This window comes from Flavilitoribacter nigricans DSM 23189 = NBRC 102662 (assembly GCF_002646595.1).
Lineage (GTDB): Bacteria > Bacteroidota > Bacteroidia > Chitinophagales > Saprospiraceae > Flavilitoribacter > Flavilitoribacter nigricans.
Genome location: NZ_PDUD01000039.1, coordinates 1 through 115,343, shown reverse-complemented (window position 1 = coordinate 115,343; position 115,343 = coordinate 1). Strand labels below are relative to the sequence as shown.

At 50.3% G+C, this 115,343-nt stretch carries 108 protein-coding genes (1 of these 108 running past the window's edge); 91 read left to right on the top strand and 17 right to left on the bottom strand.

Going from position 1 to position 115,343, the window contains the following annotated elements:
• The 3 genes from CRP01_RS31820 to CRP01_RS31810 all read left to right on the top strand — a co-directional run.
• Positions 1-398, top strand: partial view of a hypothetical protein gene (locus CRP01_RS31820; RefSeq protein WP_143473617.1) — the 3' portion only. 271 nt of this gene lie to the left of the window's left edge; only the last 398 of its 669 coding nucleotides appear in the window; the start codon falls outside the window, past its left edge; it ends in the stop codon at positions 396-398.
• Between the two features lie 147 nt (positions 399-545).
• On the top strand, positions 546-1,310 hold the full coding sequence (locus CRP01_RS31815) for a hypothetical protein (RefSeq protein ID WP_099154113.1): 765 nt from the start codon (positions 546-548) through the stop codon (positions 1,308-1,310).
• Between the two features lie 355 nt (positions 1,311-1,665).
• Entirely contained in the window at positions 1,666-2,460 is a 795-nt protein-coding gene (locus CRP01_RS31810; RefSeq protein ID WP_099154112.1) for a hypothetical protein, read from the top strand.
• A gap of 68 nt (positions 2,461-2,528) precedes the next feature.
• Here CRP01_RS31810 and CRP01_RS31805 read toward each other — a convergent pair whose 3' ends face one another.
• From CRP01_RS31805 to CRP01_RS31785, 5 genes are all read right to left on the bottom strand, one after another.
• Positions 2,529-4,007 carry a T9SS type A sorting domain-containing protein gene (locus tag CRP01_RS31805; protein WP_099154111.1) on the bottom strand — a complete coding sequence of 493 codons (1,479 nt, stop codon included), beginning with the start codon at positions 4,005-4,007 and terminating at the stop codon, positions 2,529-2,531.
• 45 nt (positions 4,008-4,052) lie between these two features.
• Positions 4,053-5,771, bottom strand: a complete 1,719-nt coding sequence (locus CRP01_RS31800) for a tail fiber domain-containing protein (protein WP_099154110.1) — start codon at positions 5,769-5,771, stop codon at positions 4,053-4,055.
• A complete protein-coding gene (locus tag CRP01_RS31795) occupies positions 5,768-8,542 on the bottom strand; it encodes a tail fiber domain-containing protein (protein WP_099154109.1) in 2,775 nt (924 codons plus the stop codon). The genes CRP01_RS31800 and CRP01_RS31795 overlap by 4 nt, the downstream gene beginning before the upstream one ends.
• Positions 8,539-9,828 carry a tail fiber domain-containing protein gene (locus tag CRP01_RS31790; RefSeq protein ID WP_099154108.1) on the bottom strand — a complete coding sequence of 430 codons (1,290 nt, stop codon included), beginning with the start codon at positions 9,826-9,828 and terminating at the stop codon, positions 8,539-8,541. The genes CRP01_RS31795 and CRP01_RS31790 overlap by 4 nt, the downstream gene beginning before the upstream one ends.
• Positions 9,829-10,019: 191 nt before the next feature.
• The gene (locus CRP01_RS31785) at positions 10,020-13,937 is read right to left on the bottom strand and encodes an ATP-binding protein (RefSeq protein WP_099154107.1); all 3,918 of its coding nucleotides are present in this window, start codon (positions 13,935-13,937) and stop codon (positions 10,020-10,022) included.
• Positions 13,938-14,111: 174 nt separating this feature from the next.
• On the opposite strand from CRP01_RS31785, the gene CRP01_RS31780 reads away from it, so the two are divergent.
• The 30 genes from CRP01_RS31780 to CRP01_RS31635 all read left to right on the top strand — a co-directional run bounded on the left by CRP01_RS31780 (position 14,112) and on the right by CRP01_RS31635 (position 41,167).
• Positions 14,112-14,705, top strand: coding sequence for a histidine phosphatase family protein (locus CRP01_RS31780; RefSeq protein ID WP_099154106.1), 594 nt, complete (start codon positions 14,112-14,114; stop codon positions 14,703-14,705).
• 141 nt (positions 14,706-14,846) lie between these two features.
• Positions 14,847-15,389, top strand: a complete 543-nt coding sequence (locus CRP01_RS31775; protein WP_143473616.1) for a hypothetical protein — start codon at positions 14,847-14,849, stop codon at positions 15,387-15,389.
• 111 nt (positions 15,390-15,500) lie between these two features.
• Entirely contained in the window at positions 15,501-15,980 is a 480-nt protein-coding gene (locus CRP01_RS31770) for a hypothetical protein (protein ID WP_143473615.1), read from the top strand.
• 131 nt (positions 15,981-16,111) lie between these two features.
• Positions 16,112-17,146, top strand: coding sequence for a hypothetical protein (locus CRP01_RS31765; protein ID WP_099154103.1), 1,035 nt, complete (start codon positions 16,112-16,114; stop codon positions 17,144-17,146).
• Positions 17,147-17,269: 123 nt separating this feature from the next.
• On the top strand, positions 17,270-18,367 hold the full coding sequence (locus tag CRP01_RS31760) for an FG-GAP repeat domain-containing protein (RefSeq protein WP_222845859.1): 1,098 nt from the start codon (positions 17,270-17,272) through the stop codon (positions 18,365-18,367).
• 156 nt (positions 18,368-18,523) lie between these two features.
• A complete protein-coding gene (locus tag CRP01_RS31755) occupies positions 18,524-18,934 on the top strand; it encodes an SRPBCC family protein (RefSeq protein WP_099154102.1) in 411 nt (136 codons plus the stop codon).
• Between the two features lie 15 nt (positions 18,935-18,949).
• A complete protein-coding gene (locus CRP01_RS31750) occupies positions 18,950-19,378 on the top strand; it encodes a YdeI/OmpD-associated family protein (protein WP_099154101.1) in 429 nt (142 codons plus the stop codon).
• Between the two features lie 108 nt (positions 19,379-19,486).
• Positions 19,487-19,999, top strand: coding sequence for a hypothetical protein (locus CRP01_RS31745; protein WP_143473614.1), 513 nt, complete (start codon positions 19,487-19,489; stop codon positions 19,997-19,999).
• Positions 20,000-20,104: 105 nt separating this feature from the next.
• Positions 20,105-20,539 (top strand): rRNA adenine methyltransferase, encoded by a 435-nt coding sequence (locus CRP01_RS31740; protein ID WP_099154099.1) that lies wholly within the window; start codon positions 20,105-20,107, stop codon positions 20,537-20,539.
• A 214-nt stretch (positions 20,540-20,753) separates the two neighbouring features.
• The gene (locus CRP01_RS31735; RefSeq protein ID WP_099154098.1) at positions 20,754-21,488 is read left to right on the top strand and encodes a nucleotidyltransferase domain-containing protein; all 735 of its coding nucleotides are present in this window, start codon (positions 20,754-20,756) and stop codon (positions 21,486-21,488) included.
• A gap of 77 nt (positions 21,489-21,565) precedes the next feature.
• Positions 21,566-22,534: a zinc-binding alcohol dehydrogenase family protein gene (locus CRP01_RS31730; protein WP_099154097.1), complete on the top strand. Its 969-nt coding sequence runs from the start codon at positions 21,566-21,568 to the stop codon at positions 22,532-22,534.
• Between the two features lie 75 nt (positions 22,535-22,609).
• Entirely contained in the window at positions 22,610-23,530 is a 921-nt protein-coding gene (locus CRP01_RS31725; protein WP_099154096.1) for a phosphotransferase enzyme family protein, read from the top strand.
• 92 nt (positions 23,531-23,622) lie between these two features.
• Positions 23,623-24,078, top strand: coding sequence for a GNAT family N-acetyltransferase (locus CRP01_RS31720; protein ID WP_099154095.1), 456 nt, complete (start codon positions 23,623-23,625; stop codon positions 24,076-24,078).
• A 98-nt stretch (positions 24,079-24,176) separates the two neighbouring features.
• Positions 24,177-25,214, top strand: coding sequence for a serine hydrolase domain-containing protein (locus tag CRP01_RS31715; protein WP_099154094.1), 1,038 nt, complete (start codon positions 24,177-24,179; stop codon positions 25,212-25,214).
• Between the two features lie 146 nt (positions 25,215-25,360).
• A complete protein-coding gene (locus CRP01_RS31710; protein ID WP_099154093.1) occupies positions 25,361-26,779 on the top strand; it encodes a clostripain-related cysteine peptidase in 1,419 nt (472 codons plus the stop codon).
• Between the two features lie 75 nt (positions 26,780-26,854).
• On the top strand, positions 26,855-27,352 hold the full coding sequence (locus CRP01_RS31705; protein WP_099154092.1) for a hypothetical protein: 498 nt from the start codon (positions 26,855-26,857) through the stop codon (positions 27,350-27,352).
• A gap of 52 nt (positions 27,353-27,404) precedes the next feature.
• Positions 27,405-27,908: a hypothetical protein gene (locus CRP01_RS31700; protein WP_143473613.1), complete on the top strand. Its 504-nt coding sequence runs from the start codon at positions 27,405-27,407 to the stop codon at positions 27,906-27,908.
• A 229-nt stretch (positions 27,909-28,137) separates the two neighbouring features.
• Positions 28,138-29,058, top strand: a complete 921-nt coding sequence (locus CRP01_RS31695; protein ID WP_099154090.1) for an NAD(P)-dependent alcohol dehydrogenase — start codon at positions 28,138-28,140, stop codon at positions 29,056-29,058.
• A gap of 403 nt (positions 29,059-29,461) precedes the next feature.
• The gene (locus tag CRP01_RS31690) at positions 29,462-30,025 is read left to right on the top strand and encodes a hypothetical protein (RefSeq protein WP_099154089.1); all 564 of its coding nucleotides are present in this window, start codon (positions 29,462-29,464) and stop codon (positions 30,023-30,025) included.
• Between the two features lie 155 nt (positions 30,026-30,180).
• The gene (locus CRP01_RS31685; protein ID WP_099154088.1) at positions 30,181-30,555 is read left to right on the top strand and encodes a hypothetical protein; all 375 of its coding nucleotides are present in this window, start codon (positions 30,181-30,183) and stop codon (positions 30,553-30,555) included.
• 241 nt (positions 30,556-30,796) lie between these two features.
• Complete coding sequence (locus CRP01_RS31680) at positions 30,797-32,329, top strand: amidohydrolase family protein (protein WP_099154087.1); 1,533 nt, start codon at positions 30,797-30,799, stop codon at positions 32,327-32,329.
• 409 nt (positions 32,330-32,738) lie between these two features.
• Positions 32,739-33,854 (top strand): TlpA disulfide reductase family protein, encoded by a 1,116-nt coding sequence (locus CRP01_RS31675; RefSeq protein ID WP_099154086.1) that lies wholly within the window; start codon positions 32,739-32,741, stop codon positions 33,852-33,854.
• 90 nt (positions 33,855-33,944) lie between these two features.
• Positions 33,945-34,373 (top strand): DUF1801 domain-containing protein, encoded by a 429-nt coding sequence (locus tag CRP01_RS31670; RefSeq protein WP_099154085.1) that lies wholly within the window; start codon positions 33,945-33,947, stop codon positions 34,371-34,373.
• Between the two features lie 207 nt (positions 34,374-34,580).
• Entirely contained in the window at positions 34,581-35,162 is a 582-nt protein-coding gene (locus tag CRP01_RS31665) for a YdeI/OmpD-associated family protein (protein ID WP_099154084.1), read from the top strand.
• A 183-nt stretch (positions 35,163-35,345) separates the two neighbouring features.
• Entirely contained in the window at positions 35,346-36,881 is a 1,536-nt protein-coding gene (locus CRP01_RS31660) for a flavin-containing monooxygenase (RefSeq protein ID WP_099154083.1), read from the top strand.
• 102 nt (positions 36,882-36,983) lie between these two features.
• Positions 36,984-37,319 carry a cyclic-phosphate processing receiver domain-containing protein gene (locus CRP01_RS31655; RefSeq protein ID WP_099154137.1) on the top strand — a complete coding sequence of 112 codons (336 nt, stop codon included), beginning with the start codon at positions 36,984-36,986 and terminating at the stop codon, positions 37,317-37,319.
• Between the two features lie 133 nt (positions 37,320-37,452).
• Entirely contained in the window at positions 37,453-38,124 is a 672-nt protein-coding gene (locus tag CRP01_RS31650; protein ID WP_170110619.1) for a DUF3667 domain-containing protein, read from the top strand.
• Positions 38,125-38,260: 136 nt separating this feature from the next.
• A complete protein-coding gene (locus tag CRP01_RS31645; protein WP_099154081.1) occupies positions 38,261-38,626 on the top strand; it encodes a DUF2200 domain-containing protein in 366 nt (121 codons plus the stop codon).
• A gap of 135 nt (positions 38,627-38,761) precedes the next feature.
• A complete protein-coding gene (locus tag CRP01_RS31640; protein ID WP_099154080.1) occupies positions 38,762-39,649 on the top strand; it encodes a hypothetical protein in 888 nt (295 codons plus the stop codon).
• Between the two features lie 243 nt (positions 39,650-39,892).
• Positions 39,893-41,167: a serine hydrolase domain-containing protein gene (locus tag CRP01_RS31635; RefSeq protein WP_099154079.1), complete on the top strand. Its 1,275-nt coding sequence runs from the start codon at positions 39,893-39,895 to the stop codon at positions 41,165-41,167.
• A gap of 298 nt (positions 41,168-41,465) precedes the next feature.
• Here the strand turns inward: CRP01_RS31635 and CRP01_RS31630 are convergent, their stop codons facing one another.
• The gene (locus CRP01_RS31630) at positions 41,466-41,918 is read right to left on the bottom strand and encodes an Lrp/AsnC family transcriptional regulator (protein ID WP_099154078.1); all 453 of its coding nucleotides are present in this window, start codon (positions 41,916-41,918) and stop codon (positions 41,466-41,468) included.
• A gap of 165 nt (positions 41,919-42,083) precedes the next feature.
• On the opposite strand from CRP01_RS31630, the gene CRP01_RS31625 reads away from it, so the two are divergent.
• From CRP01_RS31625 to CRP01_RS31565, 12 genes are all read left to right on the top strand, one after another.
• The gene (locus tag CRP01_RS31625) at positions 42,084-43,235 is read left to right on the top strand and encodes a histidine decarboxylase (protein WP_222845857.1); all 1,152 of its coding nucleotides are present in this window, start codon (positions 42,084-42,086) and stop codon (positions 43,233-43,235) included.
• Between the two features lie 51 nt (positions 43,236-43,286).
• A complete protein-coding gene (locus tag CRP01_RS31620) occupies positions 43,287-44,918 on the top strand; it encodes a hypothetical protein (RefSeq protein ID WP_099154076.1) in 1,632 nt (543 codons plus the stop codon).
• A 255-nt stretch (positions 44,919-45,173) separates the two neighbouring features.
• Positions 45,174-45,725, top strand: coding sequence for a dihydrofolate reductase family protein (locus CRP01_RS31615; protein ID WP_099154075.1), 552 nt, complete (start codon positions 45,174-45,176; stop codon positions 45,723-45,725).
• 192 nt (positions 45,726-45,917) lie between these two features.
• The gene (locus CRP01_RS31610) at positions 45,918-46,136 is read left to right on the top strand and encodes a hypothetical protein (RefSeq protein ID WP_099154074.1); all 219 of its coding nucleotides are present in this window, start codon (positions 45,918-45,920) and stop codon (positions 46,134-46,136) included.
• 124 nt (positions 46,137-46,260) lie between these two features.
• Positions 46,261-46,827: a hypothetical protein gene (locus tag CRP01_RS31605; protein WP_099154073.1), complete on the top strand. Its 567-nt coding sequence runs from the start codon at positions 46,261-46,263 to the stop codon at positions 46,825-46,827.
• Positions 46,805-47,863: an alpha/beta fold hydrolase gene (locus CRP01_RS31600; protein ID WP_099154072.1), complete on the top strand. Its 1,059-nt coding sequence runs from the start codon at positions 46,805-46,807 to the stop codon at positions 47,861-47,863. Before CRP01_RS31605 ends, CRP01_RS31600 begins: the two co-directional genes overlap by 23 nt.
• A 206-nt stretch (positions 47,864-48,069) precedes the next feature.
• Entirely contained in the window at positions 48,070-50,193 is a 2,124-nt protein-coding gene (locus CRP01_RS31590; RefSeq protein WP_099154070.1) for a PQQ-dependent dehydrogenase, methanol/ethanol family, read from the top strand.
• A gap of 509 nt (positions 50,194-50,702) precedes the next feature.
• Positions 50,703-51,257, top strand: coding sequence for a hypothetical protein (locus CRP01_RS31585; protein WP_099154069.1), 555 nt, complete (start codon positions 50,703-50,705; stop codon positions 51,255-51,257).
• Positions 51,258-51,311: 54 nt separating this feature from the next.
• Positions 51,312-52,694: an amidohydrolase family protein gene (locus CRP01_RS31580; RefSeq protein WP_099154068.1), complete on the top strand. Its 1,383-nt coding sequence runs from the start codon at positions 51,312-51,314 to the stop codon at positions 52,692-52,694.
• 12 nt (positions 52,695-52,706) lie between these two features.
• Positions 52,707-53,252, top strand: coding sequence for an alpha/beta hydrolase (locus CRP01_RS31575; RefSeq protein ID WP_099154067.1), 546 nt, complete (start codon positions 52,707-52,709; stop codon positions 53,250-53,252).
• Positions 53,253-53,254: 2 nt separating this feature from the next.
• A complete protein-coding gene (locus CRP01_RS31570) occupies positions 53,255-53,650 on the top strand; it encodes a hypothetical protein (protein WP_099154066.1) in 396 nt (131 codons plus the stop codon).
• Between the two features lie 65 nt (positions 53,651-53,715).
• On the top strand, positions 53,716-54,624 hold the full coding sequence (locus CRP01_RS31565) for an ADP-ribosylglycohydrolase family protein (protein ID WP_099154065.1): 909 nt from the start codon (positions 53,716-53,718) through the stop codon (positions 54,622-54,624).
• 129 nt (positions 54,625-54,753) lie between these two features.
• On the opposite strand, the gene CRP01_RS31560 is transcribed toward CRP01_RS31565, so the two are convergent.
• Both CRP01_RS31560 and CRP01_RS31555 read right to left on the bottom strand, forming a co-directional pair.
• A complete protein-coding gene (locus tag CRP01_RS31560) occupies positions 54,754-56,157 on the bottom strand; it encodes a SusD/RagB family nutrient-binding outer membrane lipoprotein (protein WP_099154064.1) in 1,404 nt (467 codons plus the stop codon).
• 157 nt (positions 56,158-56,314) lie between these two features.
• A complete protein-coding gene (locus tag CRP01_RS31555; RefSeq protein WP_099154063.1) occupies positions 56,315-59,527 on the bottom strand; it encodes a SusC/RagA family TonB-linked outer membrane protein in 3,213 nt (1,070 codons plus the stop codon).
• 1,016 nt (positions 59,528-60,543) lie between these two features.
• On the opposite strand from CRP01_RS31555, the gene CRP01_RS31550 reads away from it, so the two are divergent.
• The 5 genes from CRP01_RS31550 to CRP01_RS31530 all read left to right on the top strand — a co-directional run bounded on the left by CRP01_RS31550 (position 60,544) and on the right by CRP01_RS31530 (position 66,447).
• A complete protein-coding gene (locus tag CRP01_RS31550) occupies positions 60,544-60,801 on the top strand; it encodes a DUF202 domain-containing protein (protein WP_222845856.1) in 258 nt (85 codons plus the stop codon).
• Positions 60,802-60,878: 77 nt separating this feature from the next.
• The gene (locus CRP01_RS31545; protein WP_143473611.1) at positions 60,879-61,679 is read left to right on the top strand and encodes a hypothetical protein; all 801 of its coding nucleotides are present in this window, start codon (positions 60,879-60,881) and stop codon (positions 61,677-61,679) included.
• Positions 61,680-62,032: 353 nt separating this feature from the next.
• Positions 62,033-63,442, top strand: a complete 1,410-nt coding sequence (locus CRP01_RS31540; protein WP_143473610.1) for a hypothetical protein — start codon at positions 62,033-62,035, stop codon at positions 63,440-63,442.
• A gap of 254 nt (positions 63,443-63,696) precedes the next feature.
• Positions 63,697-64,656 (top strand): hypothetical protein, encoded by a 960-nt coding sequence (locus tag CRP01_RS31535; protein ID WP_099154059.1) that lies wholly within the window; start codon positions 63,697-63,699, stop codon positions 64,654-64,656.
• Positions 64,657-64,797: 141 nt separating this feature from the next.
• On the top strand, positions 64,798-66,447 hold the full coding sequence (locus CRP01_RS31530; protein WP_099154058.1) for a hypothetical protein: 1,650 nt from the start codon (positions 64,798-64,800) through the stop codon (positions 66,445-66,447).
• A 149-nt stretch (positions 66,448-66,596) separates the two neighbouring features.
• On the opposite strand, the gene CRP01_RS31525 is transcribed toward CRP01_RS31530, so the two are convergent.
• Positions 66,597-67,577 (bottom strand): GlxA family transcriptional regulator, encoded by a 981-nt coding sequence (locus CRP01_RS31525; protein ID WP_099154057.1) that lies wholly within the window; start codon positions 67,575-67,577, stop codon positions 66,597-66,599.
• Positions 67,578-67,767: 190 nt separating this feature from the next.
• Between CRP01_RS31525 and CRP01_RS31520 the strand changes: the two genes are divergently transcribed.
• A complete protein-coding gene (locus tag CRP01_RS31520) occupies positions 67,768-68,235 on the top strand; it encodes an SRPBCC family protein (protein ID WP_099154056.1) in 468 nt (155 codons plus the stop codon).
• A 16-nt stretch (positions 68,236-68,251) separates the two neighbouring features.
• Positions 68,252-68,860, top strand: a complete 609-nt coding sequence (locus CRP01_RS31515; protein WP_222845855.1) for an SRPBCC family protein — start codon at positions 68,252-68,254, stop codon at positions 68,858-68,860.
• Between the two features lie 26 nt (positions 68,861-68,886).
• Here CRP01_RS31515 and CRP01_RS31510 read toward each other — a convergent pair whose 3' ends face one another.
• A complete protein-coding gene (locus tag CRP01_RS31510; RefSeq protein WP_099154055.1) occupies positions 68,887-69,435 on the bottom strand; it encodes a GrpB family protein in 549 nt (182 codons plus the stop codon).
• A 155-nt stretch (positions 69,436-69,590) separates the two neighbouring features.
• Between CRP01_RS31510 and CRP01_RS31505 the strand changes: the two genes are divergently transcribed.
• Positions 69,591-70,181 carry a nucleotidyltransferase domain-containing protein gene (locus tag CRP01_RS31505; protein WP_099154054.1) on the top strand — a complete coding sequence of 197 codons (591 nt, stop codon included), beginning with the start codon at positions 69,591-69,593 and terminating at the stop codon, positions 70,179-70,181.
• Positions 70,182-70,452: 271 nt separating this feature from the next.
• On the opposite strand, the gene CRP01_RS42530 is transcribed toward CRP01_RS31505, so the two are convergent.
• Positions 70,453-70,608, bottom strand: a complete 156-nt coding sequence (locus tag CRP01_RS42530) for a hypothetical protein (RefSeq protein WP_170110618.1) — start codon at positions 70,606-70,608, stop codon at positions 70,453-70,455.
• A 290-nt stretch (positions 70,609-70,898) separates the two neighbouring features.
• On the opposite strand from CRP01_RS42530, the gene CRP01_RS31500 reads away from it, so the two are divergent.
• The 13 genes from CRP01_RS31500 to CRP01_RS31440 all read left to right on the top strand — a co-directional run bounded on the left by CRP01_RS31500 (position 70,899) and on the right by CRP01_RS31440 (position 82,523).
• Complete coding sequence (locus CRP01_RS31500) at positions 70,899-71,243, top strand: YrdB family protein (protein ID WP_222845854.1); 345 nt, start codon at positions 70,899-70,901, stop codon at positions 71,241-71,243.
• Positions 71,244-71,321: 78 nt separating this feature from the next.
• Positions 71,322-72,485 carry a hypothetical protein gene (locus tag CRP01_RS31495; RefSeq protein WP_099154052.1) on the top strand — a complete coding sequence of 388 codons (1,164 nt, stop codon included), beginning with the start codon at positions 71,322-71,324 and terminating at the stop codon, positions 72,483-72,485.
• A 53-nt stretch (positions 72,486-72,538) separates the two neighbouring features.
• Complete coding sequence (locus tag CRP01_RS31490) at positions 72,539-73,012, top strand: hypothetical protein (RefSeq protein ID WP_099154051.1); 474 nt, start codon at positions 72,539-72,541, stop codon at positions 73,010-73,012.
• Positions 73,013-73,095: 83 nt separating this feature from the next.
• Positions 73,096-73,896, top strand: coding sequence for a hypothetical protein (locus tag CRP01_RS31485; protein WP_099154050.1), 801 nt, complete (start codon positions 73,096-73,098; stop codon positions 73,894-73,896).
• Positions 73,897-73,937: 41 nt separating this feature from the next.
• Complete coding sequence (locus CRP01_RS31480) at positions 73,938-74,792, top strand: hypothetical protein (RefSeq protein WP_099154049.1); 855 nt, start codon at positions 73,938-73,940, stop codon at positions 74,790-74,792.
• Positions 74,793-75,296: 504 nt separating this feature from the next.
• Complete coding sequence (locus CRP01_RS31475) at positions 75,297-76,088, top strand: helix-turn-helix domain-containing protein (protein ID WP_222845853.1); 792 nt, start codon at positions 75,297-75,299, stop codon at positions 76,086-76,088.
• Positions 76,089-76,188: 100 nt separating this feature from the next.
• Entirely contained in the window at positions 76,189-76,539 is a 351-nt protein-coding gene (locus CRP01_RS31470) for a dimethylsulfonioproprionate lyase family protein (protein WP_099154047.1), read from the top strand.
• Positions 76,540-76,666: 127 nt separating this feature from the next.
• Positions 76,667-77,170 carry a hypothetical protein gene (locus CRP01_RS31465; RefSeq protein WP_099154046.1) on the top strand — a complete coding sequence of 168 codons (504 nt, stop codon included), beginning with the start codon at positions 76,667-76,669 and terminating at the stop codon, positions 77,168-77,170.
• Between the two features lie 16 nt (positions 77,171-77,186).
• Complete coding sequence (locus CRP01_RS31460; protein WP_099154045.1) at positions 77,187-77,687, top strand: helix-hairpin-helix domain-containing protein; 501 nt, start codon at positions 77,187-77,189, stop codon at positions 77,685-77,687.
• A gap of 81 nt (positions 77,688-77,768) precedes the next feature.
• Entirely contained in the window at positions 77,769-78,755 is a 987-nt protein-coding gene (locus CRP01_RS31455) for a phosphotransferase enzyme family protein (RefSeq protein WP_099154044.1), read from the top strand.
• Between the two features lie 99 nt (positions 78,756-78,854).
• On the top strand, positions 78,855-79,217 hold the full coding sequence (locus CRP01_RS31450) for a glyoxalase superfamily protein (protein WP_099154043.1): 363 nt from the start codon (positions 78,855-78,857) through the stop codon (positions 79,215-79,217).
• Positions 79,218-79,303: 86 nt separating this feature from the next.
• Entirely contained in the window at positions 79,304-79,993 is a 690-nt protein-coding gene (locus tag CRP01_RS31445; protein WP_222845852.1) for an NAD(P)H-binding protein, read from the top strand.
• A 1,039-nt stretch (positions 79,994-81,032) separates the two neighbouring features.
• A complete protein-coding gene (locus tag CRP01_RS31440; protein ID WP_099154041.1) occupies positions 81,033-82,523 on the top strand; it encodes a pyridoxal phosphate-dependent decarboxylase family protein in 1,491 nt (496 codons plus the stop codon).
• A 15-nt stretch (positions 82,524-82,538) separates the two neighbouring features.
• Here the strand turns inward: CRP01_RS31440 and CRP01_RS31435 are convergent, their stop codons facing one another.
• Genes CRP01_RS31435 through CRP01_RS31425 form a run of 3 tightly spaced genes read right to left on the bottom strand, consistent with a single transcriptional unit; the run spans position 82,539 to position 85,092 of the window.
• Positions 82,539-83,780, bottom strand: a complete 1,242-nt coding sequence (locus CRP01_RS31435; RefSeq protein WP_099154040.1) for an MFS transporter — start codon at positions 83,778-83,780, stop codon at positions 82,539-82,541.
• Entirely contained in the window at positions 83,781-84,413 is a 633-nt protein-coding gene (locus CRP01_RS31430; protein ID WP_099154039.1) for a class I SAM-dependent methyltransferase, read from the bottom strand.
• Between the two features lie 31 nt (positions 84,414-84,444).
• On the bottom strand, positions 84,445-85,092 hold the full coding sequence (locus tag CRP01_RS31425; protein ID WP_099154038.1) for an ArsR/SmtB family transcription factor: 648 nt from the start codon (positions 85,090-85,092) through the stop codon (positions 84,445-84,447).
• A 306-nt stretch (positions 85,093-85,398) separates the two neighbouring features.
• On the opposite strand from CRP01_RS31425, the gene CRP01_RS31420 reads away from it, so the two are divergent.
• Positions 85,399-88,059, top strand: a complete 2,661-nt coding sequence (locus CRP01_RS31420; protein ID WP_099154037.1) for a DUF7133 domain-containing protein — start codon at positions 85,399-85,401, stop codon at positions 88,057-88,059.
• A 593-nt stretch (positions 88,060-88,652) separates the two neighbouring features.
• On the opposite strand, the gene CRP01_RS31415 is transcribed toward CRP01_RS31420, so the two are convergent.
• Positions 88,653-89,606, bottom strand: a complete 954-nt coding sequence (locus tag CRP01_RS31415) for a glycoside hydrolase family 43 protein (protein ID WP_099154135.1) — start codon at positions 89,604-89,606, stop codon at positions 88,653-88,655.
• A 492-nt stretch (positions 89,607-90,098) separates the two neighbouring features.
• Between CRP01_RS31415 and CRP01_RS31410 the strand changes: the two genes are divergently transcribed.
• The 3 genes from CRP01_RS31410 to CRP01_RS31400 are packed head-to-tail and all read left to right on the top strand — an operon-like array spanning position 90,099 to position 93,596.
• Complete coding sequence (locus tag CRP01_RS31410; RefSeq protein ID WP_222845851.1) at positions 90,099-91,424, top strand: aspartate aminotransferase family protein; 1,326 nt, start codon at positions 90,099-90,101, stop codon at positions 91,422-91,424.
• Complete coding sequence (locus CRP01_RS31405) at positions 91,424-92,482, top strand: GNAT family N-acetyltransferase (RefSeq protein WP_099154036.1); 1,059 nt, start codon at positions 91,424-91,426, stop codon at positions 92,480-92,482. Before CRP01_RS31410 ends, CRP01_RS31405 begins: the two co-directional genes overlap by 1 nt.
• 31 nt (positions 92,483-92,513) lie before the next feature.
• On the top strand, positions 92,514-93,596 hold the full coding sequence (locus CRP01_RS31400; protein ID WP_099154035.1) for a serine hydrolase domain-containing protein: 1,083 nt from the start codon (positions 92,514-92,516) through the stop codon (positions 93,594-93,596).
• 37 nt (positions 93,597-93,633) lie between these two features.
• On the opposite strand, the gene CRP01_RS42015 is transcribed toward CRP01_RS31400, so the two are convergent.
• Positions 93,634-93,825: a hypothetical protein gene (locus CRP01_RS42015; protein ID WP_143473608.1), complete on the bottom strand. Its 192-nt coding sequence runs from the start codon at positions 93,823-93,825 to the stop codon at positions 93,634-93,636.
• A gap of 243 nt (positions 93,826-94,068) precedes the next feature.
• On the opposite strand from CRP01_RS42015, the gene CRP01_RS31395 reads away from it, so the two are divergent.
• The 12 genes from CRP01_RS31395 to CRP01_RS31340 all read left to right on the top strand — a co-directional run bounded on the left by CRP01_RS31395 (position 94,069) and on the right by CRP01_RS31340 (position 104,400).
• Positions 94,069-94,449: a hypothetical protein gene (locus CRP01_RS31395; protein ID WP_099154034.1), complete on the top strand. Its 381-nt coding sequence runs from the start codon at positions 94,069-94,071 to the stop codon at positions 94,447-94,449.
• A gap of 285 nt (positions 94,450-94,734) precedes the next feature.
• Positions 94,735-95,349 (top strand): TIR domain-containing protein, encoded by a 615-nt coding sequence (locus CRP01_RS31390; protein ID WP_099154033.1) that lies wholly within the window; start codon positions 94,735-94,737, stop codon positions 95,347-95,349.
• A 28-nt stretch (positions 95,350-95,377) separates the two neighbouring features.
• On the top strand, positions 95,378-95,839 hold the full coding sequence (locus CRP01_RS31385; protein ID WP_099154032.1) for a VOC family protein: 462 nt from the start codon (positions 95,378-95,380) through the stop codon (positions 95,837-95,839).
• A 48-nt stretch (positions 95,840-95,887) separates the two neighbouring features.
• Complete coding sequence (locus CRP01_RS31380; protein ID WP_099154133.1) at positions 95,888-96,358, top strand: DinB family protein; 471 nt, start codon at positions 95,888-95,890, stop codon at positions 96,356-96,358.
• A 152-nt stretch (positions 96,359-96,510) separates the two neighbouring features.
• Positions 96,511-97,209, top strand: coding sequence for a hypothetical protein (locus CRP01_RS31375; protein WP_143473607.1), 699 nt, complete (start codon positions 96,511-96,513; stop codon positions 97,207-97,209).
• 36 nt (positions 97,210-97,245) lie between these two features.
• On the top strand, positions 97,246-98,259 hold the full coding sequence (locus CRP01_RS42785; protein ID WP_185154584.1) for an Imm51 family immunity protein: 1,014 nt from the start codon (positions 97,246-97,248) through the stop codon (positions 98,257-98,259).
• Positions 98,260-98,391: 132 nt separating this feature from the next.
• Positions 98,392-99,336 carry an ADP-ribosylglycohydrolase family protein gene (locus tag CRP01_RS31365; RefSeq protein WP_099154030.1) on the top strand — a complete coding sequence of 315 codons (945 nt, stop codon included), beginning with the start codon at positions 98,392-98,394 and terminating at the stop codon, positions 99,334-99,336.
• Positions 99,337-99,350: 14 nt separating this feature from the next.
• Positions 99,351-99,557 (top strand): hypothetical protein, encoded by a 207-nt coding sequence (locus CRP01_RS31360; protein WP_099154029.1) that lies wholly within the window; start codon positions 99,351-99,353, stop codon positions 99,555-99,557.
• Positions 99,554-99,901, top strand: a complete 348-nt coding sequence (locus tag CRP01_RS31355) for a VOC family protein (RefSeq protein WP_099154028.1) — start codon at positions 99,554-99,556, stop codon at positions 99,899-99,901. Before CRP01_RS31360 ends, CRP01_RS31355 begins: the two co-directional genes overlap by 4 nt.
• A gap of 86 nt (positions 99,902-99,987) precedes the next feature.
• Positions 99,988-100,545 carry a hypothetical protein gene (locus tag CRP01_RS31350; protein ID WP_099154027.1) on the top strand — a complete coding sequence of 186 codons (558 nt, stop codon included), beginning with the start codon at positions 99,988-99,990 and terminating at the stop codon, positions 100,543-100,545.
• A 406-nt stretch (positions 100,546-100,951) separates the two neighbouring features.
• Positions 100,952-102,631, top strand: a complete 1,680-nt coding sequence (locus tag CRP01_RS31345; protein WP_099154026.1) for a carboxylesterase/lipase family protein — start codon at positions 100,952-100,954, stop codon at positions 102,629-102,631.
• A 182-nt stretch (positions 102,632-102,813) separates the two neighbouring features.
• Positions 102,814-104,400 (top strand): GDSL-type esterase/lipase family protein, encoded by a 1,587-nt coding sequence (locus CRP01_RS31340; RefSeq protein ID WP_099154025.1) that lies wholly within the window; start codon positions 102,814-102,816, stop codon positions 104,398-104,400.
• 30 nt (positions 104,401-104,430) lie between these two features.
• On the opposite strand, the gene CRP01_RS31335 is transcribed toward CRP01_RS31340, so the two are convergent.
• On the bottom strand, positions 104,431-105,462 hold the full coding sequence (locus CRP01_RS31335; protein WP_099154132.1) for an alpha/beta hydrolase: 1,032 nt from the start codon (positions 105,460-105,462) through the stop codon (positions 104,431-104,433).
• Between the two features lie 300 nt (positions 105,463-105,762).
• On the opposite strand from CRP01_RS31335, the gene CRP01_RS31330 reads away from it, so the two are divergent.
• The 9 genes from CRP01_RS31330 to CRP01_RS31290 form a co-directional block, all read left to right on the top strand.
• The gene (locus tag CRP01_RS31330) at positions 105,763-106,161 is read left to right on the top strand and encodes a DoxX family membrane protein (RefSeq protein ID WP_099154024.1); all 399 of its coding nucleotides are present in this window, start codon (positions 105,763-105,765) and stop codon (positions 106,159-106,161) included.
• Between the two features lie 38 nt (positions 106,162-106,199).
• Positions 106,200-107,036 carry an MBL fold metallo-hydrolase gene (locus tag CRP01_RS31325; RefSeq protein WP_099154023.1) on the top strand — a complete coding sequence of 279 codons (837 nt, stop codon included), beginning with the start codon at positions 106,200-106,202 and terminating at the stop codon, positions 107,034-107,036.
• Positions 107,037-107,093: 57 nt separating this feature from the next.
• Complete coding sequence (locus CRP01_RS31320; protein WP_099154022.1) at positions 107,094-107,594, top strand: peptidase associated/transthyretin-like domain-containing protein; 501 nt, start codon at positions 107,094-107,096, stop codon at positions 107,592-107,594.
• Positions 107,595-107,929: 335 nt separating this feature from the next.
• Positions 107,930-108,661, top strand: a complete 732-nt coding sequence (locus tag CRP01_RS31315; RefSeq protein WP_099154021.1) for a hypothetical protein — start codon at positions 107,930-107,932, stop codon at positions 108,659-108,661.
• A gap of 43 nt (positions 108,662-108,704) precedes the next feature.
• The gene (locus tag CRP01_RS31310; RefSeq protein ID WP_099154020.1) at positions 108,705-109,106 is read left to right on the top strand and encodes a DUF1801 domain-containing protein; all 402 of its coding nucleotides are present in this window, start codon (positions 108,705-108,707) and stop codon (positions 109,104-109,106) included.
• A gap of 61 nt (positions 109,107-109,167) precedes the next feature.
• The gene (locus CRP01_RS31305; protein WP_233752801.1) at positions 109,168-109,662 is read left to right on the top strand and encodes a GyrI-like domain-containing protein; all 495 of its coding nucleotides are present in this window, start codon (positions 109,168-109,170) and stop codon (positions 109,660-109,662) included.
• A 211-nt stretch (positions 109,663-109,873) separates the two neighbouring features.
• The gene (locus CRP01_RS31300) at positions 109,874-112,756 is read left to right on the top strand and encodes a PQQ-dependent sugar dehydrogenase (RefSeq protein ID WP_099154130.1); all 2,883 of its coding nucleotides are present in this window, start codon (positions 109,874-109,876) and stop codon (positions 112,754-112,756) included.
• A gap of 239 nt (positions 112,757-112,995) precedes the next feature.
• The gene (locus CRP01_RS31295) at positions 112,996-113,346 is read left to right on the top strand and encodes a hypothetical protein (RefSeq protein ID WP_099154019.1); all 351 of its coding nucleotides are present in this window, start codon (positions 112,996-112,998) and stop codon (positions 113,344-113,346) included.
• A gap of 543 nt (positions 113,347-113,889) precedes the next feature.
• The coding region (locus tag CRP01_RS31290) for an HYR-like domain-containing protein (protein ID WP_143473606.1) at positions 113,890-115,343 on the top strand (1,454 nt) is incomplete at its 3' end.

Below are 115,343 nucleotides of genomic sequence, written 5' to 3'. Positions count from 1 at the left end.
CAAAAGAACCTACTCGAGATAGTACTGAAGCAAGTGGGACAGACACATTGCTAATCTTTGATACTAAAGAAACCAGTAAAAAAATCAGGAAGATATTAACGGGAATAGTGGATAGCGGTCAGTTTATATTTGGGGATGACAGAGGACTACATTTGATATTCGAACCGTATACGATTTATGCTGAATGGGACATGATAAATGGTGTTCCTGGTGGTGGTGGAAAAGCTTTTAAGCTTAAGCAAAAAGGATTAGCAAACTTCACTAAAGAATTTACTAAAAATGGATTGATTAAAAGATGGGTTTTTGGAGGCAATTTGAATAGTGAATTTGATGATGGTTCACAACCTGAATTAACCATTGAAACCAATACGATATCCATCCTTCTTGAGGAGAATTAAAAGCCTACCGCCAACCTGGTATAAGCGTAATGCGGGCGAAGTTGCTAAATTTATACGGACTACATTTTAGCGAACAAAACTGAAAGAGATGTGCTGCTAATCCCGCACTATGCTTATACTTGAACCGTTGTAACAAACTAAAACAAAATGACTTTCAAAAACCTATTTATAGGAATAGCATTTTGCCTGACTAGCTCATACTGCGCGGCACAGGTTGTAGCGCCAAGAATTGAGATTGTACAGCCTTCAATTGAGCACGAAGCTACTTCAATTTGGCGGACAATAAATGACATTACCTTTTTCGAAGAACAAGGGTACAAGATTCATCTCCCGCAGGAATCACTAATTGACTCTTTGATCAATAAATCAAAGGAAGGGACTTTTGGAAACAAAGACTTCTCAGCAATTTATACACTTTTAGAGGCAAGGATCTTCAATACGAAAAATTACGAAAAAGCAATTCATAAAATATCACTTCAGACAGGCCTAATTAATAAATGTATCCAGAAGATAGATTCCTTAAGGAATGGATGGGATTGGGAATTCAATTCTTTTGAAACCTACAAGGTGAGGTTGACACTTTATGGGACTGGAGGCAGCTATGATCCCGATGAAGGTGTAATAACCTTATTCACCGACTCGGAGGGTAGTTTCATGAACTACGAAAACCCTGCAAATACGATCATCCATGAAATCACACACATGGGAATGGAGTATTCAATTATTAAGAAATACAATATCCCTCATGGCCTGAAAGAGCGGTTAGTAGATACATTCGTATCTATTTTGTTTAGAGATGAACTGCCGAAATATAAAGTTCAAAATATGGGTGATATTAGAATTGATGAGTTGCTACATCAGAAAAGTGATTTTGACTCTTTAAACAAGACAATAGCCGAATTTTTAAGATAAACTTGCCACAACAACACTTGTACGCAATACCTTAGGGGCTATTGTGTATAGCCAACCGTTGTGAGTAATTACTGTGAACCATATGAAATATGAATTTCAAATACCTTGAAAAGCTTAGCGTCCTTGTGCCTTCCCGACCGCTGGGCGGTTGCCCTGTGGCGGGACAGGTTGCGGTGAGATTCATTCATTTCTGTTTTTCGATTTTTAACTATTGATGTTCCTCACTACAAAGCATCTTTTAATTAGATTAACCTAAAATCATATAATCCCTTATGTAGATGCTGAGATTTACATAACACGTCTATTACAAAACCAGTATACTTGGACGGAAAATGGGATTGAGAATTAAAATGCAATGAACGGAAATAGGCTTTTTTTAATATTAAACGCTCTGATTGTATTTGTCTCTTGTAGTAAAAGAGAGATAGCTAGTGATATTTTGAGTAAGACAATCGACAAAATAAATAAAATTGAGACGATCTATTATAAACAAGATATGTCAAGGACAGATCCTCAAAACACAAATAATACCATACAACGATATCGGGAGATGTATTTTAAGAGGCTGATTTCAGACTCTATTGTTGGGGTTAAAGGACACTGGTATATGTATGTTAACGACAAAGAAAATGTAACTTTTGAGGACATCTATGATGGTAATAGATTGATACGTAAAAATAATCGAGACAGTGTCGCCAGGATTTATGATCTGGTGAAATATCCAGATTTTAAAAAGAAACCTTTTTGGGGGCATAATACTCCCTATGGAATGCAATATGAATTTAAATACATGCTAAAAAACTTAGATTCATACACAATTGATAGATTAGATGATACAATTGTTGATGAAAAGAATTGCTTTCAGATACAAGTGAGCTTAGAGGATAAAGTGACCATGCCAAATTTTGGCGCCAGACTTGAAGATGAAAAAGGGAGTGTTTCGAAAACGCTTTATTTTATCGATAAAGAAACGTACTATCCAATAAAAATGAGCGGAGAAAGCTATTCAACAGACAATCCTGAACAAAAATATTTTATTGATCAAAGATATTATGACATCAAATTCAACTCGATAATTGACGAAATTAAGCAGTTTAATACAGCAAATGAATCAATTGTTGGATTTGAAAAAATAGAGATGAAACCGTAATCAATTCGAAATATAATCGAGTAGACGGTCTCCGCCATAGGGCGTGTGCCCAAAAACGAACAGCCTGCTTATCTCCCTACGACAAATTTCCGGTAGATAGTCCCTTGGTTACTGGTCGCCAGGAGAGCATAGACCCCGGCAGGCAGCACACTTACATCTAATGTGCTGACCTTTTCCCCGGATAACACCAGGCGCCCGTTTTCATCAAACACCCGAAGCCGATAATCTCCGGCCCCATTATACACGACGTTTAATAGGTCGGTAGCGGGATTGGGATAGAGGAGTAGCGAGGTGACCTTTTCCACCTGCTGGAAATGAGCGGCTCTTATTTCGGAGTACGCAAAACTACCGTCGAGATCCACCTGCCGCAAGCGGTAATAGTTCACGCCGGGAGCCGGTTGTTCGTGCAAAAAGTCATACTGCCGCTCCACCGTCGAAAAGCCCACGGCCTGTACCTCTCCGATTTTTAGGAATGAGAAACCATTCGTTGAGTGCTCCACATCGAATCGCTCAGCGTTAATTTCTGAGGCGGTTGCCCAGTTCAGTGCGGCCATTTCCCCGACGGGAGCCACCCTGAAAAACAGCATCTCTACGGGCAGTGCCGCTCCGCTCTGCACACCAATCACTCCCACACCGGCAATGCCCGAGCGGCTTTGCACGAATGGGCCCGTGCCCGCTGCCGGACTGCCCGGAACAGCGCCATAATCCCAACTGCTGCCGTTCCAAAAACCGATTGCGCAGTCGTTACGATTAAAAAGGAGCTCATCGGAAGTGTTCCATTGCACGCTAATGTCGAGGAGACTACCGCCGGGCACCGACTCCGTGATCTCCCAGGAGGCCTCCACTGTTTCGGAAGAGAACCGGGGGCCACTGTTCCCGAGCAGATAGTGATGTTCGAGACAGCGGACCCCCAGCTCGTCAGCCGTTCCATTTTGGGTCAGGGTCACGGGATTATAAGTGGAGGCATTGAAGCCGACAGGAAACGTGAAGGGGATGGAGACAGGCATGGATTTGCGCAACTCGCCCGTACCATCGGTGATGATATAGTTGGTTTCGTCAAAACCTAAAATATCGGCGGTACCACTAAGCGTGAGTTTATTTCCCGACAGGATGATTTTGTTTTCGATGGATAAAAATTCCAGGAGATCAGCAATGTCCACGTCCTCAGCTAGTGTAAGATTGGCGGTGGTTTTATCCATTTCCATTCTGTAAAAACCATTTCCACCGGAGTTGAGGGTGCTGCCTGTATTGCCCTCAAAAGTGACGGTACTCGTGCCCGGAGCAAAGGAACCTGCGTTCGACCAGTCACCGGATAGGATGTACCGGCCGTTGCCCTGCAGGGTGGCAGTGGCCTCGTTGGTGATGCCTCCCGTCGACGATAAGGTACCCTCGTTGGTCAGGGTGCCGCCCATCACATTGGTGACATCGCCCTTGACGGTGAGGGTGCCGCCGGGGGTGATTCGTAAAGTCCCGCCGTCGTTTTTCAGTTGGGAGAATGCAGCGAAGGGCAGGCAACAAAGGAGCAGGATACCGCTAATGTATTTCATGATGAAATTTTCTGTCAATAAATTAAAGACTAGGGACAACTTCTGCTACTGGCCCTCCAACATCGCCTCCAGCCGGGCCATTTGTTTTTTCAAAGCTTCCATTTCCGAGAGCTTCGCTTTGAGGGCCTCCACCTCCGCCCGCAATTGCGTGGCGGACTGCTCGGAAGCGGCCAGGCGTCTGGCCAACTCCTGGGTGGCGCTCACGTTCAACATGGAGATGGCATCATAATCCACGATGTGAAAGTCGTCCACCTGTTTCCCATAAACGAAGAGCCGCGTTGGGTGCTGATCGGTTTGGAAGGCCACCGCTTTATCGTTTGGCACGGCTGACACTTCCAAGAGAAGCTCCTGCCCCTTTTCATCGAAACATTTCAGGTGGTCGCCGACCTGAAGGCGGTGCGGCTGAGACAGCGTGATGGTCAGCAGATTTTCATTTTCCCGAAAATCCAGTTGTTCGGCCACCTGCATTACATCAGGGATAAATTCACGGGTATAGCTCACGGCCTCCGGCATTACCTGTTCCAGCTGTTGGGCGATGACTTTCGTCTGTACGGCTTTGCCTTTAGCCAGGGTGTCGATGTGGGTATAGCGGGTAATTTCGATCCGGTTCAGCCGGTCAAGGTCGGCCGCTCCGTCACTACGGCCGATGATGTTTTTGATGCGGGCGTCGGAGAAGTTGAAACTCTGTCCAGCGATGAAAGCTTCGGTGGAACAGATATTACCCTCAGCGTAGATGGTCGCTTGCCCCGTCCAGTTGGGGAAGGTCGTAATAAAAGCCGTCACATCATTGAAATACCGGATGTAGGTGCCGGTATTTCCGAAACTTACACCGGCGACGTGGAGCGGGGCTCGGGGGCCTATGGTACCGATGCCCACGTATCCTTGAATCAGGGCACCGTCAGCGGGCGCGGTGGAGGATCCGGAATAAGCGGCTCCGATGGCGACGCCCCCATTTACGTCCAGTATATTAATCGGTTTCTCTGTTCCGATTCCCACGTTGCCGTTGAGGCCCGTAATAGTCATTCTCGATCGCGAGAAGGTCCGTAAATGGAGATCGGTCCCGTGCCTCGTGCCTAAAAACCCGGTCTTATTGCTCAATACCCCCAAATCTAGCACAGCAAAAGGATTGCCATTGTCTACTTGGATTCTGCCAAAACCGCCCGACGATCGGAAAGAAGCAACGGTCGAATTGATGAGTGGAGAAACTACCGTCAATTTTTCACCTGGATTTGTCGTACCGATACCGACATGGCCATCCAAAGAACGAATAAACATTCTGGTAGCGTCCCCATTGCCTTGATTTATGCGAAAATGAAGACCAAACGGGCCGGAATAGTCAATCCAACCCCGGTTGATTGCATGGTGAAAACGCAAGCCTTCACCTCCCAGATTCGTCTGTTCGCCTACGTACAAAGAGCGTCCGCCGGCCAGGAACAAGTCCCCGTCGTTGGATAGGCGCATGCTCAGCGTGCCCGCGGAAGAAGGGGAACGGTCTTTATAGAAGGCCAGACCTCCGCCAACCGGATGTAAAATAGCGTAGGAGCTTACGTCCTTTTGGGAAAACGAGAGCCCGACGTCTCCGGCGCCGTTACGCTGGAATAACCCGAGGATGCCATTCGAGGTACTGGGGTCGGATTGCGTAACGTGTAGGCGGGCTTGGGGAGCTGCTTCGCCCACGCCAACATGCCCGGTTTGAGCAAAGGTGTTTTGGGAGAAAAAGGCAATGACGAGCACTGCCAGCAGGTAACGGCTGAAGATATTCATTTGCTAAGGGTGCTGTTTGGTGAGGAAATATTGGCGTTGAGGATGGCTTCGAGCTTGGTCAATTTATCCTTGAGCTCGTCCATCTCGGTGAGCTGTGACTGAAGTTCGGTGACCTGTGCTTTCAGTATCTCCACCTCCCGGCTGAGTTCCTGCGTAGCGCTCACGTTTAGCATGGCGATGGCATCATAATCCACGATGTGAAAGTCATCCACCCGTTTTCCGTAAACGAAGAGCTGCGATGGGCGGTGGTCCATTTTAAAAAGAAGACTATGTTCATTGGGCACGGCCAACACCTCCACGATGATTTCCTGCCCTTTTTCGTCCATACATTTGATCTGCTCTCCGGCTTGGAGGGGGTGCGGCTGGGGCAGTAAGACGGTCAGCAGCTTTTCATTTTCCCGAAAATCAATCCGTTCGGCCACCTGCATCACGTCGGGGATAAATGATCGGGTGTAACTCACGGCCTCCGGCATCACTTTTTCCAGTTGTTGGGCAATGACTTTCGTTTGCACGGCATTGCCTTTGGCCAGCGTGTCGATGTGGGTGTAGCGGGTAATTTCGATCTGGTTCAGTCGGTCGAGGTCAGCCGCCCCGTCGCTGCGCCCGATGATGTTTTTGATGCGGACATCGGAGAAGTTGAAGCTCTGCCCGGAGATGAAGGCCTCGGTGGAGCAAATGTTGCCCTGGGCGTAGATGGCGGTCTGGCCCTGCCAGTTGCCAATACCGGAAATATTGGTGGAAGAGTAGTTGAAATACCTGATGTCCGTACCACCGCTGGAACCGCTGGAACCAGTGACGTGGAGCGGGGCCTGGGGGGAGTTGGTACCAATCCCGACGCTCCCCAAAGCATCAATGCTCAGCCTGGGTATGCCTATCGTGCGATCAATAATTTGAAACTGGGCGTTGTGGTGGGGACCCGTGGTATTACTTTGTAGTACCCATTTTCTACCATCTGCGTTGGTGGTTTCCAGCATTAATTCTACATCATTGGATCCCGCCAGATGCAATGCTTTTTCGGGGCTACTCGTGCCGATACCCATCCTTCCTTCAATGATCGCCCCGTTGGCGGGCGCGGCGGAAGTACCGGAATAAGTCGCCCCGATGGCCACGCCGCCCTCCACGTCGAGCCGATTAGCGGGAGTGACGGTACCAAGCCCAACATTGCCCAACGAATCAATGGCCAGTCTTGCCTGTTGTTCGGTTCGGTCGATAATCTGGAATATGCCACTTACCGTGGGAGTGGCGGAATTGCTTTGTAGCGCCCATTTTCTCCCGTGTGGGCTATTAGCTTCGAGCATGAGTTCGACCTCCGAGCTGCCTTTCAAGTGCAGCGCTTTCTCCGGAGCGTCCGTGCCGATGCCGACCTTTCCACCATTTGCATTGTATATATTCCGATCACTACCCGCCTCCCAATAGGTGTGAGCGGCATATATTCCCCCAGTTCCTGGATCGAAGCCCAATACCTGCTGGCAATTATCGGGTTGGATGACTTGAACATTGTTTCCTGTACGACTAGTAACGTATAGGTACCCACCTGATTCTACCAGCCCGGATGGGATGTCGCCCGTAATGATTGTCCCGACCTGCTTAAGGTTTAATGGGTCGGAAATGTCAAATACGTAAATTTCCCCACTGTTCCTGCTTGACACATAGGCCTTACTGCCAAAAACACGCACCACATCCATATATTTTCCAAAATTGAGCGTTGCTACGATCTTCGCGTTTTGGGGATCGGCGGCGTCAATGACGTGTATCAGCCGGTCAAAAGTGGTGACATAAGCATACGTACCGGAAACATCTACGGAGGTAGGCCGCCAATCTACAAGTAACCTTGCTATAAGCTTTGGGCTTGCAGGGGTTGAAACATCAATGATCCTCAGATCGCTGTTCCCATGGCCGACCACATAAGCGTAGTTTCCCGAAACGGCGAATGGCCTTGATTCCGATTCTATAAAAGTGGTACTAAGTACAGTCATATTTGTTGGGTCGGAAATGTCTATGACGGTGAAAGTGTTGTAAGTCTCCACAAAAGCATGATTGCCGATGATTTTGATGTAGCGGGCATCTTTATACACAATATCGACGGTGCCGATTACGATTGGATTGGACGGGTCGGAAATGTCGATGGCTTTTAATAAACCATAATCATCGAGATCAATGAGATCATTGACCGGTACGAAAGCATAATTACCGGATACGGCAACATCGTACAAATACACGCCTAACTTTACTTCCCCAACGACGACGGGAGCTGTTGGTGAAGTAACATCAAGGATTTTAAGTTGGCCGCTCTCGGTCGCTATATATCCGTAGTCGCCTGAAACCACAATACCTCGGGGCCCGCCAGAAAGACTGACCGTACCCAGCAACTTGGAGCAGCCATAATCTTCGGTAGCGGGAGCACTCAGCAAGGTGGCAGCCGTGGGGCTATCCCACGAGGCTACGCCGGATGCATCCGATTGCAGCCATTCATGGGCTCTACCGTCCGTCGGGACTCCCAGGCGGAACCACTTCGTGCCTTCGTAGTAAAAAAAGCTTTTCTCGTCCGTGTCAAAGACCATCAGCCCGGTAGCGGGGGTAGCGATGGCCAGGCGTTCGGCGGTGGTGAGGCGGGGCAGCAGCATACCCTTATCAGTGGCCTGCACGTCTAGGGCCGCGCTGGCATCCGGGTCGTTCGGGCCAATGGCCACGTTTCCGGTTTGGGCATGGCTATTGTTATGAATACAGGCAATGACAAGCACGGCCAGCAGGTAACGGCTGAAGGTATTCATTTGCTAGGGGTGTTATTTGGTGAGGGAATATTGGCGCTAAGGGGGGCCTGGGGGGCGGCCATTTTGCCTTTGAGTTCGTCCAGAGCGGCAAGCTGTGACTGGAGATCAGCGACCAGTGTTTTCAGCCTCTCCACCTCCCGGCTGAGTTCCTGCGTGGCGCTTACGTTCAGCATGGCGATGGCATCATAATCCACGATGTGAAAGTCGTCCACCTGTTTTCCATAAATGAAAAGCTGCGAAGGCCGGTGGTCGGTTTTGAGCAGGAGACTGTTTTCATCTAATGCAGCACCGACCTCCAAGATCATTTCCAGCCCATGATCATCGATGCATTTCACCTGGTCGCCAGCGGTGAGGGAATGTGGTTTGGATAGCGAAATCAGGAGCATATTTTCGTGAAGATCAATGTGCCTGGCTACCTGCATTACATTGGGGATAAATTCACGGGTATAACCCACGGCCTCCGGCATTACCTGTTTGAGTTGTTGGGCAATGACCTTGGTTTGGACGGCATTGCCTTTGGTCAGGCTGTCGATATGGGTGTAGCGGGTAATTTCGATCTGGTTGAGGCGGTCCAGGTCAGCCGCTCCGTCACTGCGCCCGATGATATTTTTGATGCGGGCATCGGAAAAGCTGAAGCTCTGCCCGGCGATGAAAGCTCCCGTGGCGCAGATGTTTCCCCAGGCGAGGATAGCGGTCTGGCCCTGCCAATTGGGTATACTGTTGAGCGTGGTTGAGGCATGGTTGAAAAACCTGATGTCGGTGCCGCTATTGGTGTAGCTGGCCTGGGCTACGTGGAATGGAGCCTGGGGAGATAGGGGAGTAAATATGCCAATACCCACATGGCCCGTTGAGCCATCGACCAGCAATCTCTGTTTGTTGTCGGTCTGAATAAGGAAACTAGTGGGGTTTTCCGTGCCTATAAACCCGTAATTCAATATCTCGTCCGCACCCAGGCTAATTTGCCGCCGGTCCGTTCCAACCTGTATCTTCCCCCGATAAATACTGGTGAATTTACCGAGGGTTGAAAAAGGATTGGGGTTATATACTTCCAGCGATACAGAGGGAATAGTTAGGCCAATGCCCACCCTGCCCTCAATGATAGCTCCATTCGCCGGAGCGGCGGTGGTACCGGAATAGGTGCTGCCAATGGACAGGTTGCCATTCACATCCAGTGAACTGGTGGGCTGGTCCTGGTTGACGCCCACATTCCCGGATTGTGCGGATAAGTTTTTTTGCAGGCAGGCAATGACGAGCACTGCCGGCAGGTAACGGCTGATGATTTTCATGCTAAAAGTTTGGTAAAGTAGCGATGAACAGAGTGTTTTGGGGTGGGGGGAACTGGTCGTTTTACGAGTCAAAACAAAGATACCGGCCGGCTACCGGGAAAGTCGAATTCAGGCGGTCGAAGAATCGGACAGATGAGGTGAAAAATCGGACAGTTGAGATTAATGTCTTGGATGTCAGTAAGTATTGTGTGCTACAACCGATAGCCAAACCTTTCAAAAAACATCCTTGACATGTATTTATGGTCGGAGTACCCCACCTGGCCGGCGAGGTCACGCAAGGAGAGTTCCTGGTTCTCATTACGCAATTCCCGGAGCAGGTGCATCTGCACCTCCATGATAAACTCCTTGGGCGACATGCCCACCTCCCGTTGCATGAAACGCTGGAGGTTACGGGCGCTCATGTTCATTTTTTCGGCGATCATCGCTACACTGAAGGTGGGGTCCGTCAGCTTCTCCTGTACGAAACTTTGGAGAGCGAAAACCTGCTCGCTATCGGCGGCGATGGCGATTGGTTCGGGTCCCGATTCGGCCAGTGCCGCCTTTCGGATGCCATAGTTTTGCAGCAGTCGCTGAATGCGGACGAGCAGTTCCCGCTCGGAAAAGGGCTTGGTCAGGTAGTCGTCCACACCGAGGCGCAGGGCGGAGAGCTTGCTTACCTCGTTCTGCTTGGCGGTAAGGAAGATGAAGGGCAGTTTGCGCAGCGTTTCATCTCGCTTCACACGATCGAGCAGCGCCATGCCGTCCATTTCGGGCATCATGATATCGGAGAGAATGAGATCGGCGGGAAGTCCGTTTTCGAGGAGGCGGGTGGCTTCCAGCCCGTTTGCCGCCAATGTCAGATGAAAGCGTTCGGACAACAGCATGGACAGGAATTGGCGCAGGTCTTCGTTGTCTTCCACCACCAGGAGATGGGCTTTTTCTTCTTTCGCTAACATAACGGGCTCCAGTGCGGGGACGGCCATTTCTTCTTTTGGCGACACAGGCGCTTCGCCGGCCGGGATGCTGATCTCAAATTTTGTCCCCGTATCTTCCGCTGACTGTAATTCTACCGTGCCGCCCATCAGATCCACATATTCCTTGACGATACTCAGACCGATGCCGCTACCGGGATTGCTCTGCTTGTCGCCCGGCACCTGGTAAAATTTCTCAAAGATCCGGGACTGGTGCTCGACGGGGATACCGGGACCGTCGTCCGCCACGATCAGGCGGAGCAGGGTAGGAGAGGCCTCGACCAGTACATTGACCTGACTGCCCCGTGGGCAATATTTCAGCGCATTGGCGATGAGGTTATGGATGATCTTCCCCACCTTTTTTTCATCGAAGATCAACTGTTCGTATGCCGTTTTTATACTGATGTTTAAGACAATACCGCTTTGTTCTGCGCTCTGTTGGAATATCCTGCAATTGTTTTCTACAAAATCAGCCAGATCGACGGGATTGTTATGAACGGATATTTTCCGGTGTTCCAGGCGGGAAAGTTCCAGCAACTCTTCCACTCTTTCCTGTAGCAGCGAGGCATTCTTGCTGATTAAATTCAGAAATTCATTTCCCTTTTTGTCGGTAATATAATTCCCCCGTTCGATGCTTTCCAGCGGTGCGACGATGAGCGATAAGGGCGTCTTTAATTCGTGAGAGATATTGTTGTAGAACCGGGTCTTCATCTCATCCAGTTGCGTCAGTTCCTCCGCCTGCCGCTGGATGGTTTCTTTGTCCCGCCGCAGTTCGACGGTGCGCTTTTCCACCTCGTTTTCGAGGCGGATGTTTTCGGTGCGCAGACGCCTTTGCCACCACAGCACGCCGCCGGCCAGTACTGCCATTACGAGCAGATAGAACCACCATCGGTTGTAGAAATAATCGGCTACTACAATATGGATTGTCAACGGGTTCGATTCCATTTCGGAGTAATCCGTTTTGGCCATGATCAGCAGGTGATAGGCGCCACTTTCGAGGTTGGTGAGCGAGATCTCAGCATTGCTGCCGTTGCTGCGCCACTCGATGTTTTGGGGCAGGTCACGGTCGGAGGGTAGGAGGGCATAATAATACTGGCAGGCATCCTCATTGCCGATACCCGGCGCAAAGCCAACCGTTACATTGCGGTGATAGGCATCCAGTTGAAGGCTGTGGTCCGTGGTGTTTTTAAGTTCGAGCGTATCCGTTTTCCCCGTGTTCGTATTGAAATAATGGAGAAACGAAAGATGCAATCGCAATTGCTTCCGGCTCAGGTTCACCTGGTCAATATCAATGACGTTCAACCCTCTGACGGTACCGATCAGCATGCGGTTAAACTTCGCATCATAAAAAGCGGAAAGCCGGTTGCACTCGGTATGCGTCAATAACTGGTCATCAATTTTGAATAAATTTTCCCGCTCTATTTCGTAAACATATACGCCATTGAACGTGCCCAGCCAGAGCCGCTCGTTCCCGTCCTTCGTAATGCTGACGATGGGCGTTCCAACTTGCAGCATGGTGTCCGTTTCAGCGGACGAATGGCGGTAGAGCCGGCCCTCGTAGCTACCAAACCACCAGGTGTCGGAGTTTTCCCGCAGCATGGAGGTTATGGCCTCGCCGGTAAAGACCTTGCGGGTCTGCCGGCTGGTCAGGTCAAAAGCGGCGGCGCCGTCCTTGTAGCCCACAAAAACGCCCGATCCGCCGGTAGGGACGATCTGGTGCGTGGACTCGAAACGGATGCCGGACAAAAGTTCAGAACTCAGGGGGTATTTGCTGATGATCTCGGCACCGCTGGCGGAAGAGGCAAGCAGCAGCGAATCACTGATCGGTACAATATCGTAAGGAAAATTGAAAAGGCTGATCTCCTGTTCCACCCCTTTTCGGACGTGTTTAAATATCCGATCGGAATTGGTGAAAACATCACCGTTGTCGTCGATCTCGAAGTGCCGGACAAACACGTTTTGGTCCAGCGATCTGAACGCCAACTGCCGGTTTAGTTCCGACACGAAGGTGCCGCCGGTTTCTGTGCTGGCGTAGAGCTTCCCGTCACTGCCCAAGCGGATTTTCCGCATCCCGGAGGTCAGTAAATACTGCGCAACCGAAGTGCCGCTCAACTGCACCTTATACAAATTGAAACCGTTGACTACCCAGAAGGACTGCAGGAAATCATCGCCATAAATATTGGAAACCTGCGGGATGGTCTCGCTGACGGCGGAGAGGTCGAAAAGGGTTCCTTCCTTGGTCAACAGGTAAGCGTGTTTCAAATTGTAGGGGTGGGCAAAAATGTACAACAGATTGCCGTGTTGATCCTTAAAAACGCTAGAAGCAAGTCCCGGTTTATCCAGCTCCGGATGGGGTAAAGGTTTAAACTCACGGCTTTGCGTATCCAGATAAAACGGTGGTGCATTCAGGGGCAAAAACTCGATGCCCCTGGCCGTTTGTTGGTTCGCGTAGAATAGTCCCAATGATTGGGAGAAAGGCTTATTGGCTAAGATGTTGCCGGAAAAGTCAAATAAGGTAAGCCCCAGGGAGGCACAGGTCCAGATGCCTTTTTCAACTGGGTACAGGTAAATTGAGTCCTCCAGTTTTTCGGCGCTAAAAAGCAGTTTTACCTGGGTGCCTTCCAGGACGGCTAGGGTGGGGACGCCTTGATTTTCGAAAATAAAGTAATACCTACCCCGCCAAACCTGCCCCCTTCTCAAACCGGTCAGCGGTTTTGATTGGTACAGGATTTCTACCACCTTTTTTTGTCCAATATCATAATAATAAAGGTGGTCCCCGGAGCTTGAACCTATCAATAGTCTGTTCGCCCCCCAATCGTAGATATTCGGTATTTCAAAATAGTTCGAAAGCCCCTCCAAAGTATCCAGTGGCCGACTTTGAAACCGCACGCCGTCAAACATACCCATTTGAAAGCCCCGGAGGTCGCCGAAGCTGCGTTGATCTTCTCCGAGGAGCCAGAGGATACCGAGACTGTCTTTGGTTAGGGCTTTGAAGCCGGCGAAGTCGAGACCGTCCGCAGCGTCGAATTTTTTGATGGAGATGCCCGGAGTCTGGACCTGGGCGAATGGCCGTTGGAGCAGCAAAAGCAATAGGATGGAAAGCCACCATTTTACAGGGCGGCAACGGATCTTTTTATCTTTATCGCTATTGGGTCTCATGCAACACCTACTGTTCAGATAGATCTTGTTTTTGCAAATTTAATACACTTGAAGACTTCAGCATAAAGACATAGCTCTATTGTCCGGGCGTATCTATACTGTACTTAAATTGGTTTAGATTTATCAAACCAATTCTACCTCAGTATATAGACTTTAATTCTTATCTTCTCCACCATGAAGCTCATCATAACAAGGCACGGTCAAACCGAAGAAAACGTAGCGGGTATTCTGCAAGGGCATTTGCATGGCAAACTTTCTGCCAAGGGAGTTGAACAGGCAAAAAAGGTGGCTTTAAGACTGCAAAGTGAACAGATTGATTTTATTTATTCCAGCGATTTGGATCGAGCCGCTGATACTGCAAAAGAAATTGCTCAATATCATCCCAACACTAAGGTGGAATTTGTTGAAAGCCTCAGAGAACGAAACCTGGGTGAATTGCAAGGAAGAAAAAAGAGTGAACTCAGAGGAGATACCAAAGATCAAAAAGCAATTTTTGCTGAGCCCAAAGGGGGCGAAACCATGGAAGAAGTGTACAAGAGGGCCGCAGGTTTTCTGCGCGAGGTGATACACCAACATCAGAATGATTCGGTGCTGTTGGTTTGTCATAGTGGAATAGGACAAGCGCTGGTTGCGGTAATTACGGGTAAAAGCCACACTGAAATAAAGTCAGTGGGAGGATTACAGAATACCAGTATTAGTATTTTTGAAATTGACGAAGATAGACATCATAAAATAGTCTGCTACAATTGCACGGAGCATTTGAAATGATTTAAAATCAAAGGGGTATGTTCGGGGATTTTTTAATGCTTATCCGAACGCTTCCTGCAATTATAAGAAGATGACCAACACTCTAATAGTGACCCGCCCTCCGCAGTACTTCAGCCGATTGTCGGCGCAAGGTTGTGGGCAATGAAAAGAAAGAAACCGATTATGCAGGGGAATGAAGAAACTAAAATAGTGGGAAAGAAGTTGATCCTGCCAAAACGGCTGACATGGATTTTGAATTGGAAATATCCATTTTATCGAACGCCGAGCCTGGATGAGTATAGTCAAAGAATTATTGATTTCACTAAAGAGCAAAATCGCCTGCCCTTCTATCTGAAGTTTGATATAAATAACGACGGAGAGGAAGAGATCATGATCATTCAAAGATCCATCTTTGGAGGATATGGAAGATTGTTAATCGTCTCGGAAGTAAATCAGAAGTTTAAATTTGAAAGCATAAGGTGGAATCGACCGGTGAATTCATTATACTTTGATTATTTTATTGATATTGAAAGCCCCAAAAGTTATCAAACTTTCGGCCTAATGCAATCAAAGAAAGTGACCGTTAATTTTCCTCATATAGTTACAAAGGGATACCTTACAAGGATTGTGTACTGGGATGGATATAGGTATTGCCAAGAGAGGATCAGCTCTTTAAACAATTCGATCTCTGTTCAGCACCGTTGAGGCTGGGCCATCGATATAGTAGCGTTGAAAGCTTTGGGCTCCATCCTGTCCCGGAGATAAACATTGAGATCGGGGGCGCAGACATTCCTTTGGGTTGACAACAGTCAGGATATGAGTAGGAGAGAAATATTTTTTTTAAGTTCGCTGATCGTGTCAATAATTACAATTAGTATTTTGGTAACAGGCTCTTCTTTATTGACCATTGCTTTGGACAAGGCGGGAAAGATCCCTTTGGGCACTTTCATCACCTGGGCTGGAATGGTGGCACTTCCGCTAACCATATACTGGGGGATCAAGGAACTGAGAAAACCTACAAAAAAGCTAAATGTAGTTCTGGCCAGCTTGCTGAAGCTGCTCATCATATTGGGAGTGCTTTGGGTCCCAATATCGTATCTACTTGCAGGTAATCTTTCATTTTCATTTTCCGAAAAAGAAACTTTTCAGGGCGGACAGATCGCAATGAAGTGGTTTTGGTATTTAAGTTATGGGATTGGAATTGGAACTATTCTAATCTTAATGGCGTACTGGATCACCTTACTTTTTAAAAAAATAAAACTGTTGATGAAAAAGTATAACAAACTTGCCTCCTGATCCTGCCTGCTCTTTGCAAAAACGGTTCGGTTTATTTTGGTATTAGACCAAACGAAACGCTGACTTTATACCGGCGCTGCTAAGCGCAACCCCGCCGGATAGGCATACATTACGAATTGAATAAAAACCATATGAAGAAAGCAATTACTATTAACAGAAATGTGGTCAATCTCCTGGCTCCGTTGAGTCTATTTGGACTTTTGATCGTATTGATGAAATCTCCTCTTTTAAACCAAGGCGGTAATCTAGGGCTTGCCATTAGCATAGACTTACTTATTACGGTTCCATTAGTTTACTATCTGCTCATTCGCAAAAGTAGTATACCCAATACGACCGTAGTGCCAATGATGGTGGTTGGGTTGCTGATAGGTACGTATTTTTTGCCCGTTGAGGATCAGGTTTATTTAGAACTTTTTAAAACCTGGACTCTACCAGTTATTGAGGTTTTAATTTTAATCCTGGTAGTGGTAAAAGTCCGCAAGGCCATCAAAACATTCAAAGATCAAAGAGGAAACGCACCGGACTTTTATAGCACCCTAAAAAATACCTGTCACCAACTCTTACCCAAACAGCTGGCCTGGCCATTTGCCACCGAAGTAGCGGTCATTTATTATGGATTTATCAATTGGAAGGGAAGAGAATTGCAGGAGAATGAATTTTCGTATCATAAAAGAAGTGGAACGCCCGCTTTGTTTGGAGCTTTGATCTTTATTATAGCCATGGAGACTTTTGCGCTTCACCTGTTGCTGGAAAGATGGAATGTAGTGGTAGCCTGGATACTTTCCGGACTAAGTATCTACACCGCGATTCAATTCCTGGGATTTGCCAAATCCCTGTCAAAAAGACCCATATCCATAACGCAGCATAGCCTGATACTAAGATATGGCATTTTAAGTGAAACAGAAATTCCTTTCCCGGATATCGACACTATTGAACTTTCGAGGAAGCCATTAGAAAAGGACAAACTGAACCATAAACTATCGCCATTGGGAGAATTAGAAAGTCACAACGTCATTATCCATTTGAATAGTGATAATGAATTAAGGGGGCTATACGGAAGCAGGAAGAAGTTCCGAAAAATTGGACTGCATATAGACCAACCAAAAGACTTTAAGGAAAAATTAGAGTACGCCTTACCGCAACGTACTGATGATCATGCTTTCTAAAAGGTTTACTGTGCATATAGCTGCTTGCGACAAAAGCTGGTGAGTAATAATGTACATGAGTATCATGTCGGGCAAAAGCTCGCCACGCCACATACATTGCATCAATACACCAAAAACAAAACCATGAAGCATCTGATATTTTCTTTTTTATGGCTACCCACTTTGCTTAGCAGCCAGGAGGTTCAATTTCTATCGAATTCCAGATTGGTGCTGGGAACCGATAAAGATAAATCCGCCTCAGTAAGTGCCGGAGACATCGATAACGATGGAGATATAGATATAGTAGTAGCCAACGGGAGGCATTGGCCCGAATTCAATAAGGTATTCATCAATAATGGTTATGGAATATTCACGGTGGCGAAGTTACTCGATAACATTGCGGAGACCAGTTACGCAACAGAACTAGCCGATTTTGACGGCGACGGGGATCTGGATGTGGCCGTTGGTAATGACATGGCCCCAAACGCAATTTATTTAAATGACGGAGCGGGGAATTTTATTCGCTCGGGTAATTTTGGCGAGCCATATTCCCCAACCCGGAACCTAAAAACGATCGATATTGATGCTGATGGAGATATGGATATTCTGATTACCAACCGTGGCCGAGAAAACGAAATTTGTTTAAATAACGGAAAAGGAGAATTCAACCAAACTGTAAAATTCGGAACGAAAGAGGACTCGACTATCGATGTAGACGTTGCTGATATGAATAACGATGGTCTGCCAGACTTAATATTAGCTAACCGGGATGGGCAACAAAATTTCATCTACCTGAATGATGGTGAACTGAACTTCAATGAAAAAATCCCTTTTGGCACCGGAAAAGATGAAACGAGGTCAGTAGGGGTAGCGGATATCGATCAGGATGGCTATCCGGACATCATTACCGCCAACATTCAGGAACCTAATTGTATATACTTTGGTAATAAAGAAATGAACTACGAAAGAAAGATAATATTCGATAGTTTTTCCGATAATTCGTACTCCCTGGACTTTGGGGATCTGGATGGAAATGGAAGTATTGATATCGTAGTAGCCAATGCCGGAGAACCGAACAAGGTCTTTTTGAATTTTGATCATGGAGTTTCCTGGAAGCAAATCCTTCTGAGGGATGAAGGCCTGTTTACTTATGATATCATTCTTACCGATCTAAACAATGATAATAAATTGGATATTGTAGAGAGTAATTCGGATGATATAAATTACTGCTATCGCAATTAGCTGGTTGTATATCTTAGAAATATTGCCGGTGATCAAGGTTTATGGATCATGCAAAGAGCATAACCGTTTGACCGAAGAGTGCCGGGCAATCTGCCGCTATCCATACCGGATACCGTTGGCAGTAATTCAAGAAAATCATTAAAATCAAATCAAAAAATGAAAGAAAAGATCGTCGTATCAACTACCCTCCAGGCTGATCCCCAAAAAGTCTGGAATTACTACACCAGTCCGGAGCACATCACCAAATGGAACTTTGCGGACCCTTCCTGGCATTGTCCCTCTGCTTCGAACGACATGAGGGTCGGTGGGAAGTATTTCGCTCGAATGGAAGCCAAAGATGGTAGCTTTGGGTTTGACTTTGAAGGCATTTACTCAGATATCACGGAAGGCGAAGCATTTACCTACAGTTTTGGTGGCAGGGAAGCGAACGTCAAGTTTAATAAGCTGGGAGATCAAACGGAGGTAGTTATAACATTCGACCCGGAGCAGGAAAATCCGATAGAGATGCAGAAAGCCGGGTGGCAATCCATACTCGAAAATTTCAAAAAATATGTGGAAGCAAACTGATCAAATTAGTCAACCATGAAATTCAAAACTACCATCCAACAATTTGGAAATAACACCGGCATTGAACTGAGCGAAAAACAACTGGAAGAACTTGGTGGCGGTAATAGACCCTTAGTAACGGTTACTTTGAACGGATATACTTATAGAGGAGCGGTCGGCAGTATGAAGGGAAGGTATCTTATCAGTCTTAGCGCTGCAAACAGAAAGAATGCCAATGTGCAGGGTGGTGATACGCTGGAGGTAGAAGTCGTACTGGATACGGCACCAAGGACCGTAGAAATTCCTCCTGATCTACAGGAAGCACTAAGTGGAAAGTCATTAGAAACTGCTTTTGATAAGTTGGCTCCAAGTAGAAAAAAAGCTTTTGTAAATTCGATACTGGATGCAAAAACGGAAGAAACACGACAGAGACGGATCGATAAAGTAATAGACTTTCTGACTTAATCGAGCCTTTGATAAAAATAAAAGGCTACCGCAAAAAAAGCATACAACGATTTAGGCGGTCTAAACGCCGCGATGACCCGGGCATGCAGCTCCTTGGCGGCACTTGATATGAATAAGTTTTTTCTCATAGCAATACTCCTCTTCCTCCGTGGTATCCTCTTCGGACAGGACGACCTCATTGGCAGCATTGAACATAATGTGGATCTGATCGATAGGGATTCGACCCTGGAAATGAAGGAATTTGATGCTAATCAGGTTTACGGACATACTTATGATGGTGGCGGAGTGATCAGCGTGCATTTCGACCGGAAAGGGATCCGAAAAATAAAGGAAGAGATAGGAATTTCAACTGGGCGATTGACAACGATTATCTACCTAAAAGAGGGAGATCCCATAAAGATCATCGAACGAGAAGAAAACTTTGCCCATCACGCCGATAAACCGGAAATGGATTACTCCCGGCTACATCAGGTCTTTCAGACTGAAATTTACATTTTCAACTGGGAGAAAGATCATACCCAGGTACGAAAGAAAGGAGCTAGGAATTTCTCCGAAGAAAGCTGCGGACTTTTTGAATACGAACCGTTGATAGCGTTGGTTCGGGAGCAGATGAAAAAATAGGAACAGCCGCCAACAGCCCGTTAACGGCCCCGCCTCCGCTAACGTTTCCGGCCGATCGTCTGGCGCACCCTTGGCGGGCATTAAAAAACAAGCAATAAAATAGCCATGGAATTCAATCCTGACAATCGTGTCGTAAAACTTTGTGCTGAGGGAATGGAATTTGAAGGAAAGGCCGATAGCGAAAAGGCAAGGGGAAAGTTTTACGAAGCTTGGGAATTATCAGATACCAATTTTGAAAAGTTTATAGCTGCTCACTATGTGGCCCGGCACCAAAACTCAGTCTCAGATAAGCTGAATTGGGATAAGATCGCATTAGAATTTGCCTTAAATATGGATGATGAATCAGCAAACGGTATGTTGCCTTCCCTCTACCTAAATGTGGCAAAATGCTACGAAGATCTAGAAGATCTCGCGAATGCTCGTATCTGTTATACTTCCGGGAAATCCTATTTTGATTACCTGCCGGACGATGGATACGGAAATATGATCAAAAGAGGAATTGAAAGCGGGATCCAAAGAATTAGCAAAATTGAAGGCTGAAGAGTAGGGAGCCGCCGATATCGGCTGACCACGCTGTACCGGTTAACTACCTGTTTTCTAACTACAGACCAGCAACGGGCGACCAGAAGAACACGATTCCTACATCCTCCAATTGGCGAGAGCCCGGGCTTGCTCCCTCCCCACTTTCGCCGTATATTGGAGAAAGCCTTACCAACTGCGAATAGCCAAACCTTGGCGGCCATGAAATAAAAAAATGAAGACCTTACTCGAAAAGTATATCGAAGCCAGCCAGCAATATGTTGAAAAAGAAAAACTCAACAAAGACGCTATCGGAATCGTCGTATCCGGCTCTATGAAGTATGCAACTATCGATAAAAATTCAGACATAGATATCTATGTGATCCTGGATCCAAAATGTGATTACCGGGAAAGAGGTAATTTGTGGATACATGGTATTGAAGTAGAATATTTTAAAAACCCTCCGGCACAAATTAAGCGCTACTTTGAGCAAGAAAAGAAAAGTCCCCATACCGCCCACATGCTTGCATACGGTGAAGTAGCCTACGCTGCATCAGAAATTGTTAATGAACTGGTAGCTATGGCCAAAACCATCATTGGGGAAAAGCCGCAAAAATTAAAAGATGTAGAGATCGAATTTGAAAAATACTTTATCGATGATTATTACAAGGATTTAGAAGATGCGCTCTTAAACGAAGACCCGCTGGGAGTAAAAACCATAAGAGCTAAGATCATTAACAGAAGCATTGATATATTCTGTAAAGTCAACCAGATAAGAAGAGCTAAGGATAAGCGGTTGAGTAAACAGATTGCGCATCTGGACGGAGATTTTCACCGCATCATTTTAGAAGCACTCAGTGAAGATTGGGATCAGGAACGCTCGCTGGAAAAGCTAAGGACCAAAGTGGAAAAGCTATTAGGAGGAAGAAGGACAGCGGAATGGAAATTAAGAAGTGGATTGGATCTATAAAACAGGGTAGCCACGATACCCGGGTTTACCATTCGGTCGGCCCGTCGTGTGCGTAACCTATCACCGCAAACGAAGACATGAAAGCAGCCGTCACCACAAAAGCCGGAAATCCGGAGGTAATAGAAATTCGGGAAGTCGATAAGCCCCAGGTTAAGACCGGTTGGGTTTTAATTAAAGTGAAAGCTTTCGGTCTAAACAGATCGGAGCTTTTTACGAGAAGAGGGGATTCCCCCGGAGTTGTGTTTCCCCGAATCCAGGGAATTGAGTGTGTGGGAACGGTAGAGGAAGACCCTTCGAACACTTATGCAAGCGGACAGCAGGTCGCGGCAATTATGGGAGGAATGGGGCGGTTCTTCGATGGTGGTTACGCGGAGTATGTGCTGGCACCGATCGAGATCATATTCCCTTTCGAAAGTGAACTTGCCTGGGAAATACTGGGTGCTATACCCGAAATGTTCCAAACGGTATCCGGCTCCTTGGATCAGGCTTTAGAAATTGCCGCGGGCGAGACCTTACTGATCCGGGGAGGCACCTCTTCAATCGGGATGCTGTCTTGTCAGCTGGCCAAGGCACGGGGACTGACGGTTATTGCTACCACTCGGAATACAGCTAAAAAACAAGCACTGATCGACAACGGCGCTGACCAGGTGATCATTGATGATGGAAGCATAAAAGAGCAGGTCAGGGAGATCTACCCGGAGGGCGTTAACAAAGTTCTTGAATTGATCGGCACCAGAACACTTAAAGATTCGCTGAAATGTATTGCGCCCAAAGGTATGGTCTGTATGACGGGAATATTGGGAAATGAATGGACTATGAAGGAATTCACCCCAATGGGAGACATCCCATCGTTGGGAAGATTGACCGTCTATATGGGAGAGTCAGAAAATCTTTCAAAAGAATCGCTCCAGGACTTTATCGATGATGTAGAAAAGGGGAACGTCAAGTTAAATATTGATAAAGTTTTCGAACTCAGTGAAGTCGCGGCCGCTCACCAGTATATGGAAGATAACCGGGCAAAAGGAAAGATTATCGTAAAATTATAAACCCACTCTAACAATACCCAAACACGCTCTAAAATGCAATTTAGCCAGAGCCGTTCTCTGTAGCTGAAAAAACAGATGAATGAACCAGCCGACGAAATATTAAAAGCATCCTGTGGCCAATACAACCTTGACCACAAAAAGGCAAAACTGGTCAGGAATCATCATAACTACGTGTACGAGTGCGAGGATAAATTTCTGAAAATAACCGGGGCCAATTTTAGGAGTTACGATGAGATAGCCAACCAAATTTACTTTACAGAACAGCTCAGCCGAAACGGTATAAAGGTGGTAGAAACAATTTCGACCACCTCAGGTCAAAGTTGCGTAGAAATAAAGGGCGCCGCGCGATCCTTTACGGCAATGTGCTTCCGAAAAATAACCGGGAGGAAATTCGGAAAGGAGGATCTAAACCGGGATCATTTCCGGAGAATGGGAAAATTCGTCGGAAAATTACATAGTACGGCAAATAGCATGAAGTTGGAAGCATCCTTTAGGAAATGGGATGAAATATTCATCAACGATTCAGCCGAATTTCTTCCAGAAAAAGCAAACATTAGAGCGCTATACGAACGCCTTTATGCCGAACTAAAAACCTATAGTGAAGATGGGAAGGTATTCGGAATGATCCACTATGACTTTCACAGCGGAAATTACCTGATAGATCAGCAGGGGGATATTGTATTATTCGACTTTGAGCTGTCGTGTAGATCCTGGTATGCCAATGAGATAGGAGTCATATTGTTCTGGATCAGAAGACTCGAAAAAATCGAAAAACGGGATGAACTGGAGCGGTTTTTCCTAAGTGAATTCTGGCAAGGGTACGAAAGCGAATTTGAAATGCGGCAAGATGAAAAAAGGAAAATCTATAAATTCGCCCTTTTTAGAGGGATCCAGGTATATGGCTATTTGGAGCAACAGTTCCCAGGGAACGAAAAAGTAGCAAGGCTGAAAGAAACGATTCTGGAATCGATCCATTTGCTCAGCAGGAAAATATAGGAAGGGATTTGTGCAGTAGAGTGCATAGGGGAAACCTGCATTTACACTCCCGTGGCACCCCATCCAAGCCAAATCTCAAAATTCAATATTCGATGATCGAAAAACTTCAAAACAGTCAGCTGGAAATGGCCCATCAAATACGTGCGGTATTTCAATTATCGTATGCCGTTGAAGCGGAACTGTTGGGGGCAACTGATTTTCCACCACTCAGGCGACCTCTTGAAAGTTATCTGAAAAGTGATAATCTGTTCTTTGGCTATTTCGAAAACGATGATTTAGCGGGAATCATTGAGGTTGAATCTACTGATCAGCATATAGACATCAACAGCCTGGTGGTAAGCCCCCAATTCTTTAGACGCGGAATAGCGAGAAAATTGCTGGAATTCATCTTTAACCGTTTTGACGCTCCTCTTTTTATCGTCGAGACAGGCGCCAGTAACCAGCCAGCCACTGAATTGTATAAAAAGCTTGGCTTCGAAGAAATTAAGCAGTGGGATACCGACTTTGGAATCAGAAAAGTACTATTTGAAAGGAGAGTAGATAAATAAGCAATAAAAAGCAGCAGGATGCAAGGGGGGCTAAATGCTCACCTGCTGCTATGATATAGGACATTATTACAAACTTAAAAACACCATCACACCTAAAAATGACCAAAAAAAAGTCAAAACTGATCATTAGAATATTATTGTTCCTGGGCACCATCGTCTCTTTGTATTTTGTGCCGTGGCCCATCGTAAAAGCCCGGATCATGCCACTATCCGGCACGGTGCAGGAACAGGTGGATAAAGCGGCGGATTACGGATTTGACGGCATCATTGTTTGCGTCAATCGGAAAGGCGATCAACCGGAATTTTATACTTCGGGCTATAAAGACCGAAAAAACAAAATTCCAGCCGATCCTGCTGCCTTATTTAAAATTGCCAGTGTAAGCAAATTGTACCACGCCGTAGCCACTACAAAGCTGGTCGCCGGGGGAAAGTTGTCCTTGGACCAGACACTCGCAGATTACCTGCCCGAATTGAAAGACAGGATAGCGTATGCCGATCAGATCACCCTACGTATGTTGGTTAAACACCGAAGTGGTATTCCCAACTTTACGGATACCTATATGTACTGGGCCGCTCCCAAAGAGACGGCGGAGGAAAATCTCGCTTTGGTTTTAGATCAACCGGCAAACTTTAAACCCGATGAAGGATACGAGTATTCCAATACCAATTATTTATTGCTGGACAGAATAATGGAACGGACGCTGGGATACGGAACATTCCAGTACATTCAGGAAAAGATCCTGGATCCATTGGGGCTCAGGCAAACTTTCGGCTCCATTCAGGATATCAATTTGGAGGATGTGATGAGCGGCTACTACGTGGGCTACGATGAAGATCTAAAAACCGACAATATCGCTTCTATCCTGGCTACGGCAGAAGATTTGAGTATCTTTATTCGGGCCCTAAATGACGGCTCGGTCTTTAGCGATAAAAAAGAAAAAGAGATCTATTCCTCCATCTACAGGTACGAGCACACGGGATTGATACCGGGGTACCAGACCATTGCCAGGTATCATAGCGATATAGACGTCGTGGTCATTCAATTTACCAACACCGTAAACTTTGCAGGCTATAACTGGAGCCTGTCGGAAATAATGTACGATCGGATAGTTAAAATATTGAGAAGGAAAAACTAGCCGTACTGTATAGGTGATTGGTGGCAGGGAAACTGCCCAAGAGTGAGGACGTCTGCCCGCACGAGCTGCCTGCTGGTTGGACCGAAAACTATTTCCCAATGAGCTACTGCTCCGGCCATTTACCGTGGCTGCTGATATAAAATGATATGAAGTACCGGTTGATCACCATATTATTAGCTTTAATAAGCACCTCCTGCCGTTCGCAGGAGATCAGCAACTGGACGATCATGTATTATGCGGTTGGCTCTAATTCATCAGAATCCAATTTGCTCAGCGATGTGGACGAGATGAAACGAGGCAAACAATCCAGTGACTACAATTTAGTATTACTCATCGATAGGGTTGAAGGTTTTTCCGAAGATGTTACTACCCTGGACGGAAACTTTACCGATACCCGATTGTACCAGATCGAACATAATTCCTACCGCCGATTGGACGGCAAAGCGTTCCTGCCGGAAATTGGAACGGACCGATCGTACGAAGCGAATATGGCTGATGCCTTGACCTTGAAAAAATTTGTACAGTATTGCAAGCAATATTATCCGGCCAGGCATTATCTGCTCGTATTGAGGTCACACGGAGACGGAGTAGGCATGTGTCCCGATGCGGAGGGGGGAAACCGGGATCGCCTGTATCCGGCAGAACTCACCAACCTGCTTACCAGCCATGAGGCAGTTGATATTCTGGGTCTGGATGTTTGTTCCATGGCCGGTCTGGAAAATTTATACCAGTGGCGACCGGAGAACAACTCGTTCTCTGCGGATTACGTCATCGCATCGGCCCCGCTTTCCGGAGCGTGGGCTTACGATCGGATACTGGAACGACTGACCACCAATTCCAGTGAAGCGCTCCCATTGGATCTCAACCATTTCGATGGAGGAAAAGAAAGCACCCTCAATCCCCACGAAATGACTCCCCTGGATCTTTCCAAATTAATATTTGAAGAAATATACGACAGCCAGCGGTGGTCTTCCTGGGGACTGTTTGACAATACCAAAGTGAGTGAGCTGAAATTAAAAATTGATGAAGCCGCAAGGTCCCTGGTCAAAGAAGAAAAGACCGCTATTACGAACGTCATCAAAAACACTTTAGGGTATTATCATGATGCCGCGGAAAATTTGGAAGAGGCGCAGTTGGCCTATCCGTATCTGGATGCCTACCATTTCTGGAATCAGATAAGCGACCAGGCGTCTTTCGCGACTGATACCCGAAACCAGGCAAAAGAAGTCTGCCGCCTATTGGATGATCTGGTGATCCACTCCTACTACGGTGAAGGCTATTTGCCGGAAACCGGTGATTTTGTCAATGGAATGAGCGGCGTCTATCAGTTAATCCCGGAAGGCAACCGGCGGTTCTCCCAAACGCAGCATTCCTTCTGGAGCTATTGTGACTGGTTCTCCCCCGATGACAGATCGTCTGATCAGGATGCATACGGACAGTATGACTGGTGCAGTGATGATGCAATTAAAGCAAACGATCAGGTTGATAATTTCTTCGAATTGCTGGATTATCTTTTTGATGATACCAATGACGGCACGGGGGGCGTAAATGGATACAAGTGGTAAGCTAAAATTCAGGTCGGTTTAGAGCCTATCCAAAAACGGTTTCTGGGCAGGTTCTTAATCACTAACAGAAATGGAATGAAAGGAAAGGAGCAGGTAATTCCTTCACAAACTTTAATTTTTGAGCAAAGTCCGACAATGAAAAGAATAGGATACTGCTTAGCCATTGCAGCTTCTTTAGTTGTACTTATTTTAGCGCCTGGCATGAAATTGGAGCACGTGAAAGCAGGTTCATTACCCATGCTGATGATCGCTCTCCTTCCGTTGATCTGGGTATTCATCTTCTTGCCTTACGTAGTCATCACCACGAAAAAACGACTGATCATCAAAGGAGATAGATTTGTAATCAAATCAAATAGGAAAAAGTATGCTGTCAATAAAAGTTTGAAGGATATGGTTTGGTGGAGAGAAATTTCAGCAATGGCAGGAGGATACCTGGATGTAGGAGATAAAATCCAAATTCAGTTTAGCAATCGAAAGATCATGCTCCATCAATTAGAATTTAAAAACTTCCCTGAACTGAAACAATACTTCAAAAACAATCACCGGGAGAAAGAAAAGAAAGTCAGTCGATAAGTCCAATTGTCTGGAGAACTTCTGACCAACAAGAACAAAAAAAATGCAAATTTTGGAAATATCAGATGATTCCGGCTTCATGGGGATCGCGAATTTCAGCAGGTACAGATCGTTCCTTTCCAGGAATTGGGATTTCGAGATGATCAAGAAGAGGATCGTGGAAGAGATCAATTCCCATCACCTTTTATTCTGGTCAACTGGATTAGAAAATACCTGGAAAGTAAAAATTGCCTTCGAAAACTCTGACTCCACTGCATTCAGAGAAAACAGAGGAGTAATAGAAGTTACCGACGGGGAGCTGTTCTTGACTAACTACGAGGCATTGACAATGGCCGCCCAATACCAACAGGTAAAATTACCGGAAAGTCATCACAAAGACCTGGCCATAAAACTGGAGAATGGAAAGTATATGGTCAAGTTCAGGCAATTGTTCAACCCCGACGAATATGATTTTGCCACAGAGGATATTAACTTTGAGATTGTCTTAATGAGGATCGAGAAAAATCCTGAGATCTACGTGAACAATGTAAATGAGATCTACTGGTCAGCATATTAAACAAACTTGGTGCTCGAATCAATGATATCGAAAAAGCATTGGAATCAACGGATGCTCAAATTGCTTATTCAGACAGGACACCCTTTCGGTTCCACGCAAGAATATCAATTCTAATGAGTTGCCTTAAAACAAATTAAATAAGCAGGCTGAGCCCATTTGTGTATATGATCATAGCTCCCATTCGCGAGCTACGCAACACAGGTCGCTGTCCGGCATCCTTAAATAAAACATGAAAGCAGTAATTTATACCCAATACGGTTCCCCCGATGTCTTAAAGTTGGTGGATATCGAAAAGCCTCAACCCGGGGACAATGAGATCCTGGTCAGAATATGCGCCACTACGGTGACTTCCGGTGATGTCAGGTTGCGCAGTTCAAATTTCCCGCTACTGGTCTGGCTTCCGGTCAGGCTGATGTTTGGTTTATTCAGGCCGAAGAAGAAAATACTGGGCCATGAATTTTCCGGCATTGTAGAAGCTATCGGCCAAGAGGTCACGAAATATCAGGTAGGGGATGAGATTGTTGCAACGCCTACACAGCTTAAATCCGGTTCCTATGCCGAATATATCTGTGTGCCGCAGGATAGAAAAAAAGGCGTACTGGGACTGAAACCGCAGGCGCTAAATTTCAGGGAAGCGGCGGCGTTGCCGGTGGGTGGAATGACCGCTTTATTTTTGCTCAAAAAAGCGAAATTGGGTAAAGGGCAGCAGGTGCTTGTTTACGGCGCTTCGGGTAGTGTGGGAAGCTACGCTATTCAGATTGCCAAAGCGTACGAAGCCACGGTGGTGGCGGTGTGCAGCGGATCTAATTTCGAAATGGTAAAGTCACTGGGAGCAGATCGGGTAATTGATTACCGACAGGAGGATTATTCGTTGCTCGATGATCGATTCGACATTGTTTTTGATGCGGTAGGCAAGACCTCCGGATCGAAAGCGAAGAAAGTACTGAAACCAGGAGGTAGCTTTGTTTCCGTGACCTCACTCACAAGTCCGACGCAGGAACATCTAAGCGAATTAAACGAGCTGGCGGAACAACAAAAGATCAAACCGTATATCGATCAATGTTTTCCGCTCTCCGAAATGGTGGCCGCTCATGAGTATGTGGATAATGGGCGCAAAAAAGGAAATGTGGTCATTGAAGTCGTTACTTAAAAGCAAGAACGTTCATGCAATTGACCTTAGCTGATTTTGCGTGATTGAAATGGGTCTCTCCTGCCAATCAGGAATTTAGGCACAAAATGTAGGTGGCAAAATGATTATTTCCCGGCTTAGCGTGCCGTAGGGTACGCCATATAAAACCTACGGCAGGCTGAAGCTCCCGAATGATTGGACGGGCTACCTTATATCTCGTCTCTACGGTCCTCCTGATTCGCAGGTCCCAGCTTCCGATGGAACATATGTACAATTTATTGCAGCGACTTGCCTCTAATTTTGCTGCAGTATTTTGTAACCATTGAATTCCATCATTATTATGAACAGATTTGCTGCTTTAAGAACGAAAGCTAATATTTACGCTCATTTCATCGGGCCCGTTTTATTTTTAATCGCAATAGCCATGTATGTGCTGGGAATCGGCCTGAATTCCGATGGATTTTCCAGTTATGTGGAAGGCGTCTGGGGCGTATACGCTATGATGTTTTTTGTACTGATCCATTTGACCTGTGCAAAACTTATCGGACAGGAAAAACCCTCGTTTGGGCTTTTCCTTTATCTATTCGGGCTGATGGGAGCGTGTGGCGGCGTTTTCGCTACTGCCTACCGGGTCGTTATCGGCTCTCTGGACAAAAGTGGGCTGCCGGCGGAAACGATGGCCCGATACATGACCGAACGGGAAACACACTGGGAAATGCTGGTTATGGCGCCGGCCACCCTGGCACTTCCGCTAAGTTCGATCCTGATCGGCATCGGATTGATTAGACTAAGATCAGTGCCCGTTAAGCCTTATATAGGCCCGGTGCTAATCCTTGCCGGCATTGCCTTTTTACTGGCTCAGGGTACCGAAACGGATTGGGGACTGCACTATTTTTACCCGCTTGCCGGCTTGTGTTGGGTACTGGCGTATGGTTCTTTGGGCGCGTATTATCTGGAAACCTTGAGATCCGGAAATGTCCAGCTTTAAAGTTCGGAAGAATAGGAAGTAGCTAAGGCCTGGTCGTTTTTCATCCGGTTAAGCTTCGCTCAATGCCGTTCAAAAAAATTGTCGCTAATCCATAAGTCCCATTCGCTCTGACATGAAAGGGGCTGCCTGTTGAAGAATAATTAAAAAATAGAATGATGAAAAAATTTGCCAGGTATTTACTGATTACTTGCTGCGCTGTTTTTTTTATTACCGCTATCCTGATTTTCAGACCGGTACCGATCGTATACGAAAGCAAAGCCATTGCTGAACGGAGGACTGTATCGGAAATATACAGCAACCCGGGAAATGATATTATTTTCCGGATGGAGGATACACCGCGCAGGTTTTACATCAACAGAGGATTGGAAAACGGATTGGATTTAGATGAGCTGAAGGAAAAGTTGATCGGAAATGCTATTGTTGTAAAATACCCCAAGTATTGGACCCCGCTCGATTGGAATAACAGTGTCCGGCATATCTCAAAAGTTGAATTTGACGGCGAAGTCCTGTTTAATGAATTTAAAAGGTAAAAAGTGCTGCCACCATTCATACTCGCCAGGAATTGGTTGGGTCCTGATGTGGAATACTAACTGGAAAAACGACAGTTTCCGATATTGACCTTTGCAAGCGGGTGGGGGAAGGGGTAGTACGCAAAGTGAACCTCCCGCAAACATCAGTATAAAAACAGGATGGCTGCCAGCACCTTCCGGACGTTCAGTCTTCGCCGGCTTCCGGCCGGTCGAATGGCGTAACGCTTCACCAATTTTTCAAATGAAAAAGAAAATATTAAAATTTTCAAAATACTTCGCGATAAGCCTTCTGGTGGTGCTATTCCTTTTCTTTGGCCTGGTCTTTGTTCCGGTACCAAAGATTGATTTTCCGGACAAAAGCTATACACGCCTGCTCATAAAGAATATCGATATTGTTGACGTAAAGAACGATCGGATACTGGAAAATAAATTCGTTCTGATTGCCGGAAACAAAATAATCCGGATAGCTGACCGTCTCATTTCTGCTGATGATGCGGAAACAAGAACGATTGATGGCCGCAAACAATTCCTAATCCCAGCGCTCTGGGATATGCACGTTCACTTGCATAAACAATACCCATACATTGCTGGTGCTGAATTTGTGGTCAATGGGGTAATGCATGTGCGCGACATGAGAGGTGCTTATAATGATCGGGATCCCTTTGCTTCTACCCCGGAAAGGATCATGAAGTGGAACAAAGAAGTGGAAGGCTTGGACTTATTAGGGCCAAAAATTCATAACCTAACGAGTTTAGCGGTTGAAGGTCCACATCCCATGTTTGATCGTTCACCGGACTTTTTCAACTGTTCAAATGAAGAGGAAGCTAAGTTGTTGGTCCAGTATTTTAAAGATCAAGGCGTTGACCTGATAAAAATTTACAACAACATTCCACGAAATGCATTTTTTGAACTTCTGAAGCAAGCTCAACTCGCTGAAATAGATGTAGCCGGACACAAACCGGTGCGTATCAGCACGGCTGAAGCCTCCAACGCGGGCATGAAAAGTCTGGAACATGCCCGTTTCCTGATCTGGGATAGCTATGAAGGGGCGGAAGCACTGCGTAAGGACAACGATCCAAAGTCGCGTGACAACACTGATCTGAGGGAGCAGATGCTCCTTGGGCACGACACGCTTCTGCTGGATAAAAATTTAGAGACCTTAAAGAACAACGGCACCTGGTACTGCCCTACCCACCTGACCCGAAAGGCGGATGCGTATGCCGATGATAACATCTTCCGGGCCAGATACGATAAGATCAACCCCATCCTGAGATTACTATCTTTTGAAGATCTGGATGCGACCATTCAGGAGGATACCACTGTAAGGGGGCGAAAAACTTACAAGGATTTCTATTTCAAAAGTCTGGAGATCACCAAAAGGGCAAATGAAAAAGGAGTCGGGATCTTAGCGGGATCCGATGTACCCGAATTGCCAGGTACGTCTTTATTGGATGAACTGGAGGAACTTTCGAAAGCCGGCCTCTCGAACTATGATGTGTTAAAAACAACTACCCTCAATTCTGCCCGATATTACAACCTGGAAAACCAGTATGGTGCAATAGAAGCGGGTAAGACGGCAGATTTGATTATTCTTCCGCAAAATCCGATCGCTGAAATCTCAGCCGTAAGAAATGTAAGCGGCCTTATTTACCAGGGGATCTATTTAGACAAGAACGAAATCAAAAAAATCAAGGAAAAGATTTATTCCAGAAATAGGAGTCTGGTCCTGTCCGCAAAATTGATTTGGGATATGGTCGTGTACTCGACTTTGTAAAAACCGAAACGGATGAACGGCAACAAGGCGCTGAATGCACGCAATTGAGCCAATTGATCATGGAAAAGATCCGGGAACAAACCCCGGCTACCTAAAGAGAGCAAAAAGCATTTGAGTTAAAATTAGACGAACAGATACCGGTAATTCTCAATATCGCGTATTCAAAAGAAAAGAATCTGAATTTCCCCGCAAATTGGAAAATGTGATATATCACCGGATCGGAACTGAATCGGAAGATCGGTTGGGCAAACCAGTTGAAAGGAAGTTCAGAACCAATTCAATCAGGGTATATACTGACCGAAGTGGTTTTGCCCTACGATGGGTCAAAAATACTCAGGATCAAAATCACCTGGCGTCGTAAATATTCCTCACATCCGAAACCATAGTTCCTCATTAAAGCTAAACTTCAATGAATAGAGTTTTGATTTTAGTGCTCTTTGCGTTTTCAATTATTTCCTGCCAAACCAAAAAAACGCAGCAATCTGATTTTACCGTTTCCATGAACCTGAATGGGTTCCAAGACAGTACCGAATTTAAATTATTCCATCTCGATAAAGGGATCGTTTTAGATTCCGCCTATATCCAAAATGGGCAATTAGCTTTTAGCGGGACGGCCGAAGCACCTTTTACCGCCCGCATTCATACCGTAGATAATAAGTATCTGGTACTCTGGATTGAGAATGAAAACATCACAGTTTACGGTGATTACGAGAATTTCAACTATTCGAAAATTGAGGGATCCCAGTTAAATGAGGTGATGACCAAATACCGGGATAAACAGAGAAGCCTGCAGATCCAAAGGGACAGTCTGATGCAGCATATGGTGCAGTTAATGTCTACTCCATCGGATGAGGCCAAGGCAGCATTCGAAAAAGCCCGTGAGGAAGTAACCCGGATCGATGATTCGGTTTTCAAGATCCGGGTGGACGGAATCAGGTCCGAAGCCCCCTCCCTGTATACCATACAGGAACTCTTCTTTTTACGAAATGATTTTAGCAAGGACACCCTGAAATCGCTGTTCAACAAGTTTCCCGCAGCTCTGCAGGACACCAAATACGGTAAAGTAGTGCATACCTACCTGAACAACCAGCCCATTGAGATCGGTGATCCCTATGTCGATATCGAAGGAAAGGACCGTTCCGGAGAAATGGTGAAATTATCGGATCTGGCGGGTAAATATGTCCTGCTGGATTTTTGGGCTTCCTGGTGTGTGCCCTGTAGAAAGGAAAACCCGAATCTGGTCAGAACCTATGAGCAGTTTAAGGATAAAAACTTCGAAATCTTTAGCTTCTCTATCGATACCAATCCGAATGCCTGGGAAAAGGCGGTTGATAAAGATTCGTTGGTATGGACAAATGTCATTGATGAAGATGGCAGTTACAGCAATATGTCGGCTTTGTATGGTGTAAGGGCCATTCCGGCTTCTTTCCTGATTGATCCCGAGGGGAAAATAATCGCGAAACATCTAAGAGGAGAAGCCCTGGCGCGTAAGTTAATGGAGGAAATTGGGGGTGAGGGGTTTTAGCATTGGCGGTAGGTGATGGCCTGCACTTTGCTACTTATCATAATGGGCCATAAAAATGAAGTGAATTAATCATTAAATGGGTACTGCCACATGAAAGCAGAAGAACAGATCAAAGCATATATTGATAGCCAGCGCGAACCGAAACGTACGGAAATGCAAAACCTGCACCAGCGCATGCTTCAGATCTTACCCGGAGGAAAATTATGGTTCCTGGACGGAAAAGATGATACCGGTAAAGTGGTGACCAATCCGAATATCGGATACGGAACGTTTGATATTTACTATAAAGATGGTTCCAATAAGGAGTTTTATCAGATCGGCTTAAGCGGCAATACAACGGGCATTTCGGTCTACATCATGGGGCTAAAAGACAAAAAAAACCTGCCCAATAACTTCGGAACCACCATTGGGAAAGCAAGTGTAACGGGCTACTGCATTAAGTTCAAAACACTGGAAGACATTAATCTGGAGGTACTGGAAGCGGCTATCCGCTATGGCATTGAGCAGACGAGCAGCTAGGAGAGGTGGAAGTCGGTTACCCTACTGGCGCCAGCCCGGGAATAATATGCAAAAACCGACCCGGGAATTGGCCCTCACCAAACCACCCCGCCGGAATTTTTTCCCAACTACCACTCATTTCTTCGGAACCTCTGACATAGGGCTGTCACCGCCATCTTGTAAATTTGCTGCAGATTGACGTGAATTAGAAATACAATCGTAAAGTAAATGCAGGCAAACGAAGAAAACACCTATTATCCACCAACCCTCGCCGACTGGCGAGCGTGGTTAGCGCAAAACCACCGCTCGGAACAGTCGGTCTGGCTGATCCTCTATAAAAAGAAGTCCGAAAGAGAAAGCATTCTCTGGAGTGATGCCGTTGATGTAGCGCTTTGTTTTGGCTGGATCGACAGCAAGCGGCAGACCATTGATGAGTTCAGCTACCGCCAGTTCTACTGCAGAAGGAAACCCAAAAGTCCGTGGTCGAAGATCAACAAAGAAAAAGTGCAAAAACTTATTGACAGCGGCGAAATGAGGCCGGCCGGTTACGAAGCCGTTGAAATTGCCAAAGCAAACGGTTCTTGGACGATGCTGGATGAAGCGGAAGCGCTCATCGTTCCCGAGGATCTGGAGACCGCCTTCCAAAAACATCCCGGCGCAAAAGACTACTATCTAAGTCTGAGTCCATCGAACCGAAAATCCCTGCTTCATTGGATCGCCCTCGCCAGACGACCGGAAACCCGGCAAAAACGGATCGACGAGATTTCCGAACATGCCGGTAGGGGAGAGCGGCCGAAACATTTCCGATAAAAGCTGAAACGGATGGCAGCTGGCCAGAAAACAAGAGTGGTTCGGGGCTGGCCCGGATCGTTTTACCGGTAATTCAGTATCTTGTTTTTTGAAAAGCAGGTGCGTTTAATCCGCTCCCGTTCTTACGCTAACCTTAAGCCGGAAAAGAGCCCATCTTCAACGGCTACCTAAAGCAATGGTTTTATGAATACTGCGACCGACCAGGCAGCACCGACCGCTGCGATCATCGGCGCCGGACCGGCCGGGCTGGTGGCGGCCCGCTGGCTGCGGGAAGTAGGCTTCCGTATTACGCTCATCGAAGAGGACATCGAAGTCGGAGGGCAATGGCGGGTCGGTGGCCCGCAAAGCAGCGTCTGGCCGGGGATGCGGACCAATACCAGTCGGGTCATGACTGCGTTCTCCGATCTGCCGCACCCGCCCGGTACTCCCGTTTATCCGACAGCCGAACAGATGGGAGCCTATCTACGCCGCTACGCGGAACAATCGGGCATACTGACGGACGCCCGCTTCCGCAACCGGGTCGATGAAGTGGATCCGGACCCCGCCGGGAGCGGTTGGCGAGTGCGCGCCACTACCGTAGAAGGCCGTAGCTGGGAAGAACGCTTTGATCATGTGGTGGCCGCTACCGGCCGTTACCGCGTACCGACGATACCCCCGCTGGCGGGCCTGTCCGGCTTCAATGGCATCGGTGGGGTGATCCATGCCGCCGCCTACCGCGGCGCTGAGGCCTACCGTGGGCAGCGCGTATTGGTTGCCGGGCACAGCATCAGCGCGCTGGAGATCGCCAGTGAACTGGCACTGCGGGGAGCAGCTCGCGTGGTAGTCGCGGCGCGCCGGCATCGCTACGTACTCCAGAAGATCCTGGCCGGTGTGCCCATCGAACACCGCGTTTACACCCGCTACGCCGCCCTGGCTTCCGCACGGCGATCACCGGCCGAGAGTGCTGCGGCTCTGAAGTCGCTCATTCTGCGTACCAGCGGTCACCCGGCCCAGTTTGGCGCGCCCTGCGCGTCGGAAGATCCGTACGAGGCGGGATTCACCCAAAATCAGTTCTATCTGGCGCTGGTCGCCGAGGACCGCATCACGCCGCGCCCCTGGATGGCCGGGGTAACGGACCAAACGGTGCGGTTTACGGATGGCAGCACGGAAGATATAGATACCATCATTTTCGCGACCGGCTACGAACTTTCGCTTCCTTATCTGGGGTCCCGGGCGCGGGCGGCACTCGCCCCGGATGTAGATCAGGCGGACCTCTACCATCATACTTTTCATCCCGATCTGCCGGGTTTTGCCCTGGTGGGCGTTTATCATCAGTCGGGACCTTACTTCCCAACGCTCGAATTGCAGGCGCGTTGGGTGGCCTACACCTGGGGTGGCCGTCGGCCGTTGCCAGAGTCGACCGAGATGGCGGCCCACATCGCCGCACTGCGTCCCCGTAACGGACCACCACCGATGCTGCGCATGCATACCTGGGCGCGACTGCTGGCCGACCGGGCGGGTGTGGAGCCGGTGCCGGCGCACTGGCCGGAGCTGACGCGGGCACTGCACTTTGGCCCCCAGTCGCCGGCTTCCTTCCGGCTGGACGGACCGGATGCCCTGTCGGATGCGGCGCAGCGGGTACTGGAAGATGCGGCTGCCTTTGGGGCCATCCCGGACGGTACCCTTACCGTCGCCGAGCGGGCGCAGCTCGACGCTCTGACCGCAAGGGGAGATCATTGACTCTCAAATCGACGGCCCGGTACGTTGGAAGGGAGTAACTATTTTTACCAAACCGCTGTGATCACATCCGTATGGGAGATTAACAGCTATACTAATGTGAAATTGAAAAAGCTCTTTCTGGATGACTTAAGAACCATTGACATGGTTTACGATAGATCTTTAGTACCTGAATTCGAAACTGTCAGGACTTATGAGGATTTTGTTGCGTATATAGAAAAAAACGGCCTGCCCGACTTCATTAGCTTCGACAACGATCTGGGATTAGATAAAAACGGACAGCTTGCACCGGACGGCTACGCCGCAGCCAAGTGGCTGGTTTATAAATCAGGACTCGATCTGACAAATTTGAAATTCCAGGTTCATTCCGCTAATCCCGTGGCGGCGGAACAAATTCGTGGCCTTCTGACCAACTACATCAAGTACCTTAAAGAAAATTAAAGAATAGGATAGAAGCTTTGCCACCGGCTAGCTTCCTCCAAACCCTTGCTTTAACAGTTAAAAAATGAATTGCAGAAATTGTGGATATCCGCTTGCTGGAAACTTCTGTAGTAATTGCGGGCAAAGTGCAAAAGTGAACAGGATCAATCTCACTACGGTGCTCCATGAACTTTCGGAGGGTGTCTTCCAGGTCAACCGGGGATTCTTTTATACCCTGAAAGCATTATTTACCAGACCGGGCAAAAGCCTGCAGGAATACCTGAATGGAAAACGCAAGGACCACTTCAAACCCGTCGCTTACGTGCTAACCTGGTCCACCTTATATTTCCTGATCGCGCAGCTAAGCGGTCAAAATACCTGGATAGACGATTTAATTACGGGTTGGATGAACGGGGCTGCCGGACTGGACTCCGCATCGGCTGTTCCCAAAATAGCGACCTGGTTCGCCAAGAATTATGCGTATACGTCTTTACTGCTGCTCCCCTTGTTTTCCTTAGCGTCCTACCTGTCCTTTTCGAAATTCGGCAAGAACTTTCTGGAACATCTGGTCGTCAACACCTACCTGACGGGGCAGCAGGCCATCATTTACGCGCTATTTGCCATCGGGAGGGCCGTAACCGGCTGGGAAATTTTGGAGCCTTTTTCCTTATTGACGGCCATTGGCTATACGTTCTGGGTGTTTTGGCAGTTCTTTTCGGAAGGCAATCGAATAATGAACATCCTGCGGACCTTGTTGACGTATGTTTGGTATCTAATATTTTGTGTGGGCTTATCACTGCTGCTGGTGTTGATCGATAAATTGTAGATCGATTGCTGCTCAATTCGGAATTTTGCGACTGTCCTTATTACCCAATTAGGCAAGGGTCGATCAAAGCCATTAATTGATTATCTTTCCCGTCCCGTATCAATTACAAAATGTAACCACAAATTCGCATTGACCTATGAAAACTACACAGGCACACAACGATCGCATCGCCAAAATGACCTTTTCCTCGGTCTTTCCCCATTATGTAACCAAGGTGGAAAAGAAAGGCAGAACGGTAGAGGAACTGTACGAGGTAATCGAATGGCTGACCGGCTTTACGGAAGCGGACCTGCAGGAATTGATCAATGAAAAAGCCACCTTTGCCCAATTTTTTGACCGGGCTACCATCAACCCCAATGCCCATCTCATCACCGGGGTAATCTGCGGATACCGGATCGAGGAAATTGAAAATCAACTGACTAAAGAAGTCAGATACCTGGACAAACTGGTGGATGAATTGGCCAGAGGGCGCAAGATGGAGAAAATTCTGCGTTCGGAATAGGTTGTAGAACATGGCCTGAATTTATTCCAGCGTACTTACTTATTGATGTTAAAACTGCTGGGGTCTTGCCCCATTTGGCCTCCGTGGACTGGCGGCGGAGCATGAACAGCATACCTATCCCAAAAACTGAGAAAAATGAGAAAATTACTGCTCAATCTGGTGATTGCCCTCCTGCTCATCGTGCAGCATGCTTCGGGGCAGTCTACGGAAAAACAGCTATTCGGCACGAAAGGGATCGACCACGAAGCAATCGCGATCGAGTTTATGAACCACATAAGGCAAGAGGATTATGCGAAGGGTTACAATTTTCTAAGTGAGGCCTATAAGAGTGAGTTCAATCTCGAGGATTTTACCTTCAAAATGAAAATGTTGAACGACCTGGCGGGAGCGGAGGATTTCCATCACTACCACACCACCTTTATTGGTAAAACGGCGAAGGAGGGACTGGCCCTGATCAATGGAAAAACGGTCACGGAAAATATCATGCCGGAATACGACTTTACGGTCGGATCGGAAGCTGAAAAAAGTTTCAAATCCGTACAGATCTTCATCCGCTTCGATAATGAAAACTCGGATAAGCTCAGGGTGATCAACTTCTCCAAACACCAATTGCTGGATGAAAAGATCGGTATGAGTTCCGTAAGCTCCAATCCGTTTATAGTGGGGAGTTATATTTTGTTAGCCGATCACGAAAATGAGATCTATCTCGACATCAGAGGGGGCGATCTTCGGAATAAGTTCAAAACAATAAATGGTATTGCGAAGGATGAGATCCTCATTAAAACGTCATTGGATAAAATAGAGAACCTTTTATCCAGTCACGATCTGACCGGTTATTCGCTGATCTACGTAGTAGAAAAAAGGGCCGAATCAAATGAAGACGCGATCAGGGACCTGGCGGGCAAAAACGGGTTTTCCATTTTTAATCATCGGAATAAAGAATTCAAGAGCAAATATGTAGCGAGCTCAGCCACGTTTATGCGGAAATATAAGGAGGGGAACTGGAATCCGCTGGGGGAGTAAAAGAAGATGCACCGAATAAACTGCTGGTCTCAGCACCGCTTAGGTTGGGGCCGATCGACCAGCCAAATAACCCTGATGAAACCATTTTACAATAATCCCGATCACACCTGTCGCGTTCAGCCTGCAAGATGGTCATCTTCAGTCCGATAGCGAGATGGGGATACTCAACGCAAGTGGTTCAGGAAAAACCAGGTATACATATTACCAGCCTCAAAAATAGAACCCACCAAAACGAATGAATAAATGAGAAAATACCTTTTGCTGTTTTCGACCATTACCGTTGCATTTCTCATTTTGGCGTTCATTGTTAAAGCAAAATATTACTACTACCCCTATCCGAATTTGATCGAGTACTTTCTCTCATTTCTGTTGTTGCTCTTTACACTGATTTCGCTAATCTGGAAAAACGGCATTGATCCGAAGAAAAAATTGCTAACGGGATTTGTCGCTATCGTCGTCCTCATGGGCGTGGTCAATCTGTTTAACTATGCGTTTAAGTGGCATCCGCTCAATCTCAATCCGCCGTTCAGTAGATCCCAATCCTTTGAAGTCGATTACGAGCCCTATGCCTGGGCAAGCGGGACGCCGGAGGGGCATGGATACGCCGACGGTCGCTTATCGGATTACCTGGGCAAACTGGATCAGTGGGAGCGGCTGCGGGGATTACTGGTCGTAAAAGATGACCAGCTCATCGTTGAAAAATATCTCGCCGGGGCTACCCGGTACAGTGCATTCAATGTGCATTCGGTCACCAAAAGCATCACTTCCGCCCTGGTCGGTTTGGCTATCCAGGATCAGCATATTAAGTCGGAAAACGAACTGGTCTTACCGTTTTTCCCGGAATATAAAGATGAACCCTACGGCGATTTCAAAAGAGCGCTGACCCTGCAACATTTACTTTCCATGCGGGGCGGATGGGCCGGTGGGGATGGTTTCCAGACCGTAGAGCAATGCATTACCTCAGAATATCTTCGGGTAATGCCGGACACGGAGTTCCGCTATTTTACCGGCTCGCAGAATATTTTATCCGCAATTGTCAGCAAGGCTACCGGGCAGTCGACTAAGGAGTTTGCCGATCGCAAATTGTTCAATCCGCTGGGCATGCAGGTCGGGTTTTGGAAAGCGATCGACGGTTATTATTTAGGGGGGGATGAATCCTACTATACCGCGCGGGATCTCGCCCGCTTCGGAGCTTTATTCCTGCACCGGGGCCATCTGGACGGACAACAAATTTTGGATTCGACCTGGGTCAGTAAAACTTTTACGAATTATACGAGTACCAGTGATGCGTTTCGCTCGCTCGACAGTTACGATGAGGTGGGGTACGGCCTCTGCTGGTGGCTGCTCCGGACCAAGGATAAGCGTACGCTTTATGCCGCAAGGGGGAAAGGCGGGCAGCACATCATCCTGATACCGGACAAAAATATTATTGCCGTGATTATACAGGAATGGAATCCGCTGCAGAAGAATGAGATGCTGAAAAATAAACTGCTGGGGGAACTGCTGAGCATTTTATAGGGGAGGCCGTGCTGCGACATTTTTATCAATCTGGAACCCGGACTACGCTTCCCCGGGCTCGCCCTAGGGCTGTTCAGTTCTCAAATTATTGAATAAAAAAAATGGCAATTTCAATGGCAATAGCAATTTTAATAACTCAAAATCAGGCGAAAAGGTCAAAATCGGAGCAGAAAGCTGCCTTTTGCTTGCTATTGCTATTGTGCTTGACATTGTAATTGAAAAATTCGAATTGCGTTTCTATAGAACTGAACAGCCCTGCCGGGCTTGCCCGTCATTATACGGCCCCGGCAAATTGAAATCACAAATTAAAAGCGGTCGTATCCTTGAGTGAATGCATCACAAATGAACTGTGGATGGTAGAAATGCCGTCGACCACCGATAATTTCTGGTTGATAAATTCGTGAAATTCCGGAATGTTATTCGTTACCACCTTCAACAGAAAATCATAATTTCCCGAAACATGGTGGCATTCCATGATCTCCGCAAGCAGCAGGATCTTTTCCTTGAAATGAGCGATCAGATCCTTTTGGTGCTGGAGTAAGGTAACCTGGCAGTAAGCCACGACCTGCTTCCCGATTTTATCCCGGTCCAGCAGGGCAACATACGATCTGATAACCTGCCGCTGTTCCAGCTTTTTGATCCTTTCGTAGGTCGGTGTCACGCTCAGTCCTATTTTACCGGCAATTTCCTTAGTGTTCTGTTTGGCATTTACCTGAAGTTCCGCTAAAATCCGTTTGTCCATACTATCCATAGGAGATTATTTTTCTGAATTGGAAGCTGTGTAAAATCGTTTTTAGTGTAAAATTACTGATTATGCTTAAAGCAAAGATTTATTTTCTTATTTATTGTCGTTTGTAGATTTTAATTCTGCCGGTCGCTAATTTTGAAACAAAATCATAAGGTAAAAATGTTCGACATGGCAGAAGTGGCAAACTTATCCAACCAGCAGCAACTGCATCGTCTTTTACGACAGCTAAAGCAGTCCAGCGACTTATTTCTAGGCTATCCGGTGGCTAAGGATTTTGACTATTCAGAACTGTATGCGTTCCTGGATTATCCCATCAACAATCTCGGCGATCCGTATGAGGACAGCACCTACAAGGTGCAGACCCATGATATGGAAAGAGAAGTGATTGACACCTTTGCGAAGCTGTTCAGGGCAAACCCTAAAGATTATTGGGGGTACATTACCAATGGGGGATCGGAAAGCAATCTGTACGGACTGTATATCGCCAGGGAGTTATATCCCAAGGCTATGGTGTACTCTTCGGAATCCACGCACTACAGCGTCAAAAAAAATATTCATTTGCTGAATATTCCGAGCATTGTGATCCGGTCCCAGGAAAATGGTGAGATAGACTACGAGGACCTGGAAAGTATGCTGCGGTTTAACCGGCATAAACCCGCCATCATTTTAACCACCTTTGGCACCACCATGAAAGAGGCTAAAGATGATGTGGCCAGAGTGAAAGGTATCCTGAAAAAACTGGCGATCCAGGACCACTACATCCATTGTGATGCTGCTTTGTCGGGTTCTTTTGGCGCTTTTATCGAACCTCATATTCCCTTCGATTTTCAGGATGGAGCGGACAGCATTTCCATCAGCGGACATAAATTTATCGGTTCCCCCATTCCTTCCGGAGTCATTGTGACGAAACGCTCGCTGAGGGACCGGATTGCCAAAGGTGTTTCCTACATTGGCACCCTGGATACGACCATTTCGGGTTCCCGCAATGGGCATAGTGCGCTGTTTTTGTGGTATGCCATTAAAAAGATGGGGCTGGAAGGATTAAAAAAGCGCTATTTGCACAGTCTGGAGGTCGCTCAATATTGCAAAAACGAATTACTCAAACTGGGGATCCCGGCCTGGACCAACGAAGGGGCCATTACGGTCGTTTTTCCTAAAGTTTCGGAAAACATTAAGGAAAAATGGCAATTGGCCACCGAAGAAGAGGTCACTCACGTAATTTGTATGCCCAATGTGACCAGGAAGCAAATAGACGAGTTTGTCAGCGATCTGGCCTACGAAATGGAGGCAGCGGAAAATGACCCGCGCGGCTGCAAATAGTCATTACCCCGGCAATCGGGTAGCAGACCGGCAGGAAAACAAAAAATTGTAATGAAAATAACGATTACGACCATCCTGGTAGCATCCATCTTATTCGGATGTACGACCCAGAAAGAATTGCCACATCTGGTGCCCGATGAAGTTGGTTCGGTACCCAATTACTGGTGCACCTGGTACTGGCAAAACTACCTGATCTTAAAAGGGAAAGAGGTTACTGATCCCGACGCCCGGACGGTTTACACCAATCCTGCGGCGCGAGAAGAAATGAACGAGGAAAATATCTTCGGAGCGCAGGGTATGGCGGTCGTTATGCTGCCAAAAACAAGGAGTGATTATTACTTCGTGATCGACCATGGCTGGCAGGACAAACGAATAGAGGAAAACACTTTTTTTACCCTGATCATGGACACCCTGGATTTTCCGAGATACGCGCATCTTGCACCCCGGGAAAGGATAAAGGAAATGAACGAGGACATTCGGGCGCTGGGCTGGAAAGGCCTGGGGTTGTGGGTAAGAGGAAATCCTTCGGAAAAGGAAATGAGGAAATTTGTTGAATGGAGCAAATATGCGGGAGTGGAATATTGGAAGATTGACGGTGGCGATACGGAGCATTACTACGCAGCAAAAATAAAAAACGAGATCTATCCCGAACTTACCTTAGAGTATATTACAGGAGCCGGCGCCCTGAATCCAAAGTGGGATATGCCCGGTTTAAGTCTCTATCCCTCGGTGTACAACCGGGCCGAAAGTGTAGCTCAATCTTCGGATGCGGTATCCAACAGCTTCCGTTTTAAAGCGGAAGAATCTCTGGATGTGATTAAAAACACGGATGTTTTCCGAACCTACGATGCAGCTCCATTATTGGTAAGCACCACTACGATGCAACGCATCCACGATATTCTGGTGCAAACCGCAGGTCATAGTGAATACAATGCTATCCTCAACATTCAGGATGATTGCAATATCGCTGCGGCCCTGGGTTTACTGGTGGCCGTTAAACGCCATCCCATGCAGACACCACGGATGTACGAAGGGATCGATTTTCATTTACAGATCTCGGGTGACCGGCATGTCGACCAACGACTCCATGAAATGGATCGATTGGCATTGTGGCAACGGATCGCTCCTCCCATGGCTGCGGGTTTTGGCACCTATCAGTATTCGGCCCACAATCTGATTGACAGTATTGTTTTTCAAAAAAATGATACCTGGTTTCAGGCTACGCACGGGAAAATGGTACGCCAAAGTGCTCCGGCCATCGTGGCCCGGAATATCGCGCTGCCGGAAGTAAAGGCTAATGGATTAGCACCTTATGTAATGGCTTCCAGGTTCCCAAACGGAGCAGTTGCCGTCGCTACGGAAGGGCGGGTGACACCGGAACAAAGCTGGACCCATCCCAGAGCTGATGTTGTATTAAAAGAAGTCGCTCTGGATGAGCCGGTAGGTATATTTGGTTATTATCAGAGTCTGACCCTGGAGTTCCCGCAAAACCTGCCTCAGGGAGCGAAGATCTACGGGCAGGATATATTATCCGAAAAAGCAATTGATCTTTCGGAAGAAGTAACGATTGAAAAAAACCGGCTGATCATTCCCGGTGACCTGATCGAAAGGATAGGGACCATGGCAAATGACCCGGGTGATATCTCTGTGCCGGGGATGCTGGTTAAGATTACACCGAGATGAAATTGATCAGGTCCTGAGGCTCAAACAAAATAAGGATTAGGCTACTTCCCGTGGGGGGGATTACCGATTAAGAACGTGTCCAGACTCAACACTTCGGCCTTCGTTTTATGCGTTACGATAAGGGATATTCTTGCAGGGAGTGGCCAAATTATAATGGCCGTTAGCAATGCATAATAACAGAAGAAATATGAATTAAAGCCGGCCGGTAACGGCTGATCAAACCACCCATAAAAGCCTGATGGCAAACGAAAACCAATGAGAAAAATAGTAGCAGCCATTAATATGACCCTGGACGGGTTCAGCGATCACGACGCTTTATCGCCGGATGCAGAGGTGCACCAACACTACACGGATTTGCTCAGTCAGGCCGATGCCATCCTCTACGGCCGAACTACTTTCGAGCTCATGGAATACTGGCGTCCGATGGTAGAAAAACCTTCCGGCGATCCGGCCATGGACGATTTCGCCGTAGAAATGAACCGCATTCAGAAAATCGTTTTTTCCAGTAGCCTGCAAAGGATCGACTGGGCGAGCGCTCACCTGGCCACCCGGCCGCTCGAAGAGGAAGTTCTGGCTCTGAAGCAACAGTCGGGTAAAGATATTTTAGTGGGTAGCCGGAGTCTGATCCTCCAGTTGATGGAACTGAACCTGATCGATGAATACCAGATCTGTACCCACCCGGTGGTGGTAGGTAGCGGTCGGCCGCTATTTGAGAACGTAATCGATCGGAAGACCTTTAGACTTACCAATACCAAGATATTCAAAGGCGGAGCGATTATTTTATATTATGCACCGGAGAAGGAATAATTATATTGATATAAAATTGTTTGGCGTCGCGTATAGAGACGGGCTGTTTACCGGAAAATGCGCTGGTCGCAAATGGGAAAGCAGTTGAAAATAGGAAGCTATAATTAAAGCGGAAAATAAATCAATAAACTGAATTACAATTATTATTTTACCCTCCGCTCTTAATTAAAAATTAAACCCAAAAACAAAAAAATGTCGGATAAACTAAAGCAGGAAAGAAAGGATCTGGAAATATCTGCAGGCCTTCTGGCGGGTTATATTTTAGCCGGTACTGTTAATATGCTGGTTTTTGACAAGACCTGGAAGGAAGCGTTTTCAGAAAAAGAACTGATCCTGGGTTTTGTGGGCATTGCCATCTCTATTTTCATCATTTCGCGATTGAAAAGAAAACAAAAAGATCAGGCCGTTTAGAACGTCTTCGGCGCATGTCAATAATTGGATTTTTCCTCTATATAAATCCAAAAAATAACTGAATAGCTAAATCCCGTTGTGAGTCCGGCCGAACGTACAGGCTTGCAGCCAATGCCTTGGAAAAATGAAATGTACGATCGCCACGCTATTGCTCATCGCCATTCCAACCCTGGTTATGGCTCAGGAACTTAATCATCAATGGTATTTTAATATTTCCTACTTCGGGATCCTGGGCACCCATCCGGGAATAAAGTTCGGCATTCACCAACCGCTGGCTACCTTCAATCCCGACCGAACGGATCGGAAACTGCGTCAGTTGGTAGGTTCGTCGAGTTTAATCGTGTATTTTCATAGAAGGAATCAATTGGGAGTAGGCGTGAACCTTGAACTGGGGTACAGGGATAAACAGGTATGGAAAACGACCAAAGAGATCACGGCCGGGATCGGCTATTTAAGAACGTTTGTGCCCGGTCGGAAATATGATTTTGATCGGGAAAAACCTTTCACCGGCAGGTCCGCAGCGGGCACTGGTCATTTTATGAAAACGCTATCGCTGGGGCTCGGAAAAAGATCAGGAGAAAATATTGAAGTGGATACCTGGATGATAAAACCTACACTGCTCCATATAAAACCCTATAATACCGGAACCACCCTAAATTTCGCGCTGGATGTCGGCTATCAATTTAATTAAACGTTCATTAATTGTGATGGTGGCCATGGTGGGGCTGTTGAGTTCCTGCCAGCGTTACGATCGATTCTTTTTTGTGAAAAATAAGGGCGCCATTATGCCCGTCAAAGTAAGCGGTAAGGCTGCCTCGGAAAAATATATCATCCTGCTGCCCGGCGGTCCGTCCGGAGACGGGCTGATCTACAGCACCGTATTTCCGGTATTTAGAAAACAGATCGAACCCCATTACAAAATGGTTTACTATGATCAGCGAGGAGCGGGTAACTGCCAGGGGGTCTACGATAGCAGTAGTTTGCATTTGCAGCAGTTGGGAGAAGATCTGGATAAACTGGTCCGGACCATTAAAAGCCGAGATAGCACAGCCCGTGTATTTCTCCTGGGCTACAGTTACGGCGGCACTTTAGGGCTGCACTATTTACTGGAGCCGGAGCACCAAAAGCATATCGATGGATTCATCAGTATTGCGGGGGCATTTGACCGGAAGCAACAAGCGGAAAATCAGCAAAAGCTGACGGAATTTCTATTGGACAAATGGGTGCAGGATGGCGCAATTGATAATTATGAGGCCATGAAAGCGGGATACGATTGTGGGCAGGCACCGGATATCGCCAAATGTAAAATGGACAGTATCGCAACCGTGCAATGGGTAACGGACAAGTTCGCGGAGGTGCAGCAGTACAATCGATTTAAATTAAGCGGGAAGGCTGCATTGCGCTTATTAAGGTATACCTTTTTCTCACCGGGTAATCCCATCCAAAGCGGTATTGCGGAAGGACAGAACGGCAGGTATTTCCAGCAGGAATTTAACGAACAAATGCTGAGTGGGCAGGTGGCGGAGATCCGGGTGCCGATCCTGCTCCTAAATGGCCGATACGATACCAATGTCCCCTTTTTTGAAGCCGAAGCGGTATACGGAAACATCGGAACCCCCGTCCATAAAAAGAAAATGATCATCCTGGAAGCGTCCGGTCACTTGCCCATGATCACCGAGCCGGACCAGCTGGCCGAAAGCGTGATCGCCTTTGTAAAAGAAAATTAGAACGTGCGCCCCACTTTCTTACCGAGATCCCGCGGAAGGGCTGATCGGGGGAATTTTGCCGGTGAAACCGTCTTTTTTATTATATTTAGAATCTGTATAGGAACAAACGCCCTTAAAATCCCCAATTTCTGAATGCGCTCCCAAGGGCCGTCCGGCCTGATGATCAGCAAATCAACATCATTCAGTTTTTTACTAAACCTATACAAATGAATACCAAACCCATTCAGCACCTGCTGGCACTTCTGCTACTTTTTTCGATCTCATCTTGTGATAATGACGTTCCGGTTCAGCCACGTTCCATCGATGATCTGGCGATCGCCGATGAAAGCAATACCTCCGACTGGCTGGCCTACGGACGAACGCACAGCGAACAACGATTCAGTCCCTTAGCGGATATCAACACCGACAACGTATCGAAACTCCAGGTAGACTGGTACCTGGACCTGCCCCGGGACGTGGGCCTGGTATCCACTCCCTTGGTGGTAGACGGGGTCCTGTACTTTACGGGTACCATGAATGTCGTCCGGGCTGTCAACGCGACCAGCGGCGAACTCATCTGGGAGTACGACCCGGAAGTAGGCAAGGCCATCAGTAAGAAACGCCAGATCGGGTGGGTCCACAATCGGGGCCTGACGTTCTATAACGGAAAAGTATTTGCGGCTACCTGGGATGGCCGCTTGATCGCTATCGATGCGGAAACCGGCGCCGAGATCTGGACCGCAGTTACTTTCGATCCGCAGCGATCGCTGTACATCACCGGAGCGCCGAAAGCTTTTGCCGGGAAAGTACTGATCGGAAACGGCGGCACGGAAAACGGTCCGACCCGGGGTTTTGTCACGGCCTACGATGCGGAAACCGGCGAGGAAGCCTGGAAGTTTTACATCGTTCCGGGCGATCCGGCCAAAGGCTTTGAAAACAAAGCTATGCAAATGGCCGCAAAAACCTGGACCGGCGAATGGTGGAAACACGGTGGCGGCGGCAACGCCTGGCACGGCTTTACCTACGATGAAGAACTGGATGTACTGTACATCGGCACGGGTAACGGCTCGCCCTGGAACCGAAAGATACGAAGCCCGGAAGGTGGTGACAACCTCTTTTTGTGCTCGATCGTTGCCCTCAATCCGCATACCGGCGAATACCTCTGGCACTACCAGACCACGCCCGGCGAAACCTGGGATTACAATTCCAATATGGATATCGTTCTGGCCGATCTGACGATCGACGGAGAACCCATCAAGGCCATACTGCATGCACCCAAGAACGGCTTCTTTTACGTCATCAACCGGGAAACGGGCAAACTCATTTCGGCGGAACCCTTTGCCGATGTCAATTGGGCTACACATATCGATACCAATACCGGGAAGCCGGTAGAAGCACCAAATGCCCGCTACGAGAACGGTCCGGTCGACATTGCACCGAATCCCTGGGGAGCCCATACTTGGCACGCGATGTCCTACAATCCGCAGACCGGTTTGGCCTACATCCCGACCTTACACCAGTCGGTTAAATTTTCGGACGAGAGCTTTGATCTCGCATCCTGGCAGGCCGTGGAATTTTCGGGCGGGATAGGGGTGAATATGCTCGCTCCGGATCGTCAACCGCGCGATTATCCCGCTTCTTTACAGGCCTGGGATCCGGTACGGCAAAAACTGGCCTGGTCGGTCCCGCAGGACCATTTCTGGAATGCCGGCACCCTGACTACGGCCGGCAATCTTGTGTTTCAGGGCAGATCGGACGGCAAATTGCTGGCCTACGACGCCCGCACGGGGGAGACCCGCTGGACGTTCGACGTCGGATTGGGGATCTCCGCTCCTCCCATTACCTATCAACTCAACGGCAAACAATACCTGGTATTGCTGGTCGGTTTTGGTGGGGGATACGCCCGGGGAGGCTGGGAGGCCTACAAACTGGGATGGGCTTACCGGCAGCATACCCGGCGATTGCTGGCGTTTTCCCTAGACGGTACGGCGGAGGTACCCGCTTTGGCTCCGCCTTATTTCCCGAAGCCGATCGTGGATGCCGAATTTGTCATCGAGGAGGCAAAAGCGCTGCAGGGAGCTACGGAATACTGGAAGTGTTTCAACTGTCATGGAAGTGATATGTACGCGGGAGGCATGGCCCCGGATCTCCGGGCTTCATCCGTACCCCTGAATCAGGAAACGTTCGCTTCGGTGGTGCGGGACGGATCGTTGAACCTGAACGGCATGCCCGCATTCCCGGAGATCACGGACGAACAACTGGAAGCGCTGCGGCATTTTATCCGCCACCGGGCAAAGCAAACCCTGCCGGAGTACGAGGAACTGATTGCGGGTAAGGCGCATTTGCAATAGCGGAATAGCCCGTTTGGGATCAGTGACCGGAAGCATGAGTTCATCCTAAATTTTTTCAGGGCTCAAAAATGACCTCTCTGAGGGCATACACCGCCTTTTATAAAATTTGGGGTGATATTCATGCGAATCAGGAGTTAAAAGTCCCGTAGGGACGAGATATAGGTAGCCCGTCCAATAATTCGGGAGGTTCAGCGTGCCGTAGGTACGCAATATGGTTTTACATGGCGTACCTACGGCACGCTAAGCCGGGAAATGGTCATTTTGCTACCTACATTTTGTGCCTAAAGGCACATTGATTCCAAGTTTAACCCCTGATTCGCAGGATTCATGTTTCAGATACAAATCGAAACGTAACTGTTAAGGAATGAATTTTTCTGTAACGCTTTGCGTTATGGGTAAAGATCAATGCAAAACGGAATGTGTGTCAGCTCACCGGTCGAAATTGTGCCGCTGAATTTTTCCCGCACAGTTCCGAACTGCAAATCTAATAACCCCAGTACAGATTCAAAATGATCGTTAGAGCGGATATCATCAGCCAACCCGAATCGGGAAAATACCCGGAGCGGATCTTCGATAATCCAAACGTCTGGAACTCCCCGGGCTGGAGCTGGGTGAAATTCACCAATGCGGACGGCCGGGAATGGGTAGGGCATTTCAGAGGTGCTCCCGGGCGGACAGCCTGCTCGGTTCCCTTAAAGGAGACCATCGTGCTGACCTCGGATTACGTTTTTCGTTTAAGCAATTCATTGGAATATATTCGGAAACTAGAGGAAAAGTCGCCGTTCCTGGAATTTGAGTGGCAACCGCCCTACCGGGAACTCGCGGTGGCTCCTTCCGGAGCGTTCATATTTGCGGACGACTATCAGGTTGAAAAAATGAATGACGGACTTGCCGATAAAACGGTCATAGATACGCCGCTCGAAATTGAGAACATCAAATTTACCGGATGGAACGGAGATCGGCTTGCTTTTACCTGTGATGCATTCCCGGATGGGAAGCAACAACTAATGATGGAACTGGATACCAATACCTGGAAGATCAGCAGCAAAGGACTGGTTTCGTAAACGTTTTGCATTCCCGGACCACCCGTAGCCTGATCCTGCCAAAAATCACCGACGATGAAACCTTTAATTATCGCGCTATGCGCTCTGATCACCCTCTCTGCCTGCGGCCAGCAAAAGCAGGTACTTTACGACCTGGCCATCCGGAATGTCGACTTATTTGACAGTCAGCAGCGGACGGTTCTGAAAGCGAAAACAATCCTGATCAATGCGGATACCATTGCCGGCATGGTGGACGCCTCCGACGAGATAAAGGCACAGCGGGTAATCGATGGGAACGGGCGCCTGGCAGTACCCGGCTTTATCGATACCCACGTTCATCTCAGTCACGTTCTGGGTGATGCCTACAATGACCTGGATGCACTCGGAGATATTCACCGCCAGATCATGCGGGATACCTATCTTCCGTACGGGACGACGACCGTTGTGGAAATGGGCCAGCCCCCGAAATGGATCAGAAGCTCCATCGAATGGGAGCAACAGCCCGATCCGGACTATCCCAATATTTACATTTCCGGAGGTGCGTTGATCTCGGACCTGGACCGGCCCACGCCCTTTACGCACGAAGAGGTTGTCAATCCGGAAGAAGCCCGGGAAAAGGTGCGTGAATACGCTGAGATCGGTATCAAGCGTGTCAAATTGTACTCTTATCTGGACGAACCGGAATTTAGTGCGGTGGTCAGGGAGGCCCAGCGTCAAAACATGATCATCAGCGGCCACATCGACCGGGGCGGGGTTACGATCCCGGAAGCGATGGCCTTAGGGGTAAAGAATTTTGAACACATCCTATCCCTGGCAACCAACGTCATACATTTCCGGGACCAGATGGGGATGCTGAATCGAAAATATGACCTGGCCGGAATTGAAACGATAGATGAGTGGGTAGCCGTCATGATATTTTACTTCGAATTGATCGATGAGGATCCGGAATTCAGAGCTCGCATGAATAGCCTATTGGATGAAATGGCCAAAAACCAGGCCAGCCTCAGCACTACCATCCACCAAATGGGAGCAGTAGCCGGAGAGACTTATTTTTTCAGCTCATTTGGCGATGATGATCAGCAGGTGCTCAGTCTTCCGAACTACACGGATACCCATAAAAGGAAGTTGAAGCAGGCCTTCCAGGTGCTGATGAAAACCTTGAGAAACGCCCACGATAAAGGCGTCCGACTGCGGATCGGCACGGACTGTCGGCGGGGTGGCGAGGCGATCCTCTCGGAATTCCTGCTACTGTACGAGCACGGTTTTTCGGTGGAGGAGATCCTGCAGATCGCCACCTTTAACGGAGCCACGGCGATGGGACTCGATCAATACTACGGACAAATTGCCGTGGGTAAAAAGGCCGACATCGTTATCTTCGAAAGAAGCCCATTCCTGGACTACCAGCATTTTCTCTCAAATAAGCTGGTCATTAAAGGAGGGCGGGAATTGAACCAATAATCAGTTTCGTACATGAACCGGGAAATACTTTTTATACAGGGCGGTGGCGGTAGCGCGGACCACGAAGCCGATGCAAAACTGGTCCATTCCTTACGGGAAGCGCTGGGAGCTTCCTACCGGGTGCATTATCCGTTGCTCCCGAATGAATCCGCTCCCGATTTTGGCCGAAAAAATCAGATTGGCCGGGCATTGTCCCGGCTGCAAGGCCGGATTATCCTGGTAGCGCACTCGCTGGGAGCTTCCATGTTGCTGAAATACCTTTCCGAAAGTGAAGTGGATCAGGAGATCACCGGGATCTTTCTGCTGGCTACCCCTTTTTGGTCCGGTAAGGAAGACTGGAAGCAGGCGCTCAAACTGCAGGAGGATTTCGCTGATAAACTACCGGAGCAAGTACCCGTATTCCTCTATTACTGTCGTGACGATGCGGAGATCCCTTATGATCACCTGCTGCGCTACCGCCAACGATTACCCCGGGCGACCGTCCGGGAATTAGCGCGTGGCGGACACCAGTTTAATGAGGATCTGTCGCTGGTAGCGGCGGATATTAAAACGCTTTGAAAATGATACAGCCCAATTCCGTGAAAATTATCGACTGTTTCTCTCTGCCACCGCTTGGACTGCTCGCTGAGATCCAGCATCAACAGAATGGCCTCCCGCCCGGCACAAAACTGACCGATCCGGAAACCGGAGAAACGTGGATCGTTAAAAAAAGGATCTTTTCGGGTATCCTGCTGGCCGAAGATGCGGAGATTTATTTCCCGTGTGAGACGGCATCCGATCATTTAAGTGCTCGTTTTAAGAGTGAGGAAGAGCGCGAACGTGCATTTCAGCAGGAACGCCAAAAGAGACAAAACGGGATCTATCCTTATGCATTAGGTCTGGTCAATAAAAAACTACAGCGTTTACTGCCCGGGAATGGTTGCATACTGCATATCGAGCCTGAAAATCCCGTATAATCTACATTATTTTACAGTTTTTTTGAAACACGGGAATCGTAACCAAAAATTTCATCTTCCCCTTAATGACCAAAGCAGAGAGATTCAAAGGATGTATAATCGCCGGGGCCATCGGAGATGCTTACGGAAGCGCTTATGAAAATAAGGTCGAGGAGCCGGAAGATACCTTTTTTCTTTTCGGAAAACCGCAGGAAAAAGCACCGGACTGGCAAATAACGGATGATACACAACTGACGCTGGCGACCATTGAAGCGATGATCGAGGACCCGGAGATCCGACCCGAATCACTGGGAAAACAGTTTTTGAAATACTACCGAAACAGGCAGATTCGCGGAATTGGTGCAAGTACGCTCAAAGCCATGCAGGAACTGAACATCGGAGGACACTGGAGCCAGACCGGGAGGAGAGGAACGTATGCCGCTGGAAATGGCGCGGCAATGCGAATTGCACCACTCGCCTTTAGAGAGGAAATAACGAACGCCCAAATTCGGGACATTTGCACGATCACTCATCACAACGATGAGGCCTACATTGGAGCAAGATGTGTTATCATTGCCATCCGGGAGATCCTAGCCGGAAACTGGGTCGGCAACTCAAATCTACCGGAAATGATCATCGATCAGATTCCGGACACGAGCGTTCGGGACCGGTTAATTACCATAAAGGATATGCCCAATCTTACGGATGTCGGTGCAATGGGAAAAACTGGCTATGTCGTCCATTCCGTTCCGCTGGCGATCGCCGCTGCCAATCAGATTAAGAAGATCGGATTAGAGGAAATGTATAGACAGTTGATTAAAATTGGAGGCGATACGGATACCAATTGCTCCATAGCCGGCCAAATTGCAGGCACTTTGCTGGGAAAGGCCGGAATACCGGAGAACCTGCTTGTCAGCTTGCAGGAATTGGGGGAATACGATTGGATAGAAAGGACGATCGATAATCTGATAAAGTGTGAGCAGTGGGAGCGTTAATAAGGGTTCAATTACAAGTCTATCTTCTGATCCATCTCCACAAAAGCAGAAAGAGCACAACCCTTACGATCATGCTCTTTCTACTAAAAAATAATCTATGCCCGATTTTCTAAACCGGAAGGGGAGCGCTTAGCGGTTCACCTCCGTTTCGGCAAAGATGCCCGGATCACTCGGTGCATTCGGGTTGGCGCTTAGCTCCGTTTGCGCTACGATGAAACGTTGTGGATATTTCGTAGCGGTCGGAGAGTTGAAGGGCGGCAGTACCGCAATATCATTCTCTTTGCTACCTACCCGCCGCAGATCATCAAAAGGCATCAATTGGGTGAAGCCGGAAACGTAGCGTTCCTCGATGATCTCCCGCAGCAGGGCGCGGGTCGCATCGATGTTATCGGTGTTCTCGATGCCGCCGGCCGCAAAATCCGCCAGGGTGAACGCTTCGTATACGAGGGCATCCGCTTCGTTCAGTTGTTCGAACGCCGTGCCGGAAGCCAGGTACGCCCGGAGTTCGTTCAGGTGAGCCAGTCCATCTTCCGCTTGTCCGTTACGAACGGCGGATTCGGCCAGGATGAGCAGGTTCTCTTCGTAACCCACCAGGATCATAGTCCGGTCCGGCGCCGCGATTCCCTTGTTGTTATTGGCCGAGTTGCCGTCAAAACGATAGTAGGTCAGACGGGCCGCTTCGTTGGTCTTCTCGTGGTTGCGATCGGTGGTCATTAGCTGATCCAGGTAAGACCCGGTGAAGCCCCAGTAACCGCCCCGCTCGTTGATCATTTTATAGTTGAGGTTCAAGCTGCCGTTACCGATATTGGGCGGCGTGAAGGTCAGCGCCTCATCCGGAGCGGAAATACCCTGCAGCGCTTCCTGGTAAGCATTGGCGTACTCGCGAGTATAGAGGTACAAACGGGCTTTGAGGGTATGCGCTACCTTGATCCATTTCTCCGTATCTCCGTTCAGGTACAGATCCTCGGGGATGGCAGAATTCGTAGCCGAAGACAGGTCCGAGATCGCTTCGGACAGCAGCGCCTGCAGTTGGTTAAATACGGCGGTCTGGCTGTCAAACACCGGGTCCGGAATGTCATCGTCGGAGATCTCACTGTAGGGCACATCGCCGAACAGACTGGCAATGGTTCCCATCGTATTGGCCTCAATAACCTTTACGACCCCGGCAAACTGATCGGCTTTCGGATTGTTGGCCGTTTGCTCCCGCAGTACGCGGCTTTGCTTCACTACACCCTGATAAGCGTTCTCCCAGATATTGGTCGTTTCTTCCGCCGACAGGTTGTATTCGTAAATACTCTTGTACAATAGCACCAGCCCGAGGGTCTGGCCGCTCCACATGCCCCCGATACGGTTCTGGTGCCCGGCCTGAACCGAGATATTGGCCAGTTCGATCCCTTTCAGTAAGAGGATACCCGCATCGAAGTTGTCCGAAGAAATTTCATTCGGGTTGTCATTGATGCCCTCCACCAGCTTTTCACAACTGATCGCGGAAAGGCAAAAAGCAATAAGGAAAATATATTTTATCGTATTCATTTTATACGAGTTTGTTTGGTTAAGAATGGGTGATGGTTGACGGTCGACCGTTGATGGTTGATGGTTGACGGTTGACGGTCGATGGTTGGGACCACCGTCTACCGTCTACCGTCCACCGTCAACCGTCAACCGTCCACCGTCTACCGTCCACCGGTTTTCAAAAATTCAACTTAACAGAAGCCACCCAGGAACGGGAACTCGGGTTGGTAAAATATTCAATACCAAATCCGTTGTCTACGCCCGACTGGTTCACTTCCGGATCAATACCCAGGATGTCGGTCCACACGGCCAGGTTTCGACCGGTGATGGACAGTTCCAGGGACTGCATACCCGTGAAGGATTTCAGCTTGTCGCCCCGGAAGAGGTACGCCAGGGACACCTCCCGCAGGCGGGTCCAGCTACCGTCGTTGATCGAAAACTCGTTGATCGCGGAACCACCAAGACCACCACCGAGAGACGTATACCAGGATTCGTCCAGCAGAACATCACCGGCGCCGTAGTTGTGGATGTTACCCCGTACCGTGGTACCGGCGGGGAAGGTTACCCCCTGGGAGTTGACCAGATCGCGATCCAGGGTCACCTCATTACCCACCGTGGCGTAAGTGCCGAAACTGGTGAGTACGAAACGAGTCCGCTCCGCAAAATCACCGCCCTGGTAGGTCTCAAACAGGATGTTGAAGCTCAGGTTCTTGAAATAAGCGCGTAAGCCCAGGCCACCGCGCCAGTCCGGGTTCGGATCGCCGATGATACCCTGTTCCGGATCCAGGATTGGGAAACCGTTCACATCCAGGGCCAGGGAACCGTCGTCGTTGCGGGCGGCACGGGAACCGAAGAGAATACCCAGCGGCTGGCCCACGATGGCGTTGGACGTAATGGATTGGTCGGTCAGCGGCACGCGGTCTACACCGGCCAGGTCCAGTACTTCGTTGCGGTTGTTGTTGAAGTTACCGTAGAGGTCCAGACCGTAGCTTTTGTTTTCCAGGATCTTAAACCCGAAATCCAGTTCGAGTCCTTTGTTTTGCATCCGGCCGGAGTTGGCGTATTTCGACAGATATCCGGAACTCGGAGACAGGCTCACCGCCAGCAGGATGTCCTTGATCTCGTTCTGGTAGTAAGTTAGGCCCAGGCTGAAGCGGTTCTTAAACAGCCGCAGGTCGGTACCGATCTCCCATTCGGTTTTGATCTCCGGTTTCAGATCGGGGTTACCCTGATCATCGTTCAGGCGGAAACCACCGCCGAATTCATTGATGTCCAGAGCGTCGTCGTAGGTGCTGTAGGTAAAGGTCTCGTAGGTCGTACCGAAGCGGTAGGCCGTCGGTTGTACCCCTACCTGACCCCAGGAGGCCCGCAGTTTGCCGAAACTGAGCAGGCCGTTTCCGGATGGGAGAAACTGCCAGGCCAGATCAGCCGAAGGGTAGAAATAGGTGCCCTGGATGGTAGAGGCCGCTTCCTGCGTTCCGGAAAGGTTGAGGAACAACTGATCGTACAGATCGAAAGAAAGTATGCCGTACAGGCGGTTGGAACGGATGTGGTTCTTGCTGTTGGACACTTCGAAAGGCGCTACGCCATTGTTGAAGTTCTGCAGATCACTGTTCACCAGGAAGGTCTGGGTCGCTGCGTAAAGCACTTTGCGCTGACGGTCGTTGATGTTAAAACCCAGCGTACCGTTGAAACCGATCTTATCCGCTACCAGATCCGGAAATTCCACCCGGGCGATTGCGTCAAAGTTCAGTTCCGTATTGCTCAGGTCTTCCGTATCCAGGCGACCGTTGTTGAAGCTGGCCGAACCGATCGGCGCGAAGTAGACCCTTTTGTCCAGATAGGAATCCACACCGCCGCGCAGGTCGAATTGCAGCCATTCTACCGGAGTGATGTTCAGGTTGGAAGAGACGTTGAAACGGTTGACGGTCGTAGTCGCCTCCTGTTCGTTGGTCGTCCAGAGCGGGTTGTTGTAGGTCGGGTTAATGTTGTTCCCGAGGTAACGACGATAGCTCCGCTGCCGGTCCGGGAAGGCCACGCCGCTGGCGTTGAAATACGTACCGCGATAACTGCTGTTGTCGAAATCCGGCGGTGTTCTCAGCAGGCCCAGGTACAGACCGGCCGTATTGGAGTTTTGCTGGATCCGGTTGCCGTCGGAGTAGATATAGTTGGCTTTGGTGGTCAGCACGACCTTATCCGTAAAAAAGGTCTGGTTGTTGAAGCGCACGGTAGCCCGCTGGTAATCACTGTTGCGGACGATACCGTCCTGCGTGAGGTAGCCCAGACTGAAGTAGTTGGTCGTTTTGCCACCGCCACCGGTGATGGTCAGGTTATTGTCGATGTAATGGCCCGTTTGAAAAACGGCATCAAAGTTATCGTCCACAAATATATCCTGCGAGTTTTTCGTCGTGATCGGATAGATCACATCGCCATTATCGGCCAGGAAATATTCTCCGGTGTTCCGCACCGCATCCGCACCACCGGTCCGGTTGGCGATCTTGTCGCCCCAGGAGTTGGCGGAAGTGGGGCTGTAGCTGCCCCCGGTACCCTGGCCAAAAGCCGTTTGCAGGGGGTGGCGGCGGTTGATCTCATCCACGGAGTAGGTGCTGGAAAAAGAGACCCGCATGCCCTGGTTGAGTTTACCCTGCTTGGTGGTGATTACCAAAACCCCGTTGGCTGCTCTCGAACCCCAGAGAGCGGCGGCGGAAGCGCCTTTCAGTACCTGTACCGATTCGACATCTTCCGGGTTGAGGTCATTCAGACGCGACTGCTGGGATACCCCACCGCTGCGGGAACTGCCCGAGCCGTAAAGGTTGTCGTTAGAGATCGGCACCCCGTCTACGATCACCAGCGGTTGGGTGGAACCACCGATGGTGTTCGCTCCCCGGATCTGGATATTGGTACCGGCACCGGGGTCACCGTTGGCCCGCACGATCTTTACGCCGGAGGCTTTGCCGGCCAGACTGTTGAGGATACCCGCTTCGCCCGAAGAACGGATCGCATCGGCCCCTACCGAAGAAGAGGTAGATCCGGAACGATCCTTTCTGGCTTTAAAACCGAGGGCGGTTACGACGACTTCGTCAATCAGGGCCGTCTGTTCCGTCATGGTCACGTTGATCACGGTCCGACCGTCTACAGCAGTGGTGTAGTTGGCCATACCCGTAAAACTAAATTCCAGGCTGGCATCAGTAGGCACGCTAATCGTGTACATGCCATCTATGTCCGAGATGGTGCCATTCAGGGTGCCGCGTTCGGCTGACCCCGTCTCTATAATATTTGCTCCGATCACCGGGATGCCGTCGGCATCCGTGACCTTACCCGTAACGGTAATCTGCGCCGATAGACCGGCGGCCATACCGAGCAAAATAAATAGGCCTAATAGTTTTTTCATAAAAAAACAATCTTGGTTAAAGAGTGAAAAAAAGGAACTGGTTTAGAAATGCTTCAACCGGCTGGACTATCCCCTGATCACTTACGCCTTGGATACGCGGATCGCCTGCGATCGACGCCCGGGCGGCACCCGATTCCGGAATAGTCCATGATCAATTAAGGGAACTGTTAGCTGAAAATCACCGCTCGATAATGCTTCAAATAGAATTGCAGACTGCGGGCAGGAGCTTCTCACTTTAAAAGAAGCTCAAAACGGTGTAAGTAATTAACTATCAGTAAATTGAAGAAGTGATGGTGAATAAATAACAATCTCTGACGGGAGATTGTCGATTACGGTTCGGTCACTATGCGTTGCATAGATCAACCATTAACGAAGAATAGTTGAAAATCGCTGCCCGATCCGGCGATTTTCGTCGAAAAAATAAGATGAATTTTCGGTTAGATCCAAGATATCCCGCCAGGGCAGGAGAGCGGAAGTCGCTAATTGGGTAACTCACTGATGGTCAGTGGCTCTACCCCGGCCGGTTTACATCCGAATAGTAAGGTGCAGCGCACCGCTCTATCTCCGGTAGTTGGTGGACGGAAAATGGTATGATCTCGGAAAAAGCCAGCTGCCAAAAGTCACGGTATACATCCAAATAGCAAGGTGCAGCGCACCGCTCTATCTCCAACCCGCATCACGGCAACCGGATGCACACCAAATAGCAAGGTGCAGCGCACCGCGCTATCTCCAACCCACATCAAGGCAACCGGATACACACCAAATCGCAAGGTGCGGCGCACCGCTCTATCTCCAACCCACATCAAGGCAACCGGATACACACCAAATCGAAAGGTGCAGTGCACCGCGCTATCTCCAACCCGCATCAGGGCAACCGGATGCACACCAAATAGCAAGGTGCAGCGCACCGCTCTATCCCCAACCCGCAACCTTTCCCGGTTTCGATCAGTTGCTTTAAAGAGAACTGTGCAGTTACAGTAAGATCACAAAGTAGAAATGTTGACAGTATGAAAAAAATGGAACTAAGCAGAACGGATGCGCTGGCGGTCGAACGCACCCGCCTGGCCAACGAAAGAACTTTTCTGGCGTATTTCAGATCAGCTATCGTATTTTTGAGTTCGGGTTTCGCCATCATCAAAATTGATGCTTTGCGGGATATCACGGATATCGGTTATTTCCTGCTGGTGATCGCCCCGCTCTTATTTCTCGTGGGCCTGCTTCGGTTCTTCTATGTCAAGCGGCAGGTGAAGAAATATTACTATATCGAAGAGTAAAATCGCGCGGGCACAGGCGGGTGGAACATGGTCACAGAATGTTAATTATTTCAGGACGGTCAGATAAACTTTTTAAGATGTTCAGATTAGTTATTAGTCTCTGCCTGCTTACAGGGTGTACGATCGCCGCCTTATCCCAAAATGAGGGTTTTCGATTTAGCGGGAAAGTTGCCCGGGGGGACTATTACCTGCTCCGGGGAAAGATGGACGGGAAGTACGACATCCACATGTACCTGACCGTCCAGCAGGGGGCAAGATGTGGTGAAGGCTGGAAGGCGATCCAGCATAAGAACGGAGGGATAGACGGTTGGTACAAGTACGAGCGTATCGGGCAAAAGCTCCCAATTACCGGTACTTATCTAAATGAACATTCCGTTCGCTTGTTTGTACCGCAAACGCCCGGAGATACCATCGATGCCATCACCTGCGAAATGGAGAACTACCGGGAAACTTTCTGGAACGAATCTGATTTTGACCTCACCCGCCTCCGGTGGCAAAAGAAGGGAGCGCGCAAAGTCCGCCAGGTGGAGTTGGAGGTGCTGCACGATCCGGGCCGCGATACCGTATTACTAATTTTTGAGCGTCCTGACAAAAAGCCGGAGTTTTTCAATATGGGTCAGCTGCTCGGGCTGCCGGAAATTGACAAGATTGAAGTGATCGCTTATACCCGGTCCGGAACAAGCTACCATCTGCTGTTCAGACTGGAGTACAACGGCTGGCGGGAATACCGGGAATACCTGGGCCATCTGGTGCTCAATGAACAGGCCGGGATCGAAGACCTTCGTTATTTCCTGAGCTACGATAGCTGGCAACCGGAAAAGGAAAAGCTGATCTACGACGCGCGGCATCCCGAAAGGGGAATTAGAAAACCGGAATAACCTGAACAGCCGGAGCGCTTCGGCCAATTGGCAGCTATGCATAGCTCATTGGGATAAAATGGCCCGCAGATCCGGTGAAATTGTAATTTTGCCCGATTTTCCGGCATCTTTTAAGATTTTGGAAAGGAATAATTGGTAATTTAAAAACGTTAATCTCAAGGCTTAGGCACCCTCACTAATCCGCAGATACCCAAAAATGAATCTATTTTAAATTTCAAAACGTGATGCGAACAAACTATTTTTTCTGTTGCCTCATTGTCAGCATTTTTTTCATTTCTACCTCTTCATCCGCTCAAACGATAAATTTTGACCAAACCTGGAAGGAATTTTTGGAGAACAACAAAATTTCCAACATGAGTGAACTGGTCGTTCCTAATAAGGTGTTTGAGAAACCGCAATACGCCAAGTATTTGTTGATGAACACTAATACCAGTTTTTGCCAGAGTGACGTAGACGATGCAGAAGAGTTGATGGAAGAGATCCAGGCAATGGACCCCGCTATCCATTCATCCATTCCCGGCTATGTGGAAAAAATGAACGATCTGGATTCCAAGATCAAAGCTTTTCACAGTATGGATGAACTCTGGATCCGTTTTTTGGATACCAGAGAAGTCTCCCGGGATGAACTGGATGAGATCGAGGCCGCTAAAACAAGCTGTGAAAAAGCGACGCTGGCTAAGTATTCCTATATGATGTCCTACGCTTATCTCTGCGAAGGGGATATGGATAAATCCAGGGATATCTTCGAGAACCGTACCCTGCGGTTAACCGAAAAGACCTCGCTGCGGGTGAAAGATGTAGATGGACTGGGCGAGGAAGTAGCGGAAATGAAAGCCATGTACCGGGATATGGCCAAACTGGATGTCGTCTGGAACGAGTATGTGAAAACGGGTGTTTCCAGGGGCTTTGATGCGGAGATCGACGTTTTCCCCTGTAACCCCATTCCCAATATCAAGATATTGATCCTCAATGGTGTGCTGGACTACTGTACTGCCGCTCCGTCTGCCCTGGCGCTGATCAAGGAATTGCAGGCCGAAACCGGGATCCGATTGAACCGCGAAATATCCGGGGAAGTGAGGAAACTGGAAGCGTCCATCGGAAAGAATGATTCCAAGCTGGCGACTCTGAACGAGGCCTGGACAGCTTTTATTCCGGATAATAAAGTAAAACATTTTGGCAAATACGGCTACGATTACTGTAGCAAAGAAGCCCTGATTCGGGCCTATATCATGGATGGTTTTGCCTATGTGTGCGAATTGGCGGAATCCCGGCTGGAAAAGATCGATTCCATGCAACGGGCGGATATGACCCAGCTGGAACAGATCACCATGGTGAAGATCAACGAACTGGCCGCTTTGAGTGAGCAGTATCAGGCCGACGGCATGAAGATCGACCAGATCTGGAACAAGTTCGTCGCCCGCGGCGATGTACTGACCGAAGACTATCGCTCGGCGGATTTTTACTGTGATAACATCCAGCAGGTAAAGGATTGGACGATCCGGGGGCTATCTGCTTCCTGTGAGAACAGCCATCCCTACCTGGAACAGATCGAATCCTTCCAGCGAACCTTTGAGTTCAGCTTTACCAAGGAAGTCGAATGCCGGGTGCAGAAATTGCGCATCAAGGTATGGGAATGCCGCTACAATGCGCTGACCCAACTCGCCAAGGTCGAAGCGCCGGGTGAGGGCTACGACGCCCGACTGGCTGAGCTGATGAAGGAATACAAAATGGGCGACCGACCGGAAGTCTGCCTGGAAGAATAGAAACCGGCTGTAGCCGGTTAAAGACGGTTCGCTCGGAAAGAGCGGATAATTAAACGACCCACCGGGGCTATACGTTTCGCACGTATAGCCCTGGTCTGTTTTTAGGCCGAACCGTAGCAACCGGATCCTGCACGCGTCCCCGGTGACGAACATCAATCCGAAAAAGACTTTCGATCGGGAACCAACCAATTCCATGGTTAATTTGCCGGGAATGGCTACATTAATGGCCATTCGGGTGAAAAGTATCCATAACCATGAAGGAGTCCTACATTTTACTACTATTGCTGTTGCTGCTCCCCGCTACCGGTTCGGCCTTTCAGGCTAAGGACCCGCAGCCTGATTCCAGCGATCTGTTCATCGGGCTGACGGTCCTGGACGTCATAGAGGTCGACGATACCGAGGAAAACATCACGGCCGAATTCCTCTTTTCGATGCAATGGCCGGTCGACAGCCTGTGGGGCCGGGAGATACCGTATGCTGAAGACCTGGTGCCCCGGATCGAATTGCAGTACATGAACGAAGTAGAGCCCTTTTTCGAGAAGAAGATAAAGATCGATGAACGGGGCATGGCCCGTTTCAACCAGCGCGTTATCGGTACTTTTCGCCACCAATTCGATTTCACCGAATTTCCCTTTGATAAACAAGATTGGAAATTATCCTTTTTCCACATCGGAGATCATTTTTATCGTCTGATACCGGATACGGTCTATATGGGCCTGCACGAAGATTTTATTGACCCGCCCAACTGGCGAACGAGTTTCGAGGGCGTAGCTGATTCCCAAATGCGGGGACCGGGGCCGGATATCAAAGCCCTCGCCTTTCGTTTTCAGCTTCGGCGCAATTCCAAATACTACGTCTGGAAAGTACTGGTGCCCATCGGGTTGATCGTTTTGATGTCCTGGGGCGTGTTCTGGATCCGGCCGGAAGAGATCTCGGCCCAGCTCACGGTATCGGTTACGGCGATCCTGACCCTGGTGGCTTTTCAGTTCAGCGTCTCCCAACTGGTGCCGCCGCTGTCTTACCTGACCCTGCTCGATAAGTTTTCGATTGGAGCCGACTTCCTGGTCTTTCTGGCTTTTCTGGAGTCGCTGGTGACCAGTTTCCAGGCGCAGGCCGGCCGCCATCGGCTTTCCGCCCGGATCGACCGCTTCTCCCGCTGGGCTTTCCCGATCGGTTTTAGCGTGTTTACGCTGATCTTGTTTCTGGCGCGATGACTCACGGACGATAAACGGAATGTTTAGGGTTTTATATCCGGAATTGTCAGTTGACGGGAAGCTTTACGCGTCAACCTAGCAACTGGTCTGGTCTTCGATCTCGCTGAACCGGACATTCCCTAAATCCTAAATCACTTCACGATGCGATATACGCTCCTATTGATCTTTCTGTTTTCCCTTGGAACCCTGACGATGGGACAGACCCCTGATCCGTCCGACCCGGTAATCACCTACAATAAGAAAAAAACGCGGGTGAGCACCAATGAAAAGGGGGAACTGGAAATAAACGTTTCGCCCAAAGATGTGCGTAAATTCAAAGCCGCAGGAATGGTGTATTACAGTGACTTTGGCGCGCGGGGCAACGGCAAGACCGATGATATAGACGCTATCGCCGCTACCCACGCCTTTGCCAATGCCCAGGGGCTGCGGGTACAGGCCGACGCGGGAGCGACCTATTACATCGGAGGAAAAGAGCGCACTGCGATTATCCAGACCGACACGGATTTCGGAACGGCCTCCTTTCTCATCGACGATACGGCCGTAGAAAATCGCAACGCATCGGTTTTCCTGGTCAGCTCGGGCCTGGAACCCATTACTCTGGACGGCATAACTTCCCTGAAGCGCAACCAGCAGAAAATTGACGCCTCCCTGCCCGGTTCCTGCCTGATCACGGTGAGCGATGATAATGTCAGGCGCTATATCCGTTTCGGTCTCAACCAGAACAACGGTACCGCCCAGACCGACATTTTCGTGGTGGACAAGGATGGAAATGTGGATATGAATGCCCCCATCATCTGGGATTTTGCACAGATCACGGAGATCACCGCGCTTCCCGTGGATGAAACTACGCTGAATATAAGCGGTGGCCGGTTCACCACCATCGCCAATCAGGCCGAATCAAAATACACTTACTACAGTCGGAACCTGTTGATCAGGCGGTCCAATGTGGTAGTAGACGGACTGGAACACCGGGTCACGGGCGAAGGCGAGCACGGCGCGCCCTACGGCGGGTTTATCAGCATTCGCGACTGCTCCTACGTGACGGTGAAGAATACCGTACTGACGGGCCACAAGACTTACCGAACCATCGGCTCGGCCGGCAAACCGGTATCGATGGGGACTTACGATCTGCTGGTCAACCGGGCCCTCAATGTGTCTTTTGTGAATTGCAGTCAGACCAACGATATCAACGACCGTACCTACTGGGGTATCCTGGGCTCCAATTACAGCAAGAATTTACTGTACGACCATTGCACCTTTTCCCGTTTCGATGCCCACATGGGGGTCGCCAACGCCACGATCCGGAATTCCACGCTGGGGCATATGGGCATCAACGCCATCGGTAGTGGCACCTTTACCGTGGAGAACTCTACCATCCGCGGCCGGAGCATGATCAACCTGCGCTCCGATTACGGTAGCACCTGGCAGGGGGAATTCATCATCCGGAACTGTACTTTCGTACCGGTGGACGGCCAACCGACCGATCGCGTCAATCTGATCAGTGGGTCCTATTCCGGGCAGCATGATTTTGGCTACACCTGTTACATGCCGGAACGGATCATCATCGAGAACCTGCACATCGACGACTCCAACCATTCGGAAGAATACGAAGGGCCGACCATCTTCAACGACTTCAATCCGGACATGACCGATGCCTCTTACCGGGAAGCGTTTCCTTACGTTAAAACCCGGAAAGTCATCCTGCAGAATGTGACTACCGCCAGTGGCAGATCGCTTCGGGTGAGCGATAATCCGTTTATGTTCCGGGAGGTGAAGGTGGAGATGGATTGAGGGGATGATCCCCGAAGGTTTTTTTATTCCCACCCGCAGCGGGGAATTCGCAGTGGGAATAGAGCATCTTCGAAATGGACTGGAATTATTCAGCGGATTGACTTCATTAGCGTCTGAAGGTAGTAGCATGCGGTAGCCTTTGCCGCCTTCTAAGTGGTTTCGTAGGCATTGTATCTGGTTCGGTATTCCAACGGTGAAAGACCGGTGATCCGGCAAAATACTTCCCGGAAGGCCTTGCTGTCACTGTAGCCGACATCGTACATGACTTCATTGACGTTCAGGCGGGTATTCTCAAAGAATTTTTTGGCAGCTTCCACCTTGATCCTTTGCAAATATTCCAGGGGCGTGAAGTTCGTCGCCTTTTTAAATCGCCGATCGAAGTTCCGCCGGCCTACGTTCAGCTTTCGGGCCAGTTCCTGAATGGAGATCTTTTCCCGGTAGTTTTCTTCCAGATAGATCTGGGCTTCCTGGATCACCTCGTCGTCGTGCTGTTTATGGCCGTTAAAAATGGAGAATTCCGATTGCAGATTACGCGCGAGGTCGATCTGGAAGACCTTTGCACAGAAAATGGCCGTCTCCCGGTTGTAGTATTTTTCCACCAGGTAGATCATCAGGTTGAGAAAGGAATAGGCACCTCCGTTGGTGTAGATGCCATTTTCATCGGTGATCAACTGGTCGGTTTCCAGTCTGACCCGGGGAAACATCCTTCTGAAATGCTCCGCAGCGGCCCAGTGGGTAGAACAGCTCTTTCCGTCCAATGCCCCACTGGCGGCCAGTAAAAAGGCACCGGTGCAAATGCTGGCAATTTCCGTACCGCTTTTGTAATGCCGGTAGATCCAACTGATCAAAGCCTCATTGCCGGCGATGGCTTCTTCGTAATGATGATTGAGGGAAGGAATAATGATGAGGTCGGTTTGATCGATCTCCCCGATATGCCGCTGAACGTTGACGGTAAACAGGCCATGGTAAAAATCTACCTTTTCACCGGTACCCACCAGTTTGATAGCAAATACCGGATGTTTGCCGGCCTGCTCGAAATATTGATTCGCCCGGTTGAAGATCTTGAACGGACCCACCACGCTGCTCAGGTTATTCTGCCCTCTGGGGACCAAAATGCTCAAATGTTTCATTGCTCCCTTTTGGCCAAAACTACGAACACTTTTTGTCCGGATCAACCTTTCAAGTTGTCTTATTTACCCCTTTTTAGGGTTGTTTGAGCCAGTATCTTTGTATGGAAGATTTTAATTACCAGAACCATTGAGGTTGTATCCGGAAATTAGCGGTTAGCTATGGTCCGGGGAGACTGAAAAAAATGAAACTATGAAAGCAGATACGGTAAACGCCCATTCTCGTGCAGAAAGGGAGGTGAAGGACTTTGTTTATTCCTTTATATCCTCCGGATCTCCGGAAAAGATCTTTGAACTGTTACCGGAAATTGAATCGTGGTGGTCGGGCCTGTACGAAGAGACCATCAGCGGAGAGAGCGGGGCGATAGGGGATGAGTTCTCCTTTCTGGCCGGTGGCGGCGCCCATTATTCAAAACACAGGCTGGTTGAACTGGTCCCCGGTCAAAAAATAGTCTGGGAAGTGATCGAAAGCAACTTGTCCTTCCTGACCAAATCCGACGAATGGGTCGGCACCCATATTCGATTTGATCTGGAACCGGAGGGTTCAAATACCCGCGTCACTTTTACCCATCAGGGGCTGACCCCAAAATTTGAATGCTACGGCAACTGCTCCGATGCCTGGACCCGCTATCTGGAAAACCTGGAAAAGAAATTATCCTAACGTAAAAATGCCTGCTATGAAAACTGCGCTTATCTGGCCGGTACTGACACTGTTGACCTGCTCATTAGGTAAGAACGGACTGCGTACGGCCCAAAATCAAAATATTATGACCAAAATTGAAAACAACATGACGGTGAACGATCAGAATTATACCACTTCTATAACCGTTGACGAAAATCCCGGGCAGATTTACCGGGCCATTAATAACGTGCGTGGCTGGTGGTCCGAAGAGATCGAAGGGCCCACCGACGAATTGAATAAGGAATGGTTCTATCACTACCGGGATATTCACCTTTGCAAAATGAAGGTGGTGGAAATGATCCCAAACGAAAAAGTAGTCTGGGAGGTAATAGAGAATAGCTTCAACTTCGTGCAGGATCAGAATGAATGGGTGGGCAACCGGCTCATTTTTGAGATCTCGCAGGAAGGGGACCAAACCAAGCTTAATTTTACCCAGGAAGGCCTGACGAATTTTTATGAATGCTACGGCGTGTGCCGGGACGGGTGGAACAACTACATCAATAACAGCCTCTACCAACTCATCACTACCGGTAAAGGAGAACCTAACCCGAAAGAGGGGGATGGGTTCAACAAAGCGCTGGCCGATAAATGGAAACTGAACTGATGGTTAAAGTATCGATCTGGAATTAATCACGATAGCGGTCCGGGGAAATCTCCCGGACCGCTTCGATATTCAGCGATCACCTCGCGGACAAAATCCGCTTTACAATTGCTATAGACAGCCTTGTTCCAGTTGGACTGTTCCGCCCAGACCAGTTTCTGCTCGGCGTATCGTTTGAGTTGTCGGGGATCGCTCCGCAGGGCATCCCGGAAATCGATATGGTCCCGGTATGCGGCACAGCCCTCCTGAAAGATATGGAGCTGGAACAGTCGCGTCTGATTAGCGTCGTGTACCGCGTACCAGTGACCGACATTGGTATGCGGACCCCGAAAGTGATAGCCGAGCGCCGGCAAAGCGGTAGCGATCTGCCACAGTTCTTCCGGCGTCCGGAACAGCAACGCCATATCGATAACGGGTTTGGCGATCAGCCCCGGTACGGCTGTACTGCCGATGTGGTCGAGGGTGAGATCCTGCCGGTCAAGTCCCCGCAAAAGCCGGGTCTTTTCCTCCTGAAACAGTCGCGGCCAGGCCGGATCGGATTCGGCAAACGATAATATTCCTTTTTTCAATCCGTGCATATTCCCTTCTTTTTACCGATAAAAGCCGTGCCGGCTTCAATGGATAAAATGGTAACTTTCCTCAATTTTAGCGAAAATAAAAGAAGGGGGCAAGCCGGTCCTTCTCCGTTGCCACCCCGAGGAGTAGATTACCGTCGAAAGGCAGATTGGACCATATGAAATTCAAAGCACCAAAAGCAATACAGGAATTACTGGCGAACTATCGCGGTACGTGGATGGTCGCCGGCGGCTGGGCGATCGACCTTTATCTGGACCAAACGACCAGAAGTCACCACGATATTGAAATTGCCATACCGAGGGAAGAGCAGATGGACTTAAAAGCTTATCTACAGGAATGGCAATTTGACTTTATCCGGTCCGGGCAGCGGTTCCGCTGGCTGGATGCATACCTGGAATTGCCGATCCACGAGCTCCACGGCAAAAAAGACGGGGACAACCTGGAGGTGCTGTTGAATGAAATAACGGGCGACCAATGGATCTACCGGAGAGACGCCAGGGTAAGCTATCCTCTGGAAAAAGCGATGATCAGGACACCATCCGGCATCCCGGCGCTATGCCCGGAAATCGTACTGCTGTACAAATCAAAGTCGATCCGGGAAAAGGACGAAGCTGACTTCTTGCAGGTCATCGACACTTTAGGCCGTTCCGAATTAAGTTGGCTCAAATCGGCGATCAGTCTAAGCAACGGAGCAAACCACCAATGGCTCCGCCGGTTGGAAGATCACTGGCACCGCACGGAGGGATAATCATCAAATCCTCAGATAATCCGATCAGCACCATTCTTCATTGTGGAAAATTTTTTCTCCACGCGAAAAACATTATATTTCTAGCCAACGGTGGCCGGTCTCCGTTTCCTGATCGGTACCTGCAGACTGCCGCGATTCTTTCTAACCAATGCCGGATCTACTGCTCGCACGGATGATTCCAGCATTTTAGGTTGCGTCCGGTAAATAGAATAGGAAAACGGACATTCCAGATTAATACCTGGCCAGGGCTACGCCCTTCGATATAAAACCCTTACTGATCTACAAATATTTTCGCAGCTACGCCGCTGATATGGATAAGGGCATCGCCCTGAAATATCTGTAGCTCCATAATTGAGATCAGATCGGGGAAGGGCATCGCCCTGGAGATAAAGTGGGGTTCCTCCATCAGGTGAGACGGCAAATTCAAAGAGTGATGTTAAGCCATCCGGTTGACGATAGTATGTTTTAAAATTAGCTTACAGCTTTGCGAGGGCATTGAATCCTATCATTGAAAATGCTAAAGTCGAGCTAAAACAATGCCCTTTTTGGAAAGCTGCCGCTCCCTGTACGATCCGTTTTCCTCGAGATAGGGCATTACGCCAGGGGATAGGTAAAGTTAGCTACCGGAGGATCCGGTCCTGGCCGGGCGCCATCAATGAACATTCACCGAAACAATACAAATTGCAAAACCGTATGGGATCACATCCATTAAATCTAATGCTCAGGTTTTTGCTGGAAATAACGGCCCTGGTTGGCGTGGGCATGTGGGGCTGGCGACAAGCTGATGATTGGTTACGCTTCGTGTTCGCCTTTGGTCTCCCGCTGCTGCTGACCGCGATCTGGGGCATCTTTGCGGTGCCGGATGACCCGAGTCGGTCCGGTGCGGCCCCGGTGGTTACGCCCGGGCCGGTACGCCTGCTCCTCGAACTGGGTATATTTGCGCTGGCCGTCTGGTGTCTCTACGATATTGGTTGGATCAAATTCAGTCTGTCGCTGGGTATAGTGGTTGCCTTACACTACGGGGTCTCCTATGATCGGATCCGCTGGCTGTTTACCCGGTAAGTGACTTGCCGGGGAACCCATTCAGGCCCTCTTTGTGTTACTGCTTATCCTGTCCATCCGATAAAATTAAGCTGAAACGTGTTAGAAAAACTAGATGACATCCAATGGGAAAGGCTAAAACACGCCTACGGCCCCGCCCGGGACGTACCTACGAATATCCGGGATCTGGCCAGTCCGGACGCTGAAAAAAGCGATAAAGCTATGTACAATCTGTACGGCAATATTTTCCATCAGGGCAGCAGGTATGAGTCTACGCCCTATGCCATCCCTTTCTTGTGGGAATTAATCCAGGAGGATACAGTCCGGGATAAACCCGGGATCATTGGCCTGCTGGTCAATCTGGCGCTGGGCTACGAAGACGAATACCTCCCGGAGGGGATAGATGTTCAAAAGTTCAGGGAGGATCTGCTGGAGAGGGAAGCCCGGATGACCAACGACCAAAGGGCTTATGCCGAAAAGTATGGATACAGTAATTCGGCTCTGCTGGAATGCTATACCCTGGTGCGGGATGGCGTCCCGCTGCTGTACGAATGCCTGGAGAGCGGAGATGAGGAACTGAGCAAAGCGGCCGTATATGCTATGGCCTGGTTTCCGGAACTCGCTGAAACATCAGTAGCCAGAATTTCCAGTCACCTGAAGCGTCTGGAAGACGAAGTAGCGGTAAGCAATGCCATTCTGGCTATCGGGCTGCTGGCCAGGCAATCCGGTTTGGATGAAGAACTTCTGCCGGTAAAAGCGTATCTGAACTCGGACTCGCAACTGGTCAAGGTTTGCGCCGCCATCGCACTGGCTGGGACCCCGATGGAAGAAGCGGTCCTGGAGACCCTGATCGAAGGACTTGCCGTGGGGGAACCACTTCATTATGTTGAGGGCATGCTCTTCAATGAAGGCCGGCTCTCGGGCTACCTGAGTAAGGTGCTGTCCGGATGTGCCATCCGGGAACGGGGAAAGGTCATCTCCGCCCTGAGCAAGGCCCTGGAAACCGCAAATGCCTACCAGGCGCTGGATCTTACGCGCAGTCTGCTCTCGCTGATCAATGAGACCCGGGCGGTACCGCTCAGGGAGGCCAAACGGTCTGCATTGAACGCGTCGGAAGTCGAGGCATTACGCGCTATATACCAGCACGGTGGCTGGACGCTGGGCCAGGGAGATTTTGTAAATTATCTCGAATTGCTGAAGGCTTACGGTATTCCGGATTCTAGAACAGCTTTGGCCGGGTATCTGGCGCTTTCAGATAGCTGAGGATTGGGCCGAAATTTCTTTGGAGACTGCGCCTGGTTGCGTATTTATCAAAAATGAAGATGAAGGAAATTATTCGAATAGCCCAAAAGTTTATCGATAACGAAAACCTGGTGCATCCCTTCGATTCCCACCTTGAATATTATTTGGATCCGGCCCCCAAAGACTTGGGGCTTTACTGGTATTTTGATTACCTTATTCGGCCTAAGATTGATGCACCGAAAAGGGGAAAGTTGGATTTCGGCGGAGCGAGCGGGTTTACGGTATCCAAGATTACTCACAAGGTGGAGATGATCGCTCATGGTTGTTATCCGGACTTGGAAGCTGGGAAAAAAAGATTTGATGAAATAGAAAATCTGTTGCGTACATCCGGAAATATCTGGCAGGAATTGCGGAAGAAAACCGGACTGACTGCTTCACAGGCCATGAATTTGCGGCGGCGGATTGGGGCGTTGGATCTGGACGTAGAGAAAAACCGCCTGCTGATCATTGAAGAAATCATGGAACGGATAGAGGGGAACAATGGCTAGATACCGTTAGTCTGGTGAAATAAATTATTCTAAAATATAAATAGCTACTGCCCGCCGCCGGGCCAGCAACCGACAATATCCTCATGGCAAGATGGCATCTGTTCGAAATTGAGGACCAGCCGTGGTTCCCGACTTTTTTGCGAAATTACCTCACGGATTTTCTGCAATTTCTATCCAACAAAACCGGCCTCTACAGCCCCCTCGTTTCCATTATCGAAAAGGGTCTCAACACCGTGGAACGCAACCGGATCATCGATCTCGGATCGGGTGGCGGCGGCGGACTCATCCACCTGAATGCCGAACTCAAAGCGCGCATTCCTGACCTGGAGATCGTTCTGACCGATTACTATCCCAATATTCCGGCCTTTGAATTTACGGCGCAGCAGGCCGATAACTTTCGGTACATCTCCGAATCCGTGGACGCGAGGCAGGTGCCGGCGGATCTGACCGGCCTGCGGACGATGTTCCTGGCCCTGCACCACTTCCGGCCGGAAGACGCTGCGCAGATCCTGCAAAATGCCGTTGACTCGGGCTATCCGATCGCCGTCTTTGAAGCGCAGGAGAGGAGCGTGCCGAGTATTCTGGCCATGGTGTTCTCTCCTCTGACCGTACTTTTTACCACGCCCTTTATCCGGCCGTTTAAGATCGGTCGTATCGTATTTACCTACCTGATCCCCATTATTCCGCTGGTCGTCCTGTGGGACGGGATCGTTTCCGCATTACGGACCTATTCCGTACCGGAAATGAACGCACTGGTCGCACAACTGGACCGTACCGAAGATTATAATTGGGATATTGGCAGAATAAGATCGGGACCGGGGCAGGTGTTGTATCTGTTGGGTACCAAACAGTCTCTTAAACGATCCCGCTGCATTAATTTTTAAAGCGGCCTGCATTTTTCCGGATGCGGGTAAAAGTCCCTAAAATGAGAATCACAGCTATCCTTTTGATCATTTTTGCCCTTGCGGCCTGCGCGGCGGATCCCGCGGAAGACAATAGCCAGTCACTGGTGGCCAAGCAGTCGGCTATGGCTACGGAACCAACCGCTGCTACCGAGCCTACCGCTGCGTCCGAACCGCAAACGGATCGGCAACCAACATCCGAACCTGTACTCGGAGAGCGTATTGACGGACCGGCTAATATCCGGGACGCCATCAACGGCAAACTGCTTTTTACGCTCAATGACGGTGTGCTGGTCTCCTCCACGCCCCTCAAAGATGACTGGTATAAGGTTGGGGTCATGATGGATATCGATACCAGCGAAAAGGAGATCCGGAATCTACCGGCCGGCCGGAAGATCATCGTGGATGGCCGCCAGGTGGGGTTGGTGAAAGCCGATATGGAAGTCTATCCACAGATCGGATACGAGGAAGCCTGGGTGGAACTGATCGGTTATACCCACCGCGACAATATCCGGCCGGAAACGGTCATTGAACCGGCCCTGGCGGATCAGTTGCAATCGACCAACGGTCGCCGGGCACTTGCCGACCTACAGGGCTTTATCCGGGAATATGCGCTGGAAAAGGTCGAGCAGTTTGATGGTTATACCCTTTATTGCAACTACGAGAACTGGATCGTAGATCCTTCGCCCATGTGGCGCATCGGACTGGTATTCCAGAAAAAACAGCTGGTGGCGATCCTGCACACCCGTCCGCTGCAGGTAGCCGGTGCGACCGATTACAAACTAAAGCGCGGTTTCAGCTGCCTGGTATACAACGACCAGCCGTCCCCACAGGACATCGTAAAAATGTTTAATGAATTTGTGATGTCGGTAGATTAGCAGCGGTGCGCTGAGGAGGATTAGTGCCTGCTGCAGATAGCGGAAATAGAGAAAGTGGCGAAGAGCAATACGCTTGATTTTACGCTGCAGGGCTACCCGGCACCGCAGGGCAGGGCTGTTCAGTTCTATAAAAACGCAATGCGAATTTTTCAATTACAATATCAAGCACAATAGCAATAGCAAGCAAAAGGCAGCTTTCTACTCCGATTTTGACCTTTTCGCCTGATTTTGAGTTATTGAAATTGCTATTGCCATTGAAATTGCCATTTTTTTATATTCAATAATTTGAGAACTGAACAGCCCTAGGCACCGCAGGGGGGCGACGATGTCCACTACGTAATTGGTGACCGTCCAGGTAATCTCTGGTTCGACACCCGGAATGTCGACTTATGCCGGTACGACGGAAAATCCTTTGTCGCATTTTCGGAATAGAGACGGGAAGTGGGAATCTGCATTTCGGCCCGAAAAAAGGTTTATCTTCATGCCCTGCCGAGCTGCATGCCTATGATCGAAACGCTAAATATACCTTCCGAAGCACTGCCCGTTGGGGGAAGAAGGATCAAGAAATACCTGCTGGTATGGTGTTCGGCGGGTACTTTGGATCTGGAGATCGATGGGCGGACATTCACCGTCCCCGCCGGTCACGTCATTACCATTACTTCCGGGCAGTTCCATAAATTCAGGGATGTAGGGCAGGCCCGGGGGATCGTGCTGCAGTTTACCTACGACTTCTTTTGCAAGGACGATACGGATATCGAGCTCATTTTTCACAACGGGCTTTTTTGCCATTTCGACCAAAATGAGGTCATCGATGTCAGCGCTCAACCGTTGGTCGGTGCTTATTTACAGAGTATTGCCGCCGAATTGCAGGAGCGGGCCTACCAGTACCTAACGTCCGTACATGCGAAAATTAAGTTGATCCTGGTGGAGATCAATCGGGCCAAGGTACGGCTGGGCGAAGAGATCTGGAAACCCAATGCCCTGTTCCTGAAATTTCTCGAATTGATCAGAGCCGACTTCCAGCATAGCCGGCCGGTAAAATACTACGCCGGGCGGCTCGGGACCACCGAACTTCAACTAAATGAACTTTCCAAACTACACGCCGGAAAGACCGCTCAGCAAATTATTCACGGTCTGATCGTTTCGGAGGCCAAACGGCTGCTCTATTACGAGGCCCATTCCGTTAAGGAAGTAGCTTATGCGCTGGGGTTCAAAGATCCCTTCTATTTTTCCAATTTTTTCAAAAGACATACCCACCTGTCTCCGCAGGCTTTCAAAGAGCAGATCGAAGCCTGAAATTACATGCTTTCCGCAGGATCTTCCATGTCCCCGGCGGCCTGATCTCCCGATCTTTGTACCGATCATTTTTTCATAAGCTGTAAAACAATAATCAAACATGAGTACGAAGATCGAAGATTACATCGTCAATACCATTTCTCCGAAATGGACCCCTTTATCGGAACCGGGAATCGACACAGCGGGTCTTTATGTCAGCACCCTAAGAGTAGATGAAAACGGCCGGCCACCGAGTTTTTTGCTCAAATTTGAGCCCGGGGCGAGTTATCCCTACCACAATCACCCGGCCGGAGAGGAACTGTTGGTGCTGGAAGGTAGTTGTATCATCGCCGGTGCTACGCTGGAGAAAGGGGACTATCTATATACTCCGCCGAATTTTAAGCACAGTGTCCGGTCGGAAACGGGATGTGTTTTGTATTTTGTTGTTCCGGAGGAAGTCGAGATCCTGTAAAACCAATAGCCGGTAAAGAAGCGGTCTTTTAGGCGGGGTAATAAAAGATCATCCAAAGGAAAGTCACGTGCAATAGCTCCGGATGGGGCTACTGCCGTTTCCGGACTACAGGGTACAATGCTGAAATATGAAAACTATCGTTGAAGTCGAAGAAACGTTTAACTGTAGCCTGGGAAGGGCGTTCAAAACCCCGATCCTCGGCGATGCTACCCGGTTTCTCGTAGGATACGGACCCGTTCCGGCCGTTGAAAAGTTTACCGATGATGAAAGCTGGGGGCAGCCCGGTGGGCAACGCATTCCCCATTCGGCCAAAAACTTCCTTTCGAAAGGTGGTGAGATCGGAGTGGATGAGATTTATGTCCGGGAGGAGAATAAATACTGGAAATGGGGCATAGCCGAATTCCGGCAGTGGAGCATGGGTTTTACGGAATTTCAGGGCGAACTGTTTTTCCGGGAACTGGCGCCCGGATCGGTCGGCGTTCGTTGGGTGTATACCTTGTTTTCTGATAGTGTTCCGGCCTATCCCTTTCACTGGCTTTTCGGAAATATCTTCTGGCGGGGACAAATGAAATTAGCCATTCAACGTATGAAGGCGTACGCCGAATCGGATGCCCCGCTGCTGTATGAGTAAATTGAAATCAGCCGACATGAAAAAGAAAAATATCAAACTTCAGCTAACGGACGAAGAAAAGAAAAAACTACGGACCCGCAAGTGCAGGATCAGTGATCTGTGGGAAATGAGCGCCCCGGAGATCGAAACCCTGCTGCAGGTGAGTTCGGACCGGGCGCGCGAGCTCCGTGCCTTTATCGAATTTCAAACGGTACCGTCCATCGGCATCCGATTTGCGGAAGACCTGATCTTTCTGGGCTACTATTCACTCGATGAACTGAAATCCAAAGACGGCGCCCGACTGGTGGAAGATTACGAGCGCAAAAAAGGTTACTGGATCGACCCCTGCGTGGAGGATCAGTTCCGTCTGGTCGTTTATGCCGCCGGGCATTCGGATTGTCAAAAGCAGTGGTGGGACTTTACCGAAGCGCGGAAGCAATACCGGGCAGAACAGGGCTATCCCGCCGATCGACCGCTAACCCCCTGGTACGAAGTGATCGAGATCAAAAGCAAAAAGAATATTGCCGGCCGGACCTGAACCGGCACTGCATAGTTTTATAGGACCGCTTTGCGGCGCCATTTACCAAGCCACCTGACGAAATTACCTAGATCAAATCGCATGACCCACGCTCCGGCCCTCAGCTCGATTATTACTCCGGATCATCTGGCCGAATTCGCCACTGAACACTACGACCTGCCCCAGCCGCTTAGCTGCCGGATATTGAAAACCGGGATGAACCACAGCTATCTGCTCCGTACTCCGAAGGAAAGGTATGTACTCCGGGTCTATTACAAGGATTGGCGTACCCAAACCGAGATCGCAGAAGAACTCCGACTGATCAATACCCTAAAAGCTGGCGGCATCCGGGTGGCATTCCCGATCCCGGATACCTGGGGAAATTTCATTCAGCGGATCATGGCCTGCGAAGGGGAACGTTACGTGGTATTGTTCTCCTACGCACCGGGAGAAAGCGTCCGGCAGCCTTCCGAAACGGCCTGTCATCAACTGGGCCTGACTATGGCCCGGATGCACCAGATAACGCTCGGCAAAAGCGTCCGGCGGATCAGTTACGATGCCGATACGCTGATCAGGCAGGCTTACGAACTCGCCTGCAGCCGTTTTTCTGAATCCCTTCCCGAAATGCGGTATTTCCGGCGGGCGGCGGCCCGGATCGAAGCGGAGTTCGGCGCGGCCGATCCGACCGATCTGCGCTACGGAGTGGTACATCTCGATCTGTGGTACGAGAATATGAAGATCCGTCAGGACAGCGAGATCACGATCTTCGATTTCGATAATTGCGGGAACGGTTGGTTATTTCTGGATATAGCCTATAGTCTGATGCTGCTTTTCCGAACCGAACCGGACCGGGAGATCTACCGGCGGAGGAGTGATCACCTGTTGCGGGCGTATGGATCCATCTGTCCGATCTCCGCCGAAGAAATGAGATTGCTGCCCTTTGGAGGACTGGCCATCTGGCTGCACTATACGGGTATCCACGTGCGGCGATTCGATGATTTTTCCAATCAGTTCTTCAGTGAAACCTTCCTCAAGTTCTGGATCGATACCGTCAACCGTTGGATGAAATTCAACGATATAACCATATAGCGGGAAGTTGGCCGGTACAAAGGCTGAGGCAGGCGCCAGGTTGATTGCACCGCACCCGTTTATCATTGCACACATTTCACTCGATACAAATAATAGCTAATGAATTTCAAAGCACCCATTCCCATCCTGCGGATCTTCGACGAGGCCAAAGCCCGGGAATTCTATGCCGATTATCTCGGTTTCAGTATCGATTGGGAACACCGTTTCGAGCCCGGTATGCCGTTATACATGCAGGTATCCCGAGCCGGTTGCGTCCTGCACCTCAGCGAGCACCACGGAGACGGCACACCCGGTACCCGCCTGCGCATCGAATGCGATGATGTAGTCGCCTACCGGCGGGAGCTGCAGACCCGAAATTACAAATACCTGAATCCGGGCATCGGTAAACAACCCTGGGCGGAGCAGGAAATGTGCCTTACCGATCCCTTTGGCAATATGCTGATCCTGTATAAGCCTGCCTAAAGGCACCGCCAATACTTTCGCTAAAGTATTGCCGATGGATTCATTAGCTTTACCCTACCAAATCTAATCGGATCAATTCATCCACTATGCCTACTCAACCCTTATCTATAGTCATGCTGGGAGCCAGTGGCGCCGTTGGCGGCCAGGTCCTGCAAACCCTGTTCGGACAGCAAAACGTGGCCCGCATTAGTCTGCTGGGGCGTACGCCCATACCCGATCTTCGGGCGGAGGGGATCGTCATAGAGCAGCATCGCATCGATATCCATCATCCCGATACTTACCGGGAACTGTTACCCGGTCACACGGTGGCCATTTGCACGTTGGGTGTCGGGCAACCTTCCAAAGTCAGTCGCGAAGTATTCATCGAGGTAGATAAAACTGCCGTTGCTGCTTTTGCCGAAGCCTGTAAAGCAGCGGGTATCCGGCATTTTGAACTACTCTCATCGGTGGGGACCGATGCGGATTCCTTTAATTTTTACCTGCGTACCAAAGGCGAATTGAACGCCATTCTGGAGTCGCTACAGTTTGACCGACTCAGCATTTTCCAGCCGTCCATGATCCTGACGCCGACCAACCGCTACGGCTTCAGTCAGGCGGTAATGCTGAAAGTATGGCCTCTGCTGGATCCCGTCCTACGGGGAAGCTGGAAAAAATACCGCGGTATCCGGGTCAGCGAACTGGGCCGGGCCATGGCCCTGAACATTTTTCGGGAAAATTCCGGCCGGGAATACCTGTCGTGGGCAGAATTTAAAGCGATTGCCGGTAGTGGCAAATAACAATAGGAGAGGGGCATCTCGCTGTTTCTTACCCGCAGCATTGAACTGTGCTCCCCCAGGGGGGAACTGGCCGCAGGTTAGAGGGGGAGGAGCCTGGTCATTAACTACCCGGGACAAAAGTGCCCGGACTTATTCATTGCTGCTGCGATCAAAAAGGAAAATGATACAAATACCTTTCCGGGCAGTGTATCCCAAATTGTATTGGTGCAGCGCATCGCACTATTTCCAACCCAAAGGGATGAAAATACCTAGAGCTACAGCGTAGCGACCTGTCAACCGAAATGGAAATCGTCAGGACGGTGCGCTGCACCTGGAAACATCGGTTACGTTTTGGTCTGTAGCTATAACGGTGCGCTGCACCTATCACTGAGTAACGGTTTGTACTGGTTGGGATAACCACTTTACGTGGGAAGTAAAAAAGCCCGGGCTTTTTCGTTCTTTTTGTGATCAAAAAAATCAAATTCACAAACACCTTGTCCGGCTGGATATCCCAAATTGTAGAGGAAGGTGCAGCGCACCGAACTATTTCCAACCCAAAGGGATGAAAATACCTAGAGCTACAGCGTAGCGACCTGTCAACCGAAATGGAAATCATCAGGACGGTGCGCTGCACCTGGAAACATTGGTTACGTACTGGTCTGTAGCTATAACGGTGCGCTGCACCTATCACGGCGTAATGAAATGCCAAATTCACAAACACCTTGTCCAGCTGGACATCTCAAATTGTACAGGGAGGTGCAGCGCACCGCACTATTTCCAACCCAAAGGGATGAAAATGCATAGAGCTACAGCGTAGCGACCTGTCAACCGAAATGGAAATCGTCAGGACGGTGCGCTGCACCTGGAAACATCGGTTACGGTTTGGTCTATAGCTATAACGGTGCGCTGCACCTCCACTAAGTAATGATTTGTGCTAGTTGGGATGACCACTTTCCGGAGCGTTATAGAGGCAAAACGGCGGAAGCCTTTATCTTAGCGGAAAATTCCGGCGGGAAAACCCTTTCCCGGATTTACTCATTTTCAGATCCTAGCCAATACCATGTTCACCATCAAAACCCTGATCGACGATATTGACCGGCACGAAGCGATCAGCCGTGCCCTGGAGATCCCGGCCACCGAGCGGGATGAACTGCAACGGGCCGTTTTGGCCTACGGGGAAGCCTTTCTGGAAAGTCTGCCCGCAAGAAAAACCTACGAAAAGGCGGGGTACCGTCGGGAAGCGGCCGATGATTTTTTTACCATTGACGGCGAAGCGATCCAAATGGGGCCGGTACTGGATTTCCTGGACCAGCGGGTGGACCATGGTGGACTCAATCCGACCGCAGCGGGTCATCTGGCCTATATCCCGGGGGGCGGACTTTACGCCTCGGCCCTCGGCGATTATCTGGCGGCGGTAACCAACCGTTATGCCGGAGTTTTTTACGCGGCGCCGGGAGCGGTTCGCATGGAAAATGCCCTGATCAACTGGGTGGCCCAACTGGTTGGCTACGCTCCGGGATTTGCCGGCAATCTCACCTCGGGCGGCAGTATCGCCAATTTGATCGCCGTAGCAACGGCCAGGGACGCCAAACAGATCCGGGGAAAGGACCTGCACCGAACGGTGATCTACGCTTCCGGACAAACGCACCACAGCATTCGCAAAGCGCTGAAGATCGCAGGAATGGAGGAATGCATTTTCCGGACCATCGAGCAGGATGAGCACTACCGGATGGACCCGAAACAACTCCGGGAACAGATCCGGAAGGATCAGGAACAGGATCTGCAACCCTTCCTGGTGGTGGCTAATGCCGGCACTACGGACCTGGGTATTGTAGATCCGCTCGAAGCGATCGCCCGGATCGCCCGGGAGTACGAGCTTTGGTTCCACGTCGATGCGGCCTACGGCGGTTTTTTTCTGCTCACAGCGCACGGTCGGGATCGCCTGCGCGGTATCGACCGGGCCGATTCCGTCATTCTCGATCCCCACAAAGGATTGTTCCTGCCTTACGGATCCGGCGTAGTATTGGTCCGGGACGGACGGCAACTGGCGGCGGCCAATCGCTTTGAAGCCCATTACATGCAGGACGCCCGGGAGTTTCAGGAGGAGCCGTCCCCGACGGACCTATCTCCCGAATTGAGCAAACATTTCCGGGGCATGCGGATGTGGCTGCCCCTAAAACTGCACGGTCTGGCACCTTTTATCAGTTGCCTGGAAGAGAAACTCGGATTGGCGCAGTATTTCTACCGGCAGATACGCGAGCTGGGTTTTGAGACCGGCCCCGCGCCCGATCTGACCGTCGTGGCCTTCCGCTATGTACCCGCTGATGGCCCGGCTGATGATTTCAACCGCACGTTGTTGCAAAAGATCCAGACCGACGGCCGGATTTTTCTTTCCTCTACGTTGCTGAACGGGCGTTTTATGCTGCGGGTCGCGATCCTGTCTTTTCGGACCCACCGGGTACAGGTTGACCTGGCCCTGCAATTACTCGGGGAATACCGGGATGGACTATTGGCCGGAAAACCATCAAACGGAAGTCTGACCGAAGAGTGACCGTACGGGGCGACTTTAAGTACCGGGGGCGTCCATTGAGCCCGATGTGAGTATGGGGGCGGTGCGCATCCGGACGCGGATGATCACTGCTGACAGTACGGTCAACAATCCGATAGCACCGACGGCCCAGAAAATACCCAGAGTATCGGCCAGCAAACCGGTCAGCAGCGCGCCGATCGCGTAGCCCAGATCGCGCCACAGCCGAAACACTCCGATACTTTCGGCTCTCTGTTGGGGATGCGTAAAATCGGCAATGGCCGCCAGAAAGGTCGGATATACCACTGCGGTGCCTATTCCAAGAATTATCGAAAGCACGGTAAAGTGCAGGAAACTGGTTGCGTAGATCATCAGGAAAAGGGCCACACCCTGTAATAGCAAGCCCCAGAACAGCATTTCCTTTTTCCGCAGGTGATCCGCCATTTTTCCCGTAACCAATTGTCCGACGCCCCAGATGGCGGGATAAAGAGCAACGATCTTGCCGATAGCTTCGAGATCGAAACCCCGACCGGCCAGCAGGATCGGCAGTAGCCCCCAGACCATTCCATCGTTGAGATTGTTAATGAGTCCCGCCTGGGTAACAGAACCCAGGTTCCGATGCTTCCAGGTGGTTTCCCGAAAGATATTTTGGAGGAGCGGGATCTCGCTGACCGCCGTTTCGGCCCGTACGTGGTGCACGGTATCTTTGACGAAAAGCCAGCTCAACAGCAACCCGGTGAACGCAAAAGCGATGCCCAGATAAAAAGGGTAGGGGCGGATACCGTATTCGGCAGCGATCCAGCCGGTGAGAAAAGCAACACCCCCGACGGCCAGGTAGCCGGCCGATTCATTCAGCCCCATGGCCAGGCCCCGGTTCTTTTCTCCGACCAGGTCGATCTTCATGACCACCGTACTCGACCAGGTGAGCCCCTGGTTGATCCCCAGTAATACATTGGCGAAGATGATCCAGCTCCAGGACTGGGCGTAGATAAAAATAAAGGGTATCGGTAGGGCGATGATCCAGCCCAGGGTCAGCAGGTATTTGCGTCCGAAGCGGTTGGCCAATGCGCCCGTATAGTAGTTCGTAATCGCTTTGACCACCCCAAAAACGACGATAAAAGAAAGAATAGCCGTCCTGGCCGCAATGGCAAACTCCACCTCCGCAATCTCCGGCAAAATGGTCCTTTCCAGGCCCACCATCCCGCCGACGAAGGCATTGACGATTACCAGCAGCAGGAATTGTTTCCAGTTTTCCCGCAGACCCAATCTGATCGGTTCCATTTATTTTCTCTTGAACAGGGTGTAGATGTATTTGCGTGTAGCGCCGGAGGGCATGGTGTACCTATGATCAAAGGAGCGGATCAGTGCGAAATCATCCCCCAGCTTTTCCGCCAGTTCCCGCTGATCGTAGCGATGCACGGGCAGTCCGCTGCAGGTGCTGGCGCCGTCCGTATGAAAAGCCGCCAGGATCACGAAACCTCCCGGTCTGACACACTGTTTCAGCAACTGGAAATAGGCATCCTGCTCGGCCCGCTCTTTGAAAAAATGGAGGACGGCGCGATCGTGCCAGAGGTCGACCGCCCCCAACTTGAACAGCGTACGGGCCTGGGTCAGATCGTCCACGATCCAGCGGACCTTTTGCGATTCCGCTCCCAGTCGTTCCTGTAGTTGCCCGAGCGCCAGCGGACTGACATCATTGACGATGAGGTTCCGGAAACCGAGCTTCAGCAGCTCATCAACCAGGGTGGTGGCCCCGGCTCCGACGTTCAGAATCGTAGCTTCCGGGGACAATTGACAATCCTGGATCAGTTGCAGGGAAGGTTCGGGAACCGCTTCGTACCAGCCGAGCCGGTCGGTTGCGGTGTTGGCATAGACCCGATCCCAGTGGGCCTGATAATCTTTAGTTTGAATCATGGCTGAAGTATTTAGGCGCTTCAAAAGTTGGTTACGCCGGCTGAGTACTGGCCAGTTCGTAATCCAACGCACTTATTTCGATCTTGCCGGCCTGGTATCCCCGGGCCTGCAGGAGTTTTACCGCTTCGTCCGCCAGGGTGCAGAACATGCCCCGGCAGTAGGCGATCAACAGTTTGTCTTTCGGTAGCTCCGGCAGTCGCTGTTCCAGTTCGGCGAGCGGTACGGAAACCGCATCCGGGATATGCCCTTTTTGAAACTCGTCTTCCGGACGTACATCCAGCAAGCAGACATCCGTCCGTCCCGATAATTGCTCCAGAGTGAGCGGATGCCCAAAATCATTGGCGATCCGGCTTTGCTCCACTGTTTCCCGGAGCCCGGGCGAAAGCAGGAGGGTGAGATCGCGCAGGCCGGTCCAGGCGCGGTAAACTTCCCGGGAAGCCAGCGAATAGTAGACCTGTACGCCTTTTTTCTCAGTCCGCACCAACCGCTCCTTTTTCAAAGTTTGCAGGTGTTGGGAAGCGTTGGCAATACTCATCCCCGTTTGCCGGGCGATATCCTCAACGCATTTTTCCCCGTTGGCGATGAAGTCGATGATCTCCAGTCGGCGGGGGTTGGAGATCGCGCGGGCAATTCGGGAAATTTCATCGTATACCTGGTCTTTGAATGTTCTGGATCTCATCCTGGAATGCTTTGCCTGAGCCTGTAATACCGATGCCGATGACCGGTACGGAGGCTGCTGTTCTGTATTCAATTACAAAAGTATATACTATTATTCAATTATTCAATTGATTTATTGAATAATGGTTATTCACTTCTACTCAATGCAGAGGCAAGTACCGCAGAAATGCAATGCCCGATATACACCTGCGGAAAAGCCGATAGGCCGCTTCGGCCAATATTTCTATCTTTGGAGCCTGCATTTCGGGCCGGCCTGATCTGAGGGCGGGCTTCGGACCTGAACAAACTAACATAACCTAATCGTAGCATGTTAAAAGTAAAGCTTCTCTTACCCGGTCTGGTACTACTCGGATTCCTGACCGCTTGCAAACAGGATCAACCGGTAACGACCGTTGATCTGCAGGAATTTGAAGAATATTACAATCCTCCCGGATTCGATCCGGGAACCGTAGAACCGGACAGCACGGCGCTGGTGATCGAAAATATTGCCGGGCCGGATATTGTGCCCAGCCCCTCTTGTCTGGCCGTGTCTCCGACCGGCGAAGTTTTTGTGGGTGTGGATATGATCGGTTCGCTCGGCAAGGAGCCGGGTAAAGGAAGCATCGTCAAGCTCGTCGATAGCGATAATGACGGCACCTACGAACAGCATACCGAATTTGTCAAAGTAGATAACCCCCGGGGGATCATGGTGGTGGGTGATCAGGTATATGTCCTGCATACGGTATTCAGCGAAGCCACCGGGGAAGCGGACCGCATGGACCTGGTCGTATTTGCGGATGAAGATCAGAACGGTGTTGCCGACGGCCCTCCCAGTCCGCTGATCAAAAATATTTGCTCGCCGGAGTCCCTGCGCAGCCGGGGAACGGACCACTCGACGAACGGTATTCGCATGGGCATCGACGGCTGGATCTACATCGCAGTGGGTGATTTCGGTTTCCACGAAGCGGAAGACCGGTCCGGTAAAAAGATGACCATGCTGGGTGGTGGTATCGTCCGGGTACGTCCCGACGGCACCGAAATGGAGGTCTACGCCCACGGTACGCGGAACATTTATGATGTCGCCATCGATCCGTTCATGAACGTTTATACCCGCGGTAATACCAATGACGGTGGCGGTTGGAACATACGGTTTATCCACTACGTCCAAAGCGGCGAATTCGGTTACCCGAGCTACTTCAAGAACTTCACGGATGAGATCATCCCGGCCCTGGCCGATCTGGGTGGTGGCTCCGGAACCGGCAGCTATTTCATGGATGATGACCGCTGGCCGGTCCAGTACAATCACGTGCCGATGATGGCCGACTGGGGAAAAAGCCAGTTGTACATCCACCGGGTTACCATGGACGGCCCCGGATTTACCCAACAGGACGAGGAGTTTATCAAGTTATCCCAGATCACGGATGTCGACCTGGATGGTTCCGGCCGGATGTTCCTGGCCGCCTGGGATGGAGCCGGGTATAAGGGAAGTCCCGACAAAGGCTACGTGGTGAAGGTGGTACCAAAAGACTGGACCTACGAGCCGTTCCCGGACCTGCAGGCCGCTACCGCCCCCGACCTGGCCGAATTGCTGAAAGCCGGAAATTCCGTGACCCGTTTCCACGCGCAGCAGGAGTTACTGAAGCGCCCGGCCGCTGAAGCCGCCGAACTGGCCCTGGAAGTGGCCCGGGACCAGACGCAGCCGCTGTCCGTTCGGGTAGCGGGCGTGTATACCTACGCCCAGGCCGCCTGCGGCGATGGGGTAGAAGCCTTGCTGGAACTTACCAAAGAAGATAAAATGCGCGAATTTGCCCTCCGGGCGCTCACCGATAGAAAAACCTGCCTGGAGTCGGTACCCATTGATCCATTCCTCAGCGCGGTACACGATGCCAACCCTCGGGTACAGGCGGCGGCGATCGTCGGTTTGGGCCGCTTAGGCCGGCCCGAAGCCGCTGAGACTTTACTGGAAATCAGCGTACCCGCCTCCGCCAAGGCCCCACAACCGGGAACGGAAGGCCCCCACGCTACGCCCAACTCCGACATCATCCTGCCCCACCTTGCGGTACGTTCGCTGGTGGAGCTGGATGCGGTAGATGCGTCGTTGGAAGCCATTGGCAGCAATCCGAAACTAGCCCTCTGGACCCTGCGCTACCTGCACGATCCCAAAGCAGTTGACGGTTTGATCGCCGCTTATAATGACAGTGACAATGCGGAACTGAAAGATGAGATCCTGACGACCGTGTCGCGCCTCTACCACGAAGAAGCTCCCTACGACGGCAGCTGGTGGTGGAGCACCCGGCCGGATACCCACGGCCCGTACTACAAGGGGATCACCTGGGGATCTTCCGATAAGATCAAGGACTTCCTGGTCGAAACTTACGAACAGGCCGGAACGGAAAAAGCAGACTTTTTTGCCCGACTCAACGATCGCCACCGCATGGAGATCGAGGAACTGGGTACGGCTACGGTAAAAGAAGTGGCCGAAGAGACCAAGATCAACCTGGAGGCCATTAAAAACCAGAAAGGACAGGTGGGCAAATCTTCCATCGAAGACGTCATCCTGGCCATGGGAGAGATCAAGGGAGATGCCAATAAAGGCAAGGAGATCTTCACCAATCAGGGTTGTGTGGCCTGTCATAGTCTCAGCCGGAACGAGCCGATGAAAGGGCCGTTTATGGGGCAGATCGGTTCCATTATGAACCGGGACCAGATCACGGAATCTATCCTGAAACCGAACGCTTCCATCTCCCAGGGTTTTGCCACTTTCCTGATCGAGACCAATGATGAAAAATCCTACGTCGGTTTCGTAACGGCGGAGTCAGCCGATGAACTCACCATTCGGGATATCGCCGGCAAGGCTACCCAGGTGGAGAAAAGCAATATCAAAAGCCGGGAGGAACTGGAAAATTCCATGATGCCGGTCGGCCTGGCGAATGCCCTCTCGTTTGAGGAACTGGCTTCCCTGGTCAGCTTCCTGGAACAACAGAAGTAAAAAAGCTTAGAGACTGTTTGAAAACTTCTACTGCCGGAGAAAAACCCGGATTTTGGCGTCAATTGAAAGCTATTTTTCACTGCATAGCCCAGCTACGGAGTTAAAAATAGGTGCAAAGTGGCGGCAAAAGCCGCGTTTTGGAATCCAGTGAGAGGTTTTCAAACAGTCTCTTAGCTCAACTTTAGCATTTTCAATGATTGGGATTCCGTGCCCACGCAAAGCTGTGATCTAATTTTAAAACGTACTATCCTAAACCGGATGTCTTAAAATCGCTCTTTGAATTCGCCGTCTCATTATGGAGGAATGCCATTTTATCTCCAGGGCGATGCCCTTATCGATGTCAGTGGCGTAGCTGCGAAAATGTTGGTAGATCAGTAAGGGGTTTTACATCGAAGGGCGTAGTCCTGGCCATGTATTAATCTGAAATGTCCGTTTTTCTATTCTATTTGCCGGACGCAACATAAAATGCTAAAGTCGAGCTTAATATCCGCCCGGTAGTCCGTGAAGATGAAGACCACCGGGCGGATCTTCCTTTTACCGGCACCTGCCGCCAGGCCTGAAAACGAACATAGCTGCCGGAATTTCCCCGCTGATCAATAAGGTTTTCCCAAAACCAGCTTATCTCCGGAATCATCCATCTCAAACAAGTGCGGAATGCGCACATAGCGGCCGTTGATCTCTTTGTGGCTGTGCACCGACATCAGGAGTTTCCCATCAAAGGTGCGAAACAGCATGCCGTGTCCGTAATTGGGCGGTGTGATGGGCTCGGGTTCCTGTACCCAGGGGCCATCCAGCGTGCCGCTTTCGGAATAGGCCACGCCCTGCACGTAGTCACTGAATACCCAGCTGGTCCACAACATGCCCAGTTTGCTAGTTTGGGTATGGAACAACCAGGGGCCGTCCGTCACCTTGTTGGGGATAATGTTGCCGGCATCGTCCCGCTCCCGGCTCCAGGGAGAGTCGCTGGCGCGAAAGAGGACCTGCCCCGTACCGATGGTACCGCTCAGATCAGGTTTCAGTTGGATCTTTTCGATGGTGCCGTTCCAGTTTTGCAGCCATTCGTAGCAGTAGACCATGTAGGGGAGTCCGTCCTCATCCACCCAAAAGGTGCCGTCGAGTGTCGGCATCTCGGGCGGCAGATAAGTTGGGTCCTCCATCGGCAGGTAGGGCCCGTCCGGCGTATCGCTGACGAGTACATGACTGGCCCGTCGTTCGATCTCATTCCCCCGGACGGTATCGATCTTTACGTCGCGGTTGGTGAAAGTGGCGAAATAGTAATATCTATCATGATACTGGTGTAATTCGGCGGCCCAGATCATTGGTCTCGGCCCCATCCAGGATTCGGGATCCGTTTCGGCTACCCGGTAGGGGCCCGTCCATTGCCGCAGGTCTTTACTTTTCCAGAGCCATCCGCCCGTGCCGGTCATGTAGTAAGTGGCGGTTTCGGCATCAGCCAGGATACAGGGATCACTCAGCCGGATCGAGTCCAGCGGAACATTTTCTTTCAGCACCGGTCTTCGGGACTGAGAAAATGCCGGCAGGATCATACTGGCCGCGATTAAACAGCCTAAAACTTTTTTAAAGATCATTTTTCGTTGGTTATATATTTATCATTTGTTCTGAAGTGAAAATGTGCTGAGGTGTGAATGTGTGAATGTTTGAATGTGTGAATGTTGGGTTTCTAGCTTCCACTCGGTACCGGGAGTTGATCTTATGGAGGTGAAAATCCTGCCAGCCGGGTACCTATCGTATTCAAATATAACGGACTTCTTCCAGGTTCCGTAAACGATTGTGCCCGATATGTGCAGGACCGGTTAAACGAGCCGTGTTCCCTGACATTTGGCCTGGATTTCTATATCACATCGGCAACAATTATTTATATTAGCCGTAGCAAGCCGGATAAGTCCTCACGCAAACTGCGGTCCCTTGCATTTCCTGAGAAATATCATCGAATTGGTTTCCCGTTAAACAATGGATTAAACGAGCGGTCGCCCTCGTGCTTCGGCACGGTCGGCCGGTGTTTAATCACAATTTTATAGATGATGATTCAAGAACTATCCCAGAAAAATGCGCTGTCCAAACAGTTCGCCCAGGATTACCGGCACTGTTTTGCCCTCAACCGGAATAGCGCCGGCTTCAGCCAGACCAATAAAGAGCTCACGTATACCCTGGTGAGCGACCGGATGCAGGGGGCTTATGTCGAAGATATCGACGGTGAACGCTACATCGATCTGACGATGGGCTTCGGCTCCATCCTTTTCGGGCACGATTACGCTCCGGTCCGGGAAGCCATCACTGCCCAATTGCGTAACAGCTGGTCGGTCGGTCCGATCTCTCCGCTGGCCGGCGAGCTGGCACGGGAGATCTGTGCGACGACCGGTGTGGAACGGGTCGCCTTCTTCAATTCCGGTACGGAAGCGGTGATGGTGGCGATGCGCATGGCTAAAGCGATCACCAAGAAGAAATACATCGTATTTTTCAAAGGGGCTTACCACGGCACCTTCGATCCGCTGCTCACCATTCGGAACGATCCGGAAAGCAAACTGGCCCTGGAGGCCGTTCCCGGAGTAACCCAGTCTATTCTCAACGAATCCTTCCTGCTGGAGTACGGTACGGCGGCTTCTCTGGAGTTTATCCGGGCCCATCACGAAGATATCGCCGGGGTGCTGACCGAGCCGGTACAGAGCCGCAATCCGGCCCTGCAGCCCCGGGAATATCTGCGGGAATTGCGGCAGATCACCCGGGAACATAATATCGCGCTGATCTTCGATGAAGTCATTACTGGCTTCCGGATCGCGCTCGGCGGTTGCCAGGAATACTTCGGGGTACAGGCGGACATTGTTACCTACGGCAAGGTGATCGGCGGCGGGCTGCCGATCGGCATCGTTGCCGGCAAAGCCGCTTTTCTGGATTCGCTGGACGGCGGTTACTGGAAGTTCGGGGACGATTCGGCACCGCCGGTCAAAATGACCTTCGTGGCGGGTACCTTTTGCCACCATCCTCTGGCGATGGCCGCTTCCCTCAAAATCCTGGAAATACTACGGAAAGAAGACGGTCGGATCCTACGGGATCTGAACCGCACCACGGATGAATTTTGCTCCCGGATGAATACGTTTTTCCGGGCGGAGGGCCTGCGATTGGAGATCGTGCATTTCGGTTCTCTGTTTCGCTTCCTGACCCCGGGCCGGCACCGGGCGATCTATCCGCAACTTTTACTGAACGGGGTCTATATCTGGGAAGGCCGGAACTGCTTTTTGTCCACGGCCCACGATGCATCGACGCTGAACCTGTTGGAAGAAAAGATCAAACTCAGCTGCCGCCAATTGGTGGAGCAGGGCATTATCACACCAAAAAACCGGGGATAATGGAAAAGGATATTTTGTACCGTGAAGGAAACTTTCACATCCGGCGCTATTCCGGCATACCGGAAGATGCGCTCACTTTTCTGGACCGTATCGCCTGGGGTAATGAAGGCGCGGTTTACGAACATAAAAATACCGAGGAGCACATCCGGCAACTGCACCGTCCCAGCCTGATCGCTATCTACGAAGGCGAGGAGATCCGGGGAACGGCCGCCTTCTGTAATACCCCCGTTGGAGCGAACGGACGGGAATTCAACTGTTTTTACATCCGGTATTTCGCTTCGTCACCGGCCATCCGGGGGAAGGGCGTTATGAAGAATTTTTCCATCAAGGTGATGGAGCTTATCCGGGAGCGGGAAGCCGCTAAGACCGTATATTTTGCCTGCATCGAACGGGACAATCGCGGTTCCTACCGGGTGGTGGAGAGTGCCGGATATACCAATATCGGAACGATCAAGACGATGGGATTCAGCCGCTTTTTTCCCCGCCTGAGTCCGCGGGTGGATACGTTGGGATCCGTTGCCGAACGGGAAACCGTGCTGAACCTCCTGCGAAAGCATTACCGCGGGCACGCCCTGGTCCAGTTCAATGCCCTGTTCCTCAACGATGATTACTACGTGATCCGGGAGGGGGACGAAATAGTAGCGGGTTGCCAGTACCACCGTGTCCACTGGGTAGTGAACCGCATGAAAGGAATGATGGGCAAGGTGATCATGAACGTGGTGCCGCTGGTACCCCTGCTGAACCAGCTGTTCAATCCCCGGCGCTTCGAGTTCCTGGCCTTTGAGGGGATCTACTGCAAACCGGGCTACGAAGACCGCCTGCAGGAGTTGTTCGAAAGCTTACTGGCGCAGGAAGGATTAAAATCCTCCATGTTCTGGATGGGGGAGACCTGTCCGCATCGGATCGCCATTGAGCGCTACGGGAATCCCGGACTGATCCATACTTTTATCAAGGATTCGGATGTCTATATTCTAGCCGCTTTTCAGAATATGGACGAATCGGAGATCCAGCTGGTCAAGGACAGTCCGCTGTACGCTTCGGCTTTTGACTACATTTAACCGTTCAATTGAATTCATTACCACTAACCTTATGATTGACACCCAGCGGGAAAACATACAGCAATTGCTGGAAATGCTGATCCGGCCATCCGGTAATACGCCCATTCAGCACGCGCTGCTTTACTGGCAGGAGGGGAGTGTTGGTGCGCCTCTGGTCCTGACGGCCGGCAATCTGTCCCGGGAGCAGGCTATAGATGGGATCCGCCTGCGTACCGGGAGCATGACCAAACCCTTCACGGCGGCGCTGATCCTGCAGTTGGTGGAAGCCGGACGTCTGCGGCTCGGCGATGGTCTGCTCGATCTGATGGGTGAAAGTGATCGCGATCTGGTGGAGCCCCTGCTGTACATCGATGGCGTCAATTTCACTGAAGAGATCACCGTCGCGCATTTGCTGCGGCACCGCAGTGGTTTGCGGGATTATTTTTCGGATGACGAGCGTTTTGTCGAAGAACTTTTTCGGGATCCGGACCGGCAGTGGGACTGGCGATCGGTCATGGAAACCTACTACCGTTTTGAGCTCCATCGACCGGGGATCGGCCGGCCGGGAGACCTGTTTCACTACGCGGATACCAATTACCTGTTGCTGGCCCGGTTGGCGGAAGTATGTACCGGCCGCACTTATGCGGAACTGTTGACGGAACGCATCATTCTGCCCTTGGGCCTGACCAATACCTATCTCGAATTTTACCAGGAAGCCCTTACGGACCGGGAGATGGTTTATCCCCATTACGGGCCTCATTCCCTGGAAAAGGTCAATACGTCCTTTGACTGGGGCGGCGGTGGACTGGTTGCTACTCCCCGGGATCTGGATACATTTTTCCGGGCCCTACTGGCGGGGAAATTATTCCAGGATAAAAGTACACTGGAGTACCTGCCCGGCTTCCGGGACATGCCGACCGCCGACAGCGACCGTCGGGCAATTTACGGCCTGGGCCTGCAGCAAAAGCAATTCGGCGATCTGCAAATGATCGGTCACAACAGTGCCTACGGGGCGATGTATTATTATGCGCCGGAGCGGGATCTTAGCATTTTTCTGAGCGTCAATCAGGCCGCCGCCATGCATAAAGCGGAGTGGTTACTGGACCGGGTAATGAAGACCTACCTGGCCGGATAGGCAAATAAATGCGCTGCCATTGCTACTCCCTTTGCATTTACGGGCTGGATTCGGCTACCGTGGCGGCAAAGGCTACCCGGTTCCTGACCGCAATGAATAGGAGGACGAATTTCTGCAAAAGTTGCGGGCAGCCGTCCTGCCGGAACTGGATAATGCCGAACTGACCATTTCGGAAATTGCCTGCGAGGTGTGTTTTTCCGATCGAAACTACTTTTCCAAGACTTTTCACGATGCTTACGGGTAGTCTCCCGGTGATATGAGAAAGGTGTTGTAAACCAGTTGATTAGCAATTATTGAACAACTCAATGATCAATAATTGCTACATTTTTTTCCTTTCTGAAATATATCTCCGGCTATTTGAAAAATGAGTGAAGCAGATCCTGCTGCAATCAGCCGACCTTGCTGATGCATTTCGCACTTATGTGCCTCCCCAGCCTATTCATCGATTTCTTTCACTTAAAATTCAATAATCATGAAAATTCCTCATTCTTTCACCATTGTCTTTTTCACCATTACTCCCTTTTTCCTCACGGCCCAATCCATGGTTGGCGACTGGACCTACAGTGGCCCCGGACCGGATGGCGAGGAATTGATCAACACCATGAGCATGAAGGAAGACGGTTCCCTATCCGTCGACTTCGGAAGCGACGGCCAGATCGAAGTGGTGGCCTCCTACACGATCGAAGGCAAACAGATCACCATCAATGACGTTTCGGAGCAGAGCCCCTGCCACGGAAAAGCGGGCGTGTACGAATTTGCGCTGGATGGAGATAACGTAACCATCACCCTGGTTGAAGATGCCTGTGAATTGAGACGCCGCGAGCGGCCCTGGGTATTGACCCGGAAGAAATGATCCAGCCGGGGAAACCAGAACGGATATCTTCAGTCTCACGTCCGCTAATAGCTACGAATCCGGTATTTTGCCAATGTGCTTTTGGGCTGGAAGCACTGGGGCAAAGAAGTACGAGCACATGGGAAGCGGCGACCACCGGTAGCACCATTCGGTATTTAATCTGTGGGACAATTCGACTTTTTTTGAGCTACACCCAATGCAAATCAGTTGGGGATGTTTCCAAACCAATTTTACGTCAGTATATTGGGACGAAAAGTAATTTGTAGGTAAATCCCCTAACGGCCAATGGACAATCAAGGCGAACAAATCCGATCCCTGTTTTCCCGGGATCACGATACGGTATTTCCCAAACTCGGTGTTTTTCTGGGTGGACCTACTCCTCCGGACGGAGCCATGCAAACTGGATGGCGCCGAAAAATTGTAGCTGAATTACAACAGGACAGCCGCCTGGATCCCAGTATGATCGTGGTGTCACCGGAACCCAAAACCGGGTTTTGGAGTGAAATTGATAATCTGGATCCCCAAAACGAACTGGAAGTCGTACGGGATAAACAAATGCCCTGGGAGCTGCAGTACCTGCAACTGTGCGATATCACGGCCTTCTGGCTGCCGACCTACTGGAAACCGGAAGAAGCGGGCGTGTTCGCACCAAATATCGGACCGACCAGCCGGTGGGAATTCGGCTACTTTTTTCAGGAATACCTCAAAAACCCGGCCCGACGAGATTTCATCATCGGCAGTCCGGAGGATGCCGAAAGTGTGAAGTGGGCGAAAAAGATCACCGATATCCACGGGGTCAAATGGCACTTTTTGCCGAAATCGGATAAACCAAAATTGGTAGCGGATTCGTTTATCGAAGAGATCGCGGAAACGCTGCTCCGCAACAAGTGGCGCTATTGATTCCGCTTATTAGTCATTTATTCCTACCATGAGATTTGCCCATACCAACATCATCAGTAAGAACTGGCGCGACCTGGTCGCTTTCTACGTAGATACTTTTGAGTGCCGGGTCGTTCCCCCCGTTAGAAACCAGTCGGGTGAGTGGCTAGATAAAGGCACCGGACTGCAAAATGCCCACCTGGAAGGCGCGCACCTGTTGCTGCCGGGCTACGGAGAAAAGGGGCCGACCCTGGAAATTTATCAATACACCAGAATCGAAGAACAGGAGCCGATAGCTCCAAATCATCGAGGATTCGGCCACATCGCCTTCGAGGTAGCATCCGTGGAATTGATCCTAAAAAAGCTGGAACAGCATGGAGGCAGTCGCCAGGGAGAAGTGACCAAAAGGATCATTGCGGGTGTGGGGGAGATCACTTTTGTCTACGCACGGGATCCGGAGGGGAATTTGATCGAACTCCAGAGTTGGCAGTATGAGGAAGCGGCGGAATAAAAATTGTTTTTGCGGAAAGCTGTTTATCGCCAGTATAAATACCATTTCATGACACCAACAGAGCTGATCCTTTTAAATTTCACGGAAGTGCGGAGAAGAAGCTTGCTACTATGGGAAGGGCTGCCGGAAACCGCTTACTCCTGGAAACCCGATCCGGAAGCCATGTCGGCGCTCGAACTGATCCGGCACGTACTGGCGGCTGATCACGGTTGGAACGTCATCATCAATAATCATGGAGACATGACGGGCTACCAATCGCCCTGGGCGGTCCGCCCGTACACCGATCTGGCGGACGAACTGGCATTTGCCGAACCCTATCGCCGGGAATTCCTTGACAGTGTCCGCCAATTTTCGGCCGCAGAACTGGAGCAGTCGGAAATCGTTCATCCGGGGAACGAGGAGGTCAGAAAACTGGGCGATTACCTGTTGCGGATCGCCTACCACGAGTCCGTTCACGCCGGGCAGTTCCTGTCCTATCTGCGGGCTATGGACTCCGTCCGGCCGTTTATTTGGGATTGATCGGGTATTGCGGTTCCGTCCAGGCAAAGATGCCTTCTGTTTTGTGAGCTATCCGGGCCGTTACTTACCAGCCGGATGTATGTTAAGGAAAAGGGTACGCAGACCGCTATCCGAAAAACTGCGTTTTGGGATTAGAAATTGAACCCGAAATCATGAAGCGCTCCTTCTGTCTCTTACTCTGCTCACTCATCAGTCCACTGCTTTGGTCCCAGAACGAACTGGATCGACACATCGAATTTGGGGTAGACCTCAGCTGCATCATTATCCGGGCTGCCGGCGGCGACCGGCCCTACTGGGAACTCGATCTCGTCTACCGGGAATCCCAGGGCGGGAAGGACCTGCGTTTTCGCCTGAATGTCAATAAATACAACTGGTTCGGTTTTCAAACGGTTGACCAAAAACTGGTAGAAGATAAGCAACCCGTAAGTGTATCGTATTTTCAGACGGAATACTTTCCAAAAGTCAGCTATCTGGCGGGGATCGGTCTGACAAAATATTTACAGAACAACGACCTTCCGGTGTACTACGGTATCGACGGCAACTTCGGCATCGGCCGGGGCGGCACTGTCACCAGTCGCCGTACCGTCATGCTGGAATCGGAGGAGATCAGCATTGTCGACTCCCGATCAGCTAATCTGGCCATCGTGGGGCTCAGTCCGGTACTCGGACTGAAAAAAGCATTTTCCGACAAATTATTGCTGGGTATTGAATTCAGTATTCCCGTAAATTTGGTATTGGGTAAACTGGATTATCAAAATGAGGCCGGGGAGTTGTTTACCCGGTCGGCCAACCGCCTGGATTTCAGAATGGATAAACTGCTGAATGACATTGTCATACTGGTAAGATTTTAGGCAATCGAAAACCAGATCTACCAAACGGACTGAGATATGCCGAACAAACGAAGGAAATATACCGCCGCGGAAATCCTGTCGATCTTTCGGATACAACACCGACTGGCCGCTCCGCTGGACCCGGAAGCGGATCCCACGGCAGTCATCCGGGCCGATATGAGCGTCCGGGAATGGCGGTGGGCTATGGATCTGCTTCCCTGGCGAAAACTCTATCCCTACCTCAATGCGGAATTCCGGATCGATCTGCCGGCAACGGAGTGGAAAGCGGTACTCGAACCCGCCCGCTGGAAAAAGTTATGGGACGTCTGTTGCCTGATCGCCCGGCACGCCACCCTCGAAATACCCGGCCCCGTTAAATTGCTGGGCCGGGAGTGCCTGAGCGCCGGCACTTTCCGGACCTTAAAACGGAATTTGCAGGTAAAGGGTGTTGATGTGTCCAGGCTCAGGCCCTCCTCCAAATTCGGGCTCTACCTGGCCCGCCACTATGCGCCCGTCCTGGAGGAAGTAACGCTGACCGGTCTGGACCCGATCGACCGGATCGTCCAGACCCGCAGGAAAAAAGGGTTCTGGCATGCGATCAATATTTTCGATCCCGATCGTTATGAACTCAGTACCGGAGATGTAGTCACCTTCAGGGATCTGGTTGGAAAAATGGTAAGGATGAGCGCTATACAAAACTGGGCACTTCCCGCAGACCTGGAATCCATCCTCGAAATGGAAGGATACTGGGAAGATGATACCTTTGCACCCATTCGGATCACGGTCGAAGCGATCGAATACCAGGGTAAGGATCTTATTTCCTATCAGGCGGAGTTCGCCCCACCGGATACCGGTGCAGAAATTGATGGAGACGACTGGGAAGCAATTTTCTACCTGTACCTGCAGGAAACGGAGCCGGCCCTGGTGAATGGAATTCGCGGTGATTCCGAAAGCGAGACCTGTGTACTCTGGACGAGCGATGCTGACGTCTTCCGAAAGATGCTGGCTCGTCTGGTCGAACTATTGGCGAAACCCGAGGAGGTGAAAAGGTTACGGGGCAGGCTGGATTAATGCCGGCTGGTACTACAACCGGCTCTTTATTGCCTGCGGACCAATGACCCGCTTATTTCAAACGGCTGCCAGAACTATTTTGCCGCCGCAAACGGTTATAGGGGTTTCAGGACCACTCCTTAAATCAATCGTATGAACTTTCTGCAAAGGACTGCACTGGCCGCCAGATCGCTGAAAGGAGTTTCCATTGGAGATGCTTTCGGAGAAAGCTTCTTTGGCGAAACCGATGCAATACTGAGCCAAATCCAGCAGCGGCGCCTACCGCCCACCCGGTGGGAGTTCACGGATGATACGGTCATGGCCATTGCTGTATTTGAACAACTCGAAGCATGCGGGGAGATCGATCAGGACCAGTTGGCCCGGCAGTTTGCCATCAATCACGATAAGGATGTCAATCGCGGCTACGGGGCTACGGCCAGAAGGATCTTGCGGGAGATCGGTGCCGGAGGCGACTGGCGGGCTATCGCCCAGAACGTATTTTCGGGCATGGGGTCTATGGGCAACGGAGCTTCGATGCGGGTTAGTCCCATCGGCGCTTTTCACTTCGATGATCTCGAGCGGGTCCGCACCCTGGCCATCCGGTCCGCGGAAGTCACTCATACCCACGTCGAAGGCATCAGCGGGGCCATTGCTGTGGCCGTCGCAACTGCCTTAGCCACTCAAATTAAAATGAATGGAAGGTCGATTACTCCGGAAGCCTTCATCGAAACGGTGGCCGGCATGCTGCCGGATTCCGATACGCGGGCGAAGATCAGGAAATCAATGGCCATTCCTCCCGATTATCATATCGAAACAGTAAAAACAATTCTGGGAAACGGCAGCCAGATCACGGCTCCGGATACGGTTCCCTTTGCGATATGGTGTGCGGCGCATCATCTGAACGATTTTGCGGCGGCGCTTTGGCGGGCCGTTGCGGCGCTGGGCGACCGGGACACTATTGGTGCGATAGTTGGCGGCATCACCATTATGTCATCAGCGGAGGCAAACGTTCCGGCGGCGTGGGTGGATGCCGTCGAGGATGTTGAGACAAGTGCATTCCGAACCGGTATGAAGCAAAACATAAACGATGATCCCTAAAAATAAATTCACCGATGGAGAGAGCAGCATTAATCGGTCTGGTCCGTCTGATCATGGACGGCGGAGATAAGACGGATGAGGAGGTTGATCTCCTGCTTGAGCAGCTACAGCAAAATGTGCCCTATCCGGCTGTTGCGGACCTCATCTATTACGAAGATCTAAGCGCCGAAGCAATCGTTGATAGGGCGTTAAATTACGAGCCTCCAAAACTCGGGATATGAAATTGAATTTACTCGTCATCCGCACCGAAATTCCCGAAAAACTGAAAATGCAGTATGAATTGCTGGGGTTTCAGTTCGAGTACCATCGTCATGGCAACGGCCCCCTCCATTTTGCGGCTGAGAAAGACGACTTTGTCTTTGAGATCTATCCGCTGGCCCGCTCTATGGTAAAAGCGGACGCCTCGCTGCGGCTTGGGTTCACCGTGGAAGATCTGGACGGAACCCTGGCTAATGTCGATGGTTCCGATTGGAAAATGGTGACCGGAATAAAAGAGACGGAGTGGGGGAGACTGGCCGTCCTACAGGATACAGATGGCCGCAAGGTGGAGTTAAAAAAGGGTTGATCACAAAAACGTCTACCGACCACCATCCGTCAACCGTCAACCATCCGTCAACCGTCCACCATCAAACAATCAAACCATCCAAATTCATGAAACACAGATCCTGGATCAAAAATTACGAAAGAAATTTTGAGCAACTGGCCAAAGAGATCGGCGATCTCCGATATGATACTTTGGCAGAGTTCCTCAGGCTGCTGTCACAAAAGATAGAGCAGGACGGGCAGCAAGACCGGAGCCGCGGCCGGACCCAGCTCGCCGATAGCCTCCAACGAGCCGCAGCAAATCTGGAGGAAAGCGCCGAAAGTATCGAACTGGCCTGGCGTATTTCGGAACCCTTCATGTACCCACCGGATATCATCCAAAAGATCCGGCAGGAATTCGTTGATCGGGAAAAGGTGCGGGAAGCGCTGAAACTGATCTCTGCCTATAGCCTGTATTGGGACGGAGCAGAGAGCTTTCGTTTGGTCAGATGTCTGCTGCACGGAACGCATGGGAATCTGCAGCAACTTCGGAAGAATATCGATCTGGCTCGTATGGACTGGCGGGACCTGATCATTCAGGCGGAATACGAAGGAGGGACGCAACAATTAAGAAACTACAATCATCCTTTTGGAGAAGCGGAAATGCTACCGGACGATCCGATCTGAAACGTCATCCTGTCGGCCCGGTGGTAATCAGCAATGTATGATTTGTGTATTTATTTGATCAGAATGTATCCGCTGTGCTCATTCGGAATAATTAATTTCACACCTTTATATTTGCAGAATAAAATAAAGGGGAAACGTTGATTCTCCATATTGAAACTGCTTTTTGTTGAAAACGGTAACTATCTGGACCAGCGAGCACGCCTTTCGGTAAAACTGCCGGCACGGTGTTCATCATACCTAGCAGCAAACCAACAGACAGAACCGGGAAGATCGACCCGTCGCGCGTCCTGTCGCAATTCCAGCCAATAACCAATTATCCGGATCGGACCTATCGCCCACGGGAGCATTTGGACAATTATTTCTCCTCTGGTACGGGCAAGACCATACAACCTTTAATATCAAAATTATGAAAACCAACAGAAGAAATTTCCTGCAGACCATGGGTGCCGGTGCGGCCGGCGTCGGCCTTACTTCCGGGGTATCCCTGGCGGCCTATTCGAAACCGGAGGATCAGGACGTCAACGGCGACGAACAGATCCTCTTCGTCGGTGATGATATCGCCATTGCCCAAACGGTTTACGGTAAAGTCCAGGGCCTGATACTGCGCGGGATCTACCAGTTTCGCGGCATTCCCTACGGGGCGGATACCAGTGGGAAAAACCGCTTTATGCCTCCCGAGAAGCCCGAATCCTGGGACGATGTGCGGCCGGCGGTCTGGTGGGGGAATACGGCCCCGCAGATCATGGACAATCGCTACGGGAACGTCTGGGCCTCCTTTGCCGATCACTGGAATTACGACGACGTAAGTGAAGACTGCCTCAAACTGAACGTATGGACGCCGTCCATCGACGATAAAAAGAAGCGCCCGGTCATGGTCTGGCTGCACGGTGGCGGATACACCAACGGGAACGGGATCGAACAGGAAGGTTACAAAGGCGAGAACCTGAGTCGGAAAGGAGATATCGTTTTTGTATCCATTAACCACCGACTGGGACCGATCGGATTTTCGGATCTCTCCGGAGTCGGCGGAAAGAAATACCAGCATTCCGGAAACGTCGGCGCGCTCGATATGGTAGCGGCTCTGGAATGGGTCAAAGAGAATATCGCCAATTTCGGTGGGGATCCCGCTAATGTGACCATTATGGGGCAATCCGGTGGTGGTGCGAAGGTTTGCACCCTGGCGGCGATGCCCAAAGCGTCCGGCCTTTTCCACAAAGCGGTGCCGCTGAGCGGCTCTTCTACCAGTGCTACGGATCAGGAGACTTCCCAAAAACTGGGCGAATACATTCTGGAGGAAGCCGGCCTGAAACCGGGAGAGATCGACCAACTCCAGGAAATGCCGTGGAAGGATTATTTGCTGCTGGCCAACAAAGCCAGTGCTCGTTACCGGGAGGAGAACCCCGGCGGCGGACGACGCGGCGGTTTCGCTCCGGTGGCCGACGGCATCAATATTCCGAAAGGCACTTATTTCTCTGATCCCGACGGTGTTTCTTCGAATGTACCGATGCTCATCTGCAGCACCTTCCACGAATGGGGGATGTCGCGGACAGATCCGGAATTGGAAAAGATCACAGCCGGTAAAGCCAAGGAAGTACTTCGGGAACGCGCCGGATTCCGCGGCGGACTGGGCGACAAAGCGCCGGAAGTCTACGATGCTTACGCCAAGGCATTCCCCGGAGCCAAACCCATCGAGATCATGTGTCTGGTAGCCAGTAACCGCAAGGGCGTGGTGCAGACCGCGACGGCCAAATCGGTGCAGAAAGCGCCGGTATACGTAGCCTGGTTCGGCTGGGAGCCGCCGCTGTTCAACAACCGGATGCGGGCTTTCCACTGTCTGGATATCTGTTTCTGGTTTTACAATACCGATCTGATGCTGACCCATACCGGAGGAGGAAAACGCCCCCGTATGCTGTCGGAAAAGATGTCGGATGCCTTACTCCAGTTCATGAAGACCGGAGATCCCAACGTGAAGAGCCTGCCCCAATGGCCGGCATTTACGGCGGCTAAGGGCGAGGTGATGGTTCTGGACGATCAGTGCGAACTGCATAATGATCCGGACCGGGAAGCCCGGGAGATGCTGCCCTGATCTTAAAAGATTGATACAAATTGTATTTTAACCAAGCAAGTTGATCTGATGCAAAGTGGTTTGATCCTGACCGTGGTTGACACGTCAGGAATCAAACTGCTTTGCTCAGTAAAGCAGACAATTGTTCCGCAGCCAGAGTAATAGACTGCGGTAAACCAGCAAAAAACGACAACCAACGCAACATGAAAAAACGGTCTCTGCTCCTTTTCTCCACGTTCCTGCTTTGCCTACCGGCCATTTTCTCCCAGGAAGTCATTCCGCTTTACGACGGCATACCGCCCGGTTCGGAAAACTGGGACTGGAGTGAGCAGATCAGTACCAAAAATGCCTTCAACACCGAGGTCGTGTACAATGTGGTGCAACCCACGCTGACGGCTTATCTGCCGCCCTATTATCTGGCTACCGGTACGGCGGTGATCGTAGCTCCCGGTGGGGCTTTCCATACCCTGAGTATCAACAGTGAGGGGAAAGACGTCGCCAAATGGCTGAACAGTAAAGGGATCGCCGCTTTCGTGCTGAAATACCGGGTGGCGCGCAGCTACACCGATGATCCCGTACGGGAACTGATGGGCAAAATGGGCGATTTTGCAAAGCTGGATGCCGAAAATGCGCCCATCATTCCGCTGGCTATGGCGGATGGTCTGGCGGCCGTTCAATACGTGCGCGATCATGCCGAAGCGCTCGAAGTAGACCCCGCCAAGATCGGCTTTATGGGCTTTTCGGCCGGAGGTACGCTCGCCATGTCCGTGATGTATAATGCTACCGATAGTAACCGGCCCAATTTCATAGCGCCTTTTTACGCCTACGAACCGGCGATCATTAGTGACCAGTTACCCCCGGAAAAAACGCCCATCTTCGTGGCGGCCGCCAGCGATGACCAATTGGGAATGGTACCCTACAGCCTGAACATTTACGAAAAATGGTTCGACGCCGGACATCCGGCCGAACTGCACCTCTTCGAAAAAGGCGGACACGGTTTCGGCATGCGCCGGCAGAACCTGCCTACCGACAAATGGCCGGACCGGTTTTGGGACTGGCTGAAGTTACACGGCTACAACAAAAAGCTCTATCCCAGCAAATACGAAAAACTCTACGGCGAAGAAGCGGTCGAAATGGGGCAGTTGCAGGAAGGAGAACGCTTTCGTCGCGATTTCGGCAACCTGGAACGTTACCAGGCGGATAATCGGGCTTTACCACCTCCGGCCGAAGGTGAACAACGGGTCGTTTTTCTCGGCAATTCGATTACCGAAGGCTGGGTGCGTGCGGATTCTGCCTTTTTTCAGGATAATAATTACGTCGGTCGCGGTATTGGTGGCCAAACCTCCGCTCAGCTTTTATTGCGTTTCCAGCAGGATGTGGTAGCGCTGCAACCGGAAGCGGTGCTCCTTCATATCGGTACCAATGATGTAGCCGAAAATACGGGCCCCTACGATCCGGATTTTACCATGGGCAATATCCGGTCCATGGTAGAAATTGCCCGGGCGAACGGGATCAAAGTGCTGCTGGCGTCGGTACTGCCCGCTACCAGGTTCGAATGGCGGCGGGAACTGGGCGATCGCTCCGAAATGATCGTCGATCTGAATCGGCGCATCAAAGCTTTTGCCGCAGAGCACGATATCCCTTATGTCGATTACCACACCGCTACCAAAAATAAAGAGAACGGAATGGACCCCGAACTGGCGGCAGACGGCGTCCATCCGACCCTGAAAGGATACCGGATCATGGAACGACTGGCTCGGCAGGCGATCCGCGATCTGCTGCGGCAGTGATCTGCGGTCTAAGCGTTGGTCGCTGCAAGCTTATTCAAACTTCAGATGCTCCGTGAAAAAAGGCAGTGTTTTGGTCCGGATGCGTTCGGCGATCCGATTGAGGTGATCGCCTTCGTAACTTTCGTAAAAGTGGGGGATATCGTAAGCTTCCAGCAGCTCGTGGAGCTTTTTGGTGGCGCCGCTGATCCCCCGGTCCTGCAGCCCGGCGTCCATGCCGATCGCCTTGAGCCGTTTCAGATTGTGAATGTACTGATCGATGGTGTACAAGGTCCGGTTGGCGGAGAATTTGGCAGCGATTTCCGGACGCACCTCACCCTCGGCGAAGGGCAGATCCAGATAAAAAGGAGGTTTGCCCGGATTGGGTGCCCAGGCTGCTGCCGATGCCAGCGTGGCAATCACGCCGAAACCGACACTTTCCAATTGATCGACGGCGGTAACTGCTTCTACGCTTTGCATAAATTCGGTATTGGTATTCGGCGTCGCGCCTTCCATACAGCAGGGACTCAGCAGGTATATCGCCGACCATACCTCGGGGTATTTCATGCCGAGCCGGATGGTGCCGTAGCCCCCCATGGAGTGCCCGGCCAGTCCGCGGGAAGCGGTATTCGGCAGGGTGCGGTAATGCTCATCGATATAATTTACCAGTTCTTTGGCCACAAAGGTCTCCCAATCCCCGATGGTGGGGGAACTCGAATACATACTTCCCCGAAAGCGGTTATAGGCGTTGGGCATCACCACGATCATTTCCCGGGTCTTTTCCTCCGCCAGCGCGGCGTCGAGTACTTCGTGCAGGTTGATCCAGTGGTCTTCCCAGCCGAACCACTGACTATCGGAATCCGTAAATCCGTGCAGCATGTAAAGGACAGGGTAGCGGCGTTCGGGCTCCGACTGGTAGGAGGGAGGCAGGTACACGGTGACATCCCGCTCGGCCGGGTCCTGCACAAGGTTTCCTTCGATGGCCTGACTGTAGACCTTGATCCGTTCTTTCGTTCCCTGGGGAGCCTGGGCACAGGATATGGAGACCGCCAGTAAGTACACGCAAAATAGTACGGTTCTTTTCATGATCATTTAATTTTTAGGGCGCTCGAAAGCGCTTGTTTTTTACGGTTGCCACACCGGATGTTTACCGATGACAATTGCCTTTTGGGAATAGGAATTTTTTCTAAAATAAAAGGTACGGATTTATCCGGATCGAAAAAGTTCCCGGAGGATAAAACCCCAGACCCTGGTCCCTAAATGTAGTCTTTCAGGTTGTACCGAATGCCGTTCGGCCCCAAAAGTCCGTTACTTGCCGGAATGTTGATCAGCGTATAGAACCCACCGCCTGGAGATTTGTTGGGATGAAAACTAACAACACCAACTATGGACCACAAAACAAGCGCCTACGCACTGGCGCGGCTGCCGATGGGTTTTAGCTTTTTCGGTCATGGCCTCGTTCGCATTCCCAAACTGGCGACTTTTGCCCAGGGTATGGCCGATTCCTTTCAGGGTACCCTGCTTCCCGAAGGTTTTGTATTGGCCTTTGCCTACATTCTGCCCATCATAGAACTGATCCTGGGGATCATGCTATTGCTCGGGATTGCCATGCGACAGTCCGCTGTGGCGGGCGTATTTTTGATCTGTATACTGATCTTCGGCTCCAGCCTGCAGGAAAACTGGTCGGCAGTAGCTACTCAGTTATTTTACGGGCTGTATTTCGCTATTCTCTATCTCTTTGCGGAGCACAACGGATACGCACTTATGACCGCTCGCCGGAATTGATTACCGCCGAATTTCCACCGAACAAAACCACATGTACTATGAAACTCACCATCACTTTTGCACTCAGTATTCTTTTGGTATTACCCGTTCTTTTACCGGCTCAGGACATAGCAACCATTCAGGCCCAGGAAGACCTTTATTTCGTCGGAGACCGCACTTACTCCTGTTTTTACGTAACGGATGCGGGCGTGATCGTCATTGATCCGCTCGATTCCGTTCGCGCTACGGCCACCCTGGCGGCTATTCGTAAGGTGACCGATCAGCCGGTGAAATACGTTTTTTACAGTCATAATCACTGGGATCACATCAGCGGTGGCCGGGTATTTGCGGAAGATGGCCCGCAGTTCATCAGTCACCGGGAAGCGAAAGAGCACATCACGCCCCATCCGGACGTGGTAACACCGGACAGTACCTGGAGCGGCGACCGGACCACCTTCCGGCTGGGCGGGAAGGAGCTGGAACTTTATTACTACGGGCGAAACCACGGTAACGGGATGACGGTTTTTCGCTTTCCGGCATATCGCGCCATTTTTGTGATCGACCTGGTGGTGCCGGACCGCGTGCTCTACGCTTATTTGCCCGATGCGTCTCCCCGGAATTGGGTGGAGGACCTGGAGGAGATCCAGCAGTTGGATTTCGATACCGTCTACATGGCCCACCTCCGGGCGATCGGCGACCGAAAGGATATCGATCTGATGCAGGCTTATTTCGCCGACCTCTACGCAGCCGTGGAGGAGGCCCTCGCAAACGGGACGCCATTCTTTGAGATCCCGACCACCGTTAAACTACCCCAATATGAACATCTTAAAAACTACGAAGCCTGGTTGCCCATGAACGTCTGGCGGATCCTGATGGAAAAATCGATCGGTAAATGATAGGATGGAAATGGATAAATCCATATCTTGATTGGGTCAAATTTCAAATTTAAGTACATGAAACGCAAGAACGTATCTCTCTGGTTGCTCACGTCAGCAATCCTCTTCTCCAGTTGTGCAAGTATTGTTAGTAAAGGAGTCTATCCGATCAGTATTAACAGTACCCCTTCCGGCGCCAACATTTCCGTGATAACTTCCGACGGCACGGAGCTTTACAAAGGCAATACGCCGGCCGTCGTGAATCTCAAAGCCGGCGAAGGCTTCTTTAAACGGGCTACCTACCAGGTGAAATTCAGTAAAGCCGGTTACGACGAAAGGATCGTTCCCATCAATTTTAAGGTGGACGGCTGGTACTGGGGCAACATCATTTTTGGCGGTGCGATCGGCATGTTAATCGTCGATCCCGCGACCGGAGCAATGTACAAACTGGAAACGGAATACCTGAACGAAACCCTCACCCAGACGGGAACCACCCAAAACGAGCAGGAACTCAAGATCTACGGACTGGACGACATTCCGGCCGAATGGAAAGAACATCTGGTCCGAATGAGTAAGTAAGTGCAAATGGGCTGCCCGACGATTGGGTCGCCCCGGAAGCCCGCTTTTTCTTTACAACATTTGGTAAGCGCTCCTTTCCATCCGCCGCCGGTGGATGGATGGCCGCTTATTGTCAGGACCCATCCTGGCGGTTGGAGCGTTGGGGTACAGATGCAGAACTGCAATCCATTTGGAAAAAATGGAGAAATGTCGCCGATAAACGGATTGCGGAAAATATAGCGGTAGATTTTTCGGTTAATGATTTATTTTTGCGGCCAGTACGCTGTAACAGAAGCATAAATTACGCGTACCAGGAGAGAAGAACGACAAGCCCCTTTCTTGAAAATAAGATATCAATGACCAAGGAGAACAGCAGTAGTGAGTCCTACGCAAAGGTGGAAGAGATTGTAAATTGGACCTTACCCGGATTGACGATGTATTACCGGGATACCGATCTGCCGCAGCAGAGCCTGGCTAAGTACGAGTTAAATCAGATATTTCGCTCCCAGACTTTTGTCGATGTTTCCAGCTATGCCGGCAAACCGGCCGCCAACTGCCGCTATGTAATCGCTTCCAGCAAGGCTGCCCCCATTTATCAGGTGAATCCGGGCACGGAAAAATGGGGCTTTCACGTCATCAACTGCAACAGCTACTTTAAGGTACTGGATATTTACCAGCGGGAAGGGGTCACGCAGATCTTTTTGCTCCATATTCCCTACGCGGGCCTAGATTTTTTCCGGCAGAGCGTCCTCAAACTGGACGGACAGAATATTGAAGAACAGATCATCGAAAGAGCGAGACTGAGTCTCGACGAGAAACTGCAGGCGGAGGTCCCGCCGGCCCTACAGGAAAAGCAGTGGCTGGAAAGAACCAACTTCCCAGTCGGATTGGATCTGAAACACGAATTCTTCAGTCTGGAACCCAATGCTCCCTTGATGCCGGTAATGGTTCCCCTGCACAATGCGATCAAAAAAATGACCCAGGACCTGACGGGCCTCAACGAGCCGCCCCTGCCGGAAAAGCGGAATGGCGGCCGAAAGTCCGGCGGTAAAAAAGGAGGTTTCTGGTCCGATCTTTTCGGCCGTTGAAGCCGGTGGCGGCTAATACCACGATCAGAGAATAATAACAGGTATGAACGAAGGACGTTTAAACGAGGCAGTTTCCCTATTTCTGGACGATCTCGATCACCCGCTGCGGGCCGAGATCGAATTGTTGCGCCGGGAGCTATTAGCCGCCAACAACGAACTTACGGAAAACATCAAGTGGAATGCGCCCAATTACGAGTACGCCGGAGCGGACCGCATCACCATGCGGATCAACCCTCCCCGGAAGCTGCAACTGATCTTCCACTGCGGGGCCAAGGTGAAAGAACAACCTTCGGAAAGGCTCATCAGCGATCCCACGGGATTGCTGGACTGGAAAGATAAGCTGCGGGCCGTTGCGACCTTTAACGAGCGCGCAGAGATCGAAGAGCAGCGGACGGCCCTGAAGACTTTGGTCAACGACTGGATAACGGCTGCTTTGAACCTCTAACACGACCAGATATGGTGCTCTGTTGCCGACCTGTCAAACGCTTCCTATTGGTAAAAGTGAAATGGAAAAGATGAAGTATCCCGAAGCCCGCATAGAAGAACTGCAGGCTAAACAACTGATCGGGAAGTCCCTGAAAATGAGTTTTGCGGAGAACCGGACGGGGGAGCTGTGGGCTTCCTTCCTGCCCCGGAGAAACGAGATCACCCGGGCGGTGTCCGGTGAGCTGTTTTCGTTGCAGATCTACAGCCCCGGTCATTTTCGGGATTTTGATCCTACACGGAATTTTGAGAAGTGGGCCCTGGTGGAAGTGACCGACTTCGCTGCGGTCCCCGAAGGACTGCAAACCTTTACCCTGCCCGGCGGCAGTTATGCGGTATTCAATTACCGGGGGCGGAGCGGGGACGGCCGAATTTTCCAGTATATTTTTACCGAGTGGCTGCCGGCTTCCGGTTACCAACTGGATGATCGCCCCCATTTTGAGGTGCTGGGCGCGCGGTACAAAAACGACGATCCCGACTCGGAAGAGCAGATCTGGATACCCATCCGCCCGGTATAAAATGCGGCCCTTATCGCCGGAAAAATGCCGGCGATCGCTACTATTGGAGGCGAAAAAAGGCAAGCCGCCGGACCTCCATCTATCTTTTAAGCCTAATTGTATTATATCTAGACATAAACCATTATTTTGCCAAACGAAATTATGGTAACCCGGGAGTCATGCGAAATTATGCATGGTTTTCGCAAAAGAAGATTACAGTCCAATGCTTAAAATGATTACAAAAAGATCAGAATTTTTCCATTTGGGAGGCATCGGCTCCCTGGCGTTTGCGCTGGTTGTGGTGCTGCTCCAATGGTCCTGTCAGGGTACGAAAGAACCGATGGACCATAACCTGCCACCGGAGGAAAACCGTTTTACCACCACGGTGATCTCCGAACCCGGCGCTCTGGATGAGCCCATGGCCTTTACCTTCCTGAATGACGAGGAGATGTTGATCGTAGAAAGAAAGGGTGGCGTAAAATCCTTCAACGTAGTTGGCCGCGAAATGAAAACGGTTGGTAACGTGCCGGTCAACACCAAGTACACCAATAAGGAAGGGCAAACCCGCGAAGCCGAAGAAGGGCTGATGGGGGTAGTGGCCCACCCGGATTTTGCCGAAAATAACTGGGTCTTTATGCTGTACGCCGATCCGGACGAACCGAAGCACGTGCTGGCCCGCTGGGAATACCGGGACGGTTCGCTGCAGGACGCCACTAAAAAGATCGTACTGGAATACCCCGCCCAGCGGGAAGTTTGCTGCCACACCGGCGGCGGTATGGTGTTCGATAAGAACGGAAACCTTTACCTGACCACAGGCAACAATACGGCCAACCCGCCTTCGGGAACTTCCAATCTGGACGAAAGACCCGGATTTGAAAATGCGGATGACCAGCGTACGGCGGGTAACACCAATGACCTGCGGGGTAAGATCCTGCGTATCCATCCGGAGGATGACGGTACGTATACCATTCCGGAAGGGAACCTCTTCGCGGAAGGAACGCCCAAAACGCGGGCCGAGATCTACACCATGGGGCACCGCAATCCGTGGCGGGTTTCCATTGACAGTGAGACCGGCTACATTTACTGGGGTGAAGTGGGCCCGGATGCTTCCGAAGATACGGAGCGCGGACCACGCGGTTACGATGAGTTCAACCAGGCCAAAGGACCCGGGTTCTTCGGCTGGCCGTATTTCATCGGCGATAACATCCCTTATACGGATTATGATTTCACTACCGATTCGGTCGGTCCGGCTTTCGATGTAGCCCAACCGATCAACGATTCGCCGAACAATACCGGGATGACGGAACTGCCGACGCCAACGAAAGCTTTCATCTGGTATCCTTATACCTACTCCGAGGAATTCCCGAAAATGGGGAGCGCTGGGCGGAGTGCTACCGGTGGGCCGGTTTTCCGCGAGGCGGATTTCCCGGCATCGGATAAGCGTTTCCCGGCCTACTACGAAGGAAAATGGCTGATGGTGGAATTCATGCGCGGCTGGATCATGGCCGTCAGTATGGACGATAAAGGGGATTACGTTTCTATGGAACCCTTCCTGCCGAAGGAGAACTTTTCGAGCGCCATCGATATGCAGTTCAGTCCGGACGGCGATCTGTACGTGTTGGAATACGGTTCAGCCTGGTTCCGGGGGAATGAGAACGCCCAGGTCAAACAGATCCGCTACAACGGCGGCAACCGGGTGCCGGTAGTGGTAGCCGGAGCCGATAAGATGGCGGGAGCTCTGCCGCTGACGGTACAGCTTTCTTCCGAAGGAACGGTCGATTACGATAAAGATGATCTGGATTACGAATGGACGGTGAAATCGGATAACGGATTTTCCGAAACCCTGAATAAGCCTAATCCAAGTCTGACTCTGGATAAAGAAGGCCTGTATACGGTCCGACTGAAAGTGACCGATCCCGACGGGGAAAGCAACGAACAGACCTTTGAGATCGTCGCGGGTAATGCGCCACCGGAAGTAGATATCGTCATTGAGCAGGGGAATAAGACCTTTTTCTTCCCCGGCAACAGCCTGAATTACGCTATCAACGTGCAGGATCAGGAAGACGGTTCCCTGGCATCCGGCATTCAGTCGGATGAAGTAGCCGTCAACTTTGATTACGCGCCGGAAGGATTCGATCCCATCGAGATCGCCCAGAACCACCGGAGTACCGACGAATGGGTGACTTTCTCCCGGGGTAAAACCCTGATCAGCGAAAGCGATTGCCTGTCGTGCCACCGGGTAGATGTCAAATCCATCGGCCCCAGCTATCTGGAAGTTGCCGCAAAATATAAAGGCGATGCGCAGGCCCAGAGCCTGATCGCCGACCGGATCATTAATGGTAGTGTCGGCATCTGGGGCGAACACGCCATGAGTGCCCACCCGGACCTCTCCAAATCGGATGCCGAATCGATCGTTCACTACATCATGGGACTGAACGATGCCGAAGGTGCCGCGGCTTCTATTCCCCTGTCGGGGACCTACGTGACCAAAGTGCCGGCCGGAGAGAACGGTAAAGGCGGTTACCTGCTGCGGGCGGCCTACACCGACAAGGGCAACGGGAATCTCCGTCCGCTGACGACCGAGAAGATCATTGCCCTGCGCAATCCGGTCATCAACGTTGAAAGTTACGACGAAGCGGAAGGTACCCACCTGATGACCACCCCCGGGCGTTCTTTCAACATCATTAAGGACAACGCCTTCCTGGCTTTCAAAGACCTGGACCTGAGCGGTATCAGCGAAGTGGTGATCAACGCCGAAGCTGCCTCGCGGGTCGATGCGGCCGGCGGTATCATCGAAATGCATCTGGATTCACCGGATGGCACTCTGGTGGGATCGACCGAAAAGATCGTACCGGTAGAGATCGATTTTCGTGCGGAACTGCAAAAGCTACGCGATGAATGGGAGAAAAACGGTAAAAAAGGCCCGCAGCCGAACTTCCGTACGGTTCGCGAAATGTTCCGACCAACTTATACGATCGCCGTGGACGGAGTAGAGGGCATGCACGATGTGTATTTTGTCATCAGAAATCCGGAAGCCAAAGACGGACAAATCCTGATCGGTATGGAACAGCTTGAATTCAAGCAGGCCGGTTCCGGCGCCGATATGACGCAGTAAATAACCGGTTCGCCGGTCGGCGGGACGCCCCTGAATCTGGTGTTGAGCCGGATTCAGGGGTGTTTTTTGATTGTGTTGAGGTGTTGATGTTTTGAGGTGTTAATGTGTTTGGGTGGAGGTAATAGAAACAATAAGGTAAATTTTAAGTCCCTGCCACCTGCCACCTACTCTCCTGACACCTGACACCTGCACTCCTGACACCTTCTCCCTGACCCCTGACCCCTCCAAACCCCAACCCCATGCCCCCCATCCTCGACCAACCCCCCATTCGGGAAAACCGAAACGCCAAAACTGCCCTCATCTACTTGTTGACGGGCATCGGACTCCTGCTGATCTCCTTTTTCGGTGGCGCTTACTTTGCCTCCATCGGTCTGGTTGCGGACCATCTCGTCTTCGTTTTGGTACTGCTGGTGTTGATCATCTTTCTGCTGTTCCTGTTGGGATTTATTAGTGCGGTAAAAGCCTATCGGGCCGGGGAAGAGCCAAAGGTCCTGGTGTATATGGGACTGATCGGCAATGGTTTTATCATCGCATTTTGGTTACTGGTGCTGATCATCAATTTCCTGGATGTGTTGCGGGTGTTTAGGTGAGATGTACAGGATCCCGTAATCCATTCATTTTGGTATTAATTCCTACTGGATAATCGGATGGCATCGATGACTATTTTCCGATTCATTCCTTTATCTCATTTATTGCTCACCATACTTTTCCGTCTTTGGCCGGATAAACCTGCGAGTTGCCCCGGTTTTTCGGCGCCAGGTGATCTCCATATCGGGCTAATGCAAGAAAAATCCAGGTTTTTGATCAGAAAATCCAACTCAGCCATTTACAGATTCGAGATATTGCTACCATAGATCTGAATAACAACCGCTATAGAACTTCCACATAGTCTGATTTTCCGCAATCTCAGTATCCAGGGATTCTCCTTTCCCCAGTTCCCTCTTGCAATTGACACCCATAATTGCCCCCTCCGGCCATAGCGTATCTCTGCAGCCAGCATCTTCCCTGTACGATGAACGGGAAGCAATAGCTCCTATTTTCCTTTTGGTCCGTCCATCTGACGATGCACGGTCTAGAGGTCGATTGTGGAATGATCAGGTCTTTTACTAACTCATCTTTAAACACCTAAACGTATGCTTGCCATTACCACCACGCAATTTTGTAAAACCCTTTTTAACCCATTATTCCTGCGCAGGCATTTTTGCGGTACCCGGTCATTTTCTATTTTCAAGAAAATGCTGGTGCTGTTCGTATTGCTGGTTTCGGGCTTCCTGCATGCCAATGCCCAATGCGAGCCCCCAACCATCAGTTGCCCACCGGATTTGGAGGTCGATTGTAATATTTCAACGGATCCTGCCGTAATCGGTTTACCGGTTATTACGGGCGGCTGTGGATTGGTCAACTATTCCTATACGGATGATCTCACCTACACCTGTTTCAATGAATGGACCCTCAGTCGCACCTGGATTGCTATCGATGAGGAAAATAATGCGGCCAGTTGCGTGCAAACCATCCGGGTAGCGGATCTCCTGGCACCAATTGTCGTGGACACCATCCCCCAGGATTTGACGCTGGACTGTTTCGCGGATTATCCACCGCGCACCAACCTAACGGCGATCGATAATTGCGACGGGATTATTGTTTCCAGTCCGGTCAGCCAGTTTACTATTGGTAGTTGCCCCAACGATTTTACGGAAGTCCGCACCTGGACCTTTAGTGACACCTGCGGTAATACGAGTAGTGTTTCCCAGGTTATCCAGGTACTGGATACGCTGCCGCCCGTGGTCGTGGACACGATCCCGCAGAGCCTCACCCTGGAATGCTCCGCCGATTACCCCCGATCAACCAGTCTGACAGCGATCGATAACTGTGACGGGGTCATCGTCTCTTCTCCCGTCAGTCTGTTTACATTTGGTGGTTGCCCGAACAACTTCACCGAAGTCCGCACCTGGACTTTCAGCGATACCTGCGGCAATACCACCAGTGTCTTCCAGACCATCCAGGTACTGGATACGCTGCCACCGGTTGTCGTGGACACGATCCCGCCGGACCTGACCCTGGAATGCTCCGCCGACTACCCCCAACCGACTAGTTTAACAGCGATCGATAATTGTGACGGGGTCATCGTCTCTTCTCCCGTCAGTCTGTTTACATTTGGTGGTTGCCCGAATAACTTCACTGAAGTTCGCACCTGGACCTTTAGTGATACCTGTGGCAATACCACCAGCGTCTTCCAGACCATCCAGGTACTGGATACGCTGCCGCCCGTGGTCGTGGACACCGTCCCGCAGAGCCTCACCCTGGAATGCTCCGCCGACTACCCCCAACCAACCAGTCTGACAGCGATCGATAACTGTGACGGGGTCATCGTCTCTTCTCCCGTCAGTCAGTTTACTTTTGGTGGTTGCCCGAATAACTTCACCGAAGTCCGCACCTGGACTTTTAGCGACACTTGTGGCAATACCACCAGCGTCTCCCAGACGATCAACGTTCTGGATACGCTGCCGCCGGTTGTCGTGGACACCATCCCGCAGAGCCTCACCCTGGAATGCTCCGCCGACTACCCCCGACCAACCAGTCTGACAGC

What these genes read in the sequence shown, in the direction of transcription:
- CRP01_RS31555 (WP_099154063.1), bottom strand. Translation starts at nt 59,527, where the DNA reads ATGAAAAAACTATTAGGCCTATTTATTTTGCTCGGTATGGCCGCCGGT.
- CRP01_RS31795 (WP_099154109.1), bottom strand. Translation starts at nt 8,542, where the DNA reads ATGAATACCTTCAGCCGTTACCTGCTGGCCGTGCTTGTCATTGCCTGT.
- CRP01_RS31695 (WP_099154090.1), top strand. Translation starts at nt 28,138, where the DNA reads ATGAAAGCAGTAATTTATACCCAATACGGTTCCCCCGATGTCTTAAAG.
- CRP01_RS31675 (WP_099154086.1), top strand. Translation starts at nt 32,739, where the DNA reads ATGAATAGAGTTTTGATTTTAGTGCTCTTTGCGTTTTCAATTATTTCC.
- CRP01_RS31600 (WP_099154072.1), top strand. Translation starts at nt 46,805, where the DNA reads ATGTCGGCTATCAATTTAATTAAACGTTCATTAATTGTGATGGTGGCC.
- CRP01_RS31770 (WP_143473615.1), top strand. Translation starts at nt 15,501, where the DNA reads ATGAGTAGGAGAGAAATATTTTTTTTAAGTTCGCTGATCGTGTCAATA.
- CRP01_RS31665 (WP_099154084.1), top strand. Translation starts at nt 34,581, where the DNA reads ATGCAGGCAAACGAAGAAAACACCTATTATCCACCAACCCTCGCCGAC.
- CRP01_RS31470 (WP_099154047.1), top strand. Translation starts at nt 76,189, where the DNA reads ATGAGTACGAAGATCGAAGATTACATCGTCAATACCATTTCTCCGAAA.
- CRP01_RS31350 (WP_099154027.1), top strand. Translation starts at nt 99,988, where the DNA reads ATGAAACACAGATCCTGGATCAAAAATTACGAAAGAAATTTTGAGCAA.
- CRP01_RS31345 (WP_099154026.1), top strand. Translation starts at nt 100,952, where the DNA reads ATGAAAACCAACAGAAGAAATTTCCTGCAGACCATGGGTGCCGGTGCG.
- CRP01_RS31780 (WP_099154106.1), top strand. Translation starts at nt 14,112, where the DNA reads ATGAAGCTCATCATAACAAGGCACGGTCAAACCGAAGAAAACGTAGCG.
- CRP01_RS42785 (WP_185154584.1), top strand. Translation starts at nt 97,246, where the DNA reads ATGCCGAACAAACGAAGGAAATATACCGCCGCGGAAATCCTGTCGATC.
- CRP01_RS31790 (WP_099154108.1), bottom strand. Translation starts at nt 9,828, where the DNA reads ATGAAAATCATCAGCCGTTACCTGCCGGCAGTGCTCGTCATTGCCTGC.
- CRP01_RS31680 (WP_099154087.1), top strand. Translation starts at nt 30,797, where the DNA reads ATGAAAAAGAAAATATTAAAATTTTCAAAATACTTCGCGATAAGCCTT.
- CRP01_RS31390 (WP_099154033.1), top strand. Translation starts at nt 94,735, where the DNA reads ATGGACAATCAAGGCGAACAAATCCGATCCCTGTTTTCCCGGGATCAC.
- CRP01_RS31685 (WP_099154088.1), top strand. Translation starts at nt 30,181, where the DNA reads ATGAAAAAATTTGCCAGGTATTTACTGATTACTTGCTGCGCTGTTTTT.
- CRP01_RS31755 (WP_099154102.1), top strand. Translation starts at nt 18,524, where the DNA reads ATGAAAGAAAAGATCGTCGTATCAACTACCCTCCAGGCTGATCCCCAA.
- CRP01_RS31570 (WP_099154066.1), top strand. Translation starts at nt 53,255, where the DNA reads ATGATACAGCCCAATTCCGTGAAAATTATCGACTGTTTCTCTCTGCCA.
- CRP01_RS31690 (WP_099154089.1), top strand. Translation starts at nt 29,462, where the DNA reads ATGTATGTGCTGGGAATCGGCCTGAATTCCGATGGATTTTCCAGTTAT.
- CRP01_RS31310 (WP_099154020.1), top strand. Translation starts at nt 108,705, where the DNA reads ATGAACGAAGGACGTTTAAACGAGGCAGTTTCCCTATTTCTGGACGAT.
- CRP01_RS31465 (WP_099154046.1), top strand. Translation starts at nt 76,667, where the DNA reads ATGAAAACTATCGTTGAAGTCGAAGAAACGTTTAACTGTAGCCTGGGA.
- CRP01_RS31815 (WP_099154113.1), top strand. Translation starts at nt 546, where the DNA reads ATGACTTTCAAAAACCTATTTATAGGAATAGCATTTTGCCTGACTAGC.
- CRP01_RS31605 (WP_099154073.1), top strand. Translation starts at nt 46,261, where the DNA reads ATGAAATGTACGATCGCCACGCTATTGCTCATCGCCATTCCAACCCTG.
- CRP01_RS31705 (WP_099154092.1), top strand. Translation starts at nt 26,855, where the DNA reads ATGAAAGGAAAGGAGCAGGTAATTCCTTCACAAACTTTAATTTTTGAG.
- CRP01_RS31525 (WP_099154057.1), bottom strand. Translation starts at nt 67,577, where the DNA reads ATGAAACATTTGAGCATTTTGGTCCCCAGAGGGCAGAATAACCTGAGC.
- CRP01_RS31740 (WP_099154099.1), top strand. Translation starts at nt 20,105, where the DNA reads ATGGAATTCAATCCTGACAATCGTGTCGTAAAACTTTGTGCTGAGGGA.
- CRP01_RS31445 (WP_222845852.1), top strand. Translation starts at nt 79,304, where the DNA reads ATGCCTACTCAACCCTTATCTATAGTCATGCTGGGAGCCAGTGGCGCC.
- CRP01_RS31810 (WP_099154112.1), top strand. Translation starts at nt 1,666, where the DNA reads ATGAACGGAAATAGGCTTTTTTTAATATTAAACGCTCTGATTGTATTT.
- CRP01_RS31360 (WP_099154029.1), top strand. Translation starts at nt 99,351, where the DNA reads ATGGAGAGAGCAGCATTAATCGGTCTGGTCCGTCTGATCATGGACGGC.
- CRP01_RS31615 (WP_099154075.1), top strand. Translation starts at nt 45,174, where the DNA reads ATGAGAAAAATAGTAGCAGCCATTAATATGACCCTGGACGGGTTCAGC.
- CRP01_RS31565 (WP_099154065.1), top strand. Translation starts at nt 53,716, where the DNA reads ATGACCAAAGCAGAGAGATTCAAAGGATGTATAATCGCCGGGGCCATC.
- CRP01_RS31415 (WP_099154135.1), bottom strand. Translation starts at nt 89,606, where the DNA reads ATGATCCTGCCGGCATTTTCTCAGTCCCGAAGACCGGTGCTGAAAGAA.
- CRP01_RS31385 (WP_099154032.1), top strand. Translation starts at nt 95,378, where the DNA reads ATGAGATTTGCCCATACCAACATCATCAGTAAGAACTGGCGCGACCTG.
- CRP01_RS31720 (WP_099154095.1), top strand. Translation starts at nt 23,623, where the DNA reads ATGATCGAAAAACTTCAAAACAGTCAGCTGGAAATGGCCCATCAAATA.
- CRP01_RS31400 (WP_099154035.1), top strand. Translation starts at nt 92,514, where the DNA reads ATGATTGACACCCAGCGGGAAAACATACAGCAATTGCTGGAAATGCTG.
- CRP01_RS31610 (WP_099154074.1), top strand. Translation starts at nt 45,918, where the DNA reads ATGTCGGATAAACTAAAGCAGGAAAGAAAGGATCTGGAAATATCTGCA.
- CRP01_RS31485 (WP_099154050.1), top strand. Translation starts at nt 73,096, where the DNA reads ATGGCAAGATGGCATCTGTTCGAAATTGAGGACCAGCCGTGGTTCCCG.
- CRP01_RS31620 (WP_099154076.1), top strand. Translation starts at nt 43,287, where the DNA reads ATGAAAATAACGATTACGACCATCCTGGTAGCATCCATCTTATTCGGA.
- CRP01_RS31580 (WP_099154068.1), top strand. Translation starts at nt 51,312, where the DNA reads ATGAAACCTTTAATTATCGCGCTATGCGCTCTGATCACCCTCTCTGCC.
- CRP01_RS31510 (WP_099154055.1), bottom strand. Translation starts at nt 69,435, where the DNA reads ATGCACGGATTGAAAAAAGGAATATTATCGTTTGCCGAATCCGATCCG.
- CRP01_RS31670 (WP_099154085.1), top strand. Translation starts at nt 33,945, where the DNA reads ATGAAAGCAGAAGAACAGATCAAAGCATATATTGATAGCCAGCGCGAA.
- CRP01_RS31425 (WP_099154038.1), bottom strand. Translation starts at nt 85,092, where the DNA reads ATGAGATCCAGAACATTCAAAGACCAGGTATACGATGAAATTTCCCGA.
- CRP01_RS31375 (WP_143473607.1), top strand. Translation starts at nt 96,511, where the DNA reads ATGAAGCGCTCCTTCTGTCTCTTACTCTGCTCACTCATCAGTCCACTG.
- CRP01_RS31450 (WP_099154043.1), top strand. Translation starts at nt 78,855, where the DNA reads ATGAATTTCAAAGCACCCATTCCCATCCTGCGGATCTTCGACGAGGCC.
- CRP01_RS31805 (WP_099154111.1), bottom strand. Translation starts at nt 4,007, where the DNA reads ATGAAATACATTAGCGGTATCCTGCTCCTTTGTTGCCTGCCCTTCGCT.
- CRP01_RS31725 (WP_099154096.1), top strand. Translation starts at nt 22,610, where the DNA reads ATGAATGAACCAGCCGACGAAATATTAAAAGCATCCTGTGGCCAATAC.
- CRP01_RS31440 (WP_099154041.1), top strand. Translation starts at nt 81,033, where the DNA reads ATGTTCACCATCAAAACCCTGATCGACGATATTGACCGGCACGAAGCG.
- CRP01_RS31325 (WP_099154023.1), top strand. Translation starts at nt 106,200, where the DNA reads ATGAAACTCACCATCACTTTTGCACTCAGTATTCTTTTGGTATTACCC.
- CRP01_RS31735 (WP_099154098.1), top strand. Translation starts at nt 20,754, where the DNA reads ATGAAGACCTTACTCGAAAAGTATATCGAAGCCAGCCAGCAATATGTT.
- CRP01_RS31330 (WP_099154024.1), top strand. Translation starts at nt 105,763, where the DNA reads ATGGACCACAAAACAAGCGCCTACGCACTGGCGCGGCTGCCGATGGGT.
- CRP01_RS31710 (WP_099154093.1), top strand. Translation starts at nt 25,361, where the DNA reads ATGAAGTACCGGTTGATCACCATATTATTAGCTTTAATAAGCACCTCC.
- CRP01_RS31715 (WP_099154094.1), top strand. Translation starts at nt 24,177, where the DNA reads ATGACCAAAAAAAAGTCAAAACTGATCATTAGAATATTATTGTTCCTG.
- CRP01_RS31515 (WP_222845855.1), top strand. Translation starts at nt 68,252, where the DNA reads ATGAAAACTGCGCTTATCTGGCCGGTACTGACACTGTTGACCTGCTCA.
- CRP01_RS31430 (WP_099154039.1), bottom strand. Translation starts at nt 84,413, where the DNA reads ATGATTCAAACTAAAGATTATCAGGCCCACTGGGATCGGGTCTATGCC.
- CRP01_RS31550 (WP_222845856.1), top strand. Translation starts at nt 60,544, where the DNA reads ATGGAACTAAGCAGAACGGATGCGCTGGCGGTCGAACGCACCCGCCTG.
- CRP01_RS31335 (WP_099154132.1), bottom strand. Translation starts at nt 105,462, where the DNA reads ATGAAAAGAACCGTACTATTTTGCGTGTACTTACTGGCGGTCTCCATA.
- CRP01_RS31590 (WP_099154070.1), top strand. Translation starts at nt 48,070, where the DNA reads ATGAATACCAAACCCATTCAGCACCTGCTGGCACTTCTGCTACTTTTT.
- CRP01_RS31640 (WP_099154080.1), top strand. Translation starts at nt 38,762, where the DNA reads ATGAGAAAATTACTGCTCAATCTGGTGATTGCCCTCCTGCTCATCGTG.
- CRP01_RS31545 (WP_143473611.1), top strand. Translation starts at nt 60,879, where the DNA reads ATGTTCAGATTAGTTATTAGTCTCTGCCTGCTTACAGGGTGTACGATC.
- CRP01_RS31745 (WP_143473614.1), top strand. Translation starts at nt 19,487, where the DNA reads ATGAATAAGTTTTTTCTCATAGCAATACTCCTCTTCCTCCGTGGTATC.
- CRP01_RS31505 (WP_099154054.1), top strand. Translation starts at nt 69,591, where the DNA reads ATGAAATTCAAAGCACCAAAAGCAATACAGGAATTACTGGCGAACTAT.
- CRP01_RS31540 (WP_143473610.1), top strand. Translation starts at nt 62,033, where the DNA reads ATGAGTGAACTGGTCGTTCCTAATAAGGTGTTTGAGAAACCGCAATAC.
- CRP01_RS31660 (WP_099154083.1), top strand. Translation starts at nt 35,346, where the DNA reads ATGAATACTGCGACCGACCAGGCAGCACCGACCGCTGCGATCATCGGC.
- CRP01_RS31530 (WP_099154058.1), top strand. Translation starts at nt 64,798, where the DNA reads ATGCGATATACGCTCCTATTGATCTTTCTGTTTTCCCTTGGAACCCTG.
- CRP01_RS31460 (WP_099154045.1), top strand. Translation starts at nt 77,187, where the DNA reads ATGAAAAAGAAAAATATCAAACTTCAGCTAACGGACGAAGAAAAGAAA.
- CRP01_RS31585 (WP_099154069.1), top strand. Translation starts at nt 50,703, where the DNA reads ATGATCGTTAGAGCGGATATCATCAGCCAACCCGAATCGGGAAAATAC.
- CRP01_RS31365 (WP_099154030.1), top strand. Translation starts at nt 98,392, where the DNA reads ATGAACTTTCTGCAAAGGACTGCACTGGCCGCCAGATCGCTGAAAGGA.
- CRP01_RS31775 (WP_143473616.1), top strand. Translation starts at nt 14,847, where the DNA reads ATGAAAAGAAAGAAACCGATTATGCAGGGGAATGAAGAAACTAAAATA.
- CRP01_RS31405 (WP_099154036.1), top strand. Translation starts at nt 91,424, where the DNA reads ATGGAAAAGGATATTTTGTACCGTGAAGGAAACTTTCACATCCGGCGC.
- CRP01_RS31500 (WP_222845854.1), top strand. Translation starts at nt 70,899, where the DNA reads ATGCTCAGGTTTTTGCTGGAAATAACGGCCCTGGTTGGCGTGGGCATG.
- CRP01_RS31395 (WP_099154034.1), top strand. Translation starts at nt 94,069, where the DNA reads ATGAAAATTCCTCATTCTTTCACCATTGTCTTTTTCACCATTACTCCC.
- CRP01_RS31765 (WP_099154103.1), top strand. Translation starts at nt 16,112, where the DNA reads ATGAAGAAAGCAATTACTATTAACAGAAATGTGGTCAATCTCCTGGCT.
- CRP01_RS31315 (WP_099154021.1), top strand. Translation starts at nt 107,930, where the DNA reads ATGACCAAGGAGAACAGCAGTAGTGAGTCCTACGCAAAGGTGGAAGAG.
- CRP01_RS31480 (WP_099154049.1), top strand. Translation starts at nt 73,938, where the DNA reads ATGAGAATCACAGCTATCCTTTTGATCATTTTTGCCCTTGCGGCCTGC.
- CRP01_RS31535 (WP_099154059.1), top strand. Translation starts at nt 63,697, where the DNA reads ATGAAGGAGTCCTACATTTTACTACTATTGCTGTTGCTGCTCCCCGCT.
- CRP01_RS31435 (WP_099154040.1), bottom strand. Translation starts at nt 83,780, where the DNA reads ATGGAACCGATCAGATTGGGTCTGCGGGAAAACTGGAAACAATTCCTG.
- CRP01_RS31320 (WP_099154022.1), top strand. Translation starts at nt 107,094, where the DNA reads ATGAAACGCAAGAACGTATCTCTCTGGTTGCTCACGTCAGCAATCCTC.
- CRP01_RS31295 (WP_099154019.1), top strand. Translation starts at nt 112,996, where the DNA reads ATGCCCCCCATCCTCGACCAACCCCCCATTCGGGAAAACCGAAACGCC.
- CRP01_RS31380 (WP_099154133.1), top strand. Translation starts at nt 95,888, where the DNA reads ATGACACCAACAGAGCTGATCCTTTTAAATTTCACGGAAGTGCGGAGA.
- CRP01_RS31645 (WP_099154081.1), top strand. Translation starts at nt 38,261, where the DNA reads ATGAAAACTACACAGGCACACAACGATCGCATCGCCAAAATGACCTTT.
- CRP01_RS31800 (WP_099154110.1), bottom strand. Translation starts at nt 5,771, where the DNA reads ATGAATATCTTCAGCCGTTACCTGCTGGCAGTGCTCGTCATTGCCTTT.
- CRP01_RS31340 (WP_099154025.1), top strand. Translation starts at nt 102,814, where the DNA reads ATGAAAAAACGGTCTCTGCTCCTTTTCTCCACGTTCCTGCTTTGCCTA.
- CRP01_RS31300 (WP_099154130.1), top strand. Translation starts at nt 109,874, where the DNA reads ATGATTACAAAAAGATCAGAATTTTTCCATTTGGGAGGCATCGGCTCC.
- CRP01_RS31625 (WP_222845857.1), top strand. Translation starts at nt 42,084, where the DNA reads ATGGCAGAAGTGGCAAACTTATCCAACCAGCAGCAACTGCATCGTCTT.
- CRP01_RS31410 (WP_222845851.1), top strand. Translation starts at nt 90,099, where the DNA reads ATGATGATTCAAGAACTATCCCAGAAAAATGCGCTGTCCAAACAGTTC.
- CRP01_RS31560 (WP_099154064.1), bottom strand. Translation starts at nt 56,157, where the DNA reads ATGAATACGATAAAATATATTTTCCTTATTGCTTTTTGCCTTTCCGCG.
- CRP01_RS31750 (WP_099154101.1), top strand. Translation starts at nt 18,950, where the DNA reads ATGAAATTCAAAACTACCATCCAACAATTTGGAAATAACACCGGCATT.
- CRP01_RS31355 (WP_099154028.1), top strand. Translation starts at nt 99,554, where the DNA reads ATGAAATTGAATTTACTCGTCATCCGCACCGAAATTCCCGAAAAACTG.
- CRP01_RS31305 (WP_233752801.1), top strand. Translation starts at nt 109,168, where the DNA reads ATGGAAAAGATGAAGTATCCCGAAGCCCGCATAGAAGAACTGCAGGCT.
- CRP01_RS31490 (WP_099154051.1), top strand. Translation starts at nt 72,539, where the DNA reads ATGAAGATGAAGGAAATTATTCGAATAGCCCAAAAGTTTATCGATAAC.
- CRP01_RS31635 (WP_099154079.1), top strand. Translation starts at nt 39,893, where the DNA reads ATGAGAAAATACCTTTTGCTGTTTTCGACCATTACCGTTGCATTTCTC.
- CRP01_RS31520 (WP_099154056.1), top strand. Translation starts at nt 67,768, where the DNA reads ATGAAAGCAGATACGGTAAACGCCCATTCTCGTGCAGAAAGGGAGGTG.
- CRP01_RS31760 (WP_222845859.1), top strand. Translation starts at nt 17,270, where the DNA reads ATGAAGCATCTGATATTTTCTTTTTTATGGCTACCCACTTTGCTTAGC.
- CRP01_RS31785 (WP_099154107.1), bottom strand. Translation starts at nt 13,937, where the DNA reads ATGAGACCCAATAGCGATAAAGATAAAAAGATCCGTTGCCGCCCTGTA.
- CRP01_RS31455 (WP_099154044.1), top strand. Translation starts at nt 77,769, where the DNA reads ATGACCCACGCTCCGGCCCTCAGCTCGATTATTACTCCGGATCATCTG.
- CRP01_RS31630 (WP_099154078.1), bottom strand. Translation starts at nt 41,918, where the DNA reads ATGGATAGTATGGACAAACGGATTTTAGCGGAACTTCAGGTAAATGCC.
- CRP01_RS31475 (WP_222845853.1), top strand. Translation starts at nt 75,297, where the DNA reads ATGATCGAAACGCTAAATATACCTTCCGAAGCACTGCCCGTTGGGGGA.
- CRP01_RS31420 (WP_099154037.1), top strand. Translation starts at nt 85,399, where the DNA reads ATGTTAAAAGTAAAGCTTCTCTTACCCGGTCTGGTACTACTCGGATTC.
- CRP01_RS31730 (WP_099154097.1), top strand. Translation starts at nt 21,566, where the DNA reads ATGAAAGCAGCCGTCACCACAAAAGCCGGAAATCCGGAGGTAATAGAA.
- CRP01_RS31575 (WP_099154067.1), top strand. Translation starts at nt 52,707, where the DNA reads ATGAACCGGGAAATACTTTTTATACAGGGCGGTGGCGGTAGCGCGGAC.